Below are 109085 nucleotides of genomic sequence, written 5' to 3' on the forward strand. Positions count from 1 at the left end.
ACCGGTCGTCGTTCGCCGCCGCCTGCTGGCGCTCGATCACCCGGTACGCCTCCTCCAGCGAGCCGTACACCGCCGTGCCGCCCGAGGCCGCCAGCGACTGCACGTCCGAGTTGATCGCCGCCAGCTCCTCCTGCGGACCGGGCTGGCTGCCCGTGGACGGCACCACGTGCGTCTTGGACCACTTCACCGAGGAGGCGAAGGACACCAGGGTGACCTCCTCGCGGTTCCGGAAGCGCCGCACCCCGCGGGTGTCGTCCGCCCCGGTCAGCCGGCCCATCGCGTTCTTCAGCGCCGTGATCCGCGAGCCCTCCATCGAGCCCGAGGTGTCCAGCACGTACACCGTCCGGGACGGGCGGCGCAGGTCGTTCTGGTACGAGGCCAGCAGGCCGTCCGCCACCGCCCGGGTGCCCGGGAAGGGCAGCTCCCGGCGGCGGTCCGTCGGCAGCCCGGCGGCCGGGGCCACGCCCGCCGTCGCGGGGCGGCGCAGCGTCGTCTCGGAGATGCGTTTCTGTACCTCGTCCTTGAGCAGGTACGAGGTCAGCCGCTGGAAGGCGTCACGCTGGTCCGGCGCGGCCGAGGACAGCAGCGACAGCGGGTAGTCCGCCGACACCACGCCGTCCACCGGGCGCACCACCGTCAGCTGCTGCTGCGGCGGCAGCGTCTTGTTCAGCGACAGCAGTACCGACTCGTAGTTCACCAGCGCGCCCACCAGGCCCGACTCGGCCCGGGTGTACGCCTGGGCCAGCCAGCCCGAGGACCCGGAGGTCAGCTTCTGGCCGGTGAAGAACTGCTTCAGCTGCGGCGTCGCCTTCTGCACGTCCGCCTCGGCCAGCGCCCCGTCCGCCTTGGAGAACGCCGAGGCGACCGCCACCAGGGTGGAGAAGCCGGAGTTGGAGCGCGAGGGGTCGGCCATCCCGTACGTCAGCTTGCCGGCCGCGGCCGCGTCGCCGACCTGCGCCCAGGTGACCTTCGAGCCGTCGCCCCAGCCCAGATCGCCGAGCACCGAGGAGCGCACCCCGATCGCGACCGGCGAGACCATCACGGGAGTCTCGGACAGCACCTTGGACTTCCCGGTCGGGTCCAGGCGCAGGTACTGGTTGGAGGGGAACCACACCGCGTCGTACTTGCCGTCGGCCCGGCCCGAGGACACCGCGTCCGCGCCGTCCAGGGTGCCCGTCCAGGAGAACTGCACGGTCACCCCGGTGGCCTTCCGGGCCTCCTCCAACACCGGTGCCAGGTCCTGCAGTTCACTGCCGGCCAGGATGCGCAGCACCCCCGGCCGGGCGGTCTCGGCGGGCGGGTCCGAGGGCCCCGGGCCGGGCTTGTCGCCGGAGGAGGTGCAGGCGGTCACCGCCGCCAGGACGGCCACCAGTGCGGCGGTGAGCCGGCTGCGGCGCTTCGTACGGAGGTTCACTTCGGGGTCCCACCCTTCGCCGCGGCGGTCAGCTTGAGGAGGTTGTCCAGTGAGGGCAGCGTGGCCTGCTTGAACCCGGAGTTCCTCAGATCGTGCGCGAAGGACGGCTTCTTGTCCTTCATCAGGTTCCAGAAGGCCTCCTGGTCGGCCTGCGGGCGCAGGCCGTACCGGGCTTCCAGGTTGCGCAGCACCGCGTCGTTCTCCAGCGCGTCGGCCAGCTTGCGGCCGCCGTCCGTCCGGGCCACCAGCGTGTGGTCCGACTGGATCGTCGTGTCCGGGTACATCACCACCATGTCCCCGGTGTCCTTGCCCCGCAGCGGCAGGGCGGCGGCCTGCGACTCGTAGGCGAAGACCAGCGTGCCCACGCCCGCGAAGAAGTCCCGGAACGGTTCGTCGCTGCTGATCTTCTGCATGCCCTGGACGCCGTTCGAGGCGGCCAGGACGTCCCGGACGGCGTTCACCCCCGCGTCGTCCTGCACCACCTGGTTGCCGTTCGCGATGTAGGAGAGCAGCGCCAGGTACATCGCGCCCGAGGACGAGGTCTCCGGATCCGTGGTGGACACGAACAGCGGGCCGGTCAACTCCGGGTGCTCGCCCGCGCCCTGGAGGTCCTTCCACTTCTGGCCGCTCTTCAGCGCCGCCACGTACTTGTCCATCCGGAACGTCCAGACGCCCTTGGCGTCCACGTCCGCCAACTGGCTGTCCTTCAGGACCCGCGCCGCCGACTCGTGCGTCACGATCACCAGCGGAGAGTAGAAGGGCACCAGCGGCGAGTCCTTCAGTTCCCAGTTGCGCTGGATCTCCCGGGCCGGCGCGGCGCTCGCCGGGAAGGCGAAGTCCAGTCCCGTGGTGCTCTTCGCCTGCTCGCTCATCGTCCAGGAGCCGGTCGAATCCGCCCGGACCTCCAGGCCCTGCTTCTTCAACTCGGCCTTGACGGCCGGATCTTCGAAGAAGTCACGTTTCTCCGACCCGATCAGGCCGGTGACCGTGACCACCGCGGGTCCCCCCTTGCCGCCGTCGGGGATCAGCGCATAGGCCACCCAGCCCAGCAGGGCCAGGGTCGCCACCACCCCCAGAGCGCCGCGTTTCATGCCGAACCCCCCTCGGACGCGACTTCGGCCGCGTCGTCTACGTCGTCCGGGTGGTCACCCGAACCTCCGGGCCGTCACCCCGGGGTGACGAGCGTCCCGCCGGGCGGGGAGCAGTAACGGAAGTGACGGTGAACCAGAGGTGAACACCCCTTCACGGAATCGCATCGACCGACCCGTTCGCGGGCGCGACCGGAGGCGCCGGGGCGGCAGGCCTCGCACACCGGTCCGAGGACGTGTCAGATTGTTCAACTCGCCTTACCGCAAAGGTCATCCCGCAGTCCGGACCCGCCTCGTTGTTACGCGCCGGTAATGCCTAGTCTCAGCACTATGCGCCGAGCAAAAATCGTCTGCACTCTCGGGCCCGCCACCGACTCGTACGACCAGATCAAAACCCTGGTCGACGCCGGGATGGACATCGCCCGACTCAACCTCAGCCACGGCACGCACGCCGAGCACGAGGAACGCTACCGCCGCGTCCGCAAAGCCGTCGACGAAACCGGCCGAAGCGTCGGCGTCCTCGCCGACCTTCAAGGCCCGAAGATCCGGCTCGACACCTTCGCCCACGGTCCGGTACTTCTCGAACGCGGCGACGAGTTCACCATCTCCACCGACAAGGGCGTCGTCGGAGACAAGGACATCTGCGGCACCACCTACGCCGGACTCGCCGGCGACGTCAGCCGCGGCGAACGCATCCTGGTCGACGACGGCCGCGTCACCCTGGAGGTCGTCGCCGTCGACGGGCCCCGGGTGCGCTGCCTCGTCATCGAAGGCGGCCTCGTCTCCGACCACAAAGGCCTCAACCTCCCCGGCGTCGCCGTCTCCGTCCCCGCACTCAGCGACAAGGACGTCGCCGACCTGCGCTGGGCCCTGCGCACCGGCGCCGACCTCATCGCGCTCTCCTTCGTCCGCAGCGGGCGAGACGTCGAGGACGTCCACCGGATCATGGCGGAGGAAGGACGGTACGTCCCCGTCATCGCCAAGATCGAGAAACCGCAGGCCGTCGAGAACCTCGAATCCGTCGTCGACGCCTTCGACGGCATCATGGTGGCCCGCGGAGACCTGGGCGTGGAGATGCCCCTCGAACAGGTCCCGCTCGTCCAGAAGCGCGCCATCAAGCTCGCCCGGCGCAACGCCAAGCCGGTCATCGTCGCCACCCAGATGCTCGACTCGATGATCAACGCCTCCCGGCCCACCCGCGCCGAGGCCTCCGACGTCGCCAACGCCGTCCTCGACGGCACGGACGCGGTGATGCTCTCCGGGGAAACCTCGGTGGGCAAGTACCCGGTCGAGACCGTCAAGACCATGGGCCGGATCATCGAAGCCGCCGAGAACGACATCCTTGCCGCCGGCCTGCCCCCGCTGACCACCGGCAGCAAGCCGCGTACCCAAGGCGGCGCCGTCGCCCGCGCCGCCGCCGAGATCGGCGACTTCCTGCACGCCAAGTACCTGATCGCCTTCACCCAATCCGGCGACACCGCCCGCCGACTGACCCGCTACCGCTCGCCCATCCCGGTACTCGCCTTCACCTACGAACCGGCCGTCCGCAGCCAACTCGCCCTCACCTGGGGCGTGGAGACCTTCCTCGGCCCGTTCGCCCCGACGACCGACCAGATGGTCGAACAGGTCGACGCGGCCCTGCTCTCCCTCGGCCGCTGCCAGAAGGGCGACATCGTCGTCATCACGGCAGGGTCGCCCCCCGGCCTCGCCGGCTCCACCAACCTCGTCCGCGTCCACCACGTGGGCACGTTGGACGCCTGAGGTTCCCTGGCGGCGCGGCCTCGTTCGGGGTCGCGCCGCCGTCAGTACTTGGGGCCGATGTGGGCGTCCATGAGGGCGACGGAGTCCTTGCGGGCGACGGAGATGTTGGTGGCGCCGGCAGGACGCGGGGCGGCCCGCCACTGGACGCCGACGGCGTCGAGGGTTGCGGTGAAGAGGCCGATGATGTCGGTCGAGGTGTTGGTGAAGAAGTAGCGCGGGTACTCGTAGCGCTTCGTGACGCCCCCGACCGTGCGGGTCGCCCAGTTGGTGATGCGGCAGCCGTCGGAGTGGATCAGGCCCCGCAGGAACTCCCATGGGTAGGCATCGACGATCTCCTGCTGCCAGGGCGCCAGGACTATGGTGCGCTCGTGCTTCTTGCCGGGGCCGTGCTGGGGGAAGAGGCAGGGCCAGTGCTTGCTGGTACTGACGACACTCGTGCAGCCGGGCGCGCGGACGCGCATCACCTTGTTGTGTGGCATGACGGCGGAAACGGCCCGCTCACACTCGTCGATGAGTCCGGGCCAGGAATCGCAGCAGGCGATGCGCAGGGCGTACACCTTGCGACGGCCCTCGCTGATGCAGCCGTCGCCGAGGTAGAGACCGAGCAGGTAGGTGTAGTCGGCGGGCGGACGCGAAGGATCGAGCCGGCCGCTGTGGGCCGGACATTCGGCGGTCATGCGTGGACTGGGTACGGCACCGGACGCCCACTCGCGGATCGCGAACCGGGATATCCCGGTCGCGCGGCTGACCTGGCTGAAGGTCAGCCCGGATGCGTGGAGCTCCAATGCCCGCTGGCGTGTAGCCATGTCGTACATACGAGCGAGATTGCATTGCGAGATGGTCGTATGCATGCAAACAAGGGGATCTCCGCTCGATCGAGTGAAGATCCCCTGAGTACGAAAACCGTTGGACCGGATGCCGGCCCCTTCGATTCGAAGGAAAAGTGCCCCGAGTGGGATTCGAACCCACACTGTATGGTGTTTGAGACCATTGCCTCATGCCAATTGGGCTATCGGGGCCTACGATTTGAAGGCGCTTGCCTTGCCGTCGTGTCTCAAACATACCGTGTCTAGGTACCCTCGTGCATGCAGTACCCCGCCGGAACTAGGAGCCCCGTGAGCACCGCCGACGAGCAGGCACAGCCGCTTGAGACCGATACGCCCCAGATCACCCGGATTGTGATCGCCGAGGACGAGGCGCTGATCCGTCTCGACCTCAAGGAGATGCTCGAGGAGGAGGGGTACACCGTCGTCGGCGAAGCGGGGGACGGGGCGACGGCGGTGAAGCTCGTGGAGGAGCTGAAGCCGGATCTGGCGATCTTCGATGTGAAGATGCCGGTGCTGGACGGGTTGTCGGCGGCGGAGCAGATCCACGACAAGCACCTGGCGCCGGTGCTGATGCTGACGGCGTTCTCGCAGCGGGAGTTGGTGGACCGGGCGCGGGACGCGGGGGCGATGGCGTACATCGTCAAGCCGTTCTCGAAGTCGGACCTGGTGCCGGCGATCGAGATGGCGGTGTCGCGGTACACCGAGATGCGGGCGCTGGAGAAGGAGATCGGGGATCTCACCCAGCGGCTGGAGACCCGGAAGCTGGTGGACCGGGCGAAGGGTGTGCTGCAGACGAAGTTCGGGCTGAACGAGCCTGCTGCCTTCCGGTGGATCCAGAAGACGTCGATGGACCGGCGGATGACGATGGCGGCGGTGGCCGAGGCGGTCATCGAGGAGGGTGACGCCCAGGACCGCAAGAAGGCGGATGAGGGCAAGTCCGAGTAGGGCGAGCGACGGAGGGCCCGGCGGATGTTTCCGCCGGGCCCTCTCGCGTGGAAGGGGTCAGTCCTCGCCGAGGTAGGCCTTGCGGACGGACTCGTCGTGGAGGAGGTCGGCGCCGGTGCCGGAGAGGACGATGCGGCCGGTCTCCATGACGTAGCCCTGGTCGGACAGCGACAGTGCCGCCTGGGCGTTCTGCTCGACCAGGAGGATGGTCGTACCGGACGACTTGAGTTCGATGATGGTCGCCATGATCTTCTGCATCATCAGCGGGGAGAGGCCCATCGACGGCTCGTCCAGCATGAGCAGCTTGGGCTGGGACATCAGGGCCCGGCCCATCGCCAGCATCTGCTGTTCGCCGCCGGAGAGCGTTCCCGCGGCCTGCTTGCGGCGTTCGCCGAGGATGGGGAACAGCGAGTACGCGCGTTCGACGTCGGCGGCGATGCCGACGGTGTCGGTGCGCAGGAAGGCGCCGAGGAGGAGGTTCTCCTCGATGGTCATGCGGGGGAAGATGTGCCGGCCTTCGGGGGAGTGGGCGAGGCCGAGGGCGACGATCTTGTGGGCGGGGACGGTGGAGAGGTCCTGGCCGTCGAAGGTGATGCGTCCGGCGGTGGGCTTGAGGAGGCCGGACAGGGTGCGCAGGGTGGTGGTCTTGCCGGCGCCGTTGGTTCCGATGAGGGTGGTGACCTCGCCCTGTTCGACGGTGAAGCTGATGCCCTTGACGGCTTCGATCTTGCCGTAGGCGACGCGGAGGTCCTCGACCTCGAGGAGTGCGGTCACTGGTCGGTCTCCGTAACGGTCTCCGGGCCTGCCGGGGTGCTGTCTTCGAGCGGGGCGCCGAGGTAGGCGGTGATGACGCGTTCGTCGTTCTGGACGGTTTCGCGGTCGCCTTCGACGATCTTCTGGCCCTGGACGAGCACGGCGGTGCGGTCGCAGAGGTTGAAGATGAAGCGCATGTCGTGCTCGATGACGAGGATGGAGATGCCCTTGTCGCGGATGGCGAAGACGAGTTCCTCGGCGGCGCGGGTCTCCTGGGGGTTCATGCCGGCGGTGGGTTCGTCGAGGAGGAGCAGGCCGGGTTCGGAGGCGAGGGCGCGGGCGATTTCGAGCTTGCGCTGCTCGCCGTAGGGGAGGTTGCGGGCGAGGTGGTCGGCCTTGGCGGCGAGGCCGGTGAACTCGAGGAGTTCCATGGCCTTGGCGCGGCTTTCGGCTTCGGCTCGGTGGTAGCCGGGGCCGCGGAGGATGGCGGAGAAGATGCCTTCCTTGGTGCGGGTGTGGCGGCCGACGAGGACGTTCTCGAGGACGGTCATGTTGGCGAAGAGCCGGATGTTCTGGAAGGTGCGGGCGATGCCGGCCTGGGTGACGAGGTGGGGCTTGGGCGGCAGCACGACGTCGCGGTAGCGGACGGCGCCTTCGGTGGGGACGTACAGGCCGGTGAGGCAGTTGAAGAAGGTGGTCTTGCCGGCGCCGTTGGGGCCGATGAGGCCGATGATCTCGCCCTCGCCGACGGTGAGGGAGACGTCGTTGACGGCGGTGAGGCCGCCGAAGCGCATGGTGACGCCGGTGACTTCGAGCAGGGGTGCGGCGGTGGTGCTCATCGGGTGGGTCACGCCCCTGCCTTGGTGAGTGCGGTCGGCTCGCCGGTGGGCTGGGCCGGGATGGCGGCCTCGTGGAACTCCAGCTGCTGGCGGCGGTTGGGGATGAGGCCCTCGGGGCGGACGCGCATCAGGATGATGAGGGCGGCGCCGAACGCGAGGAGCTGGTAGTCGGCGAGGAACTCGAGCTTCTTCGGGATGAGGAAGAGGAGGGTGGCGCCGGCGAGGGGGCCGCTGATGGTGCCCATGCCGCCGAGGATGACCGCGGCGAGCAGGAAGGCCGAGTTGGGCGGGAGGGCTTCGGCGAAGGTGTACTGGTCCGGGGTGACGGTGTAGCTGACGTGGGCTTGGACGGTGCCGGCGAGGCCGGCGAGGCAGGCGCCGAGGGCGAAGGCGAGGAGCTTGAGGCGGAAGCCGTTGATGCCCATGGCTTCGGCGGCGGTCTCGTCCTCGCGGATGGCGACCCAGGCGCGGCCGATGCGGGAGTTGCCGACGCGGGCGAAGATCAGCACGACGAGGGCGGTGACGAGGAGCATCAGCAGGTAGTAGTTGGAGAAGCGGCCGAGTTCGATGCCGGCGACGGTGTGGGACTTGCCGAGGTCGAAGCCGAGGATCTCCAGGTCGGGGATCCGCGGGATGCCGTTGGAGCCGTTGGTGATCTTGGGGCCGGTGGTGCCGTTGAGGTTGAGCATGGTGATGCGGAAGATCTCGCCGAAGCCGAGGGTGACGATGGCGAGGTAGTCGCCGCGCAGCCGCAGGGTGGGGGCGCCGATGAGGACGCCGAAGACCATGGAGACGGCGGCGCCGGTGAGCATCGCGGCCCAGAACGGGAACTGGACGTGGATGGGCGAGGCGGGGGAGCCGGAGACCAGGGCGGCGGCGTAGGCGCCGACGCCGAGGAAGGCGACGTACCCGAGGTCGAGCAGGCCGGCCAGGCCGACGACGATGTTGAGGCCGAGGGCGACGGTGGCGAAGATCAGGATGTTGGTGGCGACCGAGGTGTACTGGTCGCTGCTCTGGGTGAAGGGGAAGCTGGCGGCGGCGGCGAAGGCGGCGCCGGTGGTGACGGGGCGGTGCTTGACGGTCAGGGCGCGCAGTCGGGCGATCAGGCCGGACTTGGTGAGGGCGGCGACGGCGAGTGCGGTGAACAGCAGGAAGCCGGTGAAGAGTTCGCCGTATTCGGTGTCGATGCCGAAGGTGATCGCGAAGAGGCCGAGCCCGAAGGCGCCGACGATGATCAGGACCTCGACCCAGGAGGGCAGTAGGCGCGGCGCGGGCAGCGGGCGTTCGATCTTGCCGAGGCGCAGCCGGCTGTTGGCGAGGTGGCCGAGCTGGAGGAGGAGCACGGCGCCGGTGGCGATGGCCACGCCGCCGGCGAGGGCGGTGAGGACGGGGGCGACGGGCTTGTCGCCGGGGATGGCGTGGGCGCCGAACCAGACGAGGGGGGCGGCGGGGACGAGCAGGAAGAGGCGCTTGTCGACGATCCGCAGGGGGACGCTGGTGCGGCGGTCGAGGGGGAGGCCGAGGGCGCCGAGGACGCTGATCAGGCCGCCGGCGGCGAGGACCCAGCCGCCGGGTTCGAGGTTGACGAGGCCGTCGAGTTCGACGGCGATCGAGGTGACGGAGTAGGCGCTGACGGCGAGGGCGCCGGTGGCGGCGTACAGGACGGCGTTGTTGCTGCGGGTGGGGGCGGCCCAGCGCAGGCCGGGGACGCCTTGGGTGGCGAGCAGCAGGACGAGGGTGAGGATGCCGGCGGTGAGGGCGAGCCATTGGAGGCCGGCGGGGGAGCCGTAGTAGGTGAGGTCGCCGGGGAAGTCGGAGGTCCAGGTCCAGGACATGGCGGCGGAGGCGGCGGTGGCGAGGGCGCCGAGGCCGGTGAGGGCGGCGGCGGCGCGGGCCGGCAGGGGGATGACCGGGGTGGTTTCGGTGGTGGTCATGGTGGTCACGCCCTGTCCGCGACGCGCTCGCCGAGCAGGCCTTGGGGCCGGACGAGGAGCACGAGGATGAGGAGTACGAAGGCCCAGACGTCCTTCCAGGCGCCGCCTCCGAAGAGGTGCATGCCGGGCAGGTGCTGGATGTAGCCGGTGGCGAGGGCTTCGGCGAGGCCGAGGGCGAGGCCGCCCAGCATGGCGCCGTAGATGTTGCCGATGCCGCCGAGGACGGCGGCGGTGAAGGCCTTGAGGCCGAGGATGAAGCCCATCCGGAAGTCGATCTGTCCGCTGCGCAGGCCGTAGGCGATGGCGGCGACGGCGGCGAACGCGGCGCCGATGGCGAAGGCCATGACGATGATGCGGTCGGTGTCGATGCCCATCAGCTTGGCGGTGTCGGGGTCCTGGCTGGTGGCCTGCATGGCGCGGCCGGAGCGGGTGCGGGTGACGAACCAGCCGAGGGCGAGCATGCACAGCGGGGCGGCGATGATCAGGAAGAGGTCGCTGCGCTGGATGGTGACGGAGCCGAGGCTGAAGGGGTCGCCGGGGAGCTTGGGGAAGACGCGGGCCTTCTTGGCGTCGGGGTAGAACGAGAAGACGAGTTGCTGCAGGAAGATGGACAGCCCGATCGCGGTGATCAGCGGGGCGAGGCGGGGCGCGTTGCGCAGGGGGCGGTAGGCGAACCGCTCGGCGGCGACGGCGGTGAGCGTGGAGACCAGGACGCCGGCGATCAGCATCAGCGGTAGGGCCAGCCAGAGGGTGGTGCCGCCGGGGAGGGCGAGGTAGGCGGTCAGGGCGCCGAAGCCGCCGACCATGACGATCTCGCCGTGGGCGAAGTTGATGAGCTGGACGATGCCGTAGACCATCGTGTAGCCGATCGCGACGAGTCCGTAGAGGGCGCCGAGGATCAGGCCGTTGGCCAGCTGCTGCGGTAGGTCGTGCACCGCTGGGCCTCCGTAGTGCGTTCGGGGGTGTCCGCGTGGGTGGTGGATGTGGGGGCGCGCGGGGGCACTCGTGGCGCCCCCGCGCGCTGTGGTGGAGAGGGTGGTGCGGGTGGCTCAGCCCTTGGAGGCGGGTGCCTCAGCCGTCGAAGGCGGGTGGCTCAGCCGTGAAGGCGGTGCCTCAGCCGTGAAGGCGGTGGCTCAGCCGTTGAAGGTGCCGGTCTTCTCCACGTCCCACTTGCCGTCCTTGACGGTGTAGACGGTGAGCTGCTTGTTGGTGGTGTCACCGAACTCGTCGAAGGAGACCTTGCCGGTCACGCCGTCGAAGGAGACCTTCTGGACGGCGTCGACGATGGCGGCGCGGGCGTTGGAGGGGAGCTTGCCGTTGTTGGCGGAGACGACGGACTTGACGGCCTGGATGATGGCCCAGCTGCTGTCGTAGGAGTAGCCGCCGTAGGTCTCGTAGGCGTCCTTGTAGCCGGCGGCCTTGTAGTCGGCGATGAACTTGGCGGCGGTCGGGAGCTGCTCGACGGCGCCGCCGACGGCGGTGGCGAAGTCGCCGGCGCTCTTGGGGTTGAGCTTGATGAAGTCGGCGCTCTGCATGCCGTCGCCGCCCATCAGCGGGATGTTGACGCCGGCTTCCTTGAGCTGGAGGGAGAGCGGGCCGGCGGCGGGGTACTCGCCGCCGTAGTAGACGGCTTCGGCGCCGGAGCTCTTGACCTTGGTGACGATGGCCGCGAAGTCGCGGTCGTCGGGGTTGACGTGCTCCTCGCCGACGATGGTGCCGCCCTGCTTGGTGAACTCGGCCTTGAAGGTGGCGGCGAGGCCGGCGCCGTAGGTCTTCTGGTCGTCGATGAGGAAGACCTTGGACTTCTTGGCGTCCTTGGCGAGGAACTGGGCGGCGAAGGGGCCCTGGACGGCGTCGGTGGTGGCCGTGCGGAAGTAGGTCTTGAAGGGGCGGGTCTTCTCGCCGCTGGCCCACTTCTCGCCCTGGCTGAGGGCGACGCCGGTGTTGGCGGGGGAGATCTCGACGAGGTTGGCGTCGGCGAAGATCTGCTGCATCGACTGGGCGACGCTGGAGTTGAGCGGGCCGACGACGCCGAGGACGGTGTTGTCGCCGACGAGCTGGGTGGCGTTCTGCTGGCCGGGGCCGGGCTTGGCGGTGTCGTCCAGGGCCTTGATCTGGAACTTGACGCCGGGGACCTCGTTGGTCTCGTTGGCCTTCTTGGCCGCGAGTTCGACGGAGTTGCGGATGCCGAGGCCGATGGCGGAGAGGTCGCCGGTGAGCGGGGCGTCGATGCCGATGGTGACGGTGGTGCCGCCGCCGCTGCCGCCCCCGTCGCCGGACTTCTTGTCACCGCGAGAGCCGCAGGCGCTGAGGCTGAGAGCGGCAATCACGGCAATGCTCACGACAACTGCTGAACGATGACGCACGAGGGTCCCCTTCGGTTCAGGAGGCGCCCGCGCCTGAGTGGCGGGAGCCGGAGTGCGCGGCGGGCTGGGCCCATCGAGTGGCGCGGTGACTGGCCGTGACTCTAGATGTCGTTGGGCGGCTCGGGCAGTGGTGCGAGCAGGCTGTGATTCTCTTGTTATGAGCACACGGAGGAGTTGTCTCAACATGTGGTCGTTTCGGCTCGATCGATCCTTGTGTTGTCAGGCGTTTACCCGCTGGTAGGGCGATGTAAGGGCCAGAAATGCAGGTTGCAGCTGGCGTCGTCGATAATCGGACAGCTGCGTCCGATTCCCGGGTTTCGACCGTGCGCGTCCGGATTTCGGACCAGGAAGGCGCGGTGAAGCGGCTCCGGGGCGACTGGAGGCCCTCGGGGCCGGCATGTGCTCGGATTTCCTGCCTGTTACGCAGTGTTACAAGCGCGGGAGTTCGTCGGCCGCGCCCGGGCATGCGAATGCCCCCTTGTCCAGACCAACGCCTGCCCAGTGGGGCGGAAGGTCAAACAAGGGGGCGGGAAAGGGATTTGATGTCCTATCCGCTGAACTCGCGGCAGCTGTCGGCCCGTTAGTCGGGTCGTCAGAGGTCGCGCAGCATGCAGGTCAGCCGGCAGCTGGTGACCCGCTTGCCGGTGTCGTCGGTGATCGCGATCTCGTAGGTGGCGGCGGTACGGCCCTTGAACACGGCCGTCGCCACCCCGGTGACCAGGCCGGAGGTCGCCGAGCGGTGGTGGGTGGCGTTGAGGTCCACGCCGACCGCGTACCGGCCGGGGCCGGCGTGCAGCATCGCCCCGATCGAGCCCAGCGTCTCGGCCAGCGCCGCCGACGCGCCGCCGTGCAGCAGCCCGTACGGCTGCTGGTTGCCCTCCACCGGCATCGTGCCGACCACGCGGTCGCCGGAGGCCTCGACGATGCGGATGCCGAGCTTCTCGCCGAGGTGGCCGCCGGAGAAGGTCTCCGGGCTGACGCCGAGCTTGGCGAAGTGGTCCAGCACGTCCTGCGGGACGTTCAGGACGGGGGTGGTGGAGGGGGCGGTGTCGGGGGCCGCATCGGTCATCGGGGAACTCCTGCCGCTGGGGGATCACGGGTGCTGCTGCCTGTGATCGTACGACCGTCCTACTCGGTGGTAGAGCGCGCGGGCGGAGGCTGGCGTGGCGCCCCGGGGGCGTTCGCCCGGCCCGCCGGGCGGGGCCCGACCCCACCGGTGCCGTGCCCCTTTTGTCGGTGCCGGGCCATAGGATCGGTGGCCGGTAGTGGAATCGGCAGGAACGGACGTTGACGTGGCTACGCAGAGTACGGACAAGGGCGCTACGGGTGGCGGCGGGGCCGGCCCGCGGCCCCGGCTGATGCTCCTCGACGGGCACTCGATGGCCTACCGGGCCTTCTACGCCCTGCCCGTGGAGAACTTCAACACCTCCACCGGGCAGCCCACCAACGCGGTCTACGGCTTCGCGTCGATGCTCGCCAACACCGTCCGTGACGAGCAGCCCACCCACCTCGCCGTCGCCTTCGACCTCTCCCGGCAGACGTTCCGCTCCGTCGAGTTCCCCGACTACAAGGCCAACCGCGCCAAGACCCCGGACGAGTTCCGCAGCCAGGTCGGCCTGATCGGCGAACTGCTCGACGCCATGAACGTCCCCCGGCTGACCGCCGAGGGCTTCGAGGCCGACGACATCATCGCCACCCTCGCCACCGCCGCCGAGGCGGCCGGCTACGACGTCGACATCGTCACCGGCGACCGCGACTCGCTCCAGCTGGTCACCGACCACGTCACCGTCCTCTACCCGACCAAGGGCGTCTCCGAGCTCACCCGCTTCACCCCGGAGAAGGTCACCGAGAAGTACGGCGTCACCCCGCGCCAGTACCCGGACCTCGCCGCGCTGCGCGGAGACCCGTCCGACAACCTGCCCGGCATCCCCGGCGTCGGCGAGAAGACCGCCGCCAAGTGGGTCAACCAGTTCGGCTCCTTCGACGAACTGGTCGCCCGCGCCGACGAGGTGAAGGGCAAGATCGGCGAGAAGCTGCGCGACCACCTCGACTCGGTCAAGCGCAACCGCGTCCTCACCGAGCTGGTCCGCGACGTCGAACTCCCGCTCGGCGTCGCCGACCTGGCCCGCGCGCCGTTCGACAAGGCCGCCGTCGCCACCCTGATGGAGTCGCTGGAGTTCCGCAACGCCAACTTCCGCGACCGCGTCCACGGCATCGACCCGGCCACCGGCGAGGAGGAGGCCGTCGAACTCGCCCCCGGCGTCGAGGTCGACGGCGAACTGCTCACCGACCCGGGCACCCTGGCCGCCTGGCTGCGCGAGCACGCCTGTGACGGCAAGACCACGGTCGCGCTCGCCGCCGTCTACCAGTGGGCGCTCGGCACCGGCGAGGTCACCGAAGTCGCCCTCGCCGCCGGGGAGTCCGCCGCCTGGTTCGACCCGGCGCTGCTCGCCGAGGAGGACGAGCAGGCCCTCGCCGGGTGGCTCGCCGACCCCGCCGCCCCCAAGGCCCTGCACATCGCCAAGCAGGTCATGCGCGCCTTCGCCGAGCGCGGCTGGGCCATCGAGGGCGTCGTCGCCGACACCGCGCTCGCCGCCTACCTGGAGAAGCCCGGCCGCCGCACCTTCACCCTGGAGGTGCTCGCCGAGGAGTACCTGGCCCGCTCGCTCACCCCGGCCCCCGCCACCGAGAGCGGCCAACTCGCCTTCGACGCACCGGAGGAGGACGAGACCGCCGCCGCCCAGTCGCTGATGCTCCAGGCCCGCGCCGTGCTCGACCTCGCCGCGCTCTTCGACACCCGCCTCGCCGAGGTCGGCGCCACCGGGCTGATGCGCGACATGGAGCTGCCCATCGCCGCCCTGCTCGCCCGCATGGAGCGCTACGGCATCGCCGCCGACGGCGCGTGGCTCACCACCCTGGAGACGCGGTTCGCCGCCGAGATCCAGCGCTGCGTCGAGGAGGCGCACGCCGCCGCCGGGCGCGAGTTCAACCTCGGCTCGCCCAAGCAGCTCCAGGAGATCCTCTTCGGCGAGCTCGCGCTCCCCAAGACCAAGAAGATCAAGACCGGCTACACCACCGACGCCGACGCGCTCACCTGGCTGGCCACCCAGACCGACAACGAGCTGCCGGTCATCCTGCTGCGCCACCGCGACCAGGCCAAGCTGCGCACCACCGTCGAGGGCCTGCTCAAGACCGTCTCGCCCAAGGGCCGGATCCACACCACCTTCAACCAGATGGTCGCCGCCACCGGCCGGCTCTCCTCGCAGGACCCGAACCTGCAGAACATCCCGGTCCGCACCGAGGAGGGCCGCGCCATCCGCCGCGCCTTCGTCGTCGGCGAGGGCTACGAGTCGCTGCTCACCGCCGACTACTCGCAGATCGAACTGCGGATCATGGCGCACCTGTCCGAGGACGAGGCGCTGATCGAGGCCTTCGCCACCGGCGAGGACCTGCACACCACCGTCGCCTCCCAGGTCTTCGAAGTCCCGGGCGACGCGGTCGACGCCGAGATGCGCCGCAAGATCAAGGCGATGTCCTACGGCCTGGCGTACGGGCTGTCCGCGTACGGGCTCTCCCAGCAGCTCGGCATCAAGCCCGCCGAGGCGCAGGGCCTGATGGACACCTACTTCGAGCGCTTCGGCGGCGTGCGCGACTACCTGCGCCGGGTCGTCGACGAGGCCCGCGCCACCGGCTACACCGAGACCCTGCTCGGCCGTCGCCGCTACCTGCCGGACCTCAACAGCGACAACCGCCAGCGCCGCGAGATGGCCGAGCGGATGGCCCTCAACGCCCCCATCCAGGGCTCGGCCGCCGACATCGTCAAGATCGCCATGCTCCGGGTGGACGAGGCGCTGCGCGCGGCCGGGCTCACCTCGCGGATGCTGCTCCAGGTGCACGACGAAATCGTCCTGGAGCTGGTCCCGGGCGAGCGTGAGCGGGTGGAGGCCGTCGTCCGCGAGCAGATGGCGGGCGCCTACCCGCTGCGCGCCCCGCTGGACGTCTCGGTCGGCGTCGGCGCGAACTGGGAGGCCGCCGCGCACTGACGCACGATCAGAATCCCTCGGGCGCGTGCCGGTTGCGGGCTGCGCCCGAGGGCTTCCCGGCGCCGGTGCGCGCCCGTACGCTGACGGAATGCCCCCGGACAGCGTCCTGCGTACCGGCCCCGCATCGACCGATCTCGTCCTGCGCGAGGGCGGTGGGACGCGGCGCAGCGCGCTGGTGTACTGCCTCACCTCCGTCGGGGAGGCGCTGAGGGCGCCCCTGGTGCTCTTCGCGCCGACCCTGCTGGTGGCGTTCGGTCTGTGGCTCTTCGGCGCGGCCGGGAGCACCGTCGCCGCCGTGGTCGGGGTGATCGCCGGTACCGAGTACCTGCTGGCCATTCCGGTGATGGCCCGGATGGAAGTGGTCGCCGTCCACCGGGTCGAGTTCGCCCCGACCGACGCCGCGGACCGGTTCCGGCTGGTCCGGGGCGGGCGCCCCGGCGGCTGGCGGCCACCGGCCGAACTGCGCGCGATCCGGCTGGTGCGGGCCATCGTGGAGCCCTACCCGGGTGATCGCGCGCCCGCCGGCGAGGTCCTCACCGTCCGCCTGGAATGCGTCGACGAGAAACTGACGTGGCGACCGCCGGCCGGCACCGACCCGGAGCAACTGCACGAGGCCCTGGCCGCGCTGCTCGGCCCCGCCGGGGTGCAGGTGGAACTGGTCACCAAGCGCAGCGTCCGGTTGAAGCCCTCGCCGACGTCCTCCTCACCGTGGATCTCCGGAGGATCGGGTTCGGCGAACTCGGGCGGCTTCTCGGGCGGCGGCTGAAGGTGCGCCTCCGGGGCGGCGACCGCCCCCGGGGGGTGGGAGTTCTCTGCCGGCGCCGACCGGGAGGCCGCCGCGCACGGGCCCGCCGCTGCCGATCCGACCGCCGGGCGTGGGGGCGGGCGGTCCGGTATGGGCGGGCGGTCCGGTGTGGGCGGGTATCAGGATGTTCGTGCCCGCCGGGTGGTCCGATGGGGACGTGGCCCGGCCGGCTCGCAGGGAATCGGCCCGTACGGTGGGTCAATTTCGTACTACCGTAGGCACAATGACAACGGGATCCCCTTCGACCGACCAGTCCATATCCTTGGCCGAGGCGCCGACGAGCCAGGCCCGCAACTCCGCCGCCTTCTGGGCCGCGACCGGCCGTAGCCGGGGGCACGAGGTGATCCGGCGCCGCGGATTCGTCGCGGTCGACGGCGACGAGCGGGCGGGCCTGCGGATCCTCATCCAGGAGCCCGACCTCGACCCCGGCGAACTGGCCGAGGTGAGCGAGCTGGTCCGCGGGGCCAAGGGGACGGCCTACGTCGAGGACCCGTTCAGCGCGGCCGACCTGAACCACCTGGGCCTGCGCAACTGGCAGATGCCGATCATGCTGCGCCTGCCCGGGCCCGTCGGCGAACCGGCGCTGGACGTGATCCGGGTGCAGCAGGCGGAGGACCTCCGGACGGCCGAGCAGGTCGTGATCGAGGGCTTCGACCTGGACGGCTTCCAGCCCCACCGCGCCGGCGAACTCTTCCCGATGGCGCTGATCGAACAGCCGGGCGTGGACGTGTTCGTCGCCTCCATCGACGGCGTGGCCGCGGGAGCCTGCGTCAGCGTCGTGGCCGACGGCATCGGCAGCCACTACTGGGTCGCTACGTCGTCGGCGTTCCGGTCGCGCGGCGTGGGCCGGGCCGTCATGCTCGGCGCCCTCGCCCACCTGGCGGACCTGCCGGCCACGCTCACCGCCTCGAAGCTCGGCAGGCCGCTGTACGAGTCGCTGGGCTACACGGTCGCGACGCCCTCGACCTGGTGGGCCTCCTCCTGAGCGACAGCGTCGCAGTGACGCCCGCCGGCCCGCACCATCGTGATGCGCCGGCCGGCGCCCGCGCCGCGTGGGCGAAGTCGGCGGGGCCGACTTCCCACGCGCGCCTGGCGGCCCGGGCGGCGGGCGGAAAGCTCTCCCCGCAGGTCAGACCGGTAGGTCCCAGCCCGGACCGTTCTCGCTGCCGAGCCAGATTCGTTGCCTTGCCGCCGAGACCGTGATGCCGAAGCCGTCCTGGTGCGGCTCGCCCGCGCTCTGCCACGCCTCGATGGCGGCTTCCACGTGGTCCCACAGCCGGAGCGGTCCGCGCTGGACCACGGTCCAGCCGCCTTCGGAGTCGGGCATGGTCCGGGCCTGCGATCCGGTGGCCACGTCCGCGAGGATCTGTTGCCCGCCGGCTCCCATCCGTTCGGCCGAGGGCGCCGCGAGCTGCGCAACCCAGCTTCCGGTCCAGGTATCGAGCTTCGCGGGGTCGATCCGGCTCGCGCGCTCCTCCCCGGGGAGCATGGCCAGGGTCGGGCGGGGTGGCCGGTCGTGGGGCCGGGCGATCATGAAGCTGGTGTAGCCGGGCAGGAACCGGCCCGTGGCCTCACCGGGGCCGGTCACCTCGAGCAGCGCCAGGGCGCTTGCGTAGCTCCACCCGGACAGGGTGACCAGGATCCGGCCGCCCGACTTCACCTGGCGGAGCCAGGCCATCGGCAGGTACCGGACCGAGCACGTCGCGATCAGCCGGTCGAAGGCGCCGCCGTCGGGGTCCCCGCCGAGACCGTCGCCGACGATGAGGCGCGGGGCGTAGCCGGCGGCCTGAAGTGCGGCGGCGGCGCGTGCGGCCACCCGGGGGTCGTACTCGATGCTGGTGAGGTTCCGGTCGCCGAGGCGGTGGGCGCCGAGGGCGGTCGAGTAGCCGGTTCCGGTGCCGACTTCGAGCACCCGGTGTCCGGCATCCGCGCCGAGCTGCTGCCACATGTCCAGCACGAGCGAGGGCAGTGTGGAGGAGGACGAGGGCGCCGCCCCGGTCACCGGCTGGTCCCCGGCGTCCTCCGGGTGGGTGCGGCCGTCGAGTTGGGTGATGAGGGTCCGGTCGGTGTAGATCCCCTCCAGCCATCCGGGGGCGCCGTGGTGCAGGGCCCGGTAGCCGGTCGGGGTGCTGCCCTCGATCGGGACGAAGTAGCTGCCGGCGAACAGTTCGCGCGGTACGGCGGCGGCGGCTTCGGCCCACTCGGGGTCGGTGAGCGTGCCGTTCGCGGTGAGCTGCTCGACCAGGGCGGCGCGCAGGGTGTCGGAGGTGGTCACTGGTCGTGGCCCCTTTCCAGTCGGTCGGCGATCGCGTGCGCGATCCGGTCGGTGATCTCGGACGGCTGCCACGCCCATTGCCCGTTCGGGTTGCACTCCAGGAAGTACCAGGCGCCGTCGGCGGTCACGGCGAAGTCGAAGGCGCCGAAGGTCAGTTCGAAGGTAGCGAGGTAGCGGGCCACGGCCTCGGCGACCGGCACGGGGACCTCGATCGGGCTGCACCGCATCCGGTCCTGACGGTGCCGCCAGTCGAGATCCGGGCTGTCGATGCGGGTGCCGAAGAGCCGGTCCCCGACGGCGGTCACCCGGGTGTCGAACACCTTGGGAACCTTGGCCTGGAACAGGTGAGGGCACGCCGTCACAGCCTCGGTGATCTCATCGCTGCGAACCTCGCGGACCCAGACGGCCCGGGCCTGCCCGCCGACCGAGTACCGGGCGTGCCATACGGGTTTGTACACCGTGCCGTCGGCGTGGCGGGCGGTGAACTCCCGTGCCTCGTGCTCGTCGTCGGTGATCAGCGTGTCGGGCACCCGGAATCCGCAGCGCTGGGCGGTGGCGAGCTGGGCGGGCTTGTACTCGGCCGCCCGGCTGTCCCAGGGGTGGTTCACGTAGTGCGCCCCGGGGAGGGAGGCGAGGATGCCGCCCGCGCCCCAGAACGCCTGCGAGGCGGCGAACCGGCGGTCCTGGCCGTCGAGGTCGGGTGGGCCTTCGTAGGGCGAGGGTCTGCGCACCCAGACCGAGCGAACGTCCGTGAGGTCCAGTTCACGGCTCGACGTGCGGAGGGTGCCCCGCTGGTCGCCCGTGCGGTACGTGGCGGTCAGCGAGGCACCCGCGTGCAGGTCGGTGCCGGGATCGAGACGGACCACCGGAACGCGGCGCTCGGCGAGCACCCGCAGTACCGCATCCGCCGTCACGTCAGAGGAGTTGGTCAGTACCAGCACCGACCCGGTTCGGCTGTCCATCAGCCGGAACTCTGGTCCTGGTCGTAGGACTCGGTCACATCGCTGTCCGTGGCCCCGCCCGGCTTCGTCCCGTCAGCGGGGCTCGTGTGGGTGGGCGTGACACCGCTGGTGCTGGTGCCGTGGCTTCCCAGCTCGACCGTTCGGCCGTGCTCGTCCACGATGACGGCGATCTGCGTCTCGGGGTCGATCACGGGCGTGAACGCCGGGAGCGTGGCGGTGGCCGCGTACGGCCCCATCCTGCGGATGCCCCACGGCGCGGAGGTCTGCGTCATGTGTCCTCCTTGTATCGGTATTCGGTCATTTCCGGCAACTCTGCTGCTGCGCAGAGTCGTTCATCGGCCCGCGCCGGGTTGGCGGGGGTGGTGGGGAGTGGGAAGGCGGCGGGGTCGACTTCCCGTGTTCAGGGGGTGGTGGTTTGGCTGTGACAGTGGGTGAGGGCGAGTTTGATGCGGGTGTCGGGGGTGGTGGTGAGGAGCAGTTCGCCGGCGGTGATGAGGGTGGTCCAGTAGGTGGTGGGGTCGCCGGTGCGGGGCATGGGGTGGGCGGCGGCGAGGGAGAGGTAGGCGGTGGTGAGGTTGCCGGTGGTGAACCAGCGGTCCAGGCCGTGCCGGTGGCCGGGGCGGATGCCGCCCATGGCGTCGATCGCGGTGAGGAAGAGGTCGATGAGGGCGCGGTCGGTGTCGGTGAGGGTGACGGGGATGTCGAAGACGCCGAGGGCTTCGAGGAGTTCGCCGGTGTCGGCCTCGGAGTTGGGGCGCGGGTTGGCGAGGAGGGAGTGGTAGCAGTCGTTGAGGCGGCGGGTGGCCTCGGCGAGGGGGATGTCGAGGGCGAGGCAGACGGCCCGGGCGGAGGGGAGGGGTTCGTTGCTGCGGCGGGCGAGGCGGGCGTAGACCTCGGCGGGGCTGGTGCCCTGGGCGAGGGCGTGTCGGGCGAAGGTGACGAGGGGCGGGTGCATGGGCGGTGCTGCTTTCAGGCGGCGAGGAGGGCGGGGGAGGGAGCGACGAGCGCCCAGACGAACTTGCCGACGCCGCCGGCTGGGGGGCAGCAACCCCAGCGCTCGGCCAGCTCGTTGACGAGGAACAGGCCGCGCCCGTGCTCGTCCTCGGGGGCGGCGGTCCGGACGGAGGGGCATCCGGTGCCGGCGTCGTGGACCTCGATACGGAGGCGGTCGCCGACGAGGGCGAACCGGACCTCGATGAGGCGGTCGTCGGGGGCGTCGCAGTGCTGGACGGCGTTGGCGAACAGCTCGCCGAGGAGGAGTTCGGCGACGCCGGAGTAGCGGTCGCCGGAGGGCAAGGCGGCGAGGTAGGCCCGGAGGAGGTGCCGGGCGAGCGGGGCGGAGTCCGTGCGGGAGTCCAGTCGGGCGGCGAACGTGCGGGGACGGCGGGAAGCGAGCATGGCGAAGTACCTCGGAGAGGGTGGAGTGGGGGAGCGTCACGACGGCGCTTCGGTGTGTAGCGATACGACTACCCAGCGCGTCCACTGTCCTTTAGACTTCAGAGCTGTTCAACTTGTCGGCGCCGTTTGATTGGTAGGGCGAATCTCCTTGAACAAGCGGGAACTTGACCCTCAGTCCTCCCCTGCGGCCGAGTTCGGGGCGTTCCTCCGCGCGTCGCGCGAGCAGCGGGGCTGGACGCAGGAGCGCCTTGCAGAGCTGATCGGCTGCACGTCGTCCCACGTCTCGGCCCTGGAAAATGGCCGTAGGAAACCAACTCAACGGATTTCTGCAGCACTTGACGGAGCCTTCGGCACATCGCAGGCGGGCACCTTCAAGCACAAGGCAAGCGATGTCAAGTACAGCGCTCTACTGGAAGGGTTTGCCGAGTTCGTCGCCCAGGAACGTCGGGCCGTTGAACTGCGGCTCTTTGAACTCGGCATCGTGCCGGGCTTGCTGCAGACGAGGGAGTACGCAACCGCCATTGCAGCGGGTGCTGTGCGCCGGAGGAGCATCACCCAGGATCAGGCAGACGAACGGGTGCGCGTCCTCGTAAACCGCCAGACCGGCATGCGTCGGGAACCGCCACCCCTGGTCCACGTGGTCATGGATGAGAGCTGCATTCGTCGGACCGTGGGCGGGGATGCTGTGATGGCCGCCCAGCTTGACCACCTCGTTGAGTTTGCCGGCGAGCCCACCGTAAGGCTCCAGCTTGCTCCGTACGAGCTCGGCGAGGACAGGGCGTTCGATCTTCCGGTGTCCATTCTGACGTTGCCGGATCGATCGCTGATCTCCTACGCGGAGAGTGCGCACCAAGGGCGTTTGGAGCGGGATGCCAGCGCGGTGACGGCCGAGTTGGCGGCCTACTATCAGCTACAAACGCATGCCCTTTCTCAGGCGGACTCGGTGGCGATGATCCGCGAGCTTCGGAGGCAACTATGACCCTCGACTGGTTCAAGTCCAGCTACAGCAGCAACGGCGGGCAGTGCGTCGAGGTATCGAGCACCGTGCCCGGCATCGTCCCCGTCCGCGATTCCAAGGACCCCGATGGTCCCGCGCTTGCCTTCCCGGTCGAAGCCTGGTCCAGCTTCGTTGCCGCCGTCCGCTCCGGCGAGTTCGGTCATGTCTGACCCGCTTGTGGGCGAACGGGCGTGACGTGTGGACGATCCCGACAATGGAGGTGGTGGACCATGCCGAGGCGTGACTACGAGGACGATCCGGACGCCCCCGAGGCGAACTCCCTCGTCCCGGCGGCGTCCGTGGTCGTGGTCGACGAGGCGGGCCGCGTTCTCCTCCAGCGCCGTACCGACAACGGGATGTGGGCCCTGCCTGGCGGCAGGATGGACATCGGTGAGTCGCTCGCCGGGTGCGGTATCCGCGAGACGCGTGAGGAGACCGGCATCGATATCGAGATCACCGGGATCGTCGGCACCTATACCGACCCCCGGCACGTCTTCGCCTACGACGACGGCGAGGTCCGCCAGGAGTTCTCCATCTGCCTCCTCGGGCGCCCGCTCGGCGGACAGCTGCGGGTGTCCGGCGAGTCCCACGAGGTGGCGTGGTTCACCCCGGCCGAAACGGACGGGCTGCCGATGGTGTCGAACATCCGCAAGCGGCTGGCCGACTGGCGCTCCGGTGAGATCCCCGTGGTTCGCTAGTCGCCGTACGCTGTCCAACTCCTCGGTCACTTCCGGGCGTTGAGGCGGCGGGTGGGTTCTGCTGTGGTCGGGTCGTCGGGCCAGGGGTGGCGGGGGTAGCGGCCCCTGAGATCTGCGCGGACGGCGCGGTAGCCGTTCTGCCAGAAGCCCTCCAGGTCGCCGGTGATGGCGGCGGGGCGGCCGGCGGGGGAGAGCAGCTGCACGGTCAGCGGCACGCGGCCGCCGGCCAGTGCCGGCGCGGCCTTCCAGCCGAAGAGTTCCTGCAACTTGACTGCCAGTACCGGGCGTTCGGTGCTGTAGTCGACGCGTATCTTCGACCCGCTGGGCACGGTGATGCGCTCAGGGGCCAACTCCTCCAGGCGGCCGGCCTGTCCGCTCGCCCAGGGGAGCAGGCGCTGGAGGGCCGACGTCGTATCAATGCGGGCGAGGTCGGTGCGGCGGCGGGCGCGGGAGAGTTCGGGCTCCAGCCATTCGTCGGCGCGTTCCAGCAGCGCCTCGTCGGAGACGTCCGGCCAGGGGTCTCCGATGGCGGAATGCAGGAAGGCGAGGCGTTCGCGTAGGCCGGGGGAGGGCCAGGTCAGCAGCTCGCTGACGCCCTCGCGGCTCAGGCCTTCGAGGATGGCGGCGCGGACGAGGGCCCGGTCGGGTCGGGCCAGCGGCTTCTCGGCGAGTTCGATGGCGCCGAGGGATTCCACCTGGCGGGAGACGACTTCACCTCGCCGGGTGTCCCAGTGGACTTCCTCGCGGGCGCTGATGAGGGCCGCTCCGGCGAGAACTGCGGTGTCCTCGTCCAGTGCCGCAGCGTGCAGGACCCGGGCGGAGTGCGCGCCGGCCGGGCGGTCGGCGACGGCGACGGCGAGCCAGGGCAGGGCGCCGAGCGCGGTGCCGGGGGCGAGTTCGGCGGCCGTGCCCGAGGCCATCAGGTACGGGCTGCGCTCGCCGGGGGCGGGCTTGTCGACCCGGGCGCGGGCGATCCGTTCGGGGAAGGCGAGGGCGACGACGAGTCCGGCGGCGGTGGCGTCGGGCAACGGGGTGGCGGGTTCGTCGGAGGTGGCACGCTGCAAGCGGCGGACTTCGTCGCGCCAGCGCCCGGCGTAGGGGTCGTTGCCCGAACGGACGGTGCGCCACACCGCGCCGAGGTCGTCCCCCAGCGCGCGCGGGGGTTCCTCGGAGAGCAGGGCGACGACCTCGGCTGCCCGGCGGGCGCCTACGGCGGGAGCGCCGTCGACGAGGGCGCGGCCCAGCCGGGGGTGCAGCCCGGTGCGGGCGAGGCGCACGCCGCGCTTCGTCGCCCGGCCGTCGGCGGAAACGGCCCCGAGGGCGAGCAGGGTCTGCCGGGCGGCGGCCATCGCCCCTGCCGGGGGCCGGTCGGGGAGGGCGAGGCCGGTGGCGTCCGGGTCGCCCCAGCAGGCGGCCTGGAGGGCGAACGACGTGAGGTCGGCGAGCGCGATTTCCGCTGTGGGGTAGCGGGCGGCGCGGGCGTCCTCGGCCTCGTGCCAGCAGCGGTAGACGGTGCCGGGGGCCTCACGCCCTGCTCGTCCGGCGCGTTGGCGGGCGGCGGCGAGCGAGGCGCGGACGGTGACCAGTGCGGCGAGGCCGCGGGCGTGGTCGGTGCGGGGTTCGCGGGCGAGACCGGCGTCGACGACGACGCGGACGCCCGGCACGGTGAGGGAGGATTCGGCGACGGCGGTGGCCAGCACCACCCGGCGTGTGGGGGACGGGGTGAGCGCGGCGTCCTGGACGGCTTGCGGGGCGCGTCCGTGCAGCTGCAGGACATCCGCCGGGAGACCGGCCAACTGCCCGGCGACCCGGGCGATTTCGCCGACGCCGGGCAGGAAGCAGAGGATGTCGCCCTCCCGCTCGTTCAAAGCCCGCCGGACCGTGGCCGCGACGTGGTCGAGGAGCGCCGGGTCCACCCGGGTGCCGTGCGCGGGCCGGATGGCGCGCGGCGGGGGCGCCCAGACCACGTCCACCGGGTGGGAGACCCCGTGCGCCTCCACCACCGGGGCGCCGCCGAGCAGTTCGGCCCAGGCGGCGGTGTCGGAGGTGGCGGAGGCGCAGACCAGGCCGAGTTTGGGCCGCAGCGCCGCCCGGACGTCCAGCAGGAAGGCGAGCGCGGTGTCGGCGTCCAGGTGCCGCTCGTGGCACTCGTCGAGGACGACGACGTCCACGCCGGGCAGTTCCTGGTCGCGCTGGAGCCGCTGCAGCAGCACGCCGGTGGTGACCACCTCGACCACGGTGTCCGGCCCGGCCCGGCGCTCGCCACGCACGGTGTAGCCGACCCGGCCGCCGACGGACTCGCCGAGCAGCCAGGCCATCCGCCGGGCGGCGGCCCGGACGGCGAGCCGGCGCGGTTCGGCGACCAGCACCCGGCGCACCGGCCGGCCGTCGGCGAGCAGCCCGGCCAGGGCGAGCGGCACCAGGGTGGTCTTGCCGGTGCCGGGCGGCGCGGCGAGGACGGCGGTGCCGTGCCCGGCGAGGGCGTCGTGGAGCGCGGGCAGGGCGGTGCGGACGGGCAGGTCGTGCCAGGCCGGGTTCATGGCAGGGCTCAGCCCCGCTCGGTGACGAAGATCGCCGTGCCGGGGATGAGCCGCCCGCGCAGCGGGGACCAGCCGCCCCACTCCTGCTCCAGGCCGGCCGGCCACTCGGGCTCGACCAGGTCCACCAGCCGGAAGCCGGCGGCGACGAGTTCGCGGACCCGGTCGCCGAGGGTGCGGTGGTGCTCGACGTAGGTGGCGTTGCCCTGCTCGTCCTGTTCGACGTACGGGGTGCGGTCGAAGTAGGAGGACATCGCGGTGAGGCCCTCGACGCCGGGCTCGTCCGGGAAGGCCCAGCGGATCGGGTGGGTCACCGAGAACACCCAGCGCCCGCCGGGCCGCAGCACCCGGTGCACCTCCCGCATCAGGGCGGTGGTGTCGGCGCTGAACGGGACGGCGCCGTAGGCGGAGCAGGCGAGGTCGAACGAGCCGTCGGCGAAGGGCAGCACGGCGGCGTCGGCCTGGACGACGGGGACGGGCACGGCGCCGCGGCCGAGGTCGATCCGGCGGGAGTGCTGGAGCTGGCGGTAGGAGATGTCGAGGGCGACGGGGCGGGCGCCGTGGCCGGCCAGCCAGCGCGAGCACTGGGCGGCGCCGGCGCCGATCTCCAGCACGTCCCGGCCGGCGACCTCGCCGAGCAGGTGGGCGTCGGCCTCGTCCAGGCCCTCGGGGCACCAGGTGAAGCGGTCGTCGCCGAGGAACTCGCCGTGCTCGTCCTGGTACTCGTCGGCGTTGCGGTCCCACCAGTGCCGGCTGGCCCGGCTGCTCTCCCCGGTGCCGGCCTCGCGCCGCACCGCGTCGTCGTCGCCCTCGGCCCCGGTCCCGGCCCCGGTTCCGGCCTCGGTTCCGGGGGCGGTTTCGGCGGACGAGTCAAGATCGTGAAGATCGGACTGGGGGGTGGTGGCCACGGTGACAATGCCCATCGCGTAGGGTATGGAGCGCGGAAGCGTCGCTGTCGCGAACCGGCCCCCGAAAGGGACCGGGTCCTGGCGGTGGCATCCGGGGAAAAGGCTCCTGCGGGCGCCACCGAGAGGTGCGCAATCGGAGGATATGGCCTGATCCGTACCAGGCTCCACCGTCTTGCCGTCCTTCGGCATTGACCGTGCCTGGCCGTCCCCGTATGCTACAAGTTGCGCTGCGGGCCTGCGCGCCTCGGACGGAGCAGGTCGCGCTCGCCTCTGTCGAAGACCCCACGGTCGCAAGACGGACGCCGATTCTCGTTGTACGGGAGTTTGGTGTGCCGTGTTCTGGGCTGTCCGGCTTTCGGTGGGAGCGATACGGGCCCTCCGCGTGGCATTACCTACGACTTTCATGTCCGTACCGGAGCCCTTTTCCTAATGACGAGCCCCACCGACTCCTCCCTCAGCACCACCCCGCAGGTCGCGGTCAACGACATCGGCGACGCCGAGGCGTTCCTCGCCGCCATCGACGAGACCATCAAGTACTTCAACGATGGCGACATCGTCGAGGGCGTCATCGTGAAGGTCGACCGTGACGAGGTCCTCCTCGACATCGGTTACAAGACCGAGGGCGTCATCCCGTCCCGCGAGCTCTCGATCAAGCACGACGTTGACCCGCACGAGGTCGTCGCCGTCGGTGACAACATCGAGGCCCTGGTTCTCCAGAAGGAGGACAAGGAGGGTCGTCTCATCCTGTCCAAGAAGCGCGCTCAGTACGAGCGTGCCTGGGGCACGATCGAGAAGATCAAGGAAGAGGACGGCATCGTCACCGGTACCGTCATCGAGGTCGTCAAGGGTGGTCTCATCCTCGACATCGGCCTCCGTGGCTTCCTGCCGGCCTCGCTGGTCGAGATGCGCCGCGTCCGCGACCTCCAGCCCTACGTGGGCAAGGAGCTCGAGGCCAAGATCATCGAGCTGGACAAGAACCGCAACAACGTGGTCCTGTCCCGCCGTGCCTGGCTGGAGCAGACCCAGAGCGAGGTCCGCCAGACCTTCCTCACCACCCTGCAGAAGGGCCAGGTGCGCTCCGGCGTCGTCTCCTCGATCGTCAACTTCGGTGCCTTCGTGGACCTGGGTGGCGTCGACGGCCTGGTGCACGTCTCCGAGCTGTCCTGGAAGCACATCGACCACCCGTCCGAGGTTGTCGAGGTCGGCCAGGAGGTCACCGTCGAGGTTCTCGACGTTGACATGGACCGCGAGCGCGTCTCCCTGTCGCTGAAGGCGACCCAGGAGGACCCGTGGCAGCAGTTCGCCCGTACGCACCAGATCGGTCAGGTCGTCCCGGGTAAGGTCACCAAGCTGGTTCCGTTCGGTGCGTTCGTCCGCGTGGACGAGGGCATCGAGGGTCTGGTCCACATCTCCGAGCTGGCCGAGCGCCACGTGGAGATCCCGGAGCAGGTCGTCCAGGTCGGCGACGAGATCTTCGTCAAGGTCATCGACATCGACCTCGAGCGTCGCCGCATCAGCCTGTCGCTGAAGCAGGCCAACGAGGCGCTGGGTGCCAACCCGGCCGAGGTCGACTTCGACCCGACCCTGTACGGCATGGCCGCTTCGTACGACGACCAGGGCAACTACATCTACCCGGAGGGCTTCGACCCCGAGGCGAACGACTGGCTGCCCGGCTTCGAGAAGCAGCGTGAGGAGTGGGAGCGCCAGTACGCAGAGGCGCAGTCCCGCTTCGAGCAGCACCAGGCCCAGGTCATCAAGAGCCGCGAGGCCGACGCCCAGGCCGCCGAGGAGGGTGGCGACGCCGTCGCCGCTGCCGCCGGTGGTTCCTACTCGTCCAGCAGCGACGAGGGCTCGGGCGCCCTGGCCTCCGACGAGGCCCTGGCCGCCCTGCGCGAGAAGCTGGCCGGTGGCCAGAGCTGAGGCTCTCGCTCCTGCTAGCCGATAGCTAGCACATGGGCCCCACCCGGAATCTCCGGGTGGGGCCCATGTGGTTTTCCGCGGTGACTTATACGCCTCCGACTTATGTGTCTTTTATGTGAAGAGAAGTGTGAGATGAGGCTCATTGCCCGTCTATAGGCCGAAGTTCGGGTTGCGCCTACATTGAGTGGAGCTGCCCGAAAGGCTCCTTCATGCGCAAACCCTCCTCCGCCGTCCCCGCCGCCGTCGTCGGCGGCCGGCTCGCCGCCCTCGGCCGGTTCTGCTTCCGTCACCGCCGCTGGGTGCTCGGCTTCTGGGCCGCCGTCCTGGTCGTCGGCGTCCTGATCGGCGGCCGGGTCTTCGAGGGCTCGGTGGCCGGGGCCTCCTCCTCCAGTGCCGAGGCCGACCGGGGCAGCGCGGTGGTCGCCGCGGCCGACCCGGTCAAGGGCACCGTCACCGCGGTGGTGGACGGCAAGCCGGTGGACGATCCGGCGGTCAAGGCCGCCGTCGAGAAGGCCACCGCCGAGATCGCCGCACTGCCCGGGGTCTCCGCCACGCTCGACGCGTACGGCACCGGGTCGGCGCCCGCCGCGCTGCGCTCCGCCGACGGGACGGCGAGCCTGGTCACCGTCCGGATGGCCGACACCTCCACCCCCGCTCAGAGCGACGCCGTCACCCAGCGGCTCGCCGCGCTGAACGGCGCCGGCGGCGCGCACGTGACCGTCGGCGGGGACCTGGTGCTGCAGCAGGAGGTCAAGCAGCAGACCGAAAAGGACACCCGCTTCGGCGAGATGGTGACGCTGCCGCTCACGCTGGTCGTCATGGTGCTGGTCTTCGGCGGGCTCGCGGCGGCCTCGCTGCCGGTGATCGGGGCGGTCGCCTCGGTGGGCGGCGCACTGCTGGCCATGTTCGGGTTCAGCCAGATCATGGACATCGACACCAGCGTGCTGCCGATCGCGACCGTACTGGGGCTCGGACTCTCGATCGACTACGCGCTGCTCATGGTGAATCGTTTCCGCGAAGAGCGCGGCCACGGCGCGGGCATCGCCGCCGCCGTCGAACGCACCGCGGCGACCGCCGGACGTACCGTGGCCTTCTCCGGGCTGACCGTGGCCGTCGCGCTGTCGGGCCTGTTCGTCTTCACCAGCCCGGTGCTCGGGGCGGTGGCCGCCGCCGGGGTGAGCGTGGTGGTGATCGCCGTCGCCGCCGCGCTGACCCTGATCCCCGCCCTGCTCGGCTTCGCCGGCGCGCGGATCAAGACGCCCACCACGCCCGTACCGGACGAAGGATTCTTCAGCCGGACCGTCCGCCGGGTCCGCAAGCGGGCCGTACCGGTCGCGCTCGCCTGCGTCGCGCTGCTGATGGCGGCCGGGGCGCCCTTCCTCCACGCCGACATGCGCAACTCGGGCGCCGCCGTGCTGCCCGCCTCCTCGGCCGGGCGGCAGGTCGCCGAGACCGTCGACCAGCGCTTCCCGCAGGCCTCGGCCGCGCCGATCACCGTGGTGGTCGAGGGCGGCGCGGCGGTGGCACAGGCGTACGCGGACGAAGTGGTGGCCAAGCTGCCCGGGGTGAGCGGGGTACGGGCGGTCAGCCCGGTCAGCGACGCGGTCTCCACGATCGACGTGCTGGTGCACGGGGACCCGCAGGGCGGGCAGGCCGAACACGTGGTCGAGGAGCTGCGGGCGGACCGGGGCGGGCTGAAGACCTACGTCACCGGCGGCGCGGCCTCGGTGGTCGACTTCAAGGACGAGCTGATGTCGCGCGGGCCATGGGCGCTCGGGCTGGTCGCGGTGGGGACGCTGGTGCTGCTGTTCCTGATGACCGGCTCGGTGGTGATGCCGGTCAAGGCGCTGCTGATGAACCTGCTCTCGCTGGGCGCCTCGCTCGGCGCGCTCACCCTGGTGTTCCAGGACGGCTACTTCAGCGGGCTGCTCGGCTTCAGCCCGACCGGCGGGCTGGAGACCTTCATCCCGGTGCTGGTCTTCGCCTTCGCCTTCGGGCTGTCGATGGACTACGAGGTGTTCCTGCTCGCGCGGATCAAGGAACTACGGGACAAGGGCCACAGCTGTACCCGGTCGGTGGAGCTGGGCGTCCAGCGCAGCGGTCGGATCATCACCTCGGCGGCGCTGCTGATGGTGATCGTCTTCGCCGGGTTCGCACTCGGCGACATGCTGATGGTCAAGCAGATGGGCATCGCGCTGGCTGTCGCCGTCGCGGTCGATGCCACCCTGGTGCGCTGCCTGCTGGTGCCCGCCGCGATGAGCCTGTTCGGCGAGTTCAACTGGTGGGCGCCCGCCCCGCTGCGGCGACTGCACCGGCGCTTCGGGCTCAGCGAGCACGTCGAGCTGCCGGAGATCGAGCCGGCGGTGATCCCGGCCCCGCGGCCGGTGGGCGAGTCGGTGGCCGGGGAGCCGGTAGCCGGGGAGTCGGCGGCCGGGAAGTCGGCGGCCGGGGACTCGGTGGACGGGAAGCCGGCGGCCGAGGACCTGGTGGGCTCAGCCCAGCCGGGCTAGCAGGCCGACCGCGGCGCGGAGCCGGTCCTGCTCGGCGGGGGTGAGGCGGGCCTCGATGGCGGTCGCGATGCGGTGTTCGCGGCGGGCTCGCTGGTCGAGGAGGGCGGTGCGGCCGGCCCCGGTGGCGGCGATGAGCTGCTTGCGGCCGTCGGTGGGGTGGGGCTGCTGGGTAACCAGTCCGGCCTCGATCATCAGGGCGACGGTGCGGGCCATCGACTGGTGGCGGACGCGCTGGAGGTCGGCGAGTTCGGCGACGGTGCAGGAGCGCTCGTCGCGCACCAGCAGGCCGAGCACCGCTGCCTGGTTCTGCGGCAGCTCGTCGCTGTCGCGCAGGGAGCGGACCACGCTGCCGAGGGCGGCGCGCAGGTCGGCGGCGAGTTCCAGGGTGTCCGGGTGCGGGGCTTCGCTGGGCATGGGAGAAGTCTACCCAAAATATCTACAGCGGTACTGTACAGCTTTGCTGTAGAGTTTCAGGCATGCGAATCACCAAGTTCGGACACGCCTGCGTACGCATCGAACACGGCGACACCACCGTCGTCGTCGACCCCGGGGTGTTCACCGACCCCGCCGCACTGGCCGGGGCGGACGCCGTCCTGATCACCCACGAGCACATGGACCACTTCGAGGAGTCCCGGCTGCGCGCCGCGCTGGAGGCCGACCCGGCGCTGCGGGTGTGGACCAACAGCGCCGTCGCCGCCCAGCTGGACGGCGTCGCGCAGCGGGTCACCGCGGTCGGCGAGGGCGACGCCTTCGAGCTCGGCGGGCTCGGCGTCTCGGTGCACGGCGAGTGGCACGCGGTGATCCACCCGGACATCCCGCGGGTGCAGAACATCGGCTTCCTCTTCGACGGCCGGCTCTTCCACCCCGGCGACGCGTTCACCGTGCCGCCGCACACCGTGGACACCCTGCTGCTGCCGCTGGCGGCGCCGTGGAGCAAGGCCTCCGAGGTCGTCGACTACGTCCGGGAGGCGGGGCCGCGCCGGGCGGTGCCGGTCCACGAGGCGGTACTCAGCCCGGCCGGGTTCGCCGTGCACAGCCGGCTGGTCGGACCGGACGGGCCGGGCACGGGCGCGGAGCTGGCCGTCCTCGGAGACGGGGAGAGCCTGGAGCTGGGCTGAGCCCGGAGCCGGGTTGCGTCTGGAGTCGGGTTGGGCCTGCGGTCGGGTTGAGCCCGGAGTCGGACTGAGCCCGCGGTCGGGTTGAGCCCGGAGCCGGGCTGACGGGCCCGGTGTGGCGCCGGTAGCCTGACGCCATGCTGAAGATCGGACTGACGGGTGGCATCGGCGCGGGCAAGAGCGAGGTGTCCCGGCTGTTCGCCGCGCACGGCGCGGTGATCGTGGACTCCGACGTGATCGCCCGCGAGGTGGTCGCCCCCGGGACGGACGGTCTGGCGGCCGTCGTCGCCGAGTTCGGCCCGCAGGTGCTGCGGGAGGAGGACGGCGCGCTGGACCGCCCGGCCCTCGGGGCGATCGTGTTCGCCGACCCGGAGCGGCTGAAGGCGCTGAACGCGATCGTCCACCCGCTGGTGCGGACCCGCTCCGCCGAACTGGAGGCGGCGGCCGCGCCGGACGCGGTCGTGGTGCACGACGTGCCGCTGCTGGCCGAGAACGGGCTGGCGCCGCTGTTCGACCTGATCGTGGTGGTCGACGCGGCCGACGAGGTGCGGCTGGACCGGCTGGTGCGACTGCGCGGGATGGCCGAGCACGAGGCCCGGGCCCGGATGGACGCCCAGGCCTCGCGGGCCGACCGGCTGGCGATCGCGGACCTGGTGATCGACAACGGCGCCGGGCTGGCGGAACTGTCGGCCCGGGTGGACGAGGTCTGGACGGAGCTGGCGGAGCGCGCGGCGGTCTGACCTGCGGATCAGGCTGAGTGTCTGCCGTGCTGCGGCCGGCTCCTCGGCCTGGGCGGCACGGGGCGCACCTCGTGCATCTCCCGCGTCGGCCGGGGGCGTTCGGCGGCCGCTCGGACCGAGTGGCCGGGAAGGGACTGTCGCAAGGCCGCCGGTGGGGAGAGCATGGCGGAATGAATGATCGTTTTTCGCTCGATCCGCACCTCGCCGAGTCGATTCCCGCCGGGGCGCACCTCACCGAGTCGAACCCCACCGGGGCGCACCTCGCCGGGGCGCCGGCCGTCGAACGGCTGGAGCGGTACACCCGCGCCGAGCAGGAGGAGGTCCTCGGCCCCGGGGACGACCCGTACGGGGTCGCGTACACCGGGCTGACCTTCCTGCCCAAGGAGATCCACTTCGGGGTCCGGGCCGCCGGCGGCCGGCTGGTCGCCCACACCGGGCTGCTGCCGCTGTCGCTCACCGCGGGCGGCACCGACCTGACGGCGATGGGCGTCGGCGGGGTGTGCGTCGCGCCCGACCGGCGCGGCGGCGGCCTCGCGCACGCCGTGGTCGGGGCCGCCCTGGACCACGCGCGCACGCTCGGCCACCGGCGCGCGCTGCTGTTCTGCCGCCCGCCGCTGACCGCGTTCTACCGGGGACTCGGCTTCCGGGAGGTGGCGGAGGAGGTGACGGTGGAGCAGCCGGAGGGGCGGCTGGCGGTGATGCCGCTGCGCACCATGTGGGCGCCGCTGTCGGCGGGGGCCGGGTGGCCGGAGGGACCGGTGCGGCTGCGGTCGCTGCCGATGTGAGGCCGGCCGCCCGTCGTCGGTGTGAGGCCGGCTCAGGCCGTGACGGCCCAGGCGGTGTCCGCGTGGGCGCCGGAGCCGGAGCCGGCGTCGGCGTGGGCCACGGCAGCGGCGGCGAGTGCGCGGATCATGGCGTGCGCCCGGGTGCCGTCGCCGGACAGCTCGGGCTGGAACAGCGAGGCGAGGAAGAACGGGTGGTCCGGCAGCTCCAGGATCCGCACCTCGCCCGACTCGTCCGCGCCGCTGAACCGCAGGCCGTGCGCGCGCAGTCGGTCCAGGTAGGCGGCGTTGAGGCCGTACGCGCAGTGGTAGCGCTCCAGGGTGCGGGTGGTGCCGAGGACCCGCTCGGCGAGGGTGCCCGGGGTGAGCGTGACGGGGCCCTCGTGGCCGACCAGCGAGCAGCTCAGCGGGGCGATCACCTGCTGCTCCCCGTCGGGGTGCGCCTCGCCGTGGACGGCGTCGGTCAGGCCGCAGACGTTGTGGGCGTACTCCAGCACCGCGTGCTGGAACCCGGCGCAGGTGCCGAGGAAGGGGATGCCGCGCTCGCGGGCGGTCCGGACGGCGGCCAGGGCTCCCGCCTCGCTGCGGTACGGGCTGCCGGGCAGCAGCCAGACGGCGTCGAAGCCGTCGAGGGCGCCGGGTGCCCCGGCGTCCTCGGTCGGGATCCAGTAGGCGTCCAGGGCGAGCCGGTCGTGTTCGGCGAGGGCGTCGAGCAGGCCCGGGATGCGGGCGTGCGAGCGGACGGCGGGGGAGCGGTCGCCGACCAGGGCGATCCGAGGGGTCAGGTAGGTCATGCGGCTATCCTGACCCCGCATCCGAGATCAGCGCCAACGATGATTTCTTACCTCTCGATCAGATCGGTTGATGACCGCCGTGGATCCCCAGCAGCTGCGCACCTTCGTCACCGTCACCCGCCTCGCCTCCTTCTCCGACGCGGCGCGGGAACTCGGCTACACCCAGTCCGCGGTCTCGCAGCAGATCGCCGCGCTGGAGGCGGACCTCGGCACCGCCCTGCTGGTCCGCCGCCCGGTCGGCCCGACCGAGGCGGGGCGGCGGCTGCTGGAGCACGCCGCGCCGCTGCTGGTCCGGCTGGAGGCGGCGCGCGCCGACGTCGCGCGCCTGGCGGGTGCCGCGAGCGCCCGGCTGGTGCTCGGCGCCACACCGCTGGCGGTCGGGGCGACCCTGGGGCGCGCGCTCGGCGAGGTGCGCCGGGCGTACCCGGGGGTGCAGCCGGTGGTCCGGGTGCTCGCCCAGGACGTGCTGCCCGCGCAGGTCGCCACCGGCGAGGTCGACCTCGCCCTGGTCGACGGCCTGGCCGCGCCCAGCGACCCGCTGCCGCTGCCCGACGTCGGCCCGCTGCGCACCGTCGCGGTGGACGAGCGGCCGGTCGTCGTCGCCCTGCCCGCCGGCCACCCGCTGGCGGGCCGCGGCGGTCTCGCACTCGCCGACCTCTCCGCCGCCCGCTGGCTGGACGCCCCCGACCTCGCCCCGCCGGTCGCCCGGCTGCGCGCGGCCGCGGGCGTCGACGGCTTCCGGCCCGCCACCCGCTACCAGGGCACCGATGTGCACGGGCTGCTCGCGCTGGTCGCGGCCGGGCACGGGCTCACGCTGCTGCCCGAGCCGGTGCCGGCCGGGGTGCCCGGGGTCGTGAGCGCGCCGATCGCCGTACCCCGGCTGGTGCACCGCACCGAGCTGGTGCACGGGAGCCTGCCGGAGGGGCCGGCGGCGCTGCTGGCGCGGTTGCTGGAGGAGACGCGGGCCGACGCGGTCTGATCGGGGGCCGTCTTCGAGTTGTGAGAATTCGGGTTGGGAGAATTCGGGTTGCGGGGGCTACCGGCGTCGATGAAATGATCACGCGATGAGCACCATCACCATCAGGCGGGTACGGCAAGAGGACTGGGCGCGGGTCAAGGAGATCCGGCTGGACGCGCTCCGTGACCCGGTCGCGGCCATCGCCTTCCTCGACACCTACGAGCAGGCGTCCGCCAAGCCCGACCGGTTCTGGCAGGACCGCACCACGGGAGCGGCGGCGGGCTCCGCCGTGGCGCAGTTCGTCGGCGAGGACGCGGACGGGCGCTGGCTCGGCACGGTCAGCGTGCTGGTGGAGCGGCCCGGCGGGTCGGGGGCCCTGGATGGCGACGTCGTCGAGGTCGAGCAGGCGCAGATCGCCGGGTTCTACGTCCGGCCCGAGGCGCGCGGCACCGGGCTGGCGCACGACCTCGTCCGGGCCGCCCGGGACTGGTCGTGGTCGCTCGCCGAACCCCGGATCCAGCGCGTGCGGCTGTTCGTCCACGAGGACAACGCCCGCGCCGAGGCGATGTACGTCAGGGCCGGGTTCGAGCGCTCCGGCGTGGTGCTGCCCCTGCCGGGTGACGTGCCGGGCCGGGAGGTCGAACTGGCGGTGTCCCGGGGCTGATCGCGCGGCGCTGCGGCCGGTCGCGGTTGTGAAGGCGGGGTCACCAGGCGTTCACGTCCTGGGTCTGACGGTCGTCGCGTGAGCGGTGCTGTCATGAGCACAGTCGCCCGGCAACAGGCCGGGCCGACCCAGGAGACTTCCCCATGATGCTCCGTCAGCGCATGACCGTCGTCGCCGCGGCGGCCGCCCTGGCCGCCGCCGGCCTCGCCACCGGCACCGCGCACGCCGCCGCCCCGGCGACCGCCGCCGCCCCGAAGTCCCGTACGCTCTCCGCGAGTTGTTCGCAGGCGTACCTGCCGCTGCCCGACCCGTACTGCACCCCCGGCGCGTACAACCCGGCCGTCACCCAGGACACCATCGGGCAGACCATCTGCGTCTCCGGCTGGACCGCCACCGTCCGCCCGTCGACCAGCTACACCAACGCCCTGAAGGTGCAGCAGATCGCCCAGTACGGCTACGCGGACACCAGCACGGCCGACTACGAGGAGGACCACCTCGTCCCGCTGGAGCTCGGCGGCGCGCCGCGCGACCCGGCCAACCTGTGGCCCGAGCCGCGCTACGGCAGCCAGCCGGCCACGAGCAAGGACTCCGTCGAGACCAAGCTCAAGAACGCGGTGTGCGGCGGGCGGGTCGGCCTGGAGGACGCCCGCAGCGCGATCGCCAGTGACTGGACCACGGCGCTCAGCGTCCTGGGGCTGTGACGCCCTGCTTCCTTGAAGCGCTCGGTGGCTTCCAGGCGCCCTGACGTCCTGACACGGTGACGTCCTGAAGCCCTGAAGCCCTGAAGCGCTGACGCCTGCACGCGGTGAAGCCGGTTCACCGCGTGCGGGCGCGAAGGAGCCGTCCGGCCCGTCCGGTCCCCTGTGCCGGACGGGCCGGACGGCCGTCTATGGGGGTGCGGGCGCTCGCGTGGAGCGCCGAGGATCAGTTGCAGCCGGGAAGGGCCTCGCACATCGGCGCGGTCATGCCGGTGCCGACGTACTTGTCCTCCGGGGCCTTCCAGGCGTCCTTGGGCTGGGCGCCGGCCTTGGTGGTCGCCCAGACGGACAGCTCGCTGACCGCCCCGCCGTCGGTGACCACGTACTCGTGCAGGGTGACGGTGGTGCCGTCGGCCTGCGGGACGGTCAGGACGGCGGCGAAGTACGGCGCGTCGTCGGCGCTGTTGACCTTGACGGTGGCGCCGGGCACGGTCTTGGCGCAGCCCTTGAGGGCGTCCGTCAGGTGTCCGTCCGTCAGGTTGGTCGCCTGCTTGGTGCCGCTGCTGTGGGTCGGGTCGCCCTCGAAGAGCAGGGTCTGCTGGGCCGTCCAGCGGTCGCCGCCGAAGCCGACCGAGGCCTTCGCGGAGGCGGCGCCGGTGAACATCCACTCGTCGTCCTTGGCGACCGCCGCGTGGCACAGCTCCATGCCCTTGAACTGGACCGGGCCGGTCTGCGGCTTGGCGTTGGCCGCCAGCGGCGCGTAGTGGTAGGTCTCGTCCATCGGGATGCTCTTGGTGTCCATCCAGGCCTTGGCCGGGATGCCCTTGGCGCCGTCGGTGCCGCCGTTGCCGGCCGGCTTGGTGGCGCCCGTGGTGGGGGCGCCGGTGGCGGTGCCCGCAGGGGCGGCGGTGCCCGCGGGGGCGGCGGTGGACGGGGCGGGGGCGGCGGTCTTGCCGGCGTCCTGGCCGCTGTTGTCCGGTCCGCAGGCGCTGAGGGCGCCCAGGCAGACGAGGGCTGCGGCGGTGGCGGTGACCAGTCGGATGCTGCGCAACTGACGATTCCTCAAGTGTCCGGTGGCGTGGGGCGGGGTCGGGCGCGCGTCGGCCGTGGGCCGCGGGTGCGCGGCACCGCCCGTCCGTTCGCGCCGCCCGGGTGACCCGTGATCGCGGGCACTCGGCATGGCTGTTCCTCCCCCGTTGACGTACGGCCGTCCGGCTCCTGGTCGCTGCCGCCCTCCTCTGGTCTGAGGGGCGGTCAGCGCCGGTGCTGCGTCGACGGCGGTCGAAAACCTATGCCAACGCGCCGCCGGGAGCAAAGCGGGATTCCGGCGGATGCTCCGGCGGCCGGGGCGGTTGCAGGACGATGATGGGGAACGTGTGTGCGGGGGCGGCGGGAGCTATGGCGGTGTGCGGGGGACTCCTGGGGCGCGCAGCCCTGGTGGTGCGCCGCTCGCGGCGGCGGATTTCCGCTGCTGGGGCCTGGTGCTGCGGGCCCGTACGGTGCCCTCGGGGCGCCGGGCCGGACGGGCGGTCCGGACCCGGCCGGACAGGCGGGTGGGGCTCCGGCGGCCGCCGACACCAAGGCTTTCCCCTGTGGGGCCCGGGCGGCGGCGACCGGGGAATCGTCGGCGATCAGGCCACCTGGCCGCCGATGCCGGAGCGGCCCGCCGCCACGCCCTCCACGGTGACGACGGTCTGCCGCCCGGCGGCCTCGCCGAGGGTGCCGGTGATCGCCTCGGTGACGGCCGCGACCAGGCGGGCGGGCGCGTCCGGGACGTGCGGCAGGTGGTAGGCCGCCTCCCGCATGCTGAGCGCGACCACCGGCGCGTCCTCGCCGGTCGGCACCCCGCCGATGCCCCGGCGACGCTGCGGGACGCCGATCAGCTCGACCGCGACCATCGGGCGGGCTTGCTCGCCGAAGACCGTGGCGACGGCCTCGGTGAGGGCGGCGATGAGGCGCGGTTCGACGGTGGCGTCGAGGGACTCCTCGCGGATGTGCAGGCTCAAGTGCGGCATGGTGGAGCTCCGTTCGGGTCGGGTCGGCTCGGTTCGTACCATGGACGGGCAGGTTCGCTTTGCACGTAAAACATCTTTGATGTCAAAGATAACCGAGGAGAGGTGCGCGATGTCAACGCCCAAGGGGGAGTCACGGCCTGGGGACGGCCTCGACGACGCCGTACGGTCCATGCTGCTGCTGATGCCCCGGCTGGTCGGACGGGCCAAGCGGATCCCTGTCCCCGAACCGCTGCGCACCTTCGCGCTCGCCCCCCGGCACCTGTCCCTGCTGGCCTGCCTGCTGCTCGACGGGCCGATGGGCGTCAACGACCTCGCCGCGCGCCTGGAGATCGCCCCCACCACGGTCAGCCTGATGGTCGGCGACCTCAGCCGCCAAGGCATCCTCGAACGGCGGGAGGACGAGGCCGACCGCCGACGCCGCATCGTCGCCATCGCCCCCGCCCACCTGCCCGCCATCGAGAGCTGGCTCGCCCCCGGCGCCGCCGCCTGGCGCACCGCCCTCGCCCCGCTCGACCCCGCGCAGCGGTGCCTGGTCGTCGACACGCTCCTGGCGTACGAGGCGGCCGTGGGGCAGGAACGGGACTGACCGCCCCGGGGGCCGGTCTCGGCTCCGGATTCGGCTTGGGCTCTGGCTTCGGCTTCGGCTTCGGCTTCGGCTTCGGTCTTGGCTTTGGGTTCGGCCTCGGTTTTGTGGCTTCGGTCCTGGCTTCGGCCGCCGCTACGCGTGGGTGCCCGGGACGCCGAGCTGCTGGGCGAGCCAGGGAAGGGCCTGGGCGAAGGTCGCGGCGCCGGTCTGCCAGCTGTGCTTGCCCGAGCCGACGGAGCTGACCGTGCGGATGCCGTCCTTCCTGGCCGCCGCCTCCAAGGCCTTGGCGGACTCGATCTGGCCGTGCTCCTCGTCGCCCTGGCCGAAGTAGCCGGAGACCCCCTGGTACTTGGGGTGATGGGCGAGCACGGTCAGCGGGTCGTGGGCCGCCCAGGCCGCGGCGTCACCCCCGTACAGCTCCTGCACGGTGTGGTCCTTGTCGCCGATGTACGGGCCCCTGTCGCCGGAGAAGTCACCGAAGTGCGTGAAGACGTCGGGGTGTTCGACAGTGAGGTCGACGGCACAGGTGCCGCCCATCGACCAGCCGGCCACCCCCCACTTGTGCGGGTCGGTGGCCGCGTTGAAGGTCTTCTGGACGAACGGCGGGACGTCCTTGAGCAGATGGGCTTCGGCGTGGCCGTGCGGGCCGTCCACGCACTCGGTGTCCACCCGAAAACCGCCGGTGGCGTCCACGAAGACCAGGATCGGCGCGAAGCCGTTGTGCCGGGCGGCGAACGCGTCGGCCGTCCTCACCGCGTTGCCGGAACGGATCCAGTTGTCCGGCGCCGCGAACTCGCCGCCGATCATCTCCAGCACCGGCAGCTTGGGCCGGGCCTGGCTGCGGAACCAGGCGGGCGGCAGGTAGACCAGCTCCTGGCGGTGGGCGAAGCCACTGGCGGTGTCCGGTATGTCGACCTGGACGATGCGGCCGGTCTTCGTCTTCCCGTGGATCGAGGCGAGTTCGGCCAGCGTGATCTGGTCCGGCAGCGGCTGCCCGCTCAGCTCGCCGACCGCGTCGCCCAGCGTCGGGTAGTAGCCGGTGGCGATGTTCACGCTGTTCGCGGCGCAGAACAGCGCCAGCACGGCCGTCGGCGCCGCCAGAGCCCGCCGCCACCACCGCGCGCCGCGCCAGCCGAACCCGAGCACGCACACCGCGGCGACCGCCACCCCGCACCACAGCCACACCCCGTACGGGATCGGATCGGTGATCCCGGCCAGGGTGAGCACGGCCACGGCGGCGACCGCGGTGACCACCAGCGCCGTCCCGAGCGCGATCGGCCCCCACTTCACCCGCCACGCCCGGTCCCGCCGGACCAGCGTGCCCAGGAACAGTGCGAGGGCCACGGCCTGGACCGTCCACGGGAACCAGCCGTCGAGCAGGGAGACGTTCATGCGGTCGGAGGCTAGGCGCGGAGGATGAGAGACCGGTTAAAGACTGACAGCTCGCTGGAAGAGAGCTGTGAGGAGGAAGGGGACGCCGAAGAGTGGGGAGTCGGCCGGCTGGGCGGCCATCGGGCGGATCTCCACCGGGGTGAAGTCCTGGAAGAGGGAGCGCAGTTCGTCCGGTGAGTAGGCCAGGCCGCCCTCCAGGGCGCCGAGCCGGTACAGCTCCTCGTCCGGCCGCTCCGAGCCCATCGCCCCGGCGGCGAACGCCGTGACGGCGAAGTACCCGCCAGGCGCGAGGACACGGTCCAGGAGGGCGAGGTAGCTGACCCGGCGGTGCGGCGGGAGGTGGTGCAGGCAGCCGGAGTCGTAGACCAGATCGTAGTGGGCGTACGGGAGTTCGGCGTCGAAGATGCTCGCCCGGTGGAAGCGCGGATTGGCACCGACCCCGGCCTCGCGGGCGCGCTCCCCGGCCCAGGCGACGGCGGCGGAGGACAGGTCGACGGCATCGACATCGAAGCCGGCCGCTGCCAGGTGGATCGCGTTCCGGCCGGGCCCGCAGCCGAGATCGAGCGCGCGGGCAGGGGCCGCGACCAGGCCGCGATCCAGGTAGGAGACCAGGTTCTCGTCCGGCTCGGGCGCGAAGAACGGACGCCCGGCGGACCGGTCCGCGTAGAAGCGCTCCCAGAAGGGCTCGGCCGGCGGGAAGAGCCCGTCAAGGAGGGCGAGAACGTCCTCGGTGGTGCGGATCGTGCGGTTCATGCAGCCGAGCGTAGGCGGTTCGGTGGGCGGCTGCGAGCGACGCAAAATGCCTTGGTGAATGGCCAGTTGGGGCGCTGGCTGCAGCCGTGGGGACGGGTGGTCCGGCGCCGGACCGGCGTGCGGCAGCACGCCCACCGCAGGCCGGGAACAGCCCTTTCTGCACAGCGGCAGGAGGCCTCGTAGCGGGGGCGGCGTAACGCTTTGGTCAAAGCCACTCCAGGACGAGGGCGAGTTCGGCGGCCGTCGGGCGGCCCTGCGCAGGAGCGCGCAGGACCGCCCGCAGTGGGGCTTGGAGCGCGGGCCAGGGCGCGTCGGAGTGGAGGGGAATCGTGCCGCTGGCGATGGCGGCCCGACGGGCAGAGGGGCCGGCCTCCGGACTGATGCCGACGGCGTCGTAGTCGAGCGGCCACCGGCCGGTGACGCACGTCCACAGCGTTCCGGCGAGGGCGTAGACGTCGGAAGCGGTGGTCGTTCTGACCGGGCGCTCACCGCATTCGACGGCGGCAGCCAGCTCGGGGGCGACGAGGTGGGTGATGCCGCCCCGGAAGATCGGCGATGGAGGGAACGTCGGCGACCAGGACCACGAGAAGTCGAGCAGACGCACGTCGTGATTGCCGTGGATGCCGTGAGCGGGTTGGAGGTCGCCGTGAACCCACCCGGAGGCGTGCAGCCCGGCGACGGCCCGGCAGAGATCGACAGCTCCGGAGAGAGCCGTCTCGTGCCCGGTGCCGTTGTTCCGGATCGGCTTGAACAGGTCCCAGGTCGAGGGACCCGCGAGCCAGGGAGTGACGTACCAGACCCCTCCGGCATACCGGCCGACGATGACGGTGTGGTCGGGGAGCTGGTCCAGAACGGCGGCTTACCGAGCGGTGATCTCCTCACCCTCGCCGTACCCGGCCTTGATGGCGACAGAGGCCAGGGCCCCGGTCGCCTTCCAGACCGCCGAGCCGCGTCGATCGGCGATCCCGGCGAGCACGATCGGACCGCAGACGGCTTCGGCAGCCCGCACCGCTTCGTCGGGGCAGGGGGCGAACTCGCCCATGTGCGTACCGCCTTCCGAAGGAGCCGAGGGATCAGACGGTGTACTGGTCATGCGGGATGCTGCCCTCCCATACCGCCTCGAAGGCCTGGGAGACCATCCTCACCACGGCCGGCCTCGGAGTCCTCAGCCTCGCCGACGACTCCGTAGACGTCTCGCATCTCCAGGTGGACAGCCGTCCGCTGCGCTCCGTCGAGCAGGGCGCAGAAGTCCGGCATGTTCTGTGTCATCGCACGCCCACGGTGGTGATCACTCCCCGAGGGTGCCGACCCTGTTGCCCGGGCTGTCCAGCCAGACCGTGTTCGTCTCCGAGGTCACGGTGAGCCCGTAACGCTCCAGTCCGGGACGGCCGTTGGACAGCCATCCCGCTGTGATGGCCTCCAACTCCGACCAGAGGGCGCGCGGGCCGCCCTGGAAGGCCCGGGTGGTGCCGTCGTCCCGACTCTCCAGCACCGCCCATGATCCGTCGGGGTGGAGGAACCACCGGCCGGCGACACGGTCGGCCGCCAGGCGCAGCCGGATGGTGCCGGGCATGGCGATCTGGGCGCTCCACAGGAACGCCGGGTCGTCCAGGGTGTCGGGATGGACGGCGGTGTCGAGGCCGGCGGTGTCGTGGCGGGCTCGGAGGGCGGCGCGCATCAGGGGACCGATCGGGGGCCGCCGGGTCTCGCGGGAGAGCATGAACGAGACGTCGGAGTCGATGAACCGGCCCTGCGCTTCGTCGGCGCCGACGTGCAGTTTCACGTAGCCGTAGGCGTCGAGGCTGCCGACCAGCGACACCAGGATGATCGCACCGGGCCGAGCCTGGGCCGGCCACGCGGGCGGGACGTGGCTCGGTGAGTACGAGGCGATGATCCGGCCGAACGGTCCGCTGTCCGGGCAGCCCTTGGCGCCGTCGCCGACGACCAGGCGGGGCCGGTAGCCGAGGGAGGCGAGCCGTTCGCCGTCTGCGGCGGACAGGGCGGCGTCGTGCTCCACGCTGGTCACGTACCGGTCGCCGAGCCGGGCGCACAACAGCGCCGTGGAGTAGCCGGTGCCGGTTCCGACTTCGAGCACGCTCGCGCCGTCCGGGACGTCGAGGTCTTCGAGCATCCGGACGACGACGCCGGGGAGCGTGGAGGAGCTGGTGGGAGTACCGATGGAGGGGTCTCCGTTCGGCGGGGTGGTGCCGTGGTCGAGCTGGGTGACCCACGTGGTGTTCTCGTAGGCCAGCCGCAGCCACCGTTGCGGGTCGGTGTCCCGGCTGACGGTGGTGTAGCGGGTGATGCCGTCCGGGCCGTCCTCGGCGGTGTAGAACGCCGGCAGGAAGACGTGTCGGGGCACCGCGAGCACCGCGTCCCGCCACTGCGGGCAGCGCAGCGAGCCGTCGCGCGCCAGTTCCTCGGTGAGTTCGGCGCGCAGTCGGTGCGCCGTCTCGTCGGTCCCGTCCAGGGGGTCACTCACGTGTACTGCCCTTCTCCAGAAGATCCGCGATGGCGCGCGAGATCGGCACGCCGGTCCTGTGCTCGATCCACGACCACTGGCCGTTGGGGTTCACTTCGAGGAAGCGCCATTCCCCGGTCGGCGTCACGATGAAGTCGAAGGCCCCGAAGACGAGCCCGAATTCGCGCATGAACGCGGACACGCGCTCGCGGACCGGGTCGGGGACGGTCGTCGGCCGGTACGCGAGGCTCTTGTAGTCGGTGCGCCAGTCGATGCGGGCGGCCTCCGAACCGGCGTGGATCTCGACCGGAAAGAAGCGGTCGCCGACCACGGTCAGCCGGACCTCGTGGGCCTTGTCGATCCACTCCTGGAAGAGGTGGGCGCACAACCGCACCGATTCGTCCAGGGCCGCGGGGTCGATCACGACGGTGTCCACGGGGGCACCCAGGCTCTTGGTGATGACCGGGGTGCCGAGGTCGGCGACGAAGCTCCGGCCCGCCTCCGGGTCGTTGGTGATGATGCTGCGCGGTGGATTCAGCCCCAGGCGCCGGGCGACGGCGAGTTGCCACGGCTTGTGGTTGGCATTCAGGTCCCGCGCGGGGTGGTTGATCCACAGGCAGGGGAGGGAGACGGCGACACCGACGAAGCCGGCCCGGGACTGGGCGGCGGCGAACCGCCGCCCGGCCTCGGACATGCCGTCGGGCAGCCGGAACTCCTCGGGCCTGCGGAAGTACACCGACCGGACGCGGGACAGGTCGAGCGTGCGGTGCCCGTTGTCGAGCGCACCGGCCCACCTGTCCTCCAGCGTCGCGGTCAGGGTGAGTTCGGTCGGGAACTCGGTGGTGTCGCACCGGAACACCGGGACACCCCGGCTGTTCAGGTGCTCGACCACCAGATCCGCAGTCGAATCGAGGCGGTTGGTGAGAACCAGCACCGCCTCGCCGTCGGGTTCCGTCACCTCGGTTCTCCTAGTAGAAGTCGGTGCCTTCGTCGTTCTTGCTGTCGGAGTTGGTGTTGCTACTGGTCTCGCCGTGGGCGGTGTGCGCCCAGGGGTTGCCGTCGGACGTGACGGCGATCTGCAACTCCTGGTCGTACCTGACACCGGTGGCGTCGGCCGGCTCGCTGGTCTGCCGCGCGGCGAAGCGCATGGCGAACGGCTGTTGTGCCGTGGAGGCGGTGGGCATGGTGGTCTCCTCTCGTGCGTGATTTCGAGGCGCTGCCCGCGCCGGAAGGCGTGGGAGCGACTTTTGGAGACGGTAGGGGCACGGTTACGCACGGTGCCACTGCCTTGCACCGTCTTGCACGGATTCACCCGAGGGCGGCGATGGCATCCTCGATGCGGGCCTTGGCTGCGCGTCCGTAGACGGCCATCGAGGCCAGGATCCTGAACGCCCTCAGGTAGACGGCGATCTCGCCGGGTGTGGTGATGGTGACAGCCGCAGAGAGGAGTTCGGCATTCACCTGCTGGTCGTCGAAGACGGAAAACGCTTCGAGCGGCCACATGAGGCGTGGAGCGTCGAACGGGATGACCCCGAGGCTGACCCGGGCCGCGCTCATGATCTCAAGCAAGTACTGCAGCTGATCCTCCATGGCAGCCTTGTCGCCGATGGGATAGCGCAGGACGGTCTCCTCCACTACCAGGGCAAAGGTCCGGGAGCCCTCGTGAAGGTATCGGCTGCGCTGAAGACGGCTCTCCACGGCGGCATCGACATCGTCAGGGGTCTGCTGGAACTCGGTGATGGTGGTCATCAGGGCGCGCGCGTACTCGCGGCGCTGCAACATCCCAGGGACGACATTCGAGCAGTAGACACGGATCTGCCGACTCCGTTCGACCAACGGCAGAACCGTTTCCTGGGCATGCTTCATGCCGGTCCGGTGCAGGCGCCTCCACTCGGTGTACATCTCGTCGGCCTGGCGGTTGGCAGCCACCAGATCGGCGGCCTTGTCACCGGCTCCGCAGGCCTCGCACGATGCCCGGATGTCCGAGTCGGAAGGCGGTGTCCTGGCGTTGGCGATCCGCGAGACCTTCGACTCGCTCCAGCCCAGGATGAGGGCCAGGCCATGCCCCGGGAGTCCAGCGTCCACTCGCAACTCTCTCAACCGGGTTGCGAGGGCCTCTCGCGCGTTCTGGGCGCTGGACGAGGGAGAGAGGGGCATGGTCCGGTGGTCCGTCGATCAGGCTCAGACGGTGTACTTCTCGTGGTCGATGCCTCGCTCCCAGACGGACTCGAAGGCGGAGTCGCACAGCTGCGCGACGGCCGGGTCTGCCGCGTGCTGCGGGCCGAGGCCCGCCCCGAAGCTGTCGAAGAGGTTGAAGCGGACCAACTTCCGGTCGAACAGCCAGAAGTCGTTACCGGGGAGCGCGATGTCCGATGCCTGGCTTCGAGGCAGCCAGCGGACGAGTTCGCCGGCCGCCAGGTTCACGCTGGTGATGTGGTGCTCATAGCGGATGTAGTCACTCACGGGCTCCGAGACGATCCGGGCCCGCCGCACGACGACTCCGCGCGCAACCGAGCTGCGGATGGCCTCGGTCCAGTCCCGCCAGTACTCCGAGTCGGGGTCGGTGTCGACGGGCTCACCGCGCTGCCACCGGGTGAACTCAGAGGATTCCTCCGAGACTCCGTACTGGTCCCGCATCTCCAGATGAACTGCCGAGTGCTCGGTAGCGTTCAGCAGCTCAAAGAAGCTCGGCACCTTCTGCGACATCGCACGCCTTCCTCAGGACCGGCACAAGCCGTGCCGGGATTCGAATGACCGTCTCGTGAGTGGGAATTGCGTTGTCGTGGTCGGGCCCGTGCCCGGCCACCAGGACAGCGGCGATCAGCTCCGGGTCGGCCGTGTAGCTCTGCACGATCAGGTCGCCCTGCTCGTCGTCCACCCACACGGTGGGACTCTGGTCCTTGCCTGTCTCGGGGTCGATCCCCACGAACCGTACTGCCATGACCACCCCTCCTGACCTTGCATACTGTGGCGGTACCAATCCTGGTGGCCCGGAGGCCAGTTGTCAGGTGTTTGGGGAAGGCGGAAGTCGGTGCAGGGGAGCGCCGATGATTGCACTTCATGCGATGGAATCATCATCGGATGAACCTGCTGGGACCCAGCTGGACGCGCCTACTGTGCCGCCTCCGAGGCCGATGCGGGGTGATCCGGGCGGCCCCGCGTGGTGCGCGGGGCCGCCCGGGAGAAGCTTCAGAGGGTGGTGGGGAAGTCGTCGGAGCGGATGCCGGCGAGGAAGGACTGCCAGGCCTCGGGGGTGAAGGTGAGGGCCGGGCCGTGGGGGTCCTTGCTGTCGCGGACCGGGATGATGCCGGTGATGCCGTCGGCCACCTCGACGCAGTTGTCGTTCGGGTTGCTGGCAGTTGCCTTCTTCCACTGCACGGGGAGTGCGGAGGCGACAGGGAAGTGGGTCACTTGAGCGTGTCTCTCTTCTGTGTGATGAGGTTGCGCGACTCGTCGAGGGACAGGGCGGTTGCCATGATTTCGTCGAACGCCGCTCGATAGATATCGACTTGGTCCGGATCCTCCACCCAGTCACTGCTGAGCATTCCGCTGAGCAGAACCAAGTCGAGATCGCGTTGCCGAAACTCCAGGAGTGCGAACGGCCCGGTCATTCCGGGGTGCGGCGGAGCCATGGCCGGCATGATCTGGACCTTGATGTTGGGGAGTTGGCTGAACTGGAGCAGCTTGTCCAACTGGTCGGCCATCACGCCCGGGGCGGCAGTCATGGTCAGGGCTGCCTCATGGATCACGGCCCATAGCTTCAGCGGGTTCTCGGATCGAGTGAGGACGGACTGCCTGTTGATCCGGACTTCGACACGCTCTTCGACGCTGGGCTTGTTTATCACGCCACTGGCGATGATGGCGTGAGCGTACTGGCGGGTCTGAAGCAGTCCGGGGATGTAGGCGGACTCGTACGACTTGTTGCCTACCGCCGTCTCTTCGAGGCGGATCAGATCCGTGTAGAGCGGGTTCAGCTGCTCGTAGCCCGCCATCCAGCCGGGGCGGCGCTTGTCTCGGAGGATCTCGACGAGGACCTCCTTGAGCTCCTCGTCGCACTCGTAGAAGTCGAGCAACGCCCGGACGACATCGGGCTTCAGCTGGACGCGGGCGTTCTCGTACCTGCTGAGCTTCACCAGGTTGATGCCCTCGACCTGGGCGGCCACCTCCTCCGCTGAGAGGTTCTTCAGCTCGCGGAGTCTCCTCAGCTCGGCAGCGATGCGGCGGTATCGCACGGCTGGTACTGCGACTGCCATCTACGTAACCCCTCCAGAACGTTCAGGGACCAGTGTGCATGCGAGTGGTGACGGTTCGCCACCATCGACTGAAGCGCAGAGGGTGCACCTTGCCATCGAATCTGAAAGTTTTCATATTTCAACGGCATGCCTTGCGTCGAGCCTTCAATATGCTCCATGCTGTGAGTAACAGAGCGCTGGCTGTGTGTGACATGCATGGCGTATGGCTACGGCGCATTCTCATGGGCGCTTCGTGTCGGACGTGCACGGGCCGTCGAATCGGCCGCCCGGCCTTCTCCACTCATGTGCTTGGAAGGTGTCTTCGCCATGTCTCGAAAGACCTCCACCATCTGGCTGCCGCGCAGCCGCCGTGCTCCCGCCGAGGCCCGTCGCCGCCTCTTCGCTCTCCTCTCCTCCGTCCCGGACGGGGAGCGCTTCCAGGACTCCGGGCTGCTCGTCGTCTCGGAGCTGGTCACCAATGCCGTCCTGCACGGGACGCCGCCCGGCTACCTCATCTACCTCTCGCTCGACGTCGACTCGACCCGCCTCCGGATCGAGGTGCACGACGCCCGGCGGGACCGCGTGCCCGTCCTCTCCGCGCCCGGCCTCGCCTCCAAGGCCGGGCGCGGGCTGCACCTCGTGACGTCCGTCGCCAAGCGCTGGGGCTGCTGCCCGCGCAAGCCCAGGGGCAAGATCGTCTGGTGTGAGGTGGCCGCGTGAGGGCCGATCACGACATCGTCATCGACATCCCGGGTGTCAAGCTGCCGGTCGTCGTCACCCTCAGTGCCGACGCGTTGGAGAAGATCTGGGCCTCGATTTGCTTCGTCCCGATGCCCCGATCCCAGCACCACGCCCTGGAGCGCCGCCTCACCGGCCCCTGCGCCAAGCGCGACGTGATCCGGGACCTCGCCGCCGACCCCGTCCTCGTCCTCCCGGTCGGCGACCGCGAAGTCCGCATCCGCTGGGCGAACCCCTCCGGGGAGCCCGCGTGATCGACCGGATCCGGGACTGGTGGTTCCTGCACTGCTCCCGCAGTCGCCTTGCTCGACTCTTCCGCGCCGAACGGCGCCGCCTTGAGGCCGAGTTGGCGTGCTGGCTGCCCGAGGCATCGGCGGCCGTTCGGCGCCGTGTCCTGGCCGGGATCGCGGGCGAGCGGCGGCCACCGGGATAGTGGCGTCCCGGATGACCCCCTGCATGCTAGGTTCGAACACGTTCAAAAGTTCAGGTGCGTGCAGGGGGAGCCATGGATGCGGTGCCGCTGAGTGCCCGGTGGCTGTCCGCCCTTGGCGTCGTCGTGTTCCTGCTGCCGGTGGTCGCCATCGCGGACGGGTTCGGTACGGCCGGAGTGTTCCTGTACGCGGCCGGGCTGCTCTGCGTCGTCGCCTGTGCCGTGCCGCCCTTCTTCCGCGACCCGAAGCGTTTCCGGGTCGCTTGCGCGGCCGCCGGGATGGTCGTCGCGGCGGCGTCGATCCCTTCGGGTCTCGTCGGCATCCTGTTCGCGGTGGCGATCGAGAGCTGGCCCCTGTACCTGGCCTTCCTCGCTCTGCCGGTCACCGCGATCGCCGGCCTGGTCGCGGCCTTCCAGCGGGCCCGCGGCCGCGCCCGCGGTCGCCGGGCCGCTGTGGTTGCCTGGGGGTGCGCGGCGGCCGCGGTGGCCGGCTGGTCGTCCGTCGAGCTGTGGGCGCTCCCGATCTGAGGGTCAGCCCGCGAAGCGCTCGCGCAGGGCGGCGAGGCCGGACGCGAAGACGCCGTGCACCAGATCGCCCGACTCCTTCCGGTGCTCGGCCTCGACGTCGTACGCCGCGTTCCACTCCACGAAGCTGGCGCCCAGCTCGGTGACCGGGGTGACCCTGAGCGTCGCCCGGTAGCCGTCGAGGTGGAACGTCCCGTCGGGGAAGCTGTACGTGTAGCTGCGCGCGTCCTCGTCGTAGCCGAGCAGGGTCTCGCGCAGCACGGTGCCGTCGAGCTCGAACACCCGCACCGCGCCGATCGCGTTGCCCGCCAGCTCGTTGCCGAGGCTGCTCTCGGGCAGGTCCGGGTGCCAGCCGCCGAGGCCGTGGAAGCTCCCGACCAGCTCCCACACCCGCTCGGCCGGGGCCTCCACCACCGTGCTGACCTTCGTTTCCGCCATGGCCCGCTTCCCTCCTGACGTCCCGTCACTGACAGGCCCATCCTCGGGCGCGAGACAGCCCGGACGCCAGTGGTTCAGCGCTGCCGAAGTCGGCGCAGCAGGCGGACGTACGGGCTCCAGCGGGCGGGTCGGGCGAGGGTGCCGCCGCAGGCCCGCACGGCGTGGTCCAGGCTGTCCTCGATCAGGGCGTCGTGCAGCCGGCGGATCGCCAGGGGCCAGGTGAGCCTGCCGGGGCCGCTCAGTCGCATCGCGATGGTGTGCCGCAGCACGGCGGCCCCGCCCGCCGGGTGGACGGTGAACTCGTGGTAGCCGTCGAAGCCGCGCGGGCCGTCGAAGCGGAAGCGCACCCACCGGCCGGGCGCGTACCCGACGACGGTGTAGCGGATCGGGCCGTGCCCTCCGGCGGCGCCGACGGCGAGCGGGCCGTCGAGGCGCATCCGGGGCCAGGCGGACCCCGGCCAGAGCAGGTCGTCCGGGCCGGCGAGGCCGTCGATGAGGGCGCCGACGGTCTCCGCCGGTGCCGGGACGGTGCGTTCGTGGATGTTGAGCACGGCCATGCCGGGGCCTCCCCTGGTTTTGGATGACTCTCTCCAATTGAAATGGAGAGTACTCTCCACTACATGCCCAGGCCACCCCGCCACGACGAATCCGCCCTCCTCGACGCCGCCGTCCGACTCGCGGCCGCCGGCGGACCGGCCGCCGTCACGATGTCCGCCGTCGCCCGGGAGAGTGGTGCGCCCAACGGCTCCGTGTACCACCGCTTCCCTCAACGGGCGGCGCTGCTGGCCGAGTTGTGGCTGCGGACGGTGGCGGAGTTCCAGGCCGACTGCCTGCCCGCCTTCGACGCGCACCCCGAACCGCACCTGGCGGCGGGTACGGTCGCGCGGCAGGTCGTCGCCTGGTGCCGGGCCAACCGCGAGCGCGCCGTCGTGCTGCTGCACGGCGCGGAGGCCTTCGGCAAGGCCGAGTGGTCCGAGGAGCACTTGCGGCGCGAGCGGGAGGGCGGTCGGAGGGTGCTGGGGGCGCTCGCCGCGCTGGCCGGGCGGGCGGGTGCCACGACGGCCCTGGATGTCGACCGGGTCAGGCTCGCCGCCATCGGGCTCCCGCTCGCCGTGGTGCGCCACCCGCTGAACGTCGGGGCGCCGCTGCCGCCGCACGCGGAGGAACTCGCGGAGCGCGGCGCAGTCGATCTGCTGCGCGGAAGCAGGCCGTAGGATCGCCGGATGATCACCGTACCGTCCGGCCGGGTCACGCTCTCCGACCGCCGCACCCAGCGCAGTTGGGCCGTCGACGTGGCGTCATTCGAGCTTGCGGCCTGTCCGGTCACCCGTGAGCAGTACGAGGGCGTGGCCGGCGACCGCCGCCCCGCGCACAGCGTGTCGTGGCACGACGCCGTTCGCTACTGCAACGAGCTCTCCCGCCGCGAAGGCCTCACCCCCGCCTACCGGTCGGACGGCGAGGACGTGGTCTGGGACCACGCCGCCGACGGCTACCGGCTGCCCACCGAGGCCGAGTGGGAGCACGCCTGCCGGGCCGGTACGGACGGCCCGCGCTACGGCCCGCTGGACGAGATCGCCTGGCACCGCGCGAACTCCGGCGAGCGCCCGCACGCGGTGGGCGAACTCCTCCCGAACGCCTACGGGTTGTACGACCTTCTCGGCAACGTGTGGGAGTGGTGCTGGGACCTGTACGACCCCGAGGTGTACGGCAGCTACCGGGTCCTGCGCGGCGGCGGCTGGTTCGACGAGCACTGGAGCTGCCGCGCCTCCGTCCGCCGCCGCAGCCACCCGACGCTGGGGATCGACGACGTGGGATTCCGGATCGCCCGCTCGATCCGGACGTGATGCCAGGCGCAGTACAGGGAATTCCGGTGAGGGCTCGTCCCCGGCCGCCCCGTACTGGAACCTGGGCGCGCAGTTGCTGCCCGGGGCGCGCGGCCGGGGCATCGGCACCCGGGCCCATCGGCACCGGGGCCCATCGGCTGTTCGTCGACTACCTGTTCGCGCATTCGCCGGTGATACGGCTGGAGGCGGAGACCGAGTCCACCAACCGTGCCGAGCAGCGAGTGCTGGAAAAGGTCGGCTTCACCCGCGAGGGCGTGCAGCGGGCGCAGACCTTCCGCGACGGCGAATGGCGCGACGTGGTGCTCTACAGCCTGCTGCGCACCGACCCCCGGCCCGCGCTCTGAGGAACCGGCGTACGGGTGAGGGCCGTTGGGGTCGGTATGACCGACGAACCGATCGCCCTCAGCCCGATCGCCGAGACCGACCTTCCGCAGCTGGACGCGCTGGTCGCCGGGCCCGAACAGCTGGCGCCGTTCCAGTGGTTCGGCTGGCGTGACCCCGGCCGGTTCCGCCGGCTCTGGGCCGAGAACGGCCTGTTCTCCGACGAGCAGTCGGCGCTGGCGGTCCGGGCCGGGGGCGAGTTCGCGGGCTTCGTCTCCTGGCGCCGGGTGAACGCCGGGCCCAACACGTACTACTGGAACATCGGCATCCAGCTCCGCGCGGAGCTGTGCGGCCGGGGCATCGGCACCGAGGCCCAACGGCAGCTGGCACGGTACCTGTTCGCGCACACGACGGTGATGCGGCTGGAGGCGGACACCGAGGTCACCAACCGTGCCGAGCAGCGCGCCCTGGAGAAGGCCGGCTTCACCCGCGAGGGCGTGCGGCGCGGCGCCACCTTCCGGGACGGCGAGTGGCGGGACGGGGTCGTCTACAGCCTGCTGCGCACCGATCCGAAGCCCTGACCCACTCCGAACCATTCCTCGGCGAGGTCGTCCAGGGTGCTCGCCGCCGGCTTCAACTCCCGTAGGTACCACGGCAGATTGCTGTAGACGTGGAGCAGCGTGTACGCCATCAGCAGGCGGGGGTCGAAGGGGCGGCCGTACGCGGCCAGCAGTCGGCCCAGCAACCCCGGGTCGGCGCGGGTGGTGAAGAGGCCGACGGCGACGAGGTCGTAGGCCGGGTCGCCGATCATCGCGGGCTCGAAGTCGAACAGGCCGGTGAGGCGCCAGCCGGCGGCCGGGTCGGTGAGCAGGTGCTCGCGCATGAACTCGGTGTGCAGCAGGGCGCGCGCCGGGGAGGAGGGGGAGGGGAGCGGGGCGGTGGCGAGGAAGTCGGGGATCTGATCCAACCAGGCCTCGGGTAGGCCGCGTTGGCGCTGGCGGGCGACGGCTCCGGCGCGCTGGCGGTCCACGAAGGCGGGCCAGTCGCCGGGGCCGAGGACGTCGGCGAGCGGTTCGGGGTCGAGGGCGTGCAGGGCGGCGAGTGCCGCGCCGCAGTCGCGGGCGATCCGTTCGCGGTCGGGCTGCGGGATGCGCGGCCAGGCGGGTGCGAGGCCTTCGCCGGGCAGCCGGGACATCAGGATGTAGCGCCACCCGTTGACGTACTCGCCGGCCTCCCGGACCTCCGGCGTGGGGATCGGCAGCGCGCCGTGCAGCCGGCCGAGGACGCGTCCCTCGGTGATGCCGTCCTGGGCGCCGGAGGCCGGGAACAGCTTGAGGACGTGCTCGTCGCCGACCGCGTAGACCGGGACGGAACCCTCCGGGAAGCCTTCCAGCGGCAGGCCGCCCACGCCGAGCCGGGCGCACAGCGCCTCGGCGCCGGGGCGCATCACCGACTCGTCGGGGACGACCGCGTCCCGTTCCTCGTCCGTCAGTACCAGGGGCAGCACGGGCGCACCGTACGCAGACCGACGGCCGCGTCGCAAAGAGTTTTCACCGCTCCTCCCGGGGGCCGCCGCAGGCGTCGGCGGTCGGCGAGACCGGCTCGGGCCCGGCGGCCGGGTCGCGGGTGAGCAGGTAGCGAGCGCCGGGGCCGGTCTCTCCGGCGCGGTCGCCGGCGTTGTAGAGGGCGCAGCGGGACAGCGAGAGGCAGCCGCAGCCGATGCAGCCGGACAACTTGCCCTTCAGCCGTTCGAGTTCGGCGATCTGCTCGTCGATGCGGCTCTGCCAGGACTCGGCGACCCGGCCCCACTCGGCGCGGCTGGGCGCCGGGCGATCGGGGAGGCGGTCGAGGGCGACCCTCGCCTCGTCCAGGGAGAGGCCGACCCGCTGGGCGGCGCGGATGAACGCGATCCGGCGCAGGGTGGCGCGGGTGTAGCGGCGTTGACCGCCGGCGGTGCGGGTGGCGTGGATCAGGTCGAGGCTCTCGTAGTAGCGCAGCGCGGACGCGGCGAGGCCGCTGCGGTCGGCGAGTTGGCCGATGGTGAGCAGGTCGCTGTGGTGCGGACCGGGGGCGCGGCGGCCGTCGGGATGGGCGGTCATGGGAGCCCACTGTAGCCGCTTGACCTCAAGCTGGCTTTAAGTTGCACCATCGTGGTCATGACGACGAACGCAGTGATCAACGCACCCGCGGAAACCGTGACCGAGACCAAGGCCGAGGCTCTCCCCCAGGCCCGGTTCGAGGACCTGTCGGCCCTGATGGGCCTGATGACCGGCGACGAGAAGCACGGCCCGGCCGCCACCTCCACGCTGGACGCGCTCTGGGTGCTGTACGACCGGGTGCTGCGGGTCACCCCGGCCACCGCCGAGAAGCAGGACCGCGACCGCTTCCTGCTCTCCAAGGGCCACGGCCCGATGGCGTACTACGCGGTGCTGGCGGCCAAGGGCTTCATCGACCCCGAGGTGCTGCCGAGCTTCGGCGGCTACGACTCGCCGCTCGGCCACCACCCGGACCGCACGCTGATCCCCGGCGTGGAGATCGCCTCCGGTTCGCTCGGGCACGGCCTGCCGCTGGGCGTCGGTACGGCGCTCGGGCTGCGGGCGCAGGGCCTGGACGACCCGGCGGTGTGGGTGCTGGTCGGCGACGCCGAGTTCGACGAGGGCTCCAACCACGAGGCGGTCGCCTTCGCCGGGGCGTACGGGCTGGACCGGCTGCACGTGGTGGTGATCGACAACTCCTCGGCCACGCACGGCTGGCAGGGCGGCATCGCGCAGCGGTTCGCCTCCGAGGGCTGGTCGACCGCGACGGTGGACGGCCGCGACCACGAGGCGCTGTACCGGGCCTACACCGCCGAGCACCCGGGCCGCCCGCACGTGGTGGTCGCCCGGGTGGAGCCCAAGGGCTACTGAGCCCCCACCGGCGCCCACAGCCACCCCGTACTGCACGTGCGGCACGTACGTGCCGCACGCACGCCAAGACTGCAAGAACCCGAAGGGAACCCCACCGATGGACACCATGCGCGACCGCTTCGTCGACGTCACCACCCGCCTGCTGGACGAGGACCCCCGGCTGGCCGTGGTGCTCGCCGACATCACCGCGGCCGCCTTCACCCCGGCCCAGGAGCGCCACCCCGACCGGGTGGTCAACGTCGGCATCCGGGAACAGCTGCTGATCGGCGCCGCGGGCGGTCTGGCGCTCAGCGGGATGCGTCCCATCGCCCACACCTTCGCCAGCTTCCTGATCGAACGGCCCTTCGAGCAGGTCAAGTTGGACCTGACCCACCAGGGCGTCGGCGCCGTCCTGGTCAGCGCGGCCGGCTCCTACGACTGGCCGGCCGGCGGCCGTACCCACATGTCCCCGGGCGACGTCGCCCTGCTGGACACCTTGCCGGACTGGACCGTCCACGTCCCCGGCCACCCGGACGAGGCCGAGCAGCTGCTGCGGCACGCCTACGCGGACGGCGACCGCAACGTGTACGTCCGGCTCTCGGCGCACCAGAACGCGGCGCCGGTGGCGGTCGAGCCGGGCCGCTTCACCACCGTCCGCACCGGCTCGCGCGGTGTGGTGCTGGCCGTCGGGCCGATGCTGGACGCGGTGCTCGCGGCCACCGAGGGCCTGGACGTCACCGTGCTGTACGCGGCGACGGTGCGGCCCTTCGACGCCGCCGGGCTGCGTGCGGCGATCGGCGACCGGGCGGACGTGGTGCTGGTCGAGCCGTACCTGGCGGGCACCTCGGCGAACGAGGCGCACGAGGCGCTGGCCGACCGCCCGCACCGGGTGCTGGGCCTCGGCGTGCCGCGCGAGGAGCACCGGCACTACGGCTCGATCGCGGAGCACCTGGCCGCCTACGGCCTGGACGCGCCCGCGCTGCGGGAGCGGATCGGCACCTTCCTGGGGTGAGCCGGTCCCAGTCGGATCAGTCCGCGGATCAGCCGGTGAGTCGGTCCCTGTCGGATCAGTCGGCGGATCAGCCGGTCAGGACCACGGCCACCGCGTCCGGGCCGACCCGCACCGCCGAGCCGTCCAGCACCGCCGAGCCGTCCAGCACCGCCGCCCCGTCCAGCACCGCCGCCCCGACCCGCACCGCCGCGCCGTCCGGCGCCGCCGGGTCGCCGGGAACCGTTCGGCCGAAGGCCGCGACCACCTCGAGTCCGGCGGCCCCCAGGGGCAGCGCGGCCTCGGCCGGCCCGAGGTTGACCGCGATCCGGTACGGCCCGCGGTGTACCACCAGCCAGCCCGCCGCCTCGTCGAAGTCCACCCGGACCGTGCCGAGGTCGGGGTCGGCGAGCTCCGGGCGTTCGCGTCGCAGCCGGATCAACGTCCGGTACCAGATGAGCAGTTCGTTGTGCGGGGTGCGCCGGGGCTCGGTCCAGTCCAGGACGGAACGCAGGACGGTGGCGGGCTCCTGCGGGTCGGGGACGGCGTCGGCGGCCCAGCCGTGTTCGGCGAACTCCCGCCGCCGGCCCTGCCGGACGGCTTCGGCGAGGTCCGGGTCGGTGTGGTCGGTGAAGTACTGCCAGGGGGTGGCGGCGCCCCATTCCTCGCCCATGAACAGCATGGGGGTGAACGGCGAGGTGAGCACGAGCGCGGCGCCGCAGGCGAGCCGGCCGGGGGAGAGCGTGGTGGAGAGGCGGTCCCCGAGCGCCCGGTTGCCGATCTGGTCGTGGGTCTGCAGGTAGCCGAGCAGCCGGTGTCCCTCGCCCGCCGGGAACGGGCGTCCGTGGCTGCGGCCGCGGAAGGAGGACCAGGTGCCGTCGTGGAAGAAGCCCCGGGTGAGGGTTTTGGCGATGGCGGCGAGCGGTTCGCGCGCGAAGTCCCCGTAGTAGCCCTGGGATTCGCCGGTGAGCGCGCAGTGCAGGGCGTGGTGGAAGTCGTCGCTCCACTGGGCGCCGAGGCCCTGGCCGCCGGCCTCGCGCGGGGTGGTGGTGCGCGGGGTGTTGAGGTCGGACTCGGCGATCAGGAACAGCGGGCGGTTCGTCGCGACCGCCAACTTCTGGACCTCGTACGAGAGTTCTTCGAGGAAGTGGACCGCGCGGTCGTCCGCGAGGGCGTGCACGGCGTCCAGCCGCAGGCCGTCGATGCGGTAGTCGCGCAGCCAGGCCAGCGCGCTGCCGATCAGGTACGCGCGGACTTCGTCCGAGCCGGGCGCGTCCAGGTTCACCGCGGAGCCCCACGGGGTGTGGTGCCGGTCGGTGAAGTACGGCCCGAAGGACGGCAGGTAGTTGCCGGACGGGCCGAGGTGGTTGTGGACGACGTCCAGCACCACACCGAGGCCCTTGCGGTGGGCGGTGTCGACGAAGCGCTTGAGCCCCTCGGGGCCGCCGTAGGGCTCGTGGACGGCCCAGAGCGAGACCCCGTCGTAGCCCCAGCCGTGCTTGCCGGGGAACGGGCAGACCGGCATCAGCTCGACGAAGTCGACGCCCAACTCGACGAGGTGGTCCAGGTGTTCGGCGGCGGCGTCGAAGGTGCCGCGCGCGGTGAAGGTGCCGATGTGCAGCTCGTACAGCACCGCTCCGGGCAGTGCGCGGCCGCGCCAGCCGGTCCGGGACCAGCGGAACGCGGCGTGGTCCACCGGCCGGCTCGGGCCGTCCGGGCCGTGCGGCTGCCACGCCGAACGGGGGTCGGGCAGCGGCGGGCCGCCGTCGAGGCGGAAGGCGTAGTCGCCCGCCGGGGCCTCGCCGGACCACCAGCCGTCACGGTCGGTGCAGCGGTCCAACTCGTGCGGCACGCCGTCGACTTCGACGCGGACGCGGGAAGCGGCGTTGGGCGCCCATACCTCGTACGCCCGCACCTCCTCGACCCGCACCACGTCGACCCGATCCTCCTTGGCCGGCACCTCCTTGGCCTGTGCCTTGTCGGCCCGCGCCTCGTTGGCCGGCATCAGCCCCTCCTCGTCAGCAGCGCCACCGGCAGGGCCGCCAGCAGCTCGGCGACCGGCACCGGGCCCGCCGGGAAGCTCCGCAGCGTCAGCTCGTCCGTCCACGGTCCGCCCGGTGGCAGCTCCAGCACGGTGTCCCGCCAGCCGCCCGCCCGCTCCAGCCCGTACGGCAGCCGGGTGACGGCGGTGACCACGTCGTTCCCGCGGGCGAAGGCCAGCAGGTGGTCGCTGGAGAGGCCCACGCCGGGCAGCGGCCGGTACGGGCCGAGCGGGCGGGAGCGGCGCAGGTGCAGTGCGCGGGTGGTGAGGTGCAGCTTCTCGCGGGCGAGGTCGCCGGGGCGCGCCGTGGCCGAGTCGGTGAGCCGGACGGCGAGCGCGCCGAGGTCCACCACGCCCCGGTTGTCCGGGTCCACCAGGGTGTACAGCGGCTCCTCGCTGCCCTGGTAGAGGTCGGGTACGCCCGGCACGGTGAGGTGGAGGAGGGCGGCGGCGAGGGTGTTGGAGCGGGCGTACGGGGCGAGGGCGTGCACCGTGCCCTCGATCCGGGGGAGCAGCCCGGGGTTGCCGAAGACGGCGCGGGCCCGCTCCTCCAGCGCCCGCTCGTAGCGCGGGTCGGGCTCGGTCCAGGAGGTGTGCAGCTTGGCTTCGCGGACCGCTTTGAGCAGGGCGGCGACCAGCCGGTCCGGGGTGATCGGCCAGGCGGCGACCAGGGTGTGCCAGAGCAGCCAGTCGGCGTCGCGGTCGAGGCCGGCAGCGCCGGGCCCGACAGCCGGGAGCCCGGCTGCGGTGGACCAGGCGGCGGCCTCGGCGGCCCACGCCTCCGGCTGCTCGGCGAGGACGGCGAGCCGGGCACGGGCGTCGGCGCTGCGCTTGGTGTCGTGGGTGGAGAGCACGGTCATGCCGTGCGGCCAGTCACGCTCCTGCCGGCGGCACCAGTCGTGGAAGTCCGCCGGGCGCAGCCCGGGCCGGGCGGGATCGCCGCCGACCTCGTTGAGACCGGGCAGCGCGTTCCAGCGGTAGAAGGCGGTGTCCTCGACGCCCTTGGCGGCCACCGCCGCGGCGGTCTGGGCGAAGCGCACGCAGAACTCGTCGTGGTCCGCGCCGCGCCCCAGCTCGCCGAGCGCCAGTGCGGCCACCAGCCGGTCGGTGGGGTCGGCGGAGCCGTCCAGGGCCGCCCGCAGCTGCTGCGCCGAGGCGGTGGGCACCTGTTCGCCGGGCCGGGCGTACGGCCGGTAGGCGGGGTAGCCGGTGAGCAGCCGCCCGAGCGAGGCGCGCAGCTGCCAGGGTGAGTGGTCGGCGTGCGCGGGCTCGGCGGCGCCGATCCGCAGGGCGATCCGCACCAGCCGCTCGACCTCGGCGGCGAGCTCGCCGTCCGGTCGGGTCATGTCGGCCCGCCCGCGCCGGGCGGCGGCGATCGCCGGGTGCGGGTCCTCGCACAGGTCCCGGGCGGGGCCGCCGTGCGGGGAGGGGTCGCGCAGGAACGACTCGTAGGCCCCGGCCAGCCGGCAGGCGCCCGCGTGGTCGGTGAGCACGCCGTCGATGCGGCGCAGCGCGTCGTAGCCGGTGGTGCCGGCGACCGGCCAGTCCTCGGGCAGCCGCTCCTCGCCGGTGAGGATCTTCTCGACCACGACGTACGCCCCGCCGGTGGCGCCCGTCGCCCCGCCGGTGGCGCCCGTCGCCCCGCCGGTGGCCCCCGCCCGGCTGGTGGCCGCTGCGAGGCGGTGCAGGTAGCCGCGCGGGTCGGCGAGCCCGTCCGGGTGGTCGATCCGGAAGCCGGCCAGGACGCCGTCGGCGTGCAGGCCCAGCAGCACGGCATGGGTGGCGGCGAACACCTCGGGGTCCTCGACGCGGAGGGCGATCAGCTCGTTGACGGTGAAGAAGCGCCGGTAGTTGAGTTCGGTGCGGGCCAGGCGCCACCAGGCGAGCCGGTACCACTGGCGGGCGAGCAGCTCGGGCAGCGGCAGGGCCTCGGTGCCGGGGCGCAGCGGCAGCTCGTGCCGGTGGTAGCGCAGGGTCTCGCCGTCGACGGTGAGCTGGTCCAGGACGGTGCCGAGCCGGTCGCCGAGCAGGGGCAGCAGGACCCGGCCGCGCCCGGGGGCGTCGGTGGGGCCGGGCTGGGCGGTCCAGTCGATGTCGAACCAGCGGGCGTACGGCGAGTCGGGCCCGTCGCGCAGCACCTGCCAGAGCGGGCGGTTGAGCCGCTCCGGGACGGGCACGGCCATGTGGTTGGGCACCACGTCGGCGATCAGGCGCAGTCCGTGTCGGTGCGCTTCGGCGGCCAGTGCGCGCAGCGCGGCCTCGCCGCCGAGCTGCTCGCTGATCCGGGTGTGGTCGACGGTGTCGTAGCCGTGGGTGGAGCCGGGGGCGGCTTCCAGCAGCGGGGAGAGGTGCAGGTGGGAGACGCCGAGGGCGGCCAGGTAGGGGACGGCGGCGGTGGCGTCGTGGAGGGTGAAGCCGGGCTGGAGCTGGAGGCGGTAGCTGGCGGTGGGCGTGCCGCCGGGAGGGGTGGCGGCCGGGCGGGACTGCGCGGGCTCGGCGGCGGAGGTCATAGCTCCATAGGTACCCGGGGGAGCCCGCCGCCAAGACCCGCTGCTGACCCGAACAGGTGACCACCGCCGTTCGCGGACGGTGACCGTCACCGTCGCGGAGGGGCGACCGCCGCCGTTCGGGGAGTCTCGCTACGCCGGCCGCTGCAGCACCATCAGTGAGCGGTCGATGAGCCACAGCGTGTCGCCCGCCTTGACGCGCGCCCCCGTGCCCGGGGCGGGCAGCCGGGCCTGCGCGGTGTCGACCACGAGCTGCCACTCCTGCCCGTGGTCGGCGGGCACGGTGAACTCCAGCGGCTCGAAGTGGGCGTTGAACATCAGCAGGAAGGAGTCGTCGACGATGCGCCCACCGCGCCGGTCCGGCTCGGAGATCGCGTAGCCGTTGAGGAAGACGGTCAGCGACTTGGCGTAGCTGGCGCCCCAGTTGCGCTTGGTCATCTCCTCGCCGGTCGGGGTGAACCAGGCGATGTCCGTGAGGTCGTCGAAGCCGCCGGAAGCCGGCGCCCCCGCACCGGGCCGCCCGGACCTCGAGGGCCCGGAGCCCGGCCGCTCGGCCCCTGACAGCCCGGCCCCCGACGGCCCGGACACCGACGACGGCCCCGACACCGGCCGCCCGTGGAAGAACCGCCGCCGCCGGAACACCGGGTGGTCGCGGCGCAGCCAGATCATCCCCTGGGTGAACTCCAGCAGCCGTGCCTGCGGCCCGTCGTCCTCGGGCCAGTGCACCCAGCTGAGCTCGTTGTCCTGGCAGTAGGTGTTGTTGTTGCCCAGCTGGGTGCGGCCGAGTTCGTCGCCGTGGGAGAGCATCGGCACGCCCTGGGAGAGCATCAGGGTGGCGATGAAGTTGCGCTGCTGGCGTGCGCGCAGTTCCTCGACGGCCGGGTCGGTGGTGGGGCCCTCGACGCCGCAGTTCCAGGAGCGGTTGAAGGATTCGCCGTCGCGGTTGTCCTCGCCGTTGGCCTGGTTGCGCTTGTCGTTGTAGGAGACGAGGTCGCGCAGGGTGAAGCCGTCGTGGCAGGTGACGAAGTTGATGGAGGCGATCGGGCGGCGGCCGTCGTCCTGGTAGAGGTCGGAGGAGCCGGTGAGCCGGGAGCCGAACTCGGCGAGGGTGGCGTTCTCGCCGCGCCACAGGTCGCGCACGGTGTCCCGGTACATGCCGTTCCACTCCGTCCACAGCGGCGGGAAGTTGCCGACCTGGTAGCCGCCCTCGCCGAGGTCCCAGGGCTCGGCGATGAGCTTGGCCTGGGAGACCACCGGGTCCTGCTGGACCAGGTCGAAGAACGAGGAGAGCCGGTCGACCTCGTGGAACTGCCGGGCGAGGGTGGCGGCGAGGTCGAATCTGAAGCCGTCCACGTGCATCTCGGTGACCCAGTAGCGCAGCGAGTCCATGATCAGCTGGAGCACGTGCGGGCTGCGCATCAGCAGGCTGTTGCCGGTGCCGGTGGTGTCCTCGTAGAAGCGCTGGTCCTGGGCGAGGCGGTAGTAGGAGACGTTGTCCAGGCCGCGCAGCGAGAGCGTCGGGCCGAGGTGGTTGCCCTCGGCGGTGTGGTTGTAGACGACGTCCAGGATCACCTCGATCCCGGCCGCGTGCAGGGCCTTGACCATCGACTTGAACTCCTGCACCTGCTGGCCGCGGTCGCCGGTGGAGGAGTAGGAGGAGTGCGGGGCGAAGAAGCCGATGGTGTTGTAGCCCCAGTAGTTGGCCAGGCCGAGGTCGCGCAGCCGGTGGTCGCGGACGAACTGGTGCACCGGCATCAGCTCGATCGCGGTGACGCCGAGCTTGGCCAGGTGCTCGATCACCGCCGGGTGGGCCAGGCCCGCGTAGGTGCCGCGGATCTCCTCGGGGATGCCCGGGTGCAGCCGGGTGAGGCCCTTGACGTGGGCCTCGTAGATGACGGTGCGGTGGTAGTCGGTGCGCGGCGGGCGGTCGGTGCCCCAGTCGAAGTACGGGTTGATCACCACCGAGTGCATGGTGTGCGGGGCGGAGTCGAGGTCGTTGCGGCGCTCGGGTGCGCCGAAGTGGTAGCCGTAGACCGACTCGTCCCAGTCGATGTTCCCGCTCATCGCCTTGGCGTACGGGTCCAGGAGCAGCTTGGCGCTGTTGTGCCGCTGGCCGAGGCCCGGGTTGTACGGGCCGTGCACGCGGAAGCCGTAGCGCTGGCCGGGCTGGATGCCCGGGAGGTAGGCGTGCCGGACGAAGGCGTCCGTCTCGCGCAGTTCGACGGCGGTCTCGGAGCCGTCCTCGTCGAGCAGGCACAGCTCGATGCGGTCGGCGCTCTCGGAGAACACGGCGAAGTTGGTGCCGGCCCCGTCGTAGGTGGCGCCGAGCGGGTAGGGCGTACCAGGCCAGACCTGCATGACTCCTCAACTTCCTTGCTGCCTATGGAAACTGACATGTGGTCCGACAATAAGTCCGACGGACTGCCCGGACTCGGACGCTCTCCTGCCCGGCCGGGCGGCCGGGCATGTGCGGTGCTCGTGCGCCGTGACGCACGGCACAGCCCGCATACTTCCCGAGCCCTTCCCCGGGGGCCGGGAGAACCGGCCCGGGTTGGTCCGAACGAGTGTCCGGCGGGCATTCCTGTGAAGAGTGGTGCGGGTGGTGCGGACCAGTGGTGCGGGCGGAGCCCTCGAGCATCCGGCTGCGGTCGGCTCGCGGCGGGCAGTACCCTTGATCGTCCGGCCGCCCCGGCCGACCCGGCGCACTGCCGACGGACAGTCAGCGGACAGTCGACGGACCCGGGGCAGAACGAGCAGCAACCAGATGAGGTGGCGCATGGTGTTCCCCGCCGGCGGCCGTGGCCCCGGGCCCGACGGCCCCCACCGGGTCGGGGCCCGCAGCGAGGCGCCCACGGTGGTCATGCGCCCCACCCTGACCGGCCGCGCGCTGGTCCCCGCCCAGAGCGGCCCCGTCGAGATACCCGCACTGGCCTGGTCCGCCGCCGAATGGGAGGACGCCTACCAGCGGGTGCGGCTGTCCGGCCGCGCCTACGTCTGGCTCAACCTGGTCGAACAGCGGCTGCGCTCCCTGGTGGACGAAGTCCTGCACCCCATCTACGCCCCCGCCCACGGCGAGGACTGGGTCACCGCCGCCGCCGGACCGGCCGGCGAGGAATGGGCACACCGGGCCGGGGCCGTGCGCGAGGTCAGCCGCCGCAAGGGCTACCTGCTCGACCCGGCCGACGACGACCCGCTGGTCTTCCTCACCCTGCCCCAGCTGCGCGAGCTGATGGTCCAGCACTGGCCCTGCTTCGAGCCGTACCTCGCCGACCGCCGCGAGATCGAACTCGCCCTGGACGAGCTGGAAGTGGCCCGGCACGTGGTCTCCCGCAACCGGGTGCTCACCCAGACCGTCCTGGCCCAGACCGAGCGGGCCGCCGCCCGGCTGCTGGCCGTCCTGGACGGCGGCGCGGGCGGGGTGCCCGCCGACGTCGTGGAGTCCCTGGTGGCCGGCCGGTACGCGGACGTGGTCGCGGTGCACGCCGACCGCGTCCGGCTGCAGCGCGACCTTCCGGTGGAGGACCTCCTGGACGGTGCCCGACGACTCGACGCGCTCGGCATCGGCCTCGGCATGCTCTGTCAGAACTACACCGGCAAGCGCCTGGTGCGGCTGGCCGGGGAGGGCTGCCGGGTCCGGCTGCTCTTCCTCAACCCGGCGAGCAGCGCGGTACGCCGCCGTGAACGCGAACTCGGCCTCGGGCGCAACGAGTTGTCCCGCTCGATCGAGATGAACATCATGCACGTACGGCGGGTCCGGGCCCGGCTGCGCGACCAGGGCGGCTTCGAGATCCGGGTCTTCGACGAGACCCCGCGCTTCACCGCCTACCTGGTCGAGGGCCCCCGGACCACCGGCCAGGCCGGCGGCCGCCGACAGGGCCGCGACCTCGGCGTCATCCAGCCCTACCTGCGCCGCGCCCGCGGCATGGAGTCCCCGGCGCTGGTACTGCGCGGCGGCGCCGGTCAGCAGCCCGGCGGCACCGAGCCGGGACTGCTGGAGGTCTACCGCGAGGAGTTCGAAGGGGTCTGGGCGGACTCCCGGCCCGTGTCGTGAGGCCCACGCCGTGAGGCCCACGCCGTGAGGCCCACGCCGTGAGGCCCACGCCGTGAGGCCCACGCCGTGAGATAACCGCTGGTCCACGGGGTGCGGTGGCTGCCAGACTGCGGGCCGTGAACAGCCTTCCCGCGTGGACCCTGGAACCCGCCGCGTTCGACGACCTCGAACGCATCACCGACCTCAAGGACCAGGTCATGCGCGCCGACCTGGAACGCCTCGGCCGCTGGGACCCGGACCGCTCCCGCCGGCGGGTGGCGGACTCCTTCTCCACCAGGTGGACGTCCGTGCTGCTGGTCGAGGGCGCCTTCGCCGGCTCCGTCACCGTCCGCCCCGACGAGCAGGGCGGGCGCCACCTGGAACTGTTCTACCTGGCCCCGCACCTCCAGGGCCGCGGCCTCGGCACCGCCGTGCTGCGCCGGCTCCTCGCCGAGGCCGACGCCGCCGGAGAGCCGGTGCGCCTCGTCGTCCTGCGGGGCAGCGCCGCCCAGCGGCTGTACGAGCGGCACGGCTTCACCGTCGTCCACGAGGACCCGATCGACGTCCACATGCACCGCCCGGCCCCCGAACCCACCCCCGCGACCACCCCGGAGCAGGCGCGCACCCGGCTCCAGAACTGGGCAGCCCTCTGGAGCACCGGTGCCGCCACCGGCCGCACCGTGATCGACGCGGCCTGTGAGGCCCTGGTCGTCGGACTCGACGGCCCGGCCCTGCGCGAGCTGGCCGCCTGCGAGTACGCCGACGCCGTCACCGACCTGGACGCGCTGTTGCCCCCGGCGCTGGCCGAACAGGGCCTGGACTTCCACCCCAACGGGAGCCGCTCCGCCGACGAGGCCGCGCTGCGGGCGCTCGCCGCGCGCTGCCTGGACGGGGAGCTGACGCCCCGGGAGCTGACCCGCGTCGTGCACCAGCGCTGGGGGCACCAGCTCGACGAGTCCGACCCGCTCTCGTGCCTCGACGACGAGTACGACATGCTCGACTACGGCACGCGCACTCGGGAGGACCTGGACGCCGACGTCCTCGCCGAGGCCCGCCGCCTGAGGCAGTAACGATTCGTCGGCGACCGGCCTCAGGCCTCCGTAGGCCGGACGGCTGGCGGCCGGTAGTCATCCGAGATGCCCACGGCCCGGCGCCCTCGCTGGCGCGTCTCCGATCGTCCGCAGCGGGTGGGACTCGTCCGGCCGGTGAGGGGGCACCCGGGCAGGTTCGGGGCAGTGCTCATGGGTGGCTCCTGCGTTCGGGCCCGAGGAGCAGCCCGGGCCCGCCGGGCAGGGGGAGCGGGCGGCCCGTGGGTCGGGTTGTCGGTGGGTCGGGTGATGATAGGGGCTGTTTCGAGCGGTAGGACGGAAGGACACACCTGATGAGCTGGTGGCAGCAGCCACTGGTCGGCTTCGACCTGGAGACCACGGGCACCGACCCGGCCGTGGAGCGCATCGTCACGGCCGCGCTCGTGGACACGGTCGGGGCCGCTCGGGTGTCTCATGGCGAGGCACGGCGCCGGCCGGCAGCCCACGCCGGAACGAGGGCCGCGTGATGAGCTGGATCAGTGGGCCGTTGGTGGCCTTCGACCTGGAGACCACGGGCACCGACGTCGAGACCGACCGCATCGTGACGGCGGCGGTCGTGCGCCTGGATTCGGCCGGGGCCGTCTCGGCCGAGCGGACCTGGCTGCTGAATCCCGGGGTAGCCATACCCGAGCAGGCATCGGCGATCCATGGCATCTCGACGGAACACGCCCGCGAGCACGGGGTGCCGGCTGCTTCGGCCATCGAGGAGATCGTGCAGGTCGTCGTCGAGGGGCTGCGCACGGGGACGCCTCTGGTGGTGATGAACGCACGCTACGACCTGTCACTGCTGGACCGCGAGTGTCGGCGGCACGGGGTCGAGTCGATCAGTGCGCGGCTGGGTGGTGTGCCTTCGCCCGTCATCGATCCGCTGGTGATCGACAAGCACATCGACAAGTACCGGAAGGGCAAGCGGGCCCTCCACGCGTTGTGTGCGCACTACGGGGTGTCGCTCGATGACGCGCACAACGCGAGGGCCGATGCCGTGGCCGCCGCCCGCGTGGTGCGGCGCATGGGTGAGAAGCACCAGCCCGTGGGCCTGATGCCGCTGGCGGATCTGCATGACCTTCAGGTGCGTGCGGCGGCTGAGCAGTCGGTCTCCCTCCAGGCCTATCTGCGGCGTACCGCGGATCCGACGGCAGTCGTCGAGCCGGCCTGGCCGCTCATTCCCCGGAGTCGGTGACCGCGCCGGTCACCGTCCGGCCGACCTGCCGTGCGAACGGCGACATCGGGTCCTCCTGCAAGGCCTTCAGGGACAGCGGCACGCGCTCGCGCACCAGGTCGACGTCGAGGATCTGGGCCGAGATCTCCTGGCCGACGGCGACGACCTCGGAGGGGTGATCGAAACGGTGCCAGGACAGCTCGGGAATGTTGATCATCGCGGTGAAGCCGCCGATGTCCACGAAGGTCACCCCGAAGTCGGCGATCTTGATGACCGTGCCGGTGACGATCTGCCCGCGGCGGAGAGTCCTCAGAAAGGCCCAGTCCCGATCGCTCCGGGTCGGCTCGGTCCTCCACCGGGCGCGCAGGACGCCGTCGCTGTCGGGCAGGACCGCGGTGAACAGCGGGTGGCGTTCGTCGAGGGCCAAGGGCAGGGCCATCGCGGCACGGGCGCCTGCCACCCGGGCGGCCAGTTCCCGGTACTCGGACTCGTCGGCCATCGTGCCGGAGATGGCTCCGTTCTCGTCCTCCCAGACGAACTCCACCGAACCCCGGTCGGGAAGCGCGGCAAGGACCGCGTCGACATCGGTGGACAGGTCCGGCCAGACGGTCAACCGGGCACGAGGGGTGAGCCGGGCGCGTACCGCATCGAGGGTGCCCTCGGTGAGGCGGTGCCAGCGGGAGGCATTGTGGAGGTACCCCTCCTCCAGTACCGCTGCCTGCCGCATGGCGACGGACCAGCCGAGACGGGCCCAGAAGTCCTCGTCGGCGGGACGTTGCACGCCGGGCTCGTCGACGTCCGCGTCATAGGGCGAGGCCTCCAGCCGCTCCGGGAAGAGACCGAGAGCCCGGGTGCGGGCAACGGCGCGCTCGCAGGACGTGTCGCTGCTGACGTAGACGTACTGGTCCCAACCGACGTGCACGACGAACCTGTCCTCCACCTCCAGACGGCACCAGGCGCCGTTGTCGCGGAGCATGGCCCTGACCAGCTCCAGGCCGAGGGAGACGGGCACCTCGGCACCGTCGTGGAACCCGCTGAGGTCGGGCGGGAAGAGCCCGGCGAGACCATGGCCGTCGACCGCCGGCTCCAGGCCGAAGTGGGCAAGGCCGGAGATCTCCGGCTCACGAATGGCCAGTCGGTCGATGCCGGTGTCCTCGGCGAAGGCGGCAATCGCTTGCAGATAGGCGGCCTCGACCGGTCCGTGGTCGCTGGTCGAGTCCTCGGTGCCGGTGTAGCTGCCGTGCTCGTCGCGGTCGGCAGGGTCGTACTTGGTGATCTGGTGGACGAAAGGCGGCGCGTGGCTCCCCGTGGTCGTTGACGATGCTGGCTCAGCGGCCGATCTCGTGATCGGGAGCGTAGGGCGGGATGGGCCGGCGCATCGCTGCCTCGAGGATGGTCATCGCGATCACCTTCTGCAAGCGGGATACCGAGCCGCATCGCCGCCGCAGTCGCCGCTGCCGGGAGCCGCCCCCGGACCCGGCCCGGCCTGACGGCCCTACTGCAGGTCCAGGCCCACCGGGTGCGTGAGGTCCGTCGGGCAGATGAAGACGTGCAGTTCTCCGAACCGTCCGACGGACACGTCCGGCGCCAAGCCGCTGTCCACGGTGAGCAGGTGGACCATCCGCGCGCCGCAGCCGCAGTCGATCGGGACCAGGTCGGTGGAGTGCCAGGACGGCCAGCCGCCGACCTTCCAGCCCTCCGCGCAGGACAGGAAGCGGTGGTACTCGATGCCGTGCCGCTGCGCGAACTCCTCGGCGGCGTCGTGGAGTTCGCTGGGCAGCTCGTCCTGGTCGGGCAGGTCCCGGACCTGCTCGGGGCGCAGCGCGCACGGGGTCGGCAGGTACGTCTTGTCGCTGCGCCGGGGTGCCGGGGGTGTGGCCGGGGCGAGGTCGGCGGCGCGCTGCCAGTGGAGTTCGACGTTCGGGCCGTAGTAGTAGCGCGTGTTCGGGAGGTCGTCGTGGTCGTTGGGGCACCAGATCACCTGGAGCCGGTCGGTGCCGTCCGGCCAGGGCAGGTGCGGGGCGTCCTCGGCCCGGAGGTGGACGAGCGGCACCATGGCCGTTCCGGCGGCCGGCCGCTCGGGGACCATGCGGTGGGTGCGCCAGTTGACCAGGTCGAGGGAGCGGCCGTCGCCCATGATCCGGCGCTGCTCGGCGGCTTCGGCCGAGGTGAAGACGTGCGCGGGGCCGCCGGCCCGGGTGCGCTCGCGCACCGCGCGGTCGATGTCCTCCCAGATCGCGCGGTCGGCGGCGGAGACGTCCTGGTACTCGTCCTCCAGGTGCCCGGCGGTGCAGTGCGGCCAGGGTTCGTCGGCCGGCCAGAGCGCGGGGCCGCCGATCCGGCTCGCCTGCGGGTCGGGCGTCGCGGCGTACGGGTGGAGCAGGGTGGCGGGCCGCAGGTACGGGGCCAGTCCCGGTACGGCGGCGACGAGTTCGGCGGGGGTCGGGCGGGTGTCGGTCACGCCGCACACCCTAGGGGTACGGTCCGTCAGGCCGCAGGGAAGTCGAAGGTGTACCCCTGGGCGACCAGCCAGGGCAGCAGCTGCTTGAGTGCGGCCACCGTCTGGCTGCGATCGCCGCCGCCGTCGTGCATGAGGATCACGCCGCCGGACTTGAGCTGCTTCTGCACGGTGGAGACGATGGCGGGCACGCCGGGGCGGGACCAGTCGCGCGGGTCGACGGTCCAGCCGAGCGAGCCCATTCCCAGGCTCGCGGTGATCTGCTCGTTGTCGGCGTTGAAGCCGCCGCCCGGGGCGCGGAACCAGTCGACCTGGGTGCCCGGGCCGCCGGCCTGGACGATCATGTCCCGGGCCGCGGTGATCTCGTACACGGCTTTGTCGTGCGGGAGCTTCGCGAAGGGCTGCGGGTGGTGGACGCTGTGGTCGCAGAGCCGGTGCCCGGCGGCCAGGACGCGCTTGACCGTGGCCGGGTTGGCGGCGGCGTTCTGGCCGATCTCGCAGAAGGTGGCCTTGGCGTGGTACTGGGCGAGCAGGTCGAGGATCTGGCCGGTCGCGGGGCCGGGGCCGTCGTCGAAGGTGAGCGCGACGGTGCGGCCGCCGGAGGCGGTGGAGCCGATCACGGTGCCCGCCCCGGGGTGCTCGGGCGGGGTGGTCGGCGGCGCGGCGGGCGAGGAGGCCGCGGCGGGGGTGGCCGGTGCGGCGGGTGTGGCCGGTGCTGCGGGGGAGGAGGGGTCCGCCGGCTTGGGCGTGCGCGGCTTCGCCGGAGCGGACGACGCGGCCGGAGCGGACGGCGCGGAGGAGCCGGTGGACCCGGAGGAGCCGGCGACCGGCGGCATTCCGTCGGAGCCGGGCGTCGGTGCGATGGTGGTCGCCGCCGTCCCGTTCGGCTGGGCGGCCATCGGCGGCTGTGTGCCGGTCTGGGCCGTGGCGCCCGGTGTCTGCAGCGCCCCGCTGGCGGTTCCGCACGCGGTCAGTCCCAGGACGGCGGCCACCGCGACGCAGCCCGCGATCAGCCGGCGCCGGGAGCGGGACGGGTGGGTCGGGGCGGAGGGGCGGAGGGTGGTCCGGTGGGCGTTCCGGTGCATGGCGGCGGCTCCTGAGGTGCGAGTGCGGTGCCGATCTCTCGGGTCAGGATGACTGTCCGATAGGACGCCGAGCGTACGTGGCCCGGTTGCACGCCGGACCGCGGCGCTCTAAGAGCCTTCTCACACCCGTACCGGTTGGCGTCCGCCCGCCGATCGGGGTACCGGGCTCCTCACCCCAGCCGGTCGAGGCCCGTCGGGCCGCCGTCAGAACGGGTACCAGCGCACCTCGGTGGCCCCGCTCCGCAGCGAGTCGACGCGCCGCCGGAACTCCGCGAGCGCGGCCGGGTTGCTCGCCGCCTGCTGCGCCACCCAGGAGGCGCTGGCGGTCTCCCGGGCGCCGCGCAGCACGGTGAAGCCGGGCCAGTCGCGCACGTCCCAGCCGTACGCCTCGGTGAACGCGCGGTACTCCTCGTCGGGCACGCTGTAGCGGTCGTGGGCGAGTGCGAGGACCACCAGGTCGTGCTCCCGCAGGTCGTTGGCGACGAACTCGAGGTCGAGCAGGACCGGCCCGTCCGGGCCGACGTGGACGTTGCGCGGCAGCGCGTCGCCGTGGATCACCCCGGGGTGCAGCCGCGGGGCGAGGTCGGGCAGGGCGGCTTCGAAGGCGTCCCTGCGGTGGCGCAGGAAGGCGACGTCCGCCGGGGCGACGTGGCCCTCGGCGGAGGCCAGCCAGCGCTCCACCGGGGCGAGCAGGTCGCGTCGGCCGAGCGGGACGGGCGGCACCGGCAGCCGGTGCAGGGTGCGCAGCAGCGGGGCGAGGTCGACCGGGCGGGCGGGGCGGACGGCGGGCGCGAGCCGGTGCCAGAAGGTGACCGGGTGCCCGTCGGCGAGCTGCGGTTCGGGTGCGACCGCGTCGAACGGGCGCACCACCGGGACGCCCTGTCCGGCCAGCCAGTGTGCGACGGTCAGTTCGCGGTGCGCCCGGTCGTACAGCTCGGGGCCGCGGCCGACCTTGGCGACCACGGCCGGGTCGCCGAGGTCGAAGACGGCGTTCTCGCCGAGTGCGAGCAGCCGGGCGTCGCCGGAGCCGGGCAGGTCGGCGGATTCGCAGGCGTGGGCGAGCAGCAGCCGGGCGCGGCCCTCGTCGAAGGGGATCATGAGGGGGCTCCGTTCCGGCGGGGTTCACCCGGGGGACCCCGGACGGTGATCATCATGACGCACGGGCGCCGGGCCCCGCGCGTGGCGGGGCCCGGCGTGGTGCGCGTCACCGGTGGCGGCTCAGACCTCGACCCGCCGGTGCCGGGCGGTGCCCTCGGCGGGGGCGGCGGGCTGCCCGTGCAGGGCGGTCGCGGTGCCGAGCGGTGGGACGGACTCGCGGTGCGAGAGGTCCGGCAGCCAGTTCAGCCAGCGCGGCAGGTACCAGTTGCGGTCGCCGAGCAGGCTCATCACGGAGGGGAGCAGCACCGCGCGGATCACCGTCGCGTCGATCAGCACCGCGACCGCCAGGCCCACGCCCATCTGCTTCATCGCCTGCATGGACAGGGTGCCGAAGACCGCGAACACCGCCACCATGATCACCGCGGCGCTGGTGACCACCCCGGCCGTGGAGCGGATGCCGTGGGCGATCGCGGCCCGGGTCGGCAGGCCGCGGTCGTGGCCCTCCTTGATCCGGGAGACCACGAAGACGTGGTAGTCCATCGAGAGCCCGAAGAGGATGACGAAGAGGAACAGCGGCACCCAGGACTCCACCGCGCCGACGCCGGCGGTGCCCAGCAGCGAGGCGCCCACGCCGTGCTGGAAGACCAGTGTCAGCACCCCGTACGCGGCGCCCACCGAGAGCAGGTTGAGCACCACGGCGGTGCCGGCCACGGCGAGCGAGCGGAAGGAGGTGAGCATCAGCAGGAAGGCGAAGGCGACCACGAAGCCGAAGACCAGTGGCATCGAGCCGGTCATCGTGGCGTTGAAGTCGTACGAGCCGGCGGTGCTTCCGGTGACCGGGGCCTCGGTGCCCGGCACCTTGAGGACGGTCGAGGGCACCAGGTCCTCGCGCAGGGTCTTCAGCGCGTCGTTGCTGGTGGCGTCGTTGCCGGTGCCGTCGAGCGGGATGTCGACGGTGGCGACGTTCCGGTCGGCGTGCACGGCGACCTCGATCGGGCCGTGCATCCGTCCGCTGGCCAGCGCCTTGGCCTTGAGGTCGGCGATCGCGGCGGTCATCGCGGGGGAGCCGATGTCCGTTGCCTTGATGACGACGGTGGCGGGGGCCGGGCTGCCGGGGAAGGCGGCCTCGATCTTCTGTGAGGCGGCGACCAGCTCGTTGCCGCGGGGCAGTTGCTGCTGGAAGGTCAGGTTGGCGGTGTGCATGGTGAGCAGCGGCGCGGCCAGGGCGAGCAGGAAGGCACCGGCGAGCAGGGTGGAGGCCAGCGGGCGGTTGAGCACCGGGGTGAGCACCGCGTTCCAGAACCGTCCGCCGGTCGCGGGGCTCCCGGCGGGGCTCCCGGCGGCGTTCGGGCGGCGGAGCCGGGAGAGGAAGGGCACCCGGCCCCTGTCGACCCGGTCGCCGAGCATCGACAGCAGCGCGGGCAGCACGGTGAGCGAGCCGAGCACGGCGGTGACCACGACGAGGATGGTGGCGAAGGCCATCGCCCGGAAGTCGCCGATCCCGGTGAGGAACATGCCGGCCATGGCGACCACCACGGTGACGCCGGAGACCAGCACCGCCCGGCCGCTGGTGGCGGCGGCCACGGTCAGCGCGGTGTGCGCGTCGCGTCCGGCGGCCCGTTCCTCGCGTTCGCGGCGCAGGTAGAAGAGGCAGTAGTCGACGCCGACGGCGAGGCCGACCAGCAGCATCACCGAGCTGGCGTCGTCGCTGGTGTGCAGCAGGCCGCTGCCGAGCGCGACCAGTCCGGCGGCCGCGACGAAGGCGGTCAGGGCGAGCACCACCGGCAGCACGGCGGCGACCAGCGCGCCGAAGGCGATCAGCAGGATGCCGAGGGCGAGCGGCACGGCGGTCCACTCGGCGCGGGCGAAGTCGTTCGTGAACTGGTCCTGGATCCACTTACCGGAGCTGGCGTCGCCGAGCTCGACCACGGTCAGGCCGGGGTTCTGCTTCTGCACGCCGGCCACCGCGTCCATCACGGACTGCACCTCGGCGACGGCCGTGTCCCGGTCGCCCTTGAGCGTGACCAGGACGAGCGCGGAGTGGCCGTCCTGGGAGACGGCCTTGGTGTCGTACGGCGAGCGGATCCCGGCGGCCTTGCCGGTGCCGTCGACGGCGGTGACCACCTGGCCGACGGCCGTGCGGAAGTCGGGGTCGTCGGCGCTGCGGGTGGCGCTCTGGACCAGGACGGTCTCGCTCGCCGGGCTGGTCAGTCCGGCCTCGTCGAGGATCCTCGCGGCCCGGGCGACCTGCCCGGGCATCGACTCGGCGTCGGTCACCTTGGTGCTGCCGTGCATGCCGCCGAGCACGGCGGCCAGCACGACGAAGAGCAGCCAGCCGAAGACGGCGGTCTTGCGGTGCCGGGCGCTCCAGACGCCCATGGCGGCGGCCAGGCCTAGTCGGGCCTGCACGGGTCCGGTCTGTACGGGCTTCACGGGAGGTCCCCCCTGGGAGAGCGGTCGTCGCCGGACGGGAGCGGTGGCGGCGGTGGTCGCCGGTGCCGCGCCGGTTGCCCGCCGGCTGTCTGCCGGGTGCGGATCCGGCGTCCCAACAGACAGTAGGGAAGCGGGGGTTGGCCGGTAATCCGGCTGGCGGGTGACCCTTCCCTGGGGCTTGCCTCGGGGCCGGGGTGGGGTTTTCCCTACCTCCCGACCCCGAGAACTCCTCCTCAGGGGTAGGGGGCACAACTCCACCCTGAGGGGGAGGCGACTCCACCCGGAGCACGAGGTCAACGGGCTTGCGTTCGGGAGAAACTGGGTCGGGGCCGTTCGGGGCGGTCCCGCAACGGGGGTTGGAATACGGGGGCTCCTTGCCGGGCGGCAAGCAAGTGCTCGTAAGATGATGCCCCAAACCTACTTACCTGCCGACCGGCAAGGGTGTGCCTCCCGTGCATGCCTGGGCCGGTCCTGCCGTCGCCCAGCGTCCCGTCCCCCAAGGGCCGGCGGTGAACCATGCCCAGGAGGCATCACGAGCATGTTCCACCGACTAGGACACTTCGTCGTTCGCCGTGCGTGGTGGGTGATCCTCGCCTGGGTCGTCGCGATGCTCGCCATCGTCGCGTCGGCCCCGAAGGTCACCTCCCAGACGGACGAGTCCGCGTTCCTGCCCAAGCACTACGAGTCGATCCAGGCGGCGCAGCTCCAGGAGCAGGCCTTCCCGTCCAGCTTCACCCCCGCCGCGCTGCTGCTCTTCGAGCGCAACGACGGCCAGGCGCTGAACGACGCCGACCAGGCCTCGATGGACAAGGTCGTCAACGGTCTGACCGCGGCGAACATCCCCGCCGTCGAGAAGATCATCCCGGTCGACCCCAAGACCTCGAAGTCCAAGGACGGCAAGTACGCGCTGTCCATGGTCGCCATCGACAAGACCAAGATGCAGACCGACGAGTTCCCCGACGCGGCCAAGAAGCTGCGTGAGGAGGGCACCAAGCTCGCCGACGGCTCCGGACTGAAGTTCCAGGTCGGCGGCCAGGCCGCCAGCAGCCTGGACCAGAAGGACGCCTCCGGTTCCACCGACGCCATCGTGATGCTCGGCAGCCTGCTGCTCGTCATCCTGATCGTCGGCATCATCTTCCGCAGCATCCTGGCCGGCCTCCTGCCGGTCCTCCTCTCGCTGGTCATCGCGATGCCGGTGGCCAACGGCCTGATCGCCGACGCGATCAAGATGTTCGACCTCAAGTCCTCCCCGATGACCTCCGCGATCCTGATCATCGTGGTCCTCGGCGTCGGCACGGACTACTTCCTCTTCCTGGCCTTCCGCTACCGCGAGCGGCTGCGCCTGGGCGAGGACCGCAAGACGGCCGTGGCCAACGCCGTCGGCCGGGTCGGCGAGGCGATCGCCTCCGCCGCCGGTGCCGTCGCCGTCGCCTTCGCCGTGCTGATCCTGTCCAGCCTGGGCATGTTCACCGCGCTCGGCCCGGCACTGGCCATCGCGGTCATCGCGACCGCCCTGGTCTCGCTGACCCTGGCCCCCGCCGTGCTCGCCGTCCTCCCGTCCAAGGCCGTGTTCTGGCCCGGCAAGAAGTGGATGCAGGAGCCGAAGAACGCCCGCTTCGCCGCGCTCGGCCGGATGACCGGCAAGAAGCCCGGCCTGGTCGCCCTGGTCTCCGGCGGCGTCCTGGTGCTGCTGACCCTGACCGGCATCAACTACAACGGCACCTACGACCTGGCGGGCAGCTCCATGCCCAAGGGCAAGGAGTCGATGGTCGTCCAGGACAAGCTGATGACCGCGTTCTCGGCCGGCGCCGCCGACCCGAGCCACGTCTACCTGACCAGCACCAACGGCGCCAAGCTCAGCGACTCGGCGATCACGGACTTCGCCGGCAAGCTCCAGGGCGTCTCCGGGGTGGCCTCGGTCACCACGCCGGTCGCCCAGAAGGGGATCAGTGCCGACGGCGGCACCGCCGACTTCACGGTGATGCTCAACGACGCCCCGGCCTCCAACAAGGCCATCGACGCCATCGAGAAGGTCCGCGACACCGCCCACGCCTCGGCCCCGGCGGACAGCAAGGCCCTGGTCGGCGGCATCACCTCGGTGTACAAGGACATCAACACCGCGATGGTGCACGACTACACGCTGGTCTTCCCGATCGCGGCCTTGCTCATCATGATCATCCTGGGCCTGCAGCTGCGCAGCGTGGTCGCGCCGTGGTACCTGATGGCCTCGGTCGGCCTCGGCTTCGGCGGCACCCTCGGTGCCACCACCCTGGTGTTCCAGAACATCAAGGGTGAGCAGGGCCTGATGTTCATGCTGCCGATCTTCATCTACCTCTTCGTGGTGGCGATCGGCACCGACTACAACATCCTGATCATCGCCCGCCTCCGCGAGGAGGCCCGCGAGGGCCGCAACCCGCGCGACGCGGCCCGCGAGGCCGTCAAGCACGGCGGCCCGACCGTCGCGGCGGCCGGCTTCATCCTGGCGGCGTCGTTCGCGACCTTCATGCTCGCGGGCAACGTGCTCTTCATGGAGCTCGGCTTCTCGCTGGCCTTCGGCATCGTGCTGGCGGCCTTCGTGATGGCGATGTTCTTCACTCCGGCGCTCACCGCGCTGCTCGGCCACCGCGCCTGGTGGCCCGGCCACGCCGACAGCCCCGACCACGGTCACGGCGACGGTCCGGCCCCGCTGGCGGGCACGCACGGCGTACCGGAGCCGGCCGGCCGGCACTGACCTCGGGCTGACCCAGGGCTGACCCAGGATCGGCCTGGGACCGGTTCCTTCCCGGGACCGGCCCCGGGCCGATCCACCGGCGGCGCCCCGCTTCGGCGGGGCGCCGCCTGCCCGTTTGCCGGGGGCGCCAAACGTGATCTGTTCAGCGGAAAATCCCCGGTCGCTCTGGGTGGCGTCGTGCTACAGTCGAGTCAGTTGCAGTTTTGGTTCCCATGAACGTGTATGTGCGCCTGCTGGTACCAACCAACAGGCGCATTTGTTTTGTCCGGTGTTTCAGTCTCCGGATGGGGATCGCGGCTACTTGGGGATTCACGAGGTGTGGATTCCTGATGCCCCAGTATGAGGAGACGGTTATGGCTACCGGCACCGTGAAGTGGTTCAACAGCGAAAAGGGCTTCGGCTTCATCGAGCAGGATGGTGGCGGCGCTGACGTGTTCGCCCACTACTCGAACATCTCGGCTCAGGGCTTCCGTGAGCTGTTCGAGGGCCAGAAGGTCGAGTTCGACGTCACGCAGGGCCAGAAGGGCCCGCAGGCCGAGAACATCCAGATCATCGGCTGACGTCAGCTCCACGCTGACTCGCGATCATCGCGAAGCTGGGGCCCGCACCGCATGGTGCGGGCCCCCGTTCATGCCGCCGTACGGCCGGGGCGGCGCACTCCCTTCCGACGGCCGACCAGTCCGCACACCGCGGGCTTCAGACCGACGGATCGGAGATCCCATGACCACCCCTGCCCGCCCGCCGCGCGACCGCGGCCCCCGCACCACCGACCAGTCCCGCCGCAACGCCGGCGGCGGCGACCGCCTGCGCAAGCCGCGCGGCCGCACCGGTGCCCCCAAGCAGACCGGTGCCCCCAAGCAGACCCGCGCCGTCGCGCCCGAGGCCGCCGACTTCACCGTGGTCCAGGGCACCCCGGCCCGCCCCCCGGCCGCCACCTTCGCCGAGCTCGAGCTGCCCAAGGCGATCCTCTCCACGCTCGCCCGCCAGGGCGTCACCGAGCCGTTCCCGATCCAGGGCGCCACGCTGCCCGACTCGATCGCCGGACGCGACGTGCTCGGCCGCGGCCGCACCGGCTCCGGCAAGACCCTGGCCTTCGGCCTGTCGCTGCTCGCCCGTACCGCCGGGCGCCGCGCCGACGCCCGGTACCCGCTGGCTCTCGTCCTGGTGCCCACCCGCGAGCTGGCCCAGCAGGTCACCGAGGCGCTCACCCCGTACGCCACCGCCGTCAACCTGCGGATCACCACCGTCGTCGGCGGCATGTCGATCAACCGGCAGGCCAACGCGGTGCGCCGTGGCACCGAGGTCCTGGTCGCCACCCCGGGCCGACTGGACGACCTGATCGGGCGCGGCGACGTCAACCTCTCCGACGTGGCGATCACCGTCCTGGACGAGGCCGACCAGATGGCCGACATGGGCTTCCTGCCGCAGGTCAGCAAGCTGCTGGAGCAGGTCGCCGAGGGCGGGCAGCGGATGCTGTTCTCCGCCACCCTGGACCGCAACGTCGACCGGCTGGTCAAGCGCTTCCTGACCGACCCGGTGACCCACTCGGTCGACCCGTCGGCCGGCGCGGTCACCACCATGGACCACCACGTCCTGCAGCTCGAGCCGACCGACAAGGCCTCCGCCACCGCGCACATCGCCTCCCGCGAGGGCCGCGTGATCATGTTCGTGCACACCAAGCACGGCGCCGACCGGCTCGCCAAGCAGCTGCTCGCCAACGGCGTGAAGGCCGCCGCCCTGCACGGCGGCAAGTCCCAGCCGCAGCGCAACCGGGTGCTCGACCAGTTCCGCGAGGGCCACGTCACCGCGCTGATCGCCACCAACGTCGCCGCGCGCGGCATCCACATCGACGGCCTGGACCTGGTCGTCAACATCGACCCGCCGATCGACCACAAGGACTACCTGCACCGCGGCGGCCGCACCGCCCGGGCCGGCGAGTCCGGCACGGTCGTCACCCTCGTGCTGCCCGAGCAGCGCCGCGAGGTCAACCGGCTGATGACGGTGGCCGGCATCCGCCCGACCGTCACCAAGATCCGCCCCGGCGACGCCGACCTGGCCCGGATCACCGGCGCCCGCACGCCGAGCGGCGTCCCGGTCACCCTGGCGGTGCCGGTGGCCCAGGCCGCCACGGGGGCCCCGGCCGACTCGGCGGGTTCGGCGGACGAGAAGCGCGCCGGGTCCAAGAACGGGTCCCCGCGCCGCCGCTCCGGCAAGCGCTCCGGGCTGCCCGCCGACGTCGACATGAACGGCAACCCGCGCCGCCCCCGCCCCAAGCAGCGGATGGGCGCCGCCGCCGCCCAGGGCGACCGCCCCCAGGCGGCCGGCTTCATCGGCCGCTCCTCCGGTCGCGCCAAGCCGGGCAGCGGCACCAAGTCCGGCTCCAACTACGGGACCGGGCGCCAGCGTCGCAAGACGGACTGACGACCGTCCGAGCCCGCCGAACGGGCCCCGTGCCTCCCCTGTCGTGGGGGGCGCGGGGCCCGTTCCGCGTTCCGGGGCGGACGGCCGCGACAGCGCCTGTCCGCACCCAGGCGGCCGCGGCACCGCTGCCCGCGTGTGGTGAAACTGCCCGCTCGCGGTGAAACTGCCGCCCGGGGCAACGGTGCTGGTCAGCCCCGATCGCACCGGCAGCTTCCGCCTTACTGCCGGTTGACGGTCGATCACGAGGCCCCGAAGCTCTCACCCGGCCCACACATCTGCCACACCGTCAACACGGTGCGGTCGAGGGTGAGTCGACGTGATCCGCCAACCGGAAGGACGACCGTACCGATGCGCCGAACCTCCGCACTTCTGACCGCCGCCCTGCTCGCCGGGGCCGCCGCGCTCACCGCGCCCGCCGCCGACGCCGCCGAGAGCACCACCCGGAACGCGCCGTCCGCGTCCGCCGCGCCGACCACCAATGCCCTGACCGCCGGAAGCTGTACCGTCGGCCGCAACGGCTACGGCTTCGTCGGTACGTGCACGGGCATCGACCCGCAGCAGACCTGGCGCGTCGCGGGCACCTGCCAGAGCATCGGCAGCAACGGCTTCCCCGTCTTCTCGGGGACGTCCAGCGGCTGGGCCACCGGCAACGTCACCGCCACCGCGGGGTGCTTCTTCCCGGCGATGCCGACCTCCGGCTGGATCGTGTACGGCTCCCCGGTGCCGGCGGGCCCGGTCGGTCAGATCAGCGGCTACGTGAACAAGTGCGCGGACGTGCGCGGCGGCAGCAACGCGAACAGCACGCCCGTCCAGATCTGGGACTGCACCGGCGCCGCCAACCAGACCTGGAGGGTCGGCACCGACGGCACCATCCGCGCCCTCGGCAGGTGCCTGGACGTCCAGGGCGGAAACACCGGCAACGCCACCCTGGTGCAGATCTACGACTGCAACGGCACCGGCGCCCAGCAGTGGCAGGTCCGTCCGGATGGCTCGCTACTCAACCCGCAGTCCGGCCGCTGCCTGGACGACCTCGGCTTCTCCACCACCAACGGCAACCAGCTCGGCATCTGGGACTGCAACGGCGCCGCCAACCAGAAGTGGAACCTCCCGGCCTGACCGCCGCTCCCGGTCCGCCGCCCCGCGCCACACGGGGGCGGCGGACCGTTCCGCGTCACACCGCTGCCACCGCCGCCGCCGCCGGAGTCAGGGCCAGGGCCGGGGCCAGGGCCGGGGCCGGGGCGAGGGCGCGCAGCCGCTCCTCCGTCTCGGCGTCACGCGGGGCCATCACGATCAGCTGCAGGCCCTCGGCGGCCAGCAGCACATGCTGGTCGATCCGCAGCAGGCCCACCGCCTCGTGCCGGAGGACCTTCTCGGAGCCGGAACGCTCGGCGACCTGGTGCTCGTCCAGCCAACGGTCCGCCTCCGCGTACTCGCCGCGCATCTGCTGGATCATCCGGGCCAGATGGCGCCCCACGGCCGTCGTCTCGCCACCGCGCTCGGCATAGGCGGAACGCAGCTGCGCCAGGAAACTGCGGGCATGCTCCTCCCAGTGCTCGACCCGGGCCCGGTGCACGGGGTTGCCGAACACCACCCAGGCCAGGTTGCACTCCTGCGGCGGCCGGCCGGTCAGGCCGAACAGCGCGTCCGCGCCCGGATTCCAGGCCCGGATGTCCCAGTTGGCGTCCATCACGAAGGACGGCGCCGGCCACTGCGCGTGCATCAGCCGCAGCAGCGGGACCGGGACGTCCCCCGGCGCGGCCACCTCCCCGTCCTGCGGGTGACTGCCGGACAGCCGGAACAGGTACGCCGTCTCCGCCCGGTCCAGCCGCAGCGTCCGGGCCAGGCTCGCCAGCACCTCCGGGGACGGATGGATGTCCCGCCCCTGCTCCAGCCACGTGTACCAGGTCACCCCCACCCCGGCGAGCAGCGCCAGCTCCTCCCGCCGCAGCCCCGGTGTGCGCCGCCGCACCCCCGGCGCCAGCCCCACGTCCTGCGGCGTCAGCCGCGCCCGGCGGCTGCGCAGGAAACTCGACAGCGCCGTACGGCGCTCCTGGGCGTCCTCCACCTCGACCATCTCCCCCGTCCTCCCTGGTAGTCGAACTACCAGTATTCCCACGCACTGCTGCGGACCGCCCGTTCACGCGAAGCTTGATCACGTCAACGGATCGCACGCAAGGGAATTCCGATGAGCAACCGTCAGCACCGTACTCTCCGCCGCACCCTGGTCGCGGCCGCATTGACCACCCTGCTGGGCGCCGCCGGCGCACTGCCCGCGGCCTCGCCCGCCGCCGCGTCGCCCGCCAACTGCCCGGCCCCGGCCGTGATCACCGGCCACGCGCCCACCCTGGTGCCCGAGGCGGGCGCCTGGGACGCCTCCCACCACCGCTTCCTGCTCGGCTCGCTGCGGCACGGCACCGTCTCCGCCGTCGGCACCGACGGGAGCGTGCGCACCCTGGTGCAGGACCCCGCGCTGACCGAGGTCGCCGGCCTGCGGGTCGACCCCGTCCATCGCCGCGTCCTGGTCACCGACCTCGACAACGGCGTCGGCGAGCACAGCAGCCCCGCGACCCTCGGGAAGATCGCCGGGATCGGCGCCTACGACCTGGACACCGGCCGCCGCCTCTTCTACACCGACCTCGCCGCCGTCGCCGCCGACGGCGGCAACCACCTGGCCAACGACATCGCGGTCGGCCCCGACGGCACCGCCTACGTCACCGACTCCTTCGCCCCCGTCGTCTACCGGGTGGCGCCGGACGGCACCGCCTCCGTCCTGCTGCGGGACCCGCGGCTGACCCCCGCCCCGGGTTCGTACGGCCTCAACGGCATCGTCCTGCGCGAGGGCCGGCTGATCATCGGCAAGTGGGACGACGGCACGCTGTGGCAGGTCCCGCTGTGGAACCCGGCCGCCGTGCGGCAGGTCGAGGTGGACGCCGGGGCCGCGTCCCTGCTCCACCTGGACGGCCTGCTCGGCCGCCCGGACGGTTCCGTCGCGGGCGTCACCAACGCCCTCATGGGGGCCGGCCGCGACGCCGAGGTCGAACTGCGCTCCGACGACCACTGGCGCACCGCCCGCCTCACCGCCGTCCGCCCCTCCGTGGACGCCACCCCCACCGCGCTCATCGCCGGCCCGGCGGGCCGCGTCTACCAGCTCTCCGCCGGCCTCGGCGACGCCATCGCGGGCCACCCGACGGACGCTTTCACCCTGCGCCGGATCTGACCCGGCGCCGCCCGACCCCGGATCGCCTACGGCCCGGCTCCCGCTCACCCGGGGGCCGGGCCGTACGCGATCCGGCCGGATCGGCCGGGCGCGCGGCCTGCCGGGGCCGTTCCCGCGCCGTGTCGTACAAGTTTTGTGCGTGTGCGAATCTGTGGCGTGATCTTGGCCTTACCCGTTGACCGTGAACATGGCGTGCCCGAGGCTTTCGCGCGGCCCGCACAAAGATCGCATCTTCACCGCGAATACTTCACATGCGGGCCGGTCGGTTCACCCTCTCCGGAAGGACTCCCCCCGTGCGTCGTACCGCCGCCCTGTTCGCCACCGCCCTGCTCGCCGGAGCCGCCGCGGTCACCGCGCCCGCCGCCGGTGCCGCCGAGAGCACCACCCGTAACGCGTCGGCCGACACCACCCCGGGCCCGGGCGGTGTCGGGAGCTGCACCGTCAGCGGCACCGGCTGGGGCCTCTCCGGCACCTGCACGGGCCTCGACCCGCAGCAGACCTGGATGGTCGGGATCACCTGCCAGGGCCTCCCCGACAGCAACGGGTTTCCCACCTACTCGTACGGGATGAGCGGCTGGGTCACCGGCAACACCACCGCCACCGCGGGGTGCTCCGGTATGGCCACGGGGGGCTGGGGCGGCGTCTCCTTCGGTCCGGCGGTCCCGGCGGGCCCGGTCGGCCAGATCACCGGCATCGCGGGCAAGTGCCTGGACGTGCGCGGCGGCAGCAACGCCAACGGGACCCAGACCCAGATCTGGGACTGCCTGGGCAACGTGAACCAGACCTGGAAGGTCGGCGCCGACGGCACCGTCCGGGCCGTCGGCAACTGCCTGGACGTCGAGGGCGGGCGCACCGGCAACGGCACCCTGGTGCGGACCTGGGAGTGCAACGGCAGCGGCGCCCAGCAGTGGCGCCCGCGGGCCGACGGCTCGCTGGTCAACCCGCAGTCCGGCCGCTGCCTGGACGTCCGGGGCGTCTCCAGCGCCAACGGCGCGGTCCTGCAGATCTGGGACTGCTTCGGCGCCACCGCCGCCAACCAGATCTGGCACCTGCCCGTCTGATGCCCGCGGCCGGACCGTCGACCGGATCACCCTCACCCCCGAGGAGCCCCGCCGTGCGCCGCACCGCCGCCCTGTTCGCGGCTGGATCGTGACCGGCTCGCCCGTCCTGGCGGGCCCGGTCGGTCGGATCAGCGGGTGCGTGAACAAGTGCGTGGACGCGCGCGGCGGCAGCAACGCCAACAGCACGCCCGTCCAGATCTGGGACTGCAACGGCGCCGCCAACGAGAAGTGGAACCTCCCGGCCTGACCCGCACCACCCTCACGGCGCGCGCGGCCACCGGCCGCGCGCGCCGTCGGTCCGGCCCGTTCTGGTCCTCGCCCAGTGTGATGTTGGCAGAGTACAATTTCATGGACATCACCAACATCGATCGACGGAGGCGCCGAATGTCCGTGACCCAGATCGACATCGATGAAGAGGCGTTGGAGCGGGCGATGGCACTCGCCGGAGTGCGGACGAAGAAGGAAGCCGTCAATCTCGCGCTGCGCTACTACGCCGAGCGTCAGGAACGGGCGGCCCGCATCGGCAGGCACTTCGAGCGGGCTCGGAACTGGGAGGCCGTCGATCGCGCCGAGCGGCTGCACCAGGCCGAGAAGGACGCCCGGTGATCTACCTGCTCGACACCTCCGGGCTGGTCCGGCTGCTCCGTGATCCGAACCTCCAGGCCGCTTGGTACGACGCGATCGACGCGGGGTCGATCGCGTCGTGCTATCCGCAGCGTGCCGAGTTCCTGTACACCGCGCGTGACGGTCGGGAGTACGACGAGATCTCCGAGATGTTCGCCGAGCTGTACCCGGACGTCTCGGTGCCGAAGGGCGCGGGGCGCTGGATCGACACGGCGCAACGACGGATGGCACTCGCCGGACAGCACCGCAGTGCATCTGCGGTGGACCTCATGATCGCGGCGACGGCCGCGCACCACCGACTCACGCTCCTCCACGATGATGCGGACTACCGCACCGTGGCGCGGTTCGCGTCCGACCTCAGCGAGCACAGCATCCTGGACCACACGTGAGGGAGGGCTCCCCGCTCAGGCGGTGAGCGCCGGGACGGCCGAGGTTGTGCGGCTCGCCTCGTCGTAGCGCTCCAGGAGCAGGGCCGCCAGCTCGGGGGCGGGGCCGAGGACGTCGGCCAGCACGTCCGCCCCTTCCGATGCCGCCGCGATGCGGTCGGGCAGGAGGCCGGGGGCCAGCAGGTAGGGGGCGACGGCGGTGTGCTCGGCGCCCGCGGCCCGGAGGGCGGCGAGGGCGTCGGGGACGCGGGGGCCGGCGGCGGAGGCGTAGGCGACCTCGACGGCGGCCCAGCCGCGGGTGCGCCGCCACTCGGCGGCGACCGCGCGGGTCGCGGCGTCGGCCGCCGGGTCGGAGGAGCCCGCGGCGGCGAGCACGACACCCGTACGGGCGCGGACGGCGGCCGAGCGCACGTCGACCCCGGCCTCGGCGAGGCGGCGGTCCAGGGCGGCGAGCAGCAGTGGGGAGGGGCCGAGCACGTCCGCGACCGGCAGCCGGGAGCCGGCGGCGCGCAGGGCGGCGGGGATGTCGTGCTTGGCGTGGAACGCCCGGTTGAGCAGCAGCGGGACGGCCACCGCGTCCGCCAGCCGTCCCACCACCTGCGGGATCCGCGGCGCGCAGTGGTCCAGGTACGCGGTGGCGACCTCGACGCCGGGCCGCCGGTCCCGCACCTCCTCGACGAGCGCGGCCACGGTCGCGGCGTGGCGCGGGTCGCGGCTGCCGTGGGCGATGAGGAGGAGGGCGGGCATCAGCGGGGCCTCACTTGCCGCCGGCCAGCAGGCCGCGGTTGCGCAGCACCCGGCGCTCGACCGGGGTGAACACCAGCAGCTCGATGGCGATGCCGACGAACAGGATCAGGATGATGCCGAGCAGGACCCCGGACATGTCGGAGAACTCGCGCTGGTCCTCCAGGAACCGGCCCAGGCCCCGGCCCAGGTCGGGGGAGGAGGCGACCAGTTCGGCGGCCATCAGCGAGCGCCAGGAGAACGCCCAGCCCTGCTTGAGCCCGGCCAGGTAGCCGGGCAGCGCGGCCGGGATCAGCACGTGCCGGGCGCCCGCCAGGCCGGTGGCACCGATGGTGCGCCCGGCCCGCAGGAACAGCGGCGGCACCTGGTCGATGCCGGCCACCAGCCCGTTGGCGATCGACGGGACGGCGCCCAGCAGGATCACCGCGTACATCATCGAGTCGTTGATGCCGAGCCAGATGACGGCGGCCGGCACCCAGGCGACCGAGGGCAGCGACTGCAGGCCCTGCAGGACCGGCCCGATCGCGGTGCGCACCGGCCTGACCCGGGCGACGACCAGTCCGATCGGGGTGCCGATCACGACGGCGAGCAGGAAGCCGGACAGGCCGCGCCAGACGCTGGTCCAGATGATCGAGAACAGCGTGCCCTGGTACCAGAGGTCCTGCGCGGAGTGCCACACGTCCGCCGGGCTGGGCAGCTTGTACGAGGAGGTGACGTGCAGGCTGTACGCCCCCTGCCACAGGGCGATCACCACGAGCACGCCGATCAGCGGCGGCAGCGCCTTGGTCCGCAGGGCCTCGCCGAGCGAGCCGCGCTGCGCCGTGACGGTGTCGAGGGCGTCCAGGCCCGCGCCGACGCCGGCGGTGTCGGTGGCGCCCTTCTCGGCCGCGTCGACCGTGCCGGTCTTGTCCAGGACGGGGGTGGTGTCAGTGCTGGCCATGGCGACGGATCTCCCCACGCAGTTCTTCGGTGATCTCGATGGACAGGTCGGCGACGCCCGCGGACTCGATGCGGCGCGGCTGCGGCAGGTCGATCCGCCATTCGCGGGCGACCCGGCCGGGGCGGGAGGAGAGCAGCACGACCCGCTGGGCCAGGCGCACCGCCTCGCGCACGTTGTGGGTGACGAAGAGGACGGACAGCTGCCGCTCGGCCCAGATCCGGGTGATCTCGTCGTGCAGCACGTCCCGGGTGATGGCGTCGAGCGCGGCGAACGGCTCGTCCATCAGCAGGACCTTGCTGCCCTGGGCGAGTGCCCGGGCCATCGCCACGCGCTGGCGCATGCCGCCGGACAGCTCGTGCACCCGCTTGCCGTACGAGCCCTTCAGGCGGACGAGTTCGAGCAGCCGCTCGGCCTCGGCGCGGCGCTCGGGACGGGGCAGGCCGGCCAGCTTGAGGGCGAGCTCGATGTTCTTCCCGGCGGTGAGCCAGGGGAACAGCGCGTGTTCCTGGAACATCAGGGCGGGGCGGCCGCCGGGCACCTCGATGCTGCCGGCGGTGGGCTTGTCGAGGCCGGCGACCAGGTTGAGCAGGGTGGACTTGCCGCAGCCCGAGGCGCCGAGCAGGGTGACGAACTCGCCGGGCGCGACGTCGAGGGTGATGTCGTCCAGGACGTGGGTCTGCGCGCCGGGGCGGCCGAAGGACTTGTGCACGTGCGAGATCCGGACGGCGGGCGCGCCGCCGAGGGCGTCGGCGCCGGGGGCGTCCGCCGAGGTGGTCAGTGCCAGTGTCATCCTGGGCACCTCCTGCGTGAGTGGTCTGCGGGGGCTGCGGGTCGGGGCCGGGGCCCGGGCCCCGCCCGTCCCGGTGGGCATCGATCGGGGATCGACCGGGCGGGCGGGGGCCGGACCGCGGAACTGGAGGGGCGGTGGCGCTACTTGGCGCCGAGCCCGGCGTCCGCCACGGCGGCCTGGCCCTGGGCGGCGAGGACCTTGTTCAGCAGGGTGAGGTCGTAGATGCCGTTCAGGCTGGGCTTCTTGAGGAGCCCGGCGGTGACGGCGTGGTCGGCCTCGGCCTGCAGGGTGTTCGCCAGCGGGTCGTCCAGGAAGTCGATGTCGGCCCAGGCCGGGTCGAGGACGGCGGGCTCCAGGGCGGTCCCGACCTCCTTCTTGATCGCCGCGTTGGCGTCGGCCTTGGCCTTGTCGGGGTCGGCCTTGATGAAGGCGTTGGTCTTCACCGAGCCGCGCAGCACGGCCTCCACCACGTCCGGGTGCTCCTTGAGGAACTTCTGCGAGACGATGATGTTGGTGATCACGAACTTCTTGTCCGGCCAGACGTCCTTCTCGTTGAGCAGGACCTTCGCGCCGAGCGTGACCAGCTTGGAGGCGGTCGGCTCGGGCACCCAGGCGCCGTCGATGGAGCCGGACTTGTAGGCGTCGGGGGTGACCTTGTTGTCGGTGCGCACCACCGAGACGTCGCCCGCGCCGGAGGCCGCGTCGACCTTGTAGCCCTTGCCCGCGAGGTAGTTGAGCAGTGCCACGTCCTGGGTGTTGCCCAGCTGCGGGGTGGCGATCTTCTTGCCCTTGAGGTCGTCGAGGGAGGAGATCTTGTCCGGGTTGACCACCAGCTTGACCCCGCCGGAGGCCGAACCGCTGATGATCTTCAGCGACTTGCCGTCGGACTTGGTGTAGCCGTTGATCGCCGGGGAGGGGCCGATCCAGCCGATGTCGATCGAGCCGGCGTTGAGCGCCTCGATCTCGGCCGGGCCCGCGTTGAAGACCTGGGTCTTCACCTGGGTGGCGCCCAACTCCTTCTGGAAGAGGCCCTCCTGGAGGCCGACCAGCGGGGTGCCGTGGGTCAGGTTGGCGAAGTAGCCGATCTTCACGGAGTCGGCGGAGAGCTTCGCGCCGGAATCCGCGGCGGTGGCGGCGCCGGCCTTGGTGTCGGAGGACTTGTCGTCGGCCTTGGAGCCGTAGCCGCAGGCCGACAGCAGCGCCACGGCGGCCAGGCCGGCCGTGGCGGCCGCGGCGGTACGTCTGATCCGGCCGGCGTTGGGGCGGGTGCGGGTATGCGAGGGTGCCGGGTTCGGTGCCATGGTGGAGTCCTGTTCGCGGACGGACCGTCAGGAAGCGGTCTCGGGCGGATGGTTCGGAAGGTGGTGCGCGCGGCAGCCAAGTGCCGGGGCAAGCCGGGCGGCTGTGGGGGAAGACAGCCCGGTGACAGGGCGTTCTCAGCCCTGTCGGCCCGCACATCGGGTCAGGCCGCCCTGGCCGCTGCCGAGGGCGCCGCTGCCGATGCGGCCGCCTTCCTTGTCCATGCCCGAGAACGCCTCGCTGGGCATCAGACCCAGTCCTCCTCGTCGGGTACGTCGGTGGTGCGTACGGTCTCGAAGGCCTCGCCCACCATGCCGGCGGTGAGGGTGGTGCCGTCGGCCGGGTCGATCAGCAGGAACGAGCCGGTGCGACGGTTGTCCGAGTAGCTGTCCAGGGCCAGCGGCTCGGCGGTGCGCAGCTTCACGTGGCCGATGTCGTTGACGTTCAACCCCTCGTCGCCGGAGCGCTGTTCGAGGGTGTCGATGTCGATCCGGTAGGAGATCTCCTTGACGAGCGCGCGCACGGTGCGGGTGGTGTGCTTGAGCAGCACCTTGTCCCCGGCGCGCAGCGGGCGCTCGTTGAGGTGGCTGACGGTGGCCTCGATGTCCTTGGTGGGGACGGCCGTTGCCCCGGCCGCGATGAGGTCGCCGCGGGAGATGTCGAGGTCGTCGGCGAGCCGGACGGTGACGGACTGCGGGGCCCAGGCGATGTCCGTCCGGCGGCCGAGCGCGTCGATCCCGGCGACGGTGCTGGTGAGGCCCGACGGCAGGACGGTGACCGGGTCGCCGACGCGCAGCACGCCGGAGGCCAGCTGGCCGGCGTAGCCGCGGTAGTCGGGGTGTTCCTCGGTCTGCGGGCGGATCACGTACTGGACGGGGAAGCGGGCCGGTTCGGCGCTCGGGTCGCTGCCGACCGGCACCGTCTCCAGGTGTTCGAGCAGGGTCGGGCCGCCGTACCAGTCCATGTGCGCGGAGGGCTCGACGACGTTGTCCCCGGCGAGGGCGGAGATCGGGACGGCGAGCACGTCGCCCACGCCGAGCGAGGCGGCGTAGGCGGTGAACTCGGCGGCGATGGCGGCGAACACGGGCTCGGCGTAGTCGACGAGGTCCATCTTGTTGACGGCGAGCACGACGTGCGGCACCCGCAGCAGCGCGGCGACGGCGGCGTGCCGGCGGGTCTGCTCGACCACGCCGTTGCGGGCGTCGACCAGGACGACGGCGAGTTCGGCGGTGGAGGCGCCGGTCACCATGTTGCGGGTGTACTGCACGTGCCCGGGGGTGTCGGCGAGGATGAACCGCCGCCGGGGGGTGGCGAAGTAGCGGTAGGCGACGTCGATGGTGATGCCCTGCTCGCGCTCGGCGCGCAGGCCGTCGGTGAGCAGCGCGAGGTCGGGCGCCTCCTGGCCGCGGTTGCGGGAGGCGTGCTCGACTGCCTCCAGCTGGTCGGCGAGCACCGACTTGGAGTCGTGCAGCAGGCGGCCGACCAGGGTGGACTTGCCGTCGTCGACGGAGCCGGCGGTGGCGAAGCGCAGCAGGGAGGTGGCGGTGTTCTCGATGGTCGTGCTCATTAGAAGTACCCCTCGCGCTTGCGGTCTTCCATCGCGGCCTCGGACAGCTTGTCGTCGGCGCGGGTGGCGCCGCGCTCGGTGAGGCGGCTGGCGGCGATCTCGGCGATCACGGCCTGGATGGTGGTGGCGTCGGAGTCGACGGCGCCGGTGCAGGACATGTCGCCGACGGTGCGGTAGCGGATCAGCCGCCGCTGGACGGGCTCGCTGTCCTTGGGGCCGCCCCACTCGCCGGCGGTCAGCCACATGCCGCCGCGCGAGAAGACGTCCCGCTCGTGCGCGTAGTAGATCTCCGGGAGCTCGATGCCCTCGCGCTCGATGTACTGCCAGACGTCCAGCTCGGTCCAGTTGGACAGCGGGAAGACCCGCACGTGCTCGCCGACGGCGTGCCGCCCGTTGTAGAGCGACCACAGTTCGGGGCGCTGGCGGCGCGGGTCCCAGGCGCCGAACTCGTCGCGCAGCGAGAAGACGCGCTCCTTGGCGCGGGCCTTCTCCTCGTCGCGGCGGCCGCCGCCGAAGACCGCGTCGAAGCGGCCCTTCTCGATGGCGTCCAGCAGCGGCACGGTCTGCAGCGGGTTGCGGGTGCCGTCCGGGCGCTCGCGCAGCCGGCCGTCGTCGATGAAGTCCTGGACGTGGGCGACGTGCAGGCGCAGGTTGTGCTCCGCGACGACGCGGTCGCGGTAGGCGATGACCTCGGGGAAGTTGTGCCCGGTGTCGACGTGCAGGAGGGAGAAGGGCACCGGCGCGGGCGCGAAGGCCTTGAGCGCCAGGTGCAGCATGAGGATGGAGTCCTTGCCGCCGGAGAAGAGGATCACCGGGCGCTCGAACTCCCCCGCGACCTCGCGGAAGATGTGCACCGACTCGGCCTCCAGCGCGTCCAGGTGGGACAGCGCGAACGGGTTGTCGTCGGTGTAGACCGGGCTGTCGGTCGCGGTGGTCATGCCAGACCCCTCTCGGTCAGGAAGGCGTGCAGTTCGGCGGCGGAGTCGGCCACCGCGCGGCCCTGTGTCTGGATCCGCAGTTCCGGGTCCTGCGGCGCCTCGTACGGGTCGTCCACGCCGGTGAGACCGGAGATCTCGCCGGCCGCCTGCTTGGCGTACAGGCCCTTGACGTCGCGCTCGGCGCACAGCTCGACCGGGGTCGCGACGTGGATCTCCAGGAACTCGGTGCCGGCCGCGGCGTGCCGCTCGCGCACGGCGGTGCGGGAGTCGGCGAACGGGGCGATCACCGGGGCGAGCACCTTGACGCCGTTGGCGGCGAGCTTCTCGGCGACGAAGCCGATCCGGGTGACGTTGGTGTGCCGGTCCTCGCGGGAGAAGCCGAGGCCCTTGGAGAGGAACTCGCGGATCTCGTCGCCGTCCAGGACCTCGACCCGGTGGCCCTCGGCGCGCAGCCGCTCGGCCAGCGCGAAGGCCAGCGTGGTCTTGCCGGCGCTCGGCAGCCCGGTCAGCCACACGGTGGCGCCGCGCTCGCAGGGGCCGGCCGTGCGGGCCGCCTCTGCGGCTCCATCGGCGGCCAGGGTGTGAGCTGTCACGGGGTCTTCCTCACTCGGTAGTCGACGGTACGTGTGTGTCCGGCGGGCTCGCCTGGCGGTGCGTCAGAGGTGGATGCCGCACTCGGTCTTGCCGGAGCCGGACCAGCGGCCGGCCCGGGCGTCCTCGCCCTCCGCGGGCTTGCGGGTGCAGGACAGCGGGGAGCAGCCGATCGAGGTGTAGCCCTCCCACAGCAGCGGGTTGAGCAGCACGCCGTTGGCGGCGACGTAGGCGTCCACGTCCTCCTGCGTCCACCGGGCGATCGGGGCGATCTTGACCTTGCGGCGCTTGGGGTCCCAGGAGACCACCGGGGTGTTCGCCCGGGTCGGCGACTCGTCGCGGCGCAGCCCGGTGGCCCAGGCGTCGTACCCGCCGAGGCCGCGGTTCAGCGGCTCGACCTTGCGCAGCGAGCAGCACAGGTCCGGGTCGCGGTCGTGCAGGTTCGGCCCGTACTCGGCGTCCTGCTCGGCCACGGTCTTCAGCGGGGTGAGCGTGATGACGTTGACCGGCATGGTCGCGGCCACCGCGTCACGGGTGCCGATGGTCTCCGGGAAGTGGTAGCCGGTGTCCAGGAACACCACGTCCACGCCGGGGAGCACCGAGGAGGCGAGGTGGGCGACGACCGCGTCCTCCATCGAGGAGGTGACGCAGAACCGCTTGCCGAAGGTGTCGGCGGCCCACCGCAGGATCTCCTGCGGGGCCGCCTCCTCCAGCTCGCGGCCGGCCCGGACGGCTGCCGCCTCGTGGTCAGTCGCGGTGCTGCTCATGGGACGTACCCCCGTGGTCGGTCGGTGACAGCAGGCCGAGGAACTTCAACTGGAAGGCCCGGCGGCACCCGTGGCATTCCCAGGCGCCGTGTCCGGCCTCGGAGGGGCGCAGGTCCTCTTCCCCGCAGTACGGGCAGAAGAACGGTGCTGCTCGCTCACTCATGACAGCTGCTCCTCGGTCGCCCGGGTCGCCCACTGGGCGAAGCGCTCGCCCTCGGTGCGGTCGGCCTGGTAGCGGGTCAGCAGGCGCTCGACGTAGTCGGGCAGGCCGGCGCTGGTGACCTTGAGGCCGCGGACCTTGCGGCCGAAGCCGGCCTCCAGGCCGAGCGCGCCGCCGAGGTGCACCTGGTAGCCCTCGACCTGCTCGCCGTTGTCGTCGGTGACCAGCTGGCCCTTGAGGCCGATGTCGGCGACCTGGATGCGGGCGCAGGCGTTCGGGCAGCCGTTGATGTTGATGGTCAGCGGCTCGGTGAACTCCGGCAGGCGCTGCTCCAGTTCGTCGATGAGCGTGCGGCCGCGCTCCTTGGTCTCGACGATGGCGAGCTTGCAGTACTCGATGCCGGTGCAGGCCATGGTGCCGCGGCGGAACGGCGACGGGGCGACGCGCAGGTCGAGCGCCTCCAGGCCGGCCACCACCGACTCGACGTGCTCCTCGGCGATGTCGAGGATCAGCATCTTCTGCTCGGCGGTGGTGCGCACCCGGTCGCTGCCGTGGGCGGCTGCGAGGTCGGCGATCTCGCCGAGCAGCTTGCCGTGGACCCGGCCGACGCGCGGCGCGAAGCCGATGTAGAACCGGCCGTCCTTCTGCCGGTGGACGCCGACGTGGTCGCGCCAGCGGGCGGCGGGCTCGGCGGGCGCGGGGCCGTCGACCAGCCGGTACTTGAGGTACTCGTCCTCCAGTACCTGGCGGAACTTCTCCACGCCCCAGTCGGCGACCAGGAACTTCAGCCGGGCGCGGTTGCGCAGACGGCGGTAGCCGTAGTCGCGGAAGATGCCGATGACGCCGCCGTAGACGTCCGCGACCTCGTCCAGCGGGACCCAGGCACCCAGCCGCACGCCCAGGCGCGGGTTGGTGGACAGGCCGCCGCCGACCCACAGGTCGAAGCCGGGCCCGTGCTCGGGGTGGACCACGCCGACGAAGGAGACGTCGTTGATCTCGTGCGCGACGTCCAGCAGCGGGGAGCCGGAGACCGCGCTCTTGAACTTGCGCGGCAGGTTGGAGAAGTCCGGGTTGCCGATGAAGCGGCGCTGGATCTCGTCGATGGCGGGGGTGCCGTCGATGATCTCGTCCTCGGCGACGCCGGCCACCGGGGAGCCGAGGATGACGCGCGGGGTGTCGCCGCAGGCCTCGGTGGTGGACAGGCCGACGGCCTCCAGCTTCTGCCAGATCGCGGGGACGTCCTCGATCCGGATCCAGTGGTACTGGATGTTCTGCCGGTCGGTCAGGTCGGCGGTGCCGCGCGCGTACTGCTCGGAGACCTCGGCGACCGCCCGCAGCTGGGGGACGGTCAGCCGGCCGCCGTCGATGCGGACCCGGAGCATGAAGTACTCGGCGTCCAGCTCGTGCGGGTCGAGGATCGCGGTCTTGCCGCCGTCGATGCCCTCCTTGCGCTGGGTGTAGAGCCCCCACCAGCGCATCCGGCCGCGCAGGTCGGCGGGGTCGATCGAGTCGAAGCCGCGGTGCGCGTAGATCGTCTCAATACGTGTCCGCACATTGAGACCGTCGTCGTCCTTCTTGAACTGCTCGTTGGCGTTCAGAGGAGTGTGGTGGCCCATGCCCCACTGGCCCTCGCCGCGGTGGCGGGTCACCTTGCGGGCCGCGGCGGGGCGGCGCGCGGCGGGGCTGTCGGCCGTGGGCTCGACGGTCTCGGGGGAGGTGGCCATGGTGAAGTCCTTCGGGGCAGATGGCGCTGGTGCCAGGCGGGTCGCGGAGCGTGCTCAGCCGTGCGGTGCTGCTCTGACCTGCGGGTTTCTCAGGGCCTGGAGGGCAGTGACCGAGACCGGGCGGGCGCCTGCACATCCGCTGCGACGGGGATGGCGGGAACGGGTGGCGCCGGGTGCGGTGGTGCGGCGGGGGTGGGCTCAGGTCACCGGACAGATGGCGCTGGACACGCGAAGGAGATCGACGTGGAGTCGACCTACCAGGGTGGTTCCGGCGCTAGGCATGGCAAGAGATTCGCACGGCGCGGGACTCGCGGTCCACTAACATCCGCATACTGGACGCTGATGTTTCGTCATGTGGGACGGTCGGGAGTTCCCGCCGCTCCCGGCCCGGGTGCCCGGCCACACGCTTCCACCCCGGGGAGATCAACCGCGGGGCCACGGCCCGATACGGTTGGCCCTGTGCAAGCAGCAGGCGATACGAGCGGAACGAACCCCGAGCGGGCCTCCCGGCGCCGGGGCAAGGGCTCCCGGCGCGCGGCCAAACAGGCCACCTGGCGCCACACGGCGTGGGAGCTGGTCAAGGACACCACCAACACCTGCGTGGAGTACCGGGTCACCGGCCTCGCCGCGGAGGCGGCCTTCTTCACCCTGCTGTCGATCCCACCGCTGCTGCTCGGCCTGGCCGGCACCCTCGGCTACCTCGACGAGTTCCTCGGCGCGGGCACCATCGACCGGCTCAAGCACGACATCGTCTCGGCCTCCGGGACGGTCCTGTCGGACTCCTCCGTCAGGGAGGTCGTCGTCCCGCTGCTGAACCAGGTGTTCGACCACACCCGGCCCGACCTCGTCTCCATCGGCTTCCTGCTGTCGCTGTGGTCCGGCTCCCGGGCGCTCTACATCTTCATCGACACCATCACCGTCATGTACGGGCTCGACGGCAAGCGCGGCATCGTCAAGACCCGGCTGATGTCGCTCGGCCTCTACCTCGGCGCCCTGGTGATCGGCTCGCTGGTGCTGCCGCTGCTGATGGCCGGGCCCGGACTGGTGGAGAACGCCGTGCCGGGCATCGCCGGACTCGTCGGCGCCGCGTACTGGCCGGTCGCGATCGTGCTGCTGATCGTCTCGCTGACCACCCTCTACCACCTGGCCGTCCCGGTCTCGACCCCGTGGCGCGAGGACATCCCCGGCGCCCTCGTCGCCCTGGTGGTGCTGGTCTTCTGCAGCGTCGGCCTGCGGCTCTACCTGGTCAGCTCGGTCGAGGGCCCCTCGGTGTACGGCTCGCTGGCGGCACCGGTGGCCGTCCTGCTGTGGATCTTCGTGGTGGCCCTCGCGGTCCTCATCGGCGCCGCCATGAACGCCGCGATAGACCGGCGCTGGCCCACCCTGGAGACCGCCGACGCCCGCGCCGAGAACGAACGGGCCCACGAGGAGGCGGCCGCCGCCGTGGTCCGCGAGGTCGCCGCCCGGCGAGCCGTCGAACGGGCCCGGCGCGCCCGCGAACTCGGGCTCGCCGAGGGCGCCGAGGAGGAGTGGGGCGAGGACGACGGCGAGGACGTCGACGTGCCCTCCGAGTACCCGGAGCGGTGGGCCGACGTGCTGGCCGCCGACAACGTGCGCGGCCGGCTCACCGCCCGCGGCGGGCCGCACCACCGGCCCACCCCGCCGCCCCCGGACAGCGACCGGCCGTCCGGGCCCCTGCCGGGCGGGCCTGCGGGCGGGCCTCCGGCCGCAGGCCCGGGCGGTCCTCCCGGGCAGGAGCTGCCGGGGTACCCGCCGCGGCCGCCCCGGCCGCCGTGGGAGCAGCGGTAGGCAGGGGCGTGCGGTGCCAACGGACAGGGCCTCTCCCGCGGGTGCGGGGGAGGCCCTGTGCCGTGTCCGGCGGTCCCTGTGGTCGTGCGGTCACGTGGTCGGAAGGTCCGCCGGTCGGGCGGTCAGGTGGTGGCGGGGTTCGGGGGGTAGCCGTACTGCGGCGCCGCCGGGGTCGGCGTCGGGCTGGTGGGCGTCGGGCCGGCCGCCGCCGGGGCGGCCCGGACCGGGAACGGCTCGGTGGTGGGCTGGGCCGGCTCCAGCGCGGTGCGCCCGGAGGAGTCGCTCAGCTTGATCAGCAGCGCGACCATCAGCCAGTTCGCCAGCAGCGACGAACCGCCGGCCGCCAGGAACGGCAGCGCCTTGCCGGTCAGCGGGACCAGCCCGCTCACCCCGCCGACGACCACGAAGATCTGCAGCGCCAGGGCCGCCGACAGGCCGGTGGCCAGCAGCTTGCCGAACGGGTCGGTCAGGCCGATCGCGGTGCGCAGACCCCGCTGGATCAGCAGCACGTAGACCAGCAGCAAGGCCGTCACCCCGGCCAGGCCCAGCTCCTCGCCGATGGTGGTGAAGATGAAGTCGCTGCGCCCGGCGAAGCCGATCAGCCAGGGCCGCCCCGAGCCCAGGCCCGTCCCGGTCAGGTGCCCGGTGCCCAGGCTGAACAGCGCCTCGGCGGGCTGCTCGGAGATCGCCTTGTCGTGCACCGGCTTGTAGTAGTCGAGCGGGTGCAGCCACGCCTCGACGCGGCCGTGCACGTGCGGCTCCACGGTGCCGACCACCGCCGCGCCGCCGACCGCCATCAGCAGGCCGAGCACCACCCAGCTGGTGCGCTCGGTCGCCACGTACAGCATCACGATGAAGACGCCGAAGAAGATCAGCGAGGTGCCCAGGTCCCGTTCGAAGATCAGCACCAGCAGGCTGACCACCCAGATCGCCAGCACCGGCCCGGCGTGCCGGCCGCGCGGCAGGGTCATCCCCCAGACCTTGCGGCCGGCCAGCGCGAGCGCGTCCCGGGAGGCCATCAGGTAGCCCGCGAAGAAGATCGTGATCGCGACCTTCACGAACTCGTCCGGCTCGAAGGAGAGCCCGAACAGCCGGATCCAGCGCTTGGCGCCGAAGCTGTCGCTGGGCGAGGCCACCGGAGCGGCCAGCAGGATCAGCGCGCCCGCCATCAGCAGGTAGACGTAGCGCTGGAAGAAGCGGTGGTGCTTGACCAGCACGATCAGCGCGATCGCCGCCGCCACCGAGATGAACACCCACATCAGCTGGGCGGGCGCGGCCGGGAGCTTCTGGTAGTCGCCCTTGGCGCTGTGCGCGGCCTTGTAGCTGATGTCCAGCCGGTCCAGCAGCACCAGTCCGAAGCCGGTCAGGAAGACACCCAGCGGCAGGATCAGCGGGTCCGCGTACGGTGCGAACCGGCGCACCGCCAGATGCGCCGCCCCGGCGAGCGCGCCCAGCGACAGGCCGTGCACCAGCAGTCCGGGCGGCATCTTGCCGGTCAGCGCCAGATCGGCTTCGATGTGTCCCGCCAGACAGACGGCCACCGCGAGCGCCAGCAGGCCCAGCTCGATGTTGCGGTGGCGCGCGGCCAGCCGGCGGCCCTCGCCGCGTGCAGTGCTGTGCACCTCGTGTCGTCCCCTTGTCACCCACGTGGCGGGTATCGCCGACGGGCATCCTGCCAGACGTCCGGGTCGTCGCCGCGGTTGCGGAGCGACGGGGCCCGGGGGCAGAACTTTGCCTGGGCAAAGCTTTGTTCGGGCCGGGTAAAGCTTTGTTCAGGACCGGGTATAGAGGTGGGCCCCGCGCGCGGCGGGCCGCCGGCGCGGCGACATCATGGCCGGGCGTCGCGGCGTCCGCCGCGGGGCCCGATGGCGATGGTGTGCACGGCTGCCGCCGCCTCGGCGGCGGCGGGTGCGAGCGAGGTGGGCGGACGGATGAACGGCGCGGTGGACGGCGCGGTCTCCGTACTCGCCTACCACGGACCGCCCGCGTGGCAGTGGTCCGACCTGGCCACCTCCTGGACGGCCGAACCGCTGGTGCTCACCCTCTCGGTGCTGCTCGGCGCCTGGTACCTCGCCGCGGTGCGCACCGTCCACCGGTCCGGCGGCGAGCGGTGGAAGCCCACCCGCACCGCCGCTTTCCTCGGCGGACTGCTCCTGTGGATCTGGTGCACCTGCTCCGGCCTCGGCGTGTACGACCGGATCCTCTTCACCGACCGGGCCGTGCAGGTCGTCCTGCTGCTGATGGTCGTCCCGCTGCTGCTCGCGCTCGGCGCGCCCGTCTCGCTGCTGGTCGAGGCCGCGCCGCCGGCCCGCCGGGAGCGGATCCTGCGGGCGCTGCGCAGCCGCCCGTCCAAGGTGCTGATGTTCCCGGCCGTCTCCACCGCGCTGCTGATGGCACCGCCGTGGCTGCTCTACTTCACGCCCTGGTACGAGGAGTCGGTCTCCAGCGCGTTCGGGAACGTGCTGCTGCACCTGGCGCTGGTGCTGCTCGGCCTCGCCTACTTCTGGCCGCGGCTGCAGATCGACCCGGTCGGGCACGAGTACCCGCACCTGGTCGGGCTGTTCATCACCTTCGCCGAGGTGATCTTCGACGCGGGGCTCGGGATCGTGCTGATCTACGGCGGCCACCTGGTCGCCGAGCACTACTACGTGGCGCTCGGGCGGCCGTGGGGGCCGAGCCTGGCGCAGGACCAGACCTGGGGCGGCAACGCGTTCTGGGTGCTGGGGGACCTGGTCGGACTGCCGTTCCTGGCCGCGCTGGTGCGACGGATGGTCGTGCAGGGGCGGGAGGAGATCCGGGCCGTGGACGCCGAGCTGGACGCGCGCTTCGAGGCGGCGGCCGAGGAGGCGCGGGCCGAGGGGCGGCCGGAGGAGGAGGAGACGGGGATGCGGCCGTGGTGGCTGGACGACCCGAACCTCAAGCACCGGTACGGGGGATAGCGCCGGTACGGGGGGATGGCGCCGGTACGGGGACAGTCGCGGTACGGGGGCTTCCTGGCCTCTGTGGGGCGTATTTCCGCAGGTCAAAAATGGGTTGGCGCAGCCAGGGCGCTTCGCTAGCGTGTGACGTGTCCGGTTCGGAGGCCGTTGGGCCGCCCGAGGAGTAGAGAGCAGGAGGTGAACCCCGTGGTCGTTGTCGCCCCGATAGCTGCCCAGGGCAGTACTCGCGTTCACCTCCTTTTCCCGGCCGCCGGCTGAGCCCTTTCGCGCCAGCCGTAGCCCGCCGGGACCATTGCTCCCGAAGGGCCACTGCGTTGACCAACGCTGCCTCCGTTCCGTCGTTCTCTCCTTCTCTTTCTCTGTCTTCTTTCTCCTCCGCCGAGGTCGGCACCGCTCCCTCCGAGGCCGGCTCCGCGCTGGCCGGCTACGGCTGGACGCCCGAGCTCGCGGAGCTGTTCACCCCGCTCGGCGAGGCCGGGCTGCTCCCGGCCCGGATCGTCCGGGTCGACCGCGGCCAGTGCGACGCCGTGATCGCCGACCCGGAGACGGGCGAGCCGCGCACCGTCCGCTTCGACACCCGGCCGGTCGGCGACGCCGACATGATCAACTGCCCGTGCACGGGCGACTGGGCGGCCGTGGACCTCCACGCCCAGCCGATGGCCGCCGTCGTCGCGCTGCTGCCGCGCTCCACCGCGATCATCCGCAAGGTGGCCGGCAAGCGCTCCGACGGTCAGGTGCTGGCGGCCAACGTCGACACCGTCCTGATCGCCTCCTCCCTCGCCACCGATCCCGACCTCGGGCGGATCGAGCGCTTCCTCGCCCTGGCCTGGGAGTCCGGCGCCGAACCACTCGTCGCCCTCACCAAGGCCGACCTGGTGGACGACGCCGACTTCATCCGGGCCGACGTCGAGGCGATCGCGCCAGGGGTCACGGTGGTCGTCGTGAGCGCCGAGACCGGCGAAGGCATGGACGTGCTGCGCGCCTGTACCCCCGGCACCACCGCGGTGATCGGCCAGTCCGGCGTCGGCAAGTCCACGCTCACCAACGCGCTGGCCGGCGCCGTGGTGATGACCGTCCAGGAGGCCCGTGAGGTCGACCAGAAGGGCCGCCACACCACGACCACCCGCGAGCTGATCCCGCTGTCCGGCGGGGGCGTCCTGATCGACACTCCCGGGCTGCGCGAGGTCGGCCTCTACGGTGGCGAGGGCGTGGACCTGGCTTTCGCCGACATCGCCGAGCTGGCCGAGGAGTGCCGCTTCCACGACTGCGGCCACCACACCGAGCCGGGCTGCGCGGTGCAGGCGGCGCTGGCCGACGGGACCCTGCCGCAGCGCCGGATGGAGAGCTACCTCAAGCTCCAGCGCGAGAACGAGTGGATCGCCTCGCGCTCGGACGCCCGGGTGGCCAAGGCCCGGCTGCAGAAGTGGAAGACGATCACCAAGTCGATGCGTGCCGTGGGAGGTCCGGTGAAGCGCTGACCCGTCGGAGCCGGCCGACCGCCGTCAATCGGCCGCTGTCGCGCTGCGGCGACGGTGGCCGGCCTCCGCCCGGCCCACCCGGCTCAGCGGAGGTCGGCCACCAGCCGGAAGCGCTGGAGGAGCACGGGGGTGGTGTCGTCCACGGTGAAGTCCGGGTCATCGAGGGCGGCGAGCATCTCCGGGCTCCGCCAGAACCCCTCGTGCACGGCGCGCCAGTCAGCCACGCTGGCGTACCCCTCGCCCTCGTCCAGGGCGTGCCGCAGGTCGACCTCGGAGAGCGGGACCACACGGACGTCCGTGGTCTCGATCACCGCGACCCGGCGGCCGTCCGAGTCGAGGACGGCGCCCCGCTCGCCGGGCTGCGGCAGGGGCTCGCCCTCGTGCTCGTAGCCGGCGACCAGCCCGGTGGTGCTGGTCTTGGCGCCGCTGAGGACGGCCGCGACCAGCTGGTCGCGCAGCGGGCCGGGGAACGCGAACTCCTCCGGGGGCAGGGCGACCACGCGCGGGTCGTCCGGGCCGGCGTAGGGGTGGCCGGTGTAGGGCCGGCCGGTGGGCCGGGCGCCTGGCTGCTCGCTCATGCGGCGAGCGTAGCCGCGGGCCGGCCGGAACGGCCGTGAATTTCGGGCCGGGCCGGGCCTGGGCGGGGGAGGGGTGGGGCGGGGGAGGGGGAGGGCCCCCGAACGGCGATGTCCGATTCCCGCCAGTCACCCCCCGCCCGATCCCGCAGACTGGACAACGTGATCGACGACGACATCCGGTACCGAGCCGTGGACAGCCGCGACGCCCGCTTCGACGGCGTCTTCTTTACGGCCGTCACCTCCACCGGCATCTACTGCCGACCAAGCTGCCCCGCCGTGACCCCCAAGCGGGTCAACTGCGTCTTCTACCCCAGCGCCGCGGCCGCCCAGGGCGCAGGCTTCCGTGCCTGCCGCCGCTGCCGCCCCGACTCGGTGCCGGGATCCCCCGAGTGGAACCACCGCGCCGACCTGGTCGGCCGCGCGATGCGACTGATCGGCGACGGCGTGGTGGACCGCGAGGGCGTCGCGGGTCTGGCCGGCCGCCTCGGTTACAGCTCCCGCCAGCTGCAGCGTCAGCTCACCGCCGAGCTCGGCGCGGGCCCGATCGCGCTGGCCCGCGCCCGTCGCGCCCAGACCGCCCGCCTCCTCCTGCAGACCACCGAGCTGTCCGTCACCGACATCGCGTTCGCGGCCGGCTTCGCCTCCGTCCGCCAGTTCAACGACACCGTGCGCGAGGTCTACGACCGTACGCCCAGCGGCCTGCGCGCCGAGGTCGCCGCCGGTCGCCGCACCGCGACCCCGGCCGGCGGCCTGACCCTGCGCCTCGCCTACCGCGGCGCGCTGGACAGCGACCACCTGATCGACTTCCTCGCCCTGCGCGCCATCCCCGGTGTGGAGGAGGTCGTCCCCGGCGCGCGCCCGGGCGTCCGGACCTACCGGCGCACCCTCGGGCTCCCGTACGGCCACGGCATCGCCGAGGTCGACGGCCTGGCGCCGGACGAGCCGCGCACCCGAGGCTGGCTGGACTGCCGGCTCTTCCTCGCCGACCTGCGCGACCTGCCGACCGCCGTCCAACGGCTGCGCATCCTCTTCGACCTGGACGCCGACCCGCTCGCGGTCGACGAGCAGCTCGGCGCCGACCCGGTGCTCGGTCCGCTGGTCCGCGAGCGCCCCGGACTGCGCTCGCCCGGCCACGTGGACCCGCACGAACTCGCCGTCCGCGCCGTCCTCGGCCAGCAGGTCAGCGTCGGCGCGGCCCGTACCCTGGCGGGCCGGCTCGCCGAGAAGTACGGCACCGCACTGCCCGAGCCCAGCGGCGGCCTGCGGCTGCTCTTCCCGACCGCGGCGGTCCTGGCCACGGCAGAGGCGGAGGACTTCGCGATGCCCGCTGCCCGCCGCCGCGCGCTCACCGGCCTGTGCGCGGCCCTGGCGGAGGGCGTGGTGAGCCTCGACAGCGGGGTCGACCGGGAGGAGGCCGCGACCCGGCTGCTGGCCCTGCCCGGCATCGGCCCCTGGACGGTCGGCTACCTGCGGATGCGGGCCCTCGCCGACCCCGATGTCTTCCTCCCGAGCGACGTGGGAGTCAAGCACGGCCTCGTCCGGCTCGGCGTCCCCGGCGACCCGAAGTCCGCCGCCCGCGCGGCCGAGGCCTGGGCCCCGTGGCGCTCCTACGCGGTCCACCGGCTGTGGGCCGGCCCCGCGACCACCAGCACCGGAACGGAGAACGAACGAGCATGAGCACCACCGTCCCCACTGCCACCGTCCCCACTGCCACCGTCCACACGAGCACCGCCCACACCGGCACCGCCCACACCGGCACCGTCTACACCACCATGGAGAGCCCCTTCGGCCGGCTGCTGCTCAGCGGTGTCCTGCCCGAGGACGGCGGGCCGGCCGCGCTGGCCACCGTCACGGCGCCGGGCCAGAAGTACGCGCTGGCCGAACCCGCCGACGACTGGGTCCTCGACCCGGAGGCGCTCGCCGAGCCGGTCGCCCAGCTGACCGCCTACTTCGCCGGCGAGCGCACCGGCTTCGACCTGCCGCTCGCGCCGGTCGGCACCGAGTTCCGCCGCCGGATCTGGGCCGCGCTGGACGAGATCCCGTACGGCACGACCGTCACCTACGGCGAACTCGCCGAGCTGGCCGGGCAGGAGCCGCGGATGGTCCGCGCGGTCGGCGGCGCGGTGGGCGCCAACCCGCTGCTGATCGTGCGCCCCTGCCACCGGGTGCTCGGCGCCAACGGCTCGCTCACCGGCTTCGCGGCGGGCGTGGACCGCAAGCGCCTGCTGCTGGAGCTGGAGAGCGGCACCCTGTTCTGACCGCCGGCCCGATCGGTCCGGACCGATCGCTCCGGACCGATCACTCCGGACCGATCACTCCTGAGGTGATCACTCCGAACTGCGCAGGTCCACCCGCCAGTTGTGGCTGCGCATGAACCGCCCGGGCGGGAACTCGAACTCCGTCTCGCCGAGCAGCGTGAACCCGGCCTTCGCGCAGACCGCGTTGGAGGCGGGGTTGTCCACCGACGGGAAGGCGTGCAGGTACCGGTGGGCCGCCTCGCGGCGGGCGGCCGCGACCGCGGCGCGGGTGGCGGCGACGGCGATGCCCCGGCCCTGGAAGCCGGGCAGCACGTTCCAGCCCATCTCGTGGACGGTCTCGCCCTCCCAGGTCCGGGTGCCGTAGCCGACCGTGCCAACCGACTCGCCGTCGACTGCCCCGCCGTCGACTGTCCCGTCCCCGACCGCCGCGTCCTCGGGCAGCAGCACGATCCGGTACATGCAGCCGAGGCCGGACGGGACGAAGTCCAGGTAGCGGCCGTGCCGGACGAGCAGCTGCTCCTCGGTCTCCGGGCCGCCGACGTGCGTCTTCATCTCCGGTGTGTTGACCCGGCGCAGCAGCGCGAGGTCGGCGTCCGTCCAGGGCTCGATGTGTACCCGTGCTGTGGTCATGCCGGCGACGGTAGCGGCAGGACCGGGCCGTCGACCAACGGGTTTGTCCACCGGTCGGCACCGGCGGCACCGGCGGCACCGGCGGCACCGGCGGCACCGGCGGCACCGGCGGCACCGGCGGCACCGGCCGGGACGGGGCGAGCCGGTCGACGCCGGTTCAGCCCTGTTCGGTGCCGGTCCCCGGCTGTTGCGCGAGGGCCCGGGCGAGCTGCTCCAGGGCGGGCAGGGCGTTGACGACCGCCGCGCGGTCGGCGGGTTCGAGGGCGCCGAGCGCGGTGGCGATGCGGCGCTCGTGCGCCTGCTGCCAGTCGTCGAGCTGGCGCCGTCCGGCCGGGGTGAGGGCGATCCGGGCGGTGCGGCGGTCGCCGGGGTCGGCCTGGCGGTCCACGAAGCCGGCTTCGAGCAGCTTGCCGACCAGTCCGCTGACGGTGTTGGGGGCGAGCCGCTGACGGGCGGCCAGTTCGCCGACCCGCAGTGGTGCGGCGGCGAGGGTCTGGAGGAGTTCGACCTGCGCCATCGGCAGGGACTCCCACGGGTAGTCGGTGCGGATGCTGCTGCGCAGTGCGCGGCGCAGCCGGGTCACGGTGTCGGTCAGTTGCCGGGCGTGCTCGACCGCCGGGTCGGGGCTTGTGATGGCGGGGTCGGGAACGTGTGGTGACGACGGCATGGCGGACAGCGTATCTCCTGGTACGGGGCGTGCCGGGGGCGCGGTCCGTCCCTCGGGCGCGGTGTGGACGCCCCGCGAGACGCTTCGTATCGCAGGACGACCTGCTCGTAGAAAGAACATGTCTGCATCCGATATATTCGTCCCATGAACGCCACCGCCCTTGCCGCCCGACTGCTCACCGAGCGGCCCCGGCCCCGCGGCATCGCCGGGTGGCGCCACGCCCACTGGCTGGCTGTCGGCACGGTCTGCCTCGGCGCCTTCCTCGGCCAGCTCGACGCCAGCGTCATCGCCCTGGTCTTCCCCGCCATCGGCCACCACTTCGACGCGGGCTTCGCCGCCGTCGAATGGGTCGCCCTCGCCTACCTGCTCGTCCTGGTCGCCCTGCTGGCCCCGATCGGCCGACTGTCCGACCTGGCCGGCCGCAAGACGATGTACATCGGCGGCTTCGCCGTCTTCGGCCTCTCCTCGCTCGGCGCCGGATTCGCCGGCAGCCTCTGGATCCTGGTCGGCTGCCGGGCCGTCCAGGCCGTCGGCGCCGCGATGATGCAGGCCAACAGCGTCGCGCTGGTCGCCCGCGGCGTCCCGGAGCACGCGATGCGGCGCGCGCTCGGCATCCAGGCCTCCGCCCAGGGCCTCGGGCTGGCGCTGGGGCCCAGCCTCGGCGGCCTGCTGGTCGAACACGCCTCGTGGCGCTGGGTGTTCTGGGTCAACGTGCCGATCGCCGTGTTCGGCATCCTGGCCGGCTGGTACCTGCTGCCCCGCACCCGGACGGACGGCGTGGGCCCCGTTCCCAACCCCCGGACGCGCCCCACGGCCCGTCCGCACCGCGACGACGCCCGCTTCGACCTGCCCGGCATGCTGCTGCTCACCGGCGCGACCACGTCGCTGCTGCTCGCCCTGTCCACCGCCTCCGGCCTTCCGCTGCCCGGCTGGGTCGTCGCCGTCCTGCTGCTCGCCGCCGCCGTGCTCACGGTGGCGCTGGTGCGCCAGGAGCGGCGGGCCGCCCGGCCGATCCTGGCACCCGGCCTGGTCAACACCCCGGGCGTGCGGTCCGGCCTGGTGGTCGCGCTGATCGGCTACCTGCTGCTGTTCTGCCCGCTCGTGCTGGGCCCCGTGCTGCTCACCGGCGCGGGTGTGTCGACGGCCGGCGCTGGCCTGCTGGTCACCCTGCTGCCCGCCGCGTTCGCCTTCGCCGCGACGGTCGGCGGCGGGCTGCTGCCCCGGGACTGGTCGGATGCGACCAGGTGCCGCTTCGGCGCAGCCGTGGCGGCGGGCGGGCTGCTGCTGTTCGCCCTGCTGCCGGCCTCGACCGTGTCGGCGGCCCCGCTGCTGGTCGCCGGGTACGGGCTGGGCCTGCTGCTGCCGGCCAACAACGCGCTGGTGATGCGGGCGATCCCTGCGGAGTGTTCGGCGGTCGGCGGCGGCATGGTGAACATGGCGCGCAGCCTCGGTACGGCGCTCGGCATGGCACTGTCCGTCCTCGGCGTCCACCTGGCAGGCGCGGCGTCCGGTGGGCGGACGGTGCTCCTCCTCCTCGCGGCGGTCGCGGCCGCGGCCGCACTCCTCACCCGGCCGGCCCGCGGTCCGCTCCGCAGACATCGGGCCGTGCCCGGTCCCGGGGCTCCCGGGGCTCCCGGGGCTCCCGGGGCTCCCGGGGCGTTCGAGGCACCCGCGGTGCCCGGGGTGCCCGGGGTGCCCGGTGATCCTCATTCGAAGTCGTCGGCTGCGGTGAGGCCTTCGAGGAACGAGCGGAAGTCCGGCGCGAGCGGCAGCTCCCGGCCGAGGTCCGCCTCGAACCAGGTGACGGACGGTTCCCGGTCCCGGCCGCGCTCCCGGTAGTCCAGCCCGATCCAGCACGGTCCCTCACCCGAGAGCAGGACCACCGGGGAGGGCAGGCCCCACTCCGTGACCAGGTACGGGCTGTCGAGCAGGGACAGCGCTCCCGCGCGCCGGCCGATGCCCATCAGCCAGTCGAACGGGACGTGGTCGGCGCTCCACGAGGTCGGCCGACTGGTGGGGAAGGCGTTCCGGTCCTCCGCGACCCCGCCGCCGTCGCGGTGGTGCAGCAGGTCGAGCAGGGCGGCCGGAAGCGTGACGCCGAGCAGCCGCTGGGCCTCCGCGACCGCTTCGGCGGTCAGGGCCGACTGCGCGTCGTCCTCGGCCCCGGCGTCCCACAGGGAACACCGGAAGTCGTCACCGCGCGCCATGGTCGGTCTCCGTGCCACGGCCCGCTTCCGCGCCGTGACCGGTCTCAGGGACGGGGCGGGCGTTCAGGGCGTCCTGGGCCCGGTTCAGGCCGCGCCGCACCAGGGTCTCCAGGGCGTCCGCGCAACGGTCCAACTCGCCGGGCATGGCCGTGAGTTCGTCGTCCGAGAACTTCTTCAGCACGAAGTCGCCGACGCTCTGCCCCTTCGGCGGCCGGCCGATGCCGAACCGCAGTCGGACGAAGTCGCGGGTGCCGAGCACCTCGCCCACCGAGCGCACCCCGTTGTGGCCGCCGGGCCCGCCGCCGCGCTTGAGCCTGGCGGAGCCGAACGCGAAGTCCAGGTCGTCCTGCACGACCACCAGCTGCTCCACCGGCACGCCGTAGCGGCGCAGCAGCGCGGCCACCGGGCGGCCGGACAGGTTGATGAACCACAGCGGCTTGGCGAGCAGCACCGGCCGGCCGTCGACCGCGATCTCCGCGACCAGGGTGGCGATGCCGTGCCACCGGAACCGGGCGCCGTGCCGCTCGGCCAGCCGGTCGACGGCCAGGAAGCCCGCGTTGTGCCGGGTCTGCCGGAACCACGGTCCGGGGTTGCCCAGTCCGGCGATCAGCCAGGGTGCGCGGGGTGCGCGGGGTGCGCCGGGTGCGTCGGGTGCGTCGGGTGCGCCGGGTGCGGCAGGTGCTTCGGGTGCGTCGGGGGTCATGCGAGGTCTCCGCAGGGGGTAGGAACGGCGGACGGCCGGGGCGCGGCGGGGACGGTGCGGGACCGTCGGCTGCGCCCCGGCCGTCCGGGGAACGAGAGCGGTGGGAGTGGTGAGCCGGTTCAGGACGCGGGCACGCCGGGGGCGGCGCCGCGCTCCGTGAGCATGTCGGTCATCAGCTGCAGCTCCGAGGTCTGGGCGATCACCATCGACTGCGCGAGCCGCTTCTCGGTGTCGTTCCTGGCCAGGTCCACGTAACCCTGGGCCATCTCGACGCCGCCCTTGTGGTGCTCGATCATCAGCTGCAGGTAGAACACCTCGGCGTCCCGCCCGCTGAGCGAACGCAGCTTCGCGATCTGGGTGTTGGTGGCCATGCCGGGCATCAGCGAACCGTCGTGCGCCTGGTAGTCGTGGCCCATCTGCATCCACGCCATCGGCTTGGCGCCCGAGTGCTGTGTCAGCCCCCACTGGTCCAGCCAGCCCATCATCATGCCGCGCTGGTTGGCCTGGGTGTTGATGATGTCGAAGGCGAGGGTGCGGGTCGGCTCGTCGCTCGTGCGGTCCCGGACGACGAACGACAGGTCCACCGCCTGCTGGTGGTGGGTCGCCATGTCGCGGGCGAACCCGGCCTCGGGCGAGTCGTCCGCGGGGACCGACAGCGCGGTGCCGGAGGCGGAGGTCCCGCTTGCCACCAGGGCCGGCACCCCGAGCGCCAGCGCCACGGCGGCGGCCAGCGCGGCCGGCCACCACATGCGCCGACGGCGCGGGGCCGCGCCCCCGCCGTCCTCGGCGGTGACGGCTCCGGTGACGGCCTCCGCAGCCGGGTCCACGGCCGTCTCCACGCCGTTCTCGGCCGCGGCCGCCTGGGGACGGCCCGCGTCGGCGGTCACATCTGCCCCATGGTGCAGGAGGCGCCCGGCTCCTGGGTCTGCTTGCCCTGGACGTACTTGGTGAAGAACTGGTTCACCCGGGGGTCGCTGGCGCTGTCCACGACCAGCTGGGTGCTCCAGGCGTTCAGGGTGATGGTGCCCTGCTCGTCCGGGTACGGGCTCATCAGCGAGTACGGAGTGGCCTTGACCTTGTCGGTCAAGGTCTTGATGTCGTCCGGGGTGGCCTTGCCGTTGTACGTCACCCAGACCGCGCCGTGCTCCAGCGAGTGGACGGCACGCTCGTTCTCGACCGGCTGGTCGTAGACGTGGCCCATGCAGTCCAGCCAGACCGCGTTGTGGTCGCCGCCGACCGGCGGGGTCATCGGGTAGGTGACCTTCTCCTTGACGTGGTTGCGGGTCAGGTCGCCGAAGGTCTTCACACCCGGGATGTCCGCGTTGGCGGCGGCTTCCTTGTCCTTCTTCTTCTGGTTCTGGTCCATGACGACCCAGGTGCCGGTGGCTATCGCGGCGATCACCAGCACACCGGCCACCACCGAAGCGACGACCTTGTTACGGCGGTCGCGGCGCTGCTCGGCGGCGCGCAGCTCGGCGATCCGGGCGCGGCGGTCGAGGCCGACCTGCTTGCCGCCGGACTTGTTGGACTGCTTGGCGGAACCCATGGTGGTGTCCTTGTCTCCGCCGCGCACAAGGTCGGTGGCGGCGGTCAGCTGGAGAGTGAGGCAGGGCGGATC

109 protein-coding genes, 1 tRNA gene and 1 pseudogene (1 of these 111 running past the window's edge) are annotated in these 109085 nt (G+C 72.2%); 46 read left to right on the forward strand and 65 right to left on the reverse strand.

Translation table 11 applies throughout. The features are described from left to right. Together ACZ52J_RS13440 and ACZ52J_RS13445 are read right to left on the reverse strand one after the other, a co-directional pair. Window positions 1-1414, reverse strand: partial view of an extracellular solute-binding protein gene (locus tag ACZ52J_RS13440; RefSeq protein ID WP_465618362.1) — the 5' portion only. Its footprint begins 239 nt before the window's first position; only the first 1414 of its 1653 coding nucleotides appear in the window; it begins with the start codon at window positions 1412-1414; the stop codon falls past the left edge of the window. After that, window positions 1411-2505 carry a substrate-binding domain-containing protein gene (locus ACZ52J_RS13445; RefSeq protein ID WP_465618364.1) on the reverse strand — a complete coding sequence of 365 codons (1095 nt, stop codon included), beginning with the start codon at window positions 2503-2505 and terminating at the stop codon, window positions 1411-1413. Before ACZ52J_RS13445 ends, ACZ52J_RS13440 begins: the two co-directional genes overlap by 4 nt. Before the next feature lie 327 nt (window positions 2506-2832). Here ACZ52J_RS13445 and pyk point away from each other — a divergent pair, with 327 nt between their 5' ends. Beyond that, window positions 2833-4263 (forward strand): pyruvate kinase, encoded by a 1431-nt coding sequence (gene pyk / locus ACZ52J_RS13450; RefSeq protein WP_465618366.1) that lies wholly within the window; start codon window positions 2833-2835, stop codon window positions 4261-4263. Between the two features lie 41 nt (window positions 4264-4304). On the opposite strand, the gene ACZ52J_RS13455 is transcribed toward pyk, so the two are convergent. Next, window positions 4305-4940: a hypothetical protein gene (locus tag ACZ52J_RS13455; RefSeq protein WP_465618368.1), complete on the reverse strand. Its 636-nt coding sequence runs from the start codon at window positions 4938-4940 to the stop codon at window positions 4305-4307. Between the two features lie 267 nt (window positions 4941-5207). Next, window positions 5208-5282: transfer RNA gene (locus tag ACZ52J_RS13460), tRNA-Leu, on the reverse strand. Window positions 5283-5348: 66 nt separating this feature from the next. Here ACZ52J_RS13460 and ACZ52J_RS13465 point away from each other — a divergent pair. Beyond that, a complete protein-coding gene (locus ACZ52J_RS13465; protein WP_465618370.1) occupies window positions 5349-6035 on the forward strand; it encodes an ANTAR domain-containing response regulator in 687 nt (228 codons plus the stop codon). Window positions 6036-6092: 57 nt separating this feature from the next. On the opposite strand, the gene ACZ52J_RS13470 is transcribed toward ACZ52J_RS13465, so the two are convergent. The 6 genes from ACZ52J_RS13470 to ACZ52J_RS13495 form a co-directional block, all read right to left on the reverse strand. Beyond that, on the reverse strand, window positions 6093-6809 hold the full coding sequence (locus ACZ52J_RS13470) for an ABC transporter ATP-binding protein (protein ID WP_465618372.1): 717 nt from the start codon (window positions 6807-6809) through the stop codon (window positions 6093-6095). Next, window positions 6806-7627, reverse strand: a complete 822-nt coding sequence (locus tag ACZ52J_RS13475) for an ABC transporter ATP-binding protein (RefSeq protein ID WP_465618777.1) — start codon at window positions 7625-7627, stop codon at window positions 6806-6808. Before ACZ52J_RS13475 ends, ACZ52J_RS13470 begins: the two co-directional genes overlap by 4 nt. A gap of 8 nt (window positions 7628-7635) precedes the next feature. After that, a complete protein-coding gene (locus ACZ52J_RS13480; protein ID WP_465618374.1) occupies window positions 7636-9561 on the reverse strand; it encodes a branched-chain amino acid ABC transporter permease in 1926 nt (641 codons plus the stop codon). 5 nt (window positions 9562-9566) lie between these two features. After that, on the reverse strand, window positions 9567-10496 hold the full coding sequence (locus tag ACZ52J_RS13485) for a branched-chain amino acid ABC transporter permease (RefSeq protein ID WP_360499098.1): 930 nt from the start codon (window positions 10494-10496) through the stop codon (window positions 9567-9569). Window positions 10497-10694: 198 nt separating this feature from the next. Next, complete coding sequence (locus ACZ52J_RS13490; protein ID WP_360499100.1) at window positions 10695-11927, reverse strand: branched-chain amino acid ABC transporter substrate-binding protein; 1233 nt, start codon at window positions 11925-11927, stop codon at window positions 10695-10697. 592 nt (window positions 11928-12519) lie between these two features. Next, window positions 12520-12996, reverse strand: coding sequence for a PaaI family thioesterase (locus ACZ52J_RS13495; protein WP_360499102.1), 477 nt, complete (start codon window positions 12994-12996; stop codon window positions 12520-12522). A gap of 289 nt (window positions 12997-13285) precedes the next feature. Between ACZ52J_RS13495 and polA the strand changes: the two genes are divergently transcribed. The 3 genes from polA (at window position 13286) to ACZ52J_RS13510 (ending at window position 17760) form a co-directional block, all read left to right on the forward strand. Further along, window positions 13286-15970: a DNA polymerase I gene (gene polA, locus ACZ52J_RS13500; protein WP_465618779.1), complete on the forward strand. Its 2685-nt coding sequence runs from the start codon at window positions 13286-13288 to the stop codon at window positions 15968-15970. 88 nt (window positions 15971-16058) lie between these two features. Then, window positions 16059-16736, forward strand: a complete 678-nt coding sequence (locus ACZ52J_RS13505; protein WP_465618377.1) for a hypothetical protein — start codon at window positions 16059-16061, stop codon at window positions 16734-16736. Window positions 16737-16998: 262 nt separating this feature from the next. After that, window positions 16999-17760: a GNAT family N-acetyltransferase gene (locus ACZ52J_RS13510; protein WP_465618379.1), complete on the forward strand. Its 762-nt coding sequence runs from the start codon at window positions 16999-17001 to the stop codon at window positions 17758-17760. A gap of 144 nt (window positions 17761-17904) precedes the next feature. Here ACZ52J_RS13510 and tgmC read toward each other — a convergent pair whose 3' ends face one another. The 5 genes from tgmC to ACZ52J_RS13535 all read right to left on the reverse strand — a co-directional run bounded on the left by tgmC (window position 17905) and on the right by ACZ52J_RS13535 (window position 21410). Further along, on the reverse strand, window positions 17905-19050 hold the full coding sequence (gene tgmC / locus ACZ52J_RS13515; RefSeq protein ID WP_465618381.1) for an ATP-grasp peptide maturase system methyltransferase: 1146 nt from the start codon (window positions 19048-19050) through the stop codon (window positions 17905-17907). Further along, window positions 19047-20012, reverse strand: a complete 966-nt coding sequence (gene tgmB, locus ACZ52J_RS13520; protein ID WP_465618383.1) for an ATP-grasp ribosomal peptide maturase — start codon at window positions 20010-20012, stop codon at window positions 19047-19049. The genes tgmC and tgmB (ACZ52J_RS13520) overlap by 4 nt, the downstream gene beginning before the upstream one ends. Beyond that, window positions 20012-20284 carry a putative ATP-grasp-modified RiPP gene (tgmA, locus tag ACZ52J_RS13525; RefSeq protein ID WP_465618385.1) on the reverse strand — a complete coding sequence of 91 codons (273 nt, stop codon included), beginning with the start codon at window positions 20282-20284 and terminating at the stop codon, window positions 20012-20014. The genes tgmB (ACZ52J_RS13520) and tgmA (ACZ52J_RS13525) overlap by 1 nt, the downstream gene beginning before the upstream one ends. A gap of 128 nt (window positions 20285-20412) precedes the next feature. Continuing rightward, window positions 20413-20967, reverse strand: a complete 555-nt coding sequence (locus tag ACZ52J_RS13530) for a hypothetical protein (protein ID WP_465618387.1) — start codon at window positions 20965-20967, stop codon at window positions 20413-20415. Window positions 20968-20981: 14 nt separating this feature from the next. Further along, on the reverse strand, window positions 20982-21410 hold the full coding sequence (locus tag ACZ52J_RS13535) for an ATP-binding protein (protein ID WP_465618389.1): 429 nt from the start codon (window positions 21408-21410) through the stop codon (window positions 20982-20984). A gap of 148 nt (window positions 21411-21558) precedes the next feature. Here ACZ52J_RS13535 and ACZ52J_RS13540 point away from each other — a divergent pair, with 148 nt between their 5' ends. From ACZ52J_RS13540 to ACZ52J_RS13550, 3 genes are read left to right on the forward strand one after another with little or no spacing between them, the layout of a single operon-like run. Further along, window positions 21559-22389, forward strand: coding sequence for a helix-turn-helix domain-containing protein (locus ACZ52J_RS13540; protein ID WP_465618391.1), 831 nt, complete (start codon window positions 21559-21561; stop codon window positions 22387-22389). Further along, window positions 22386-22577: a DUF397 domain-containing protein gene (locus ACZ52J_RS13545; protein WP_465618393.1), complete on the forward strand. Its 192-nt coding sequence runs from the start codon at window positions 22386-22388 to the stop codon at window positions 22575-22577. The genes ACZ52J_RS13540 and ACZ52J_RS13545 overlap by 4 nt, the downstream gene beginning before the upstream one ends. Before the next feature lie 60 nt (window positions 22578-22637). After that, a complete protein-coding gene (locus ACZ52J_RS13550) occupies window positions 22638-23105 on the forward strand; it encodes an NUDIX hydrolase (RefSeq protein ID WP_465618395.1) in 468 nt (155 codons plus the stop codon). Window positions 23106-23131: 26 nt separating this feature from the next. Here the strand turns inward: ACZ52J_RS13550 and hrpB are convergent, their stop codons facing one another. Then, window positions 23132-25645, reverse strand: a complete 2514-nt coding sequence (gene hrpB, locus ACZ52J_RS13555) for an ATP-dependent helicase HrpB (protein ID WP_465618397.1) — start codon at window positions 25643-25645, stop codon at window positions 23132-23134. Between the two features lie 8 nt (window positions 25646-25653). After that, window positions 25654-26565 carry a class I SAM-dependent methyltransferase gene (locus ACZ52J_RS13560; RefSeq protein WP_465618399.1) on the reverse strand — a complete coding sequence of 304 codons (912 nt, stop codon included), beginning with the start codon at window positions 26563-26565 and terminating at the stop codon, window positions 25654-25656. Window positions 26566-26979: 414 nt separating this feature from the next. Here ACZ52J_RS13560 and rpsA point away from each other — a divergent pair, with 414 nt between their 5' ends. Together rpsA and ACZ52J_RS13570 are read left to right on the forward strand one after the other, a co-directional pair. Further along, window positions 26980-28470, forward strand: coding sequence for a 30S ribosomal protein S1 (rpsA, locus tag ACZ52J_RS13565; protein WP_360499124.1), 1491 nt, complete (start codon window positions 26980-26982; stop codon window positions 28468-28470). 209 nt (window positions 28471-28679) lie between these two features. Beyond that, the gene (locus ACZ52J_RS13570; RefSeq protein ID WP_465618401.1) at window positions 28680-30980 is read left to right on the forward strand and encodes an MMPL family transporter; all 2301 of its coding nucleotides are present in this window, start codon (window positions 28680-28682) and stop codon (window positions 30978-30980) included. Here the strand turns inward: ACZ52J_RS13570 and ACZ52J_RS13575 are convergent. Continuing rightward, entirely contained in the window at window positions 30963-31394 is a 432-nt protein-coding gene (locus tag ACZ52J_RS13575) for a MarR family winged helix-turn-helix transcriptional regulator (protein WP_360499128.1), read from the reverse strand. The two genes, ACZ52J_RS13570 and ACZ52J_RS13575, sit on opposite strands and share 18 nt — an antisense overlap. 62 nt (window positions 31395-31456) lie before the next feature. Between ACZ52J_RS13575 and ACZ52J_RS13580 the strand changes: the two genes are divergently transcribed. From ACZ52J_RS13580 to ACZ52J_RS13590, 3 genes are all read left to right on the forward strand, one after another. Then, the gene (locus ACZ52J_RS13580; RefSeq protein WP_360499130.1) at window positions 31457-32098 is read left to right on the forward strand and encodes an MBL fold metallo-hydrolase; all 642 of its coding nucleotides are present in this window, start codon (window positions 31457-31459) and stop codon (window positions 32096-32098) included. Window positions 32099-32232: 134 nt separating this feature from the next. Next, a complete protein-coding gene (coaE, locus tag ACZ52J_RS13585) occupies window positions 32233-32835 on the forward strand; it encodes a dephospho-CoA kinase (RefSeq protein ID WP_465618404.1) in 603 nt (200 codons plus the stop codon). 170 nt (window positions 32836-33005) lie between these two features. Beyond that, window positions 33006-33620 (forward strand): GNAT family N-acetyltransferase, encoded by a 615-nt coding sequence (locus ACZ52J_RS13590; RefSeq protein ID WP_465618406.1) that lies wholly within the window; start codon window positions 33006-33008, stop codon window positions 33618-33620. Window positions 33621-33652: 32 nt separating this feature from the next. On the opposite strand, the gene ACZ52J_RS13595 is transcribed toward ACZ52J_RS13590, so the two are convergent. Beyond that, window positions 33653-34411 (reverse strand): CTP synthase C-terminal region-related (seleno)protein, encoded by a 759-nt coding sequence (locus tag ACZ52J_RS13595; RefSeq protein WP_465618408.1) that lies wholly within the window; start codon window positions 34409-34411, stop codon window positions 33653-33655. 70 nt (window positions 34412-34481) lie between these two features. On the opposite strand from ACZ52J_RS13595, the gene ACZ52J_RS13600 reads away from it, so the two are divergent. The 3 genes from ACZ52J_RS13600 to ACZ52J_RS13610 all read left to right on the forward strand — a co-directional run bounded on the left by ACZ52J_RS13600 (window position 34482) and on the right by ACZ52J_RS13610 (window position 36734). Then, the gene (locus ACZ52J_RS13600; RefSeq protein WP_465618410.1) at window positions 34482-35390 is read left to right on the forward strand and encodes a LysR family transcriptional regulator; all 909 of its coding nucleotides are present in this window, start codon (window positions 34482-34484) and stop codon (window positions 35388-35390) included. A gap of 85 nt (window positions 35391-35475) precedes the next feature. Next, the gene (locus ACZ52J_RS13605; protein ID WP_465618412.1) at window positions 35476-36033 is read left to right on the forward strand and encodes a GNAT family N-acetyltransferase; all 558 of its coding nucleotides are present in this window, start codon (window positions 35476-35478) and stop codon (window positions 36031-36033) included. Window positions 36034-36176: 143 nt separating this feature from the next. Continuing rightward, window positions 36177-36734, forward strand: coding sequence for a hypothetical protein (locus ACZ52J_RS13610; RefSeq protein ID WP_465618414.1), 558 nt, complete (start codon window positions 36177-36179; stop codon window positions 36732-36734). Window positions 36735-36957: 223 nt separating this feature from the next. Here ACZ52J_RS13610 and ACZ52J_RS13615 read toward each other — a convergent pair whose 3' ends face one another. Together ACZ52J_RS13615 and ACZ52J_RS13620 are read right to left on the reverse strand one after the other, a co-directional pair. Continuing rightward, window positions 36958-37782, reverse strand: a complete 825-nt coding sequence (locus ACZ52J_RS13615) for a hypothetical protein (protein ID WP_465618416.1) — start codon at window positions 37780-37782, stop codon at window positions 36958-36960. 580 nt (window positions 37783-38362) lie between these two features. Further along, on the reverse strand, window positions 38363-38746 hold the full coding sequence (locus ACZ52J_RS13620; RefSeq protein WP_465618418.1) for a hypothetical protein: 384 nt from the start codon (window positions 38744-38746) through the stop codon (window positions 38363-38365). Between the two features lie 109 nt (window positions 38747-38855). On the opposite strand from ACZ52J_RS13620, the gene ACZ52J_RS13625 reads away from it, so the two are divergent. After that, on the forward strand, window positions 38856-39332 hold the full coding sequence (locus ACZ52J_RS13625) for a MarR family transcriptional regulator (RefSeq protein WP_465618420.1): 477 nt from the start codon (window positions 38856-38858) through the stop codon (window positions 39330-39332). Between the two features lie 132 nt (window positions 39333-39464). On the opposite strand, the gene ACZ52J_RS13630 is transcribed toward ACZ52J_RS13625, so the two are convergent. The 12 genes from ACZ52J_RS13630 to ACZ52J_RS13685 form a co-directional block, all read right to left on the reverse strand. Beyond that, on the reverse strand, window positions 39465-40724 hold the full coding sequence (locus tag ACZ52J_RS13630) for an alpha/beta hydrolase (protein WP_465618422.1): 1260 nt from the start codon (window positions 40722-40724) through the stop codon (window positions 39465-39467). A gap of 36 nt (window positions 40725-40760) precedes the next feature. Next, the gene (locus ACZ52J_RS13635) at window positions 40761-41477 is read right to left on the reverse strand and encodes a class I SAM-dependent methyltransferase (protein WP_465618424.1); all 717 of its coding nucleotides are present in this window, start codon (window positions 41475-41477) and stop codon (window positions 40761-40763) included. A gap of 205 nt (window positions 41478-41682) precedes the next feature. Then, the gene (locus ACZ52J_RS13640; protein WP_465618426.1) at window positions 41683-42081 is read right to left on the reverse strand and encodes a protein kinase family protein; all 399 of its coding nucleotides are present in this window, start codon (window positions 42079-42081) and stop codon (window positions 41683-41685) included. A gap of 255 nt (window positions 42082-42336) precedes the next feature. After that, window positions 42337-42519 (reverse strand): hypothetical protein, encoded by a 183-nt coding sequence (locus ACZ52J_RS13645; protein WP_465618428.1) that lies wholly within the window; start codon window positions 42517-42519, stop codon window positions 42337-42339. A gap of 246 nt (window positions 42520-42765) precedes the next feature. After that, complete coding sequence (locus ACZ52J_RS13650) at window positions 42766-43959, reverse strand: methyltransferase domain-containing protein (RefSeq protein WP_465618430.1); 1194 nt, start codon at window positions 43957-43959, stop codon at window positions 42766-42768. After that, window positions 43952-44896, reverse strand: coding sequence for an ATP-grasp ribosomal peptide maturase (tgmB, locus tag ACZ52J_RS13655; RefSeq protein WP_465618432.1), 945 nt, complete (start codon window positions 44894-44896; stop codon window positions 43952-43954). Before tgmB (ACZ52J_RS13655) ends, ACZ52J_RS13650 begins: the two co-directional genes overlap by 8 nt. Window positions 44897-44906: 10 nt before the next feature. Then, window positions 44907-45122 (reverse strand): putative ATP-grasp-modified RiPP, encoded by a 216-nt coding sequence (gene tgmA, locus ACZ52J_RS13660; protein WP_465618434.1) that lies wholly within the window; start codon window positions 45120-45122, stop codon window positions 44907-44909. Between the two features lie 124 nt (window positions 45123-45246). Next, the gene (locus tag ACZ52J_RS13665; RefSeq protein ID WP_465618436.1) at window positions 45247-46095 is read right to left on the reverse strand and encodes a helix-turn-helix domain-containing protein; all 849 of its coding nucleotides are present in this window, start codon (window positions 46093-46095) and stop codon (window positions 45247-45249) included. Window positions 46096-46119: 24 nt separating this feature from the next. Next, window positions 46120-46644, reverse strand: coding sequence for a DUF6879 family protein (locus ACZ52J_RS13670; RefSeq protein ID WP_465618438.1), 525 nt, complete (start codon window positions 46642-46644; stop codon window positions 46120-46122). Then, window positions 46616-46879 carry a hypothetical protein gene (locus ACZ52J_RS13675; RefSeq protein ID WP_465618440.1) on the reverse strand — a complete coding sequence of 88 codons (264 nt, stop codon included), beginning with the start codon at window positions 46877-46879 and terminating at the stop codon, window positions 46616-46618. Before ACZ52J_RS13675 ends, ACZ52J_RS13670 begins: the two co-directional genes overlap by 29 nt. Window positions 46880-47127: 248 nt before the next feature. After that, window positions 47128-47349 (reverse strand): DUF397 domain-containing protein, encoded by a 222-nt coding sequence (locus ACZ52J_RS13680; RefSeq protein ID WP_465618442.1) that lies wholly within the window; start codon window positions 47347-47349, stop codon window positions 47128-47130. After that, complete coding sequence (locus tag ACZ52J_RS13685) at window positions 47346-48191, reverse strand: helix-turn-helix domain-containing protein (protein ID WP_465618444.1); 846 nt, start codon at window positions 48189-48191, stop codon at window positions 47346-47348. The genes ACZ52J_RS13680 and ACZ52J_RS13685 overlap by 4 nt, the downstream gene beginning before the upstream one ends. Before the next feature lie 306 nt (window positions 48192-48497). On the opposite strand from ACZ52J_RS13685, the gene ACZ52J_RS13690 reads away from it, so the two are divergent. The 3 genes from ACZ52J_RS13690 to ACZ52J_RS13700 all read left to right on the forward strand — a co-directional run bounded on the left by ACZ52J_RS13690 (window position 48498) and on the right by ACZ52J_RS13700 (window position 49866). Next, complete coding sequence (locus ACZ52J_RS13690; protein WP_465618446.1) at window positions 48498-48890, forward strand: ATP-binding protein; 393 nt, start codon at window positions 48498-48500, stop codon at window positions 48888-48890. Beyond that, a complete protein-coding gene (locus ACZ52J_RS13695; RefSeq protein WP_465618448.1) occupies window positions 48887-49162 on the forward strand; it encodes a hypothetical protein in 276 nt (91 codons plus the stop codon). The genes ACZ52J_RS13690 and ACZ52J_RS13695 overlap by 4 nt, the downstream gene beginning before the upstream one ends. A gap of 251 nt (window positions 49163-49413) precedes the next feature. Next, window positions 49414-49866 (forward strand): hypothetical protein, encoded by a 453-nt coding sequence (locus tag ACZ52J_RS13700; RefSeq protein ID WP_465618450.1) that lies wholly within the window; start codon window positions 49414-49416, stop codon window positions 49864-49866. Window positions 49867-49869: 3 nt separating this feature from the next. Here the strand turns inward: ACZ52J_RS13700 and ACZ52J_RS13705 are convergent, their stop codons facing one another. Together ACZ52J_RS13705 and ACZ52J_RS13710 are read right to left on the reverse strand one after the other, a co-directional pair. Then, window positions 49870-50301 carry an SRPBCC family protein gene (locus tag ACZ52J_RS13705; RefSeq protein ID WP_465618452.1) on the reverse strand — a complete coding sequence of 144 codons (432 nt, stop codon included), beginning with the start codon at window positions 50299-50301 and terminating at the stop codon, window positions 49870-49872. A 74-nt stretch (window positions 50302-50375) separates the two neighbouring features. Beyond that, a complete protein-coding gene (locus ACZ52J_RS13710; protein WP_465618454.1) occupies window positions 50376-50858 on the reverse strand; it encodes an SRPBCC family protein in 483 nt (160 codons plus the stop codon). A gap of 63 nt (window positions 50859-50921) precedes the next feature. On the opposite strand from ACZ52J_RS13710, the gene ACZ52J_RS13715 reads away from it, so the two are divergent. The 4 genes from ACZ52J_RS13715 to ACZ52J_RS13730 all read left to right on the forward strand — a co-directional run bounded on the left by ACZ52J_RS13715 (window position 50922) and on the right by ACZ52J_RS13730 (window position 53047). Further along, window positions 50922-51515, forward strand: coding sequence for a TetR family transcriptional regulator (locus ACZ52J_RS13715; RefSeq protein ID WP_465618456.1), 594 nt, complete (start codon window positions 50922-50924; stop codon window positions 51513-51515). A 9-nt stretch (window positions 51516-51524) separates the two neighbouring features. Next, window positions 51525-52145 (forward strand): formylglycine-generating enzyme family protein, encoded by a 621-nt coding sequence (locus ACZ52J_RS13720; RefSeq protein WP_465618458.1) that lies wholly within the window; start codon window positions 51525-51527, stop codon window positions 52143-52145. 170 nt (window positions 52146-52315) lie between these two features. Beyond that, the gene (locus tag ACZ52J_RS13725; protein WP_465618460.1) at window positions 52316-52489 is read left to right on the forward strand and encodes a GNAT family N-acetyltransferase; all 174 of its coding nucleotides are present in this window, start codon (window positions 52316-52318) and stop codon (window positions 52487-52489) included. A 36-nt stretch (window positions 52490-52525) separates the two neighbouring features. Then, entirely contained in the window at window positions 52526-53047 is a 522-nt protein-coding gene (locus ACZ52J_RS13730) for a GNAT family N-acetyltransferase (protein ID WP_465618462.1), read from the forward strand. Here the strand turns inward: ACZ52J_RS13730 and ACZ52J_RS13735 are convergent. Next, the gene (locus tag ACZ52J_RS13735) at window positions 53014-53973 is read right to left on the reverse strand and encodes an aminoglycoside phosphotransferase family protein (protein WP_465618464.1); all 960 of its coding nucleotides are present in this window, start codon (window positions 53971-53973) and stop codon (window positions 53014-53016) included. The genes ACZ52J_RS13730 and ACZ52J_RS13735 overlap by 34 nt on opposite strands. A 43-nt stretch (window positions 53974-54016) precedes the next feature. Next, entirely contained in the window at window positions 54017-54565 is a 549-nt protein-coding gene (gene soxR / locus ACZ52J_RS13740; protein ID WP_465618466.1) for a redox-sensitive transcriptional activator SoxR, read from the reverse strand. 57 nt (window positions 54566-54622) lie between these two features. Between soxR and ACZ52J_RS13745 the strand changes: the two genes are divergently transcribed. Then, window positions 54623-55372, forward strand: a complete 750-nt coding sequence (locus ACZ52J_RS13745; RefSeq protein WP_465618468.1) for a transketolase — start codon at window positions 54623-54625, stop codon at window positions 55370-55372. 97 nt (window positions 55373-55469) lie between these two features. Next, entirely contained in the window at window positions 55470-56363 is an 894-nt protein-coding gene (locus tag ACZ52J_RS13750; RefSeq protein WP_465618470.1) for a transketolase family protein, read from the forward strand. A gap of 67 nt (window positions 56364-56430) precedes the next feature. On the opposite strand, the gene treZ is transcribed toward ACZ52J_RS13750, so the two are convergent. The 3 genes from treZ to glgX form a co-directional block, all read right to left on the reverse strand. Beyond that, the gene (gene treZ, locus ACZ52J_RS13755) at window positions 56431-58344 is read right to left on the reverse strand and encodes a malto-oligosyltrehalose trehalohydrolase (RefSeq protein WP_465618472.1); all 1914 of its coding nucleotides are present in this window, start codon (window positions 58342-58344) and stop codon (window positions 56431-56433) included. Further along, window positions 58344-60890 (reverse strand): malto-oligosyltrehalose synthase, encoded by a 2547-nt coding sequence (treY, locus tag ACZ52J_RS13760; RefSeq protein ID WP_465618474.1) that lies wholly within the window; start codon window positions 60888-60890, stop codon window positions 58344-58346. The genes treZ and treY overlap by 1 nt, the downstream gene beginning before the upstream one ends. 129 nt (window positions 60891-61019) lie before the next feature. Beyond that, window positions 61020-63245 (reverse strand): glycogen debranching protein GlgX, encoded by a 2226-nt coding sequence (glgX, locus tag ACZ52J_RS13765; RefSeq protein ID WP_465618476.1) that lies wholly within the window; start codon window positions 63243-63245, stop codon window positions 61020-61022. Between the two features lie 418 nt (window positions 63246-63663). Here glgX and ACZ52J_RS13770 point away from each other — a divergent pair, with 418 nt between their 5' ends. The 4 genes from ACZ52J_RS13770 (at window position 63664) to ACZ52J_RS13785 (ending at window position 67185) form a co-directional block, all read left to right on the forward strand. Next, window positions 63664-64938 (forward strand): SAV2148 family HEPN domain-containing protein, encoded by a 1275-nt coding sequence (locus tag ACZ52J_RS13770; protein ID WP_465618478.1) that lies wholly within the window; start codon window positions 63664-63666, stop codon window positions 64936-64938. A 116-nt stretch (window positions 64939-65054) separates the two neighbouring features. Further along, on the forward strand, window positions 65055-65987 hold the full coding sequence (locus ACZ52J_RS13775) for a GNAT family N-acetyltransferase (RefSeq protein WP_465618480.1): 933 nt from the start codon (window positions 65055-65057) through the stop codon (window positions 65985-65987). A 311-nt stretch (window positions 65988-66298) separates the two neighbouring features. Further along, the gene (locus tag ACZ52J_RS13780) at window positions 66299-66472 is read left to right on the forward strand and encodes a hypothetical protein (protein WP_396287925.1); all 174 of its coding nucleotides are present in this window, start codon (window positions 66299-66301) and stop codon (window positions 66470-66472) included. Further along, window positions 66472-67185, forward strand: a complete 714-nt coding sequence (locus tag ACZ52J_RS13785; protein ID WP_465618781.1) for an exonuclease domain-containing protein — start codon at window positions 66472-66474, stop codon at window positions 67183-67185. The genes ACZ52J_RS13780 and ACZ52J_RS13785 overlap by 1 nt, the downstream gene beginning before the upstream one ends. Here the strand turns inward: ACZ52J_RS13785 and ACZ52J_RS13790 are convergent. Further along, a complete protein-coding gene (locus ACZ52J_RS13790) occupies window positions 67166-68176 on the reverse strand; it encodes a S1 RNA-binding domain-containing protein (protein WP_465618482.1) in 1011 nt (336 codons plus the stop codon). The two genes, ACZ52J_RS13785 and ACZ52J_RS13790, sit on opposite strands and share 20 nt — an antisense overlap. Before the next feature lie 54 nt (window positions 68177-68230). On the opposite strand from ACZ52J_RS13790, the gene ACZ52J_RS13795 reads away from it, so the two are divergent. Next, window positions 68231-68482 (forward strand): hypothetical protein, encoded by a 252-nt coding sequence (locus ACZ52J_RS13795; RefSeq protein WP_465618484.1) that lies wholly within the window; start codon window positions 68231-68233, stop codon window positions 68480-68482. 177 nt (window positions 68483-68659) lie between these two features. Here ACZ52J_RS13795 and ACZ52J_RS13800 read toward each other — a convergent pair whose 3' ends face one another. From ACZ52J_RS13800 to ACZ52J_RS13815, 4 genes are all read right to left on the reverse strand, one after another. Then, window positions 68660-69625, reverse strand: coding sequence for a hypothetical protein (locus tag ACZ52J_RS13800; RefSeq protein ID WP_465618486.1), 966 nt, complete (start codon window positions 69623-69625; stop codon window positions 68660-68662). Between the two features lie 26 nt (window positions 69626-69651). Next, a complete protein-coding gene (locus ACZ52J_RS13805) occupies window positions 69652-70707 on the reverse strand; it encodes a polysaccharide deacetylase family protein (RefSeq protein WP_465618488.1) in 1056 nt (351 codons plus the stop codon). 204 nt (window positions 70708-70911) lie between these two features. Beyond that, the gene (locus ACZ52J_RS13810) at window positions 70912-71805 is read right to left on the reverse strand and encodes a phosphotransferase enzyme family protein (protein ID WP_465618490.1); all 894 of its coding nucleotides are present in this window, start codon (window positions 71803-71805) and stop codon (window positions 70912-70914) included. A gap of 120 nt (window positions 71806-71925) precedes the next feature. After that, window positions 71926-74184: an MMPL family transporter gene (locus ACZ52J_RS13815; RefSeq protein WP_465618783.1), complete on the reverse strand. Its 2259-nt coding sequence runs from the start codon at window positions 74182-74184 to the stop codon at window positions 71926-71928. 592 nt (window positions 74185-74776) lie between these two features. On the opposite strand from ACZ52J_RS13815, the gene ACZ52J_RS13820 reads away from it, so the two are divergent. From ACZ52J_RS13820 to ACZ52J_RS13835, 4 genes are all read left to right on the forward strand, one after another. Continuing rightward, window positions 74777-76969 (forward strand): MMPL family transporter, encoded by a 2193-nt coding sequence (locus ACZ52J_RS13820; RefSeq protein ID WP_465618492.1) that lies wholly within the window; start codon window positions 74777-74779, stop codon window positions 76967-76969. A gap of 353 nt (window positions 76970-77322) precedes the next feature. Next, the gene (locus ACZ52J_RS13825; protein ID WP_380651267.1) at window positions 77323-77529 is read left to right on the forward strand and encodes a cold-shock protein; all 207 of its coding nucleotides are present in this window, start codon (window positions 77323-77325) and stop codon (window positions 77527-77529) included. A gap of 160 nt (window positions 77530-77689) precedes the next feature. Continuing rightward, entirely contained in the window at window positions 77690-79390 is a 1701-nt protein-coding gene (locus tag ACZ52J_RS13830; RefSeq protein WP_465618494.1) for a DEAD/DEAH box helicase, read from the forward strand. A gap of 348 nt (window positions 79391-79738) precedes the next feature. Next, window positions 79739-80506 carry a ricin-type beta-trefoil lectin domain protein gene (locus ACZ52J_RS13835; RefSeq protein ID WP_465618496.1) on the forward strand — a complete coding sequence of 256 codons (768 nt, stop codon included), beginning with the start codon at window positions 79739-79741 and terminating at the stop codon, window positions 80504-80506. Between the two features lie 55 nt (window positions 80507-80561). Here the strand turns inward: ACZ52J_RS13835 and ACZ52J_RS13840 are convergent, their stop codons facing one another. Then, the gene (locus ACZ52J_RS13840) at window positions 80562-81464 is read right to left on the reverse strand and encodes a helix-turn-helix transcriptional regulator (RefSeq protein ID WP_465618498.1); all 903 of its coding nucleotides are present in this window, start codon (window positions 81462-81464) and stop codon (window positions 80562-80564) included. Between the two features lie 111 nt (window positions 81465-81575). Here ACZ52J_RS13840 and ACZ52J_RS13845 point away from each other — a divergent pair, with 111 nt between their 5' ends. The 5 genes from ACZ52J_RS13845 to ACZ52J_RS13865 all read left to right on the forward strand — a co-directional run bounded on the left by ACZ52J_RS13845 (window position 81576) and on the right by ACZ52J_RS13865 (window position 84681). Further along, window positions 81576-82607 carry a hypothetical protein gene (locus ACZ52J_RS13845; RefSeq protein WP_465618500.1) on the forward strand — a complete coding sequence of 344 codons (1032 nt, stop codon included), beginning with the start codon at window positions 81576-81578 and terminating at the stop codon, window positions 82605-82607. 293 nt (window positions 82608-82900) lie between these two features. After that, window positions 82901-83668 (forward strand): ricin-type beta-trefoil lectin domain protein, encoded by a 768-nt coding sequence (locus ACZ52J_RS13850; protein WP_360499200.1) that lies wholly within the window; start codon window positions 82901-82903, stop codon window positions 83666-83668. Between the two features lie 139 nt (window positions 83669-83807). Continuing rightward, window positions 83808-83915 (forward strand): RICIN domain-containing protein, encoded by a 108-nt coding sequence (locus ACZ52J_RS13855; protein WP_465618502.1) that lies wholly within the window; start codon window positions 83808-83810, stop codon window positions 83913-83915. 101 nt (window positions 83916-84016) lie between these two features. Beyond that, on the forward strand, window positions 84017-84274 hold the full coding sequence (locus ACZ52J_RS13860) for a type II toxin-antitoxin system VapB family antitoxin (protein WP_465618504.1): 258 nt from the start codon (window positions 84017-84019) through the stop codon (window positions 84272-84274). Further along, window positions 84271-84681 (forward strand): PIN domain-containing protein, encoded by a 411-nt coding sequence (locus tag ACZ52J_RS13865; protein WP_465618506.1) that lies wholly within the window; start codon window positions 84271-84273, stop codon window positions 84679-84681. The genes ACZ52J_RS13860 and ACZ52J_RS13865 overlap by 4 nt, the downstream gene beginning before the upstream one ends. A 15-nt stretch (window positions 84682-84696) precedes the next feature. On the opposite strand, the gene ACZ52J_RS13870 is transcribed toward ACZ52J_RS13865, so the two are convergent. The 11 genes from ACZ52J_RS13870 to ACZ52J_RS13920 all read right to left on the reverse strand — a co-directional run bounded on the left by ACZ52J_RS13870 (window position 84697) and on the right by ACZ52J_RS13920 (window position 94480). Further along, window positions 84697-85425, reverse strand: a complete 729-nt coding sequence (locus tag ACZ52J_RS13870; RefSeq protein ID WP_465618508.1) for a sirohydrochlorin chelatase — start codon at window positions 85423-85425, stop codon at window positions 84697-84699. 10 nt (window positions 85426-85435) lie between these two features. Continuing rightward, window positions 85436-86362, reverse strand: a complete 927-nt coding sequence (locus ACZ52J_RS13875; RefSeq protein WP_465618510.1) for an ABC transporter permease — start codon at window positions 86360-86362, stop codon at window positions 85436-85438. Then, a complete protein-coding gene (locus ACZ52J_RS13880; RefSeq protein WP_465618512.1) occupies window positions 86349-87152 on the reverse strand; it encodes an ABC transporter ATP-binding protein in 804 nt (267 codons plus the stop codon). The genes ACZ52J_RS13875 and ACZ52J_RS13880 overlap by 14 nt, the downstream gene beginning before the upstream one ends. A gap of 140 nt (window positions 87153-87292) precedes the next feature. Beyond that, window positions 87293-88453, reverse strand: a complete 1161-nt coding sequence (locus ACZ52J_RS13885) for an ABC transporter substrate-binding protein (RefSeq protein ID WP_465618514.1) — start codon at window positions 88451-88453, stop codon at window positions 87293-87295. Between the two features lie 245 nt (window positions 88454-88698). After that, complete coding sequence (locus ACZ52J_RS13890) at window positions 88699-90018, reverse strand: sulfate adenylyltransferase subunit 1 (RefSeq protein ID WP_465618516.1); 1320 nt, start codon at window positions 90016-90018, stop codon at window positions 88699-88701. Then, complete coding sequence (gene cysD / locus ACZ52J_RS13895) at window positions 90018-90956, reverse strand: sulfate adenylyltransferase subunit CysD (RefSeq protein ID WP_465618518.1); 939 nt, start codon at window positions 90954-90956, stop codon at window positions 90018-90020. Before cysD ends, ACZ52J_RS13890 begins: the two co-directional genes overlap by 1 nt. Next, entirely contained in the window at window positions 90953-91534 is a 582-nt protein-coding gene (gene cysC, locus ACZ52J_RS13900) for an adenylyl-sulfate kinase (RefSeq protein ID WP_465618785.1), read from the reverse strand. The genes cysD and cysC overlap by 4 nt, the downstream gene beginning before the upstream one ends. A 78-nt stretch (window positions 91535-91612) precedes the next feature. Next, window positions 91613-92314, reverse strand: a complete 702-nt coding sequence (locus tag ACZ52J_RS13905; RefSeq protein ID WP_465618520.1) for a phosphoadenylyl-sulfate reductase — start codon at window positions 92312-92314, stop codon at window positions 91613-91615. Next, window positions 92295-92477 (reverse strand): eL43 family ribosomal protein, encoded by a 183-nt coding sequence (locus tag ACZ52J_RS13910; protein ID WP_360499220.1) that lies wholly within the window; start codon window positions 92475-92477, stop codon window positions 92295-92297. Before ACZ52J_RS13910 ends, ACZ52J_RS13905 begins: the two co-directional genes overlap by 20 nt. Then, complete coding sequence (locus ACZ52J_RS13915; RefSeq protein ID WP_465618522.1) at window positions 92474-94198, reverse strand: nitrite/sulfite reductase; 1725 nt, start codon at window positions 94196-94198, stop codon at window positions 92474-92476. The genes ACZ52J_RS13910 and ACZ52J_RS13915 overlap by 4 nt, the downstream gene beginning before the upstream one ends. Before the next feature lie 198 nt (window positions 94199-94396). Then, the gene (locus ACZ52J_RS13920; protein WP_310593185.1) at window positions 94397-94480 is read right to left on the reverse strand and encodes a putative leader peptide; all 84 of its coding nucleotides are present in this window, start codon (window positions 94478-94480) and stop codon (window positions 94397-94399) included. Between the two features lie 177 nt (window positions 94481-94657). Between ACZ52J_RS13920 and ACZ52J_RS13925 the strand changes: the two genes are divergently transcribed. Next, entirely contained in the window at window positions 94658-96007 is a 1350-nt protein-coding gene (locus tag ACZ52J_RS13925) for a YihY/virulence factor BrkB family protein (RefSeq protein WP_465618524.1), read from the forward strand. Window positions 96008-96129: 122 nt separating this feature from the next. Here ACZ52J_RS13925 and ACZ52J_RS13930 read toward each other — a convergent pair whose 3' ends face one another. Continuing rightward, complete coding sequence (locus tag ACZ52J_RS13930) at window positions 96130-97629, reverse strand: FtsW/RodA/SpoVE family cell cycle protein (RefSeq protein WP_465618526.1); 1500 nt, start codon at window positions 97627-97629, stop codon at window positions 96130-96132. A gap of 243 nt (window positions 97630-97872) precedes the next feature. On the opposite strand from ACZ52J_RS13930, the gene ACZ52J_RS13935 reads away from it, so the two are divergent. Next, window positions 97873-98946, forward strand: coding sequence for a cytochrome c oxidase assembly protein (locus tag ACZ52J_RS13935; protein ID WP_465618528.1), 1074 nt, complete (start codon window positions 97873-97875; stop codon window positions 98944-98946). Window positions 98947-99305: 359 nt separating this feature from the next. Then, window positions 99306-100424, forward strand: coding sequence for a ribosome small subunit-dependent GTPase A (gene rsgA / locus ACZ52J_RS13940; protein WP_465618787.1), 1119 nt, complete (start codon window positions 99306-99308; stop codon window positions 100422-100424). A gap of 83 nt (window positions 100425-100507) precedes the next feature. Here the strand turns inward: rsgA and ACZ52J_RS13945 are convergent, their stop codons facing one another. Continuing rightward, complete coding sequence (locus ACZ52J_RS13945) at window positions 100508-101002, reverse strand: ASCH domain-containing protein (RefSeq protein ID WP_465618530.1); 495 nt, start codon at window positions 101000-101002, stop codon at window positions 100508-100510. A gap of 108 nt (window positions 101003-101110) precedes the next feature. On the opposite strand from ACZ52J_RS13945, the gene ACZ52J_RS13950 reads away from it, so the two are divergent. Both ACZ52J_RS13950 and ACZ52J_RS13955 read left to right on the forward strand, forming a co-directional pair. Next, entirely contained in the window at window positions 101111-102679 is a 1569-nt protein-coding gene (locus ACZ52J_RS13950) for a DNA-3-methyladenine glycosylase 2 family protein (RefSeq protein WP_465618532.1), read from the forward strand. Beyond that, a complete protein-coding gene (locus ACZ52J_RS13955; protein WP_465618534.1) occupies window positions 102676-103260 on the forward strand; it encodes a methylated-DNA--[protein]-cysteine S-methyltransferase in 585 nt (194 codons plus the stop codon). Before ACZ52J_RS13950 ends, ACZ52J_RS13955 begins: the two co-directional genes overlap by 4 nt. Before the next feature lie 69 nt (window positions 103261-103329). Here the strand turns inward: ACZ52J_RS13955 and ACZ52J_RS13960 are convergent, their stop codons facing one another. Together ACZ52J_RS13960 and ACZ52J_RS13965 are read right to left on the reverse strand one after the other, a co-directional pair. Then, window positions 103330-103890, reverse strand: coding sequence for a GNAT family N-acetyltransferase (locus ACZ52J_RS13960; protein WP_465618536.1), 561 nt, complete (start codon window positions 103888-103890; stop codon window positions 103330-103332). A gap of 157 nt (window positions 103891-104047) precedes the next feature. Continuing rightward, window positions 104048-104557 carry a MarR family winged helix-turn-helix transcriptional regulator gene (locus ACZ52J_RS13965; RefSeq protein WP_465618538.1) on the reverse strand — a complete coding sequence of 170 codons (510 nt, stop codon included), beginning with the start codon at window positions 104555-104557 and terminating at the stop codon, window positions 104048-104050. 144 nt (window positions 104558-104701) lie between these two features. Here ACZ52J_RS13965 and ACZ52J_RS13970 point away from each other — a divergent pair, with 144 nt between their 5' ends. Continuing rightward, the gene (locus ACZ52J_RS13970; protein ID WP_465618540.1) at window positions 104702-106396 is read left to right on the forward strand and encodes an MFS transporter; all 1695 of its coding nucleotides are present in this window, start codon (window positions 104702-104704) and stop codon (window positions 106394-106396) included. Here the strand turns inward: ACZ52J_RS13970 and ACZ52J_RS13975 are convergent. The 4 genes and pseudogenes from ACZ52J_RS13975 to ACZ52J_RS13990 form a co-directional block, all read right to left on the reverse strand. After that, window positions 106354-106764, reverse strand: a pseudogene (locus tag ACZ52J_RS13975) (SMI1/KNR4 family protein); the annotation flags it as partial. The gene ACZ52J_RS13970 and the pseudogene ACZ52J_RS13975 overlap by 43 nt on opposite strands. After that, the gene (pth, locus tag ACZ52J_RS13980; RefSeq protein ID WP_465618542.1) at window positions 106751-107467 is read right to left on the reverse strand and encodes an aminoacyl-tRNA hydrolase; all 717 of its coding nucleotides are present in this window, start codon (window positions 107465-107467) and stop codon (window positions 106751-106753) included. The gene pth and the pseudogene ACZ52J_RS13975, both read right to left, overlap by 14 nt. A 119-nt stretch (window positions 107468-107586) precedes the next feature. Further along, entirely contained in the window at window positions 107587-108216 is a 630-nt protein-coding gene (locus ACZ52J_RS13985; protein WP_360499406.1) for a DUF305 domain-containing protein, read from the reverse strand. A 134-nt stretch (window positions 108217-108350) separates the two neighbouring features. Further along, window positions 108351-109013 (reverse strand): DUF3105 domain-containing protein, encoded by a 663-nt coding sequence (locus tag ACZ52J_RS13990; protein ID WP_360499241.1) that lies wholly within the window; start codon window positions 109011-109013, stop codon window positions 108351-108353. Window positions 109014-109085 lie beyond the last annotated feature (72 nt).

It is taken from the genome of Kitasatospora sp. NPDC034035, from assembly GCF_055575755.1.

Excerpts from the sequence above, each read along its gene's own strand:
- ACZ52J_RS13445 (WP_465618364.1), bottom strand. The coding sequence starts at position 2,505 with ATGAAACGCGGCGCTCTGGGGGTGGTGGCGACCCTGGCCCTGCTGGGC.
- pyk (WP_465618366.1), top strand. The coding sequence starts at position 2,833 with ATGCGCCGAGCAAAAATCGTCTGCACTCTCGGGCCCGCCACCGACTCG.
- ACZ52J_RS13455 (WP_465618368.1), bottom strand. The coding sequence starts at position 4,940 with ATGACCGCCGAATGTCCGGCCCACAGCGGCCGGCTCGATCCTTCGCGT.
- ACZ52J_RS13465 (WP_465618370.1), top strand. The coding sequence starts at position 5,349 with ATGCAGTACCCCGCCGGAACTAGGAGCCCCGTGAGCACCGCCGACGAG.
- ACZ52J_RS13475 (WP_465618777.1), bottom strand. The coding sequence starts at position 7,627 with ATGAGCACCACCGCCGCACCCCTGCTCGAAGTCACCGGCGTCACCATG.
- ACZ52J_RS13480 (WP_465618374.1), bottom strand. The coding sequence starts at position 9,561 with ATGACCACCACCGAAACCACCCCGGTCATCCCCCTGCCGGCCCGCGCC.
- ACZ52J_RS13495 (WP_360499102.1), bottom strand. The coding sequence starts at position 12,996 with ATGACCGATGCGGCCCCCGACACCGCCCCCTCCACCACCCCCGTCCTG.
- polA (WP_465618779.1), top strand. The coding sequence starts at position 13,286 with ATGCTCCTCGACGGGCACTCGATGGCCTACCGGGCCTTCTACGCCCTG.
- ACZ52J_RS13505 (WP_465618377.1), top strand. The coding sequence starts at position 16,059 with ATGCCCCCGGACAGCGTCCTGCGTACCGGCCCCGCATCGACCGATCTC.
- ACZ52J_RS13510 (WP_465618379.1), top strand. The coding sequence starts at position 16,999 with ATGACAACGGGATCCCCTTCGACCGACCAGTCCATATCCTTGGCCGAG.
- tgmB (WP_465618383.1), bottom strand. The coding sequence starts at position 20,012 with ATGGACAGCCGAACCGGGTCGGTGCTGGTACTGACCAACTCCTCTGAC.
- tgmA (WP_465618385.1), bottom strand. The coding sequence starts at position 20,284 with ATGACGCAGACCTCCGCGCCGTGGGGCATCCGCAGGATGGGGCCGTAC.
- ACZ52J_RS13530 (WP_465618387.1), bottom strand. The coding sequence starts at position 20,967 with ATGCACCCGCCCCTCGTCACCTTCGCCCGACACGCCCTCGCCCAGGGC.
- ACZ52J_RS13535 (WP_465618389.1), bottom strand. The coding sequence starts at position 21,410 with ATGCTCGCTTCCCGCCGTCCCCGCACGTTCGCCGCCCGACTGGACTCC.
- ACZ52J_RS13545 (WP_465618393.1), top strand. The coding sequence starts at position 22,386 with ATGACCCTCGACTGGTTCAAGTCCAGCTACAGCAGCAACGGCGGGCAG.
- ACZ52J_RS13550 (WP_465618395.1), top strand. The coding sequence starts at position 22,638 with ATGCCGAGGCGTGACTACGAGGACGATCCGGACGCCCCCGAGGCGAAC.
- hrpB (WP_465618397.1), bottom strand. The coding sequence starts at position 25,645 with ATGAACCCGGCCTGGCACGACCTGCCCGTCCGCACCGCCCTGCCCGCG.
- ACZ52J_RS13560 (WP_465618399.1), bottom strand. The coding sequence starts at position 26,565 with ATGGGCATTGTCACCGTGGCCACCACCCCCCAGTCCGATCTTCACGAT.
- rpsA (WP_360499124.1), top strand. The coding sequence starts at position 26,980 with ATGACGAGCCCCACCGACTCCTCCCTCAGCACCACCCCGCAGGTCGCG.
- ACZ52J_RS13570 (WP_465618401.1), top strand. The coding sequence starts at position 28,680 with ATGCGCAAACCCTCCTCCGCCGTCCCCGCCGCCGTCGTCGGCGGCCGG.
- ACZ52J_RS13575 (WP_360499128.1), bottom strand. The coding sequence starts at position 31,394 with ATGCCCAGCGAAGCCCCGCACCCGGACACCCTGGAACTCGCCGCCGAC.
- ACZ52J_RS13580 (WP_360499130.1), top strand. The coding sequence starts at position 31,457 with ATGCGAATCACCAAGTTCGGACACGCCTGCGTACGCATCGAACACGGC.
- coaE (WP_465618404.1), top strand. The coding sequence starts at position 32,233 with ATGCTGAAGATCGGACTGACGGGTGGCATCGGCGCGGGCAAGAGCGAG.
- ACZ52J_RS13590 (WP_465618406.1), top strand. The coding sequence starts at position 33,006 with ATGAATGATCGTTTTTCGCTCGATCCGCACCTCGCCGAGTCGATTCCC.
- ACZ52J_RS13595 (WP_465618408.1), bottom strand. The coding sequence starts at position 34,411 with ATGACCTACCTGACCCCTCGGATCGCCCTGGTCGGCGACCGCTCCCCC.
- ACZ52J_RS13600 (WP_465618410.1), top strand. The coding sequence starts at position 34,482 with ATGACCGCCGTGGATCCCCAGCAGCTGCGCACCTTCGTCACCGTCACC.
- ACZ52J_RS13605 (WP_465618412.1), top strand. The coding sequence starts at position 35,476 with ATGAGCACCATCACCATCAGGCGGGTACGGCAAGAGGACTGGGCGCGG.
- ACZ52J_RS13610 (WP_465618414.1), top strand. The coding sequence starts at position 36,177 with ATGATGCTCCGTCAGCGCATGACCGTCGTCGCCGCGGCGGCCGCCCTG.
- ACZ52J_RS13620 (WP_465618418.1), bottom strand. The coding sequence starts at position 38,746 with ATGCCGCACTTGAGCCTGCACATCCGCGAGGAGTCCCTCGACGCCACC.
- ACZ52J_RS13625 (WP_465618420.1), top strand. The coding sequence starts at position 38,856 with ATGTCAACGCCCAAGGGGGAGTCACGGCCTGGGGACGGCCTCGACGAC.
- ACZ52J_RS13630 (WP_465618422.1), bottom strand. The coding sequence starts at position 40,724 with ATGAACGTCTCCCTGCTCGACGGCTGGTTCCCGTGGACGGTCCAGGCC.
- ACZ52J_RS13635 (WP_465618424.1), bottom strand. The coding sequence starts at position 41,477 with ATGAACCGCACGATCCGCACCACCGAGGACGTTCTCGCCCTCCTTGAC.
- ACZ52J_RS13645 (WP_465618428.1), bottom strand. The coding sequence starts at position 42,519 with ATGGGCGAGTTCGCCCCCTGCCCCGACGAAGCGGTGCGGGCTGCCGAA.
- tgmA (WP_465618434.1), bottom strand. The coding sequence starts at position 45,122 with ATGCCCACCGCCTCCACGGCACAACAGCCGTTCGCCATGCGCTTCGCC.
- ACZ52J_RS13665 (WP_465618436.1), bottom strand. The coding sequence starts at position 46,095 with ATGCCCCTCTCTCCCTCGTCCAGCGCCCAGAACGCGCGAGAGGCCCTC.
- ACZ52J_RS13670 (WP_465618438.1), bottom strand. The coding sequence starts at position 46,644 with ATGTCGCAGAAGGTGCCGAGCTTCTTTGAGCTGCTGAACGCTACCGAG.
- ACZ52J_RS13675 (WP_465618440.1), bottom strand. The coding sequence starts at position 46,879 with ATGGCAGTACGGTTCGTGGGGATCGACCCCGAGACAGGCAAGGACCAG.
- ACZ52J_RS13685 (WP_465618444.1), bottom strand. The coding sequence starts at position 48,191 with ATGGCAGTCGCAGTACCAGCCGTGCGATACCGCCGCATCGCTGCCGAG.
- ACZ52J_RS13690 (WP_465618446.1), top strand. The coding sequence starts at position 48,498 with ATGTCTCGAAAGACCTCCACCATCTGGCTGCCGCGCAGCCGCCGTGCT.
- ACZ52J_RS13700 (WP_465618450.1), top strand. The coding sequence starts at position 49,414 with ATGGATGCGGTGCCGCTGAGTGCCCGGTGGCTGTCCGCCCTTGGCGTC.
- ACZ52J_RS13705 (WP_465618452.1), bottom strand. The coding sequence starts at position 50,301 with ATGGCGGAAACGAAGGTCAGCACGGTGGTGGAGGCCCCGGCCGAGCGG.
- ACZ52J_RS13710 (WP_465618454.1), bottom strand. The coding sequence starts at position 50,858 with ATGGCCGTGCTCAACATCCACGAACGCACCGTCCCGGCACCGGCGGAG.
- ACZ52J_RS13715 (WP_465618456.1), top strand. The coding sequence starts at position 50,922 with ATGCCCAGGCCACCCCGCCACGACGAATCCGCCCTCCTCGACGCCGCC.
- ACZ52J_RS13720 (WP_465618458.1), top strand. The coding sequence starts at position 51,525 with ATGATCACCGTACCGTCCGGCCGGGTCACGCTCTCCGACCGCCGCACC.
- ACZ52J_RS13730 (WP_465618462.1), top strand. The coding sequence starts at position 52,526 with ATGACCGACGAACCGATCGCCCTCAGCCCGATCGCCGAGACCGACCTT.
- soxR (WP_465618466.1), bottom strand. The coding sequence starts at position 54,565 with ATGACCGCCCATCCCGACGGCCGCCGCGCCCCCGGTCCGCACCACAGC.
- ACZ52J_RS13745 (WP_465618468.1), top strand. The coding sequence starts at position 54,623 with ATGACGACGAACGCAGTGATCAACGCACCCGCGGAAACCGTGACCGAG.
- ACZ52J_RS13750 (WP_465618470.1), top strand. The coding sequence starts at position 55,470 with ATGGACACCATGCGCGACCGCTTCGTCGACGTCACCACCCGCCTGCTG.
- treZ (WP_465618472.1), bottom strand. The coding sequence starts at position 58,344 with ATGCCGGCCAACGAGGCGCGGGCCGACAAGGCACAGGCCAAGGAGGTG.
- treY (WP_465618474.1), bottom strand. The coding sequence starts at position 60,890 with ATGACCTCCGCCGCCGAGCCCGCGCAGTCCCGCCCGGCCGCCACCCCT.
- glgX (WP_465618476.1), bottom strand. The coding sequence starts at position 63,245 with ATGCAGGTCTGGCCTGGTACGCCCTACCCGCTCGGCGCCACCTACGAC.
- ACZ52J_RS13770 (WP_465618478.1), top strand. The coding sequence starts at position 63,664 with ATGGTGTTCCCCGCCGGCGGCCGTGGCCCCGGGCCCGACGGCCCCCAC.
- ACZ52J_RS13780 (WP_396287925.1), top strand. The coding sequence starts at position 66,299 with ATGAGCTGGTGGCAGCAGCCACTGGTCGGCTTCGACCTGGAGACCACG.
- ACZ52J_RS13785 (WP_465618781.1), top strand. The coding sequence starts at position 66,472 with ATGAGCTGGATCAGTGGGCCGTTGGTGGCCTTCGACCTGGAGACCACG.
- ACZ52J_RS13795 (WP_465618484.1), top strand. The coding sequence starts at position 68,231 with ATGGCCGTCGACCGCCGGCTCCAGGCCGAAGTGGGCAAGGCCGGAGAT.
- ACZ52J_RS13805 (WP_465618488.1), bottom strand. The coding sequence starts at position 70,707 with ATGCACCGGAACGCCCACCGGACCACCCTCCGCCCCTCCGCCCCGACC.
- ACZ52J_RS13810 (WP_465618490.1), bottom strand. The coding sequence starts at position 71,805 with ATGATCCCCTTCGACGAGGGCCGCGCCCGGCTGCTGCTCGCCCACGCC.
- ACZ52J_RS13815 (WP_465618783.1), bottom strand. The coding sequence starts at position 74,184 with ATGGGCGTCTGGAGCGCCCGGCACCGCAAGACCGCCGTCTTCGGCTGG.
- ACZ52J_RS13820 (WP_465618492.1), top strand. The coding sequence starts at position 74,777 with ATGTTCCACCGACTAGGACACTTCGTCGTTCGCCGTGCGTGGTGGGTG.
- ACZ52J_RS13825 (WP_380651267.1), top strand. The coding sequence starts at position 77,323 with ATGGCTACCGGCACCGTGAAGTGGTTCAACAGCGAAAAGGGCTTCGGC.
- ACZ52J_RS13830 (WP_465618494.1), top strand. The coding sequence starts at position 77,690 with ATGACCACCCCTGCCCGCCCGCCGCGCGACCGCGGCCCCCGCACCACC.
- ACZ52J_RS13835 (WP_465618496.1), top strand. The coding sequence starts at position 79,739 with ATGCGCCGAACCTCCGCACTTCTGACCGCCGCCCTGCTCGCCGGGGCC.
- ACZ52J_RS13840 (WP_465618498.1), bottom strand. The coding sequence starts at position 81,464 with ATGGTCGAGGTGGAGGACGCCCAGGAGCGCCGTACGGCGCTGTCGAGT.
- ACZ52J_RS13845 (WP_465618500.1), top strand. The coding sequence starts at position 81,576 with ATGAGCAACCGTCAGCACCGTACTCTCCGCCGCACCCTGGTCGCGGCC.
- ACZ52J_RS13860 (WP_465618504.1), top strand. The coding sequence starts at position 84,017 with ATGGACATCACCAACATCGATCGACGGAGGCGCCGAATGTCCGTGACC.
- ACZ52J_RS13870 (WP_465618508.1), bottom strand. The coding sequence starts at position 85,425 with ATGCCCGCCCTCCTCCTCATCGCCCACGGCAGCCGCGACCCGCGCCAC.
- ACZ52J_RS13875 (WP_465618510.1), bottom strand. The coding sequence starts at position 86,362 with ATGGCCAGCACTGACACCACCCCCGTCCTGGACAAGACCGGCACGGTC.
- ACZ52J_RS13880 (WP_465618512.1), bottom strand. The coding sequence starts at position 87,152 with ATGACACTGGCACTGACCACCTCGGCGGACGCCCCCGGCGCCGACGCC.
- ACZ52J_RS13885 (WP_465618514.1), bottom strand. The coding sequence starts at position 88,453 with ATGGCACCGAACCCGGCACCCTCGCATACCCGCACCCGCCCCAACGCC.
- ACZ52J_RS13890 (WP_465618516.1), bottom strand. The coding sequence starts at position 90,018 with ATGAGCACGACCATCGAGAACACCGCCACCTCCCTGCTGCGCTTCGCC.
- cysD (WP_465618518.1), bottom strand. The coding sequence starts at position 90,956 with ATGACCACCGCGACCGACAGCCCGGTCTACACCGACGACAACCCGTTC.
- ACZ52J_RS13905 (WP_465618520.1), bottom strand. The coding sequence starts at position 92,314 with ATGAGCAGCACCGCGACTGACCACGAGGCGGCAGCCGTCCGGGCCGGC.
- ACZ52J_RS13910 (WP_360499220.1), bottom strand. The coding sequence starts at position 92,477 with ATGAGTGAGCGAGCAGCACCGTTCTTCTGCCCGTACTGCGGGGAAGAG.
- ACZ52J_RS13915 (WP_465618522.1), bottom strand. The coding sequence starts at position 94,198 with ATGGCCACCTCCCCCGAGACCGTCGAGCCCACGGCCGACAGCCCCGCC.
- ACZ52J_RS13920 (WP_310593185.1), bottom strand. The coding sequence starts at position 94,480 with ATGCCTAGCGCCGGAACCACCCTGGTAGGTCGACTCCACGTCGATCTC.
- ACZ52J_RS13935 (WP_465618528.1), top strand. The coding sequence starts at position 97,873 with ATGGCGATGGTGTGCACGGCTGCCGCCGCCTCGGCGGCGGCGGGTGCG.
- ACZ52J_RS13945 (WP_465618530.1), bottom strand. The coding sequence starts at position 101,002 with ATGAGCGAGCAGCCAGGCGCCCGGCCCACCGGCCGGCCCTACACCGGC.
- ACZ52J_RS13950 (WP_465618532.1), top strand. The coding sequence starts at position 101,111 with ATGTCCGATTCCCGCCAGTCACCCCCCGCCCGATCCCGCAGACTGGAC.
- ACZ52J_RS13955 (WP_465618534.1), top strand. The coding sequence starts at position 102,676 with ATGAGCACCACCGTCCCCACTGCCACCGTCCCCACTGCCACCGTCCAC.
- ACZ52J_RS13960 (WP_465618536.1), bottom strand. The coding sequence starts at position 103,890 with ATGACCACAGCACGGGTACACATCGAGCCCTGGACGGACGCCGACCTC.
- ACZ52J_RS13965 (WP_465618538.1), bottom strand. The coding sequence starts at position 104,557 with ATGCCGTCGTCACCACACGTTCCCGACCCCGCCATCACAAGCCCCGAC.
- ACZ52J_RS13970 (WP_465618540.1), top strand. The coding sequence starts at position 104,702 with ATGAACGCCACCGCCCTTGCCGCCCGACTGCTCACCGAGCGGCCCCGG.
- pth (WP_465618542.1), bottom strand. The coding sequence starts at position 107,467 with ATGACCCCCGACGCACCCGAAGCACCTGCCGCACCCGGCGCACCCGAC.
- ACZ52J_RS13985 (WP_360499406.1), bottom strand. The coding sequence starts at position 108,216 with ATGTGGTGGCCGGCCGCGCTGGCCGCCGCCGTGGCGCTGGCGCTCGGG.
- ACZ52J_RS13990 (WP_360499241.1), bottom strand. The coding sequence starts at position 109,013 with ATGGGTTCCGCCAAGCAGTCCAACAAGTCCGGCGGCAAGCAGGTCGGC.